Below are 114,465 nucleotides of genomic sequence, written 5' to 3'. Positions count from 1 at the left end.
CTCCACCTTTGGCAACGGCTTGTTGGAGGGCAATGTCCTCGGTGATGAGGTCGTCGATCTGTCCGGCGATGAGCAGGTCGTGCGGAATATGATCCTGGATTTGCGCGAAGGCGAGGATGAGAGTTGCGAAGTTTTTGTGCGGTTTGACGTTGCCCATCGAGAAAATGAAGGGTTTGTCGGTTGGCAGAGGCTCGGCAGTGAAGGCATTGTCGGTGAGGTCGATGCCGTTGTGCACGACATGGACTTTGCTCATGTCCGGCTTCAGTAGTCGGGCGATCTCGGACTTCGTGAACTCTGAGACCGCCATGATGCGCTCTGAACGGCGCAGAGCGGCCTTGAACAGCGCTTTCGTGATCATCAGTCGGAAGCTTCCAGGAAACCACTCAGGATGGGCAAGAAACAGCACATCGTGAATGGTTGTGAGCTGTGGCTTTTTGCTAAAGACGGGGATGTTGAAGTGTGGAGTCCAGTGAAGGGCGGTTTCTGGGGGGATGATCTTTGGCAAGTCTCGCTGCTCGGCGAGGGAGTAGCGGGGGATGCTTGTATCGATATAGCGAACGTTAGGTCGTTCACCGAATATCTCGACGAGATAGATTTGGGGGCCGAGGAGTACGAAGTCGACGTCGGGGCAGTTGTCGATAAGTCGGGGCATGATCGTGCGGATGTAGCTCCCGATTCCTGAGCCGAGCATTCGGACATCGATGCTGACGAGTGGGCGGGTCAATCTCGGCCTCCCGTTGGGGTGTGGCTGTGGCTGAGGATGTGCTTGACGGCCTGGAGTAGGTCATCCACGACAAGAGCCTGAAGTTCGGGCTCTTGATGAAGCAGTTCCTCTTGGGGGAGGCCTCTGCCCGTTCGGACTAGGATGGGAGTCGCTCCGGCAGCGATTCCGGCTTTGAGGTCGGTGACGGCGTCTCCGATCATGAAGGATTGGGGCAGATCGAGGTCATATTGCTTTGCGGCCTGATAGAGATTGCCGGGGCTGGGCTTGCGGCAATCACATCCGTCGTCGGGGGCGTGGGGGCAAATGTAGGCGTGGATAATGTTTGCTCCGGCTTGGTTGAAGCGGTCCACGATGACGTTGTTCAGCCGCTCGATCTCTTTGAAATCCATCATTCCACGCCCGACGAGCGATTGATTGGTGATGATGATCTGAGGGAATCCGGCTTGGGTCAGGAGTCGGCACGCTTCGAAGGCGGATTCGAAGTATTCGATGTCGGATTCGGACTGGACGTAGTTTGGCGGGTTCTCGACAAGAACGCCGTCCCGATCCAGAAATACCGCCCTGCGCGCCATAGTTCTATTGTGGACGCTCATCGCAGTTCGGCGCGTTCCTGAGCTTGAAGCACGGCATCGGCGTACTCCTTGCGAAAGACGGACACATCGAATTTTTGGGCTTGACTGGCTAGTGTTTTGTGGTCGAACTCTTTGGCTTCAAATTCGGCGATGGCCTGGCTGAGGGCTTCGGGGGTTTGCTCGTGGAATAGAACTCCGCATTCGGGAGTGACGGATTCGGAGGCGCCGCCAACCCCGAATGCCACCACCGGCAGTCCGGCGGCGAGAGCCTCGACGGGGACGATTCCGAAGTCTTCGTAGGCGTTGAAGAGAACGCCTCGGCATTGGCCCATGAGGTCGAGCAATTGCTCGTCGGGGAGCTTTCCGTGAAACTGAACGTTCGCTATACCTTCGGCTTGTGCTTTTAGCTCGGCTTCGAGGGGGCCTCCGCCAACGATGTGCAGCTTGAATCCTCGCTGCTTTGCGACTTCGATAGCGAGGTCAATGCGCTTGTACTCGACCATGCGCCCCCACATCAGATAGCCTTCGCTCTCGTTCCTTCGAGTGACGGTTTGGAACTTGTCGATGCGGCAGGGTGGGTAGATCACGCGATCAACCTTTCTCCCATAGAACTTTTCGATTCGGCTGGCGGTGGTTTGTGAGTTGGCGAAGATGACGTCGGGGCGCTTTGAGAAATCAAGGTCGCGCTTTTTTAGCCAAGGGATGAGTTTGCTCTTGAGGCCACCTTGGGCACGGGGGTCTATCTCGGGCATCCAGAGGGAGCGGGCCGGACTGTGATAATAGTTGATGTGGAGGGCATCTTTGCGTTTGACGACTCCGTGGGCGAAGGAATGGCTATCGCTGAGCACCACGTCGAACTGGGCAAGGTCGAATTTTGGATAGACAAGGCTTGCCAAGGGGGCGTAGATGTAGTGCTTGGTGTGGGCGAGCGGGAGCTTGTCGATGTAGGAAACGGTGGCGCTTTCGGGATCGATCCAGGGGAATTTCTCTTTCGTTAGGATCGAGGTGAAGACGTGCCCTGGAAACAGTTCTTGAACTTGTTGAAAGACCTCTTCGGAGCCTGCGTGATTGACCAGCCAGTCGTGCACCAAAGCATAACGCAGGCTGTTTTGGGCGGCTTCCATGCTCTTATCCCGAGATTTCCGGCTTGAGGCGAGCGGTGACCATGTGCATGATGATGCTGTGGGCATCTTCGATAACGCCGTAGTCTTGGCTTTCGACGACGATGCTGTCATCGGAGAGATTCTTGGCTTTCCCGCCTTGGAAGCCGAGCAGGCTGAAGGTTTTGACTTTAAGGTCAATGGCGGCCTTGAGGCATTCGACGACGTTTGGGGAGTTTCCGCTTGCGGAGATACTGATGAGAAGGTCCCCCGGTTGCGCGAGGTTGCGCAATTGCTCGGCAAAGATCACGTCGTAGCTGACATCGTTGCCCCAGGCCGTCATGAGCGCGGGGTTTTCGGCTAATGCGATGCAGCGGAGACGCTTGTTAGGCAGAGTCTTGCCTTTGCCAAGCGTTGTCTTGCAGAAGTCGCAAGCCATGTGAATGGCGGTTGCAGCACTGCCGCCGTTACCAGCGACGAAGATCGTTTTTCCTTCGCGAAAGGCGGCAAGGATCGCTTGGGCGAGGCGTTCGAGAGCAGCCTCATCAAGGCGCGCAAGATGCTGGCCCAACTCTGCTTTGTAGCTGGAATAGATGCTCATTGATGTTCTGCCTGGCTTTCTTCGACGAAGATGATCTTGCTGCCTTGTGGCTCAAACTGTACTCGAACCGGCCGCAAATCGGGCATGGATTGGCAGATGGCGATTTGGTTTTCGGGGTGGGCGTAGAGAAGAAGGAATCCACCACCTCCAGCGCCAAGGATTTTGCCACCAACGGCGCCGTACTTTCGGGCGGTTTGATACCATTCCTGAATTTGGGGGTTGGATATGGCGTCGGCAAGGCTCTGTTTAAGTCTCCATCCTTCGTCTAGCATTTCTCCGAAGGCATCGAGGTCGTTGGATTGCAGGGCCTTGCGCATGTCTTCGGCCTGCTGCTTCATCTTTTGGAGCGTCTTTTTTGCGGCGGGTTTGCAGTTCGTGTTGTTGCTTTGAACTTGCAAGATGTCGTCTGCCGAGCGGGTCATGCCGGTGTAGAGCATGATTAGCCTTTGTTGAAGCTGTTTTTGAGTTCGGGCTTGGCAGATGATGGGGTCGCTAAAAACGGTGCCGTCAGGGTTGAACTGGTAGTAGCGCAGGCCACCGAAAGCAGCGGCGTATTGATCTTGCTTGCCGATGGGCTTTCCGCAGATTTCGATCTCGATTTGGCTGGCCTCTTTTGCGAGGCGGTCGGGGCTTGCGTGGAGGCCCTTGTAGGCGTAGAGAGCGTTAAGCAGTCCGACGGTGTAGGTGCTTGAGGAGCCGAGTCCGGTGCCTTGGGAGGGGATGTCTGAGATGGACGTTATCTCGATGCCTTTTTCGAGGCCGACGAGTTTGAGGCACTCGCGGATGAGTTCGTGCTGGAGCTTTGATGCGTTTTCGACGATCTCTGTGATGGAGTAGCTGGCACGGACTTGGGAGTCGAATTTACGGTTCGTCGTGATGTAGATGTACTGGTTGATGCTAGTGCTGACCACTGCGCCGCATTCTTGCTCGTAGAACGCAGGAAGATCGGTGCCACCTCCGGCAAAGCTAATGCGCAATGGGGTGCGTGAGATGATCATGCGCGATAGCCTCCTGGGTGCTGCATCTGCCACTTCCACGCGGATTCAACCATGCTGTGAAGATCGGTATAACGGGGGCTCCACCCTAGTTCACGGATGGCCTTTTCGTTGGAAGCGACGAGTCGAGCGGGGTCTCCGGGTCTTCTGTCGCCATTTTTGAAGGGGACTTCTTTGCCGGTGACTTTGCGCACGGCTTCGATGACTTGGAGGTTGCTGTCGCCCTTGCCGCTTCCGAGGTTGTAAGCACCGGCACCGATGCGTTCTATCTGATTGAGAGCTTGGACGTGGGCGTTTGCGATGTCGTAGACGTGGACGTAGTCGCGGATGCAGGTGCCGTCGGGGGTGTCGTAGTCGGTTCCAAATAGGGTGAAGCCGGTCCGGTGCCCGAGGGCGACCTCGAAGAGAAGGGGGATGATGTGGGTCTCTTTTTCTCGCGATTCGCCGAATTTTTCGGTAGCTCCGCAAGCGTTGAAGTATCGGAATGAGATGTGGTTGAGCCCAAATGAGCGTCGATACCAGGCCATGATCCGCTCGAATTGGAGCTTGGATTCGCCGTAGGCGTTGACGGGCTCGTGGGGGTCGTCCTCGGTGATGGGAATCTGTTTGGGCTCGCCGTAGACGGCAGCGGTTGATGAGAAGACGATCTTGTCGATGTTGCAGCTCCTCATCGCTTCAAGCAGGTTGAGACCGCCGGTGACGTTGACGGAGAAGAAGCGGCCGGGATTGCGGATGGACTCGTCGATGAGGGCTTCAGCGGCGAGGTGGATGACGGCTTCGGCTTGGGACTCTGCCACCGCTTTTTGTAGGCTATCGGAGTCGAGAAGGTCCCCTTCGATGAACTTGGCTTCCGGGTGGACGGCGGCGCGGTTGCCGGTTTGGAGGTTATCGAAGACGACGGCCTGATGGCCGGATTCGATGAGACGTTCGGTGACGGCCGAACCGATGTATCCAGCGCCTCCGGTGACAAAAACTCGCATAGTGTTTGGGGGCTTTTGGGCCTGGATAAGGATACCTTTTGGGTGTTGGGCGTTGGGTGTTGGGTGTTGGGCGTTGGGCGTTGGGCGTTGGGGGAAGGGCGTTGGGTGTTGGGCGTTGGGGGAGTTTCTCACAAAGGCACGAAGAACCACAAAGTCACGAAGATTGTGGAATGCTGGGCACAAGGTTTGTGGTTGGGGCAGAAGCTAAGTCCATAAATCAAACCGGGAATGTCACGCAAAGCACGCAATGGGGCAAAGAGCGCAAAGGAGATTCGGCGGAGGTGTTGGGTGTTGGGCGTTGGGCGTTGGGCGCTTGGAGGATTTCTCACAGAGGCAGTAGGGATTGTAGATTGCGGATTGTAGATTGTAGATTGCCGATTGCCGATTGCCGAATGCTGATTGCCGATTACTGATTACTGATCTCTGATGGCTTGATTGTCCCTCCGGTATTCTTACCGGGAAGCTTTTGGCGGGTCTTGGACGTTGCTTCGTTTAAGTCATTGGCGTGAAGATTGCCGTTGACAGAGAGTACAGATGGCGATTATTGCGTTGTTGAGACCGAAGCAGTGGAGCAAGAACCTGCTCGTCTTTGCCGCCTTCATCTTCACGGGCAAGTTCAACGATCCAGATGCAGTTCGTTTGGTGCTGATGGCGTTTGCTGCGATGTGTTTGGCGAGTTCAGCGATTTACGTCTTTAACGATTTGCTGGATGTGAAGCGGGATCGCGAGCATCCGACCAAGAAGAACCGGCCCATCGCGTCTGGAAAGGTGTCTCCTGCACTGGCTGTAGGGATTGGGGTTGTGGCTCTTGGGGCAGGAATCGCGCTTGCGGGTGCGATTAACACCACGAGCGTGGTGATTATCCTTTCCTACTTAGCGCTGCAGGTCGCCTACAATGCGTTTTTGAAGCGGACTCCGATAGCGGACGTGTTCTGCATAGCCACTGGCTTCATCTTGCGGGCAGTCTTGGGAGCGGCGGCGATTTCGGTGTTGATCTCGGGGTGGCTGCTTTTCTGTACGGGGGCTTTGGCGCTGATGTTGGGTTTTGCCAAGCGTCGGAACGAGTTTATTGTTCAGGGCGAGAATCGAACGAACAGCCGGGAGAGTTTGGCGGGGTATTCGAAGTCGGTTCTTGATGCCTTGGTGATCATGTCGGCGACGGGTGCGGCGATGTGTTACGGAATCTATTCGATCGAGAGTCCGACGGCAAAGAAGTACTCCGGGCTCGTTTTGACCTCGTTTTTCGTTTTCTATGGGATTGCACGTTATGTGCTGTTGGTTTTTTCGAAGGATGAGGGCGGGGAGCCCGCGGATGTTCTCTTTAAGGACCCGCATATGCTGGGCAGTGTTTTGCTGTTTTTGGTGAGCGCGGTGTTTGCGATTACGGGTGGACAGATACCGCTGATAGAGCGCTGATGGATTCAACGAAGAAAGTGATTGTGGTCGGGGCGTCGTCCGGGATCGGCGCAGAGTTGGTGAAGCTGCTTGCCGAGCAGGGGGCGACGGTTGCGGCCGTTGCACGTCGGAAAGATCGGCTGGATGAGCTTGCAAAGTCTTACGATGGCAAGGTGCTTGCGTTCGCTCATGACGTCACTCATTACGATGAGATTCCGGCGCTATTTCAAGAGATTACCAAGCAACTTGGTGGGCTGGACATGATTATCTACGCTTCGGGTGTGATGCCTGAAGTGGCATGGCACGAATACGATTTTGCGAAAGATCAGGCGATGATCGACGTCAACTTAACTGGTGCGGTCGCATGGCTGAACCAGGCGGCGATCCGGTTTGAGAACACGAAGTCGGGAACGATTGTGGCGATTGGGAGCGTTGCCGGGGAGAGAGGCCGCGCAGGGCAGCCGGTTTATAACATGACCAAGGCCGCTCTGAAAGCCTATATGGAGGCTTTGCGAAACCGGCTGACGCGGTATGGCGTGAAGGTTGTAACGATCAAGCCGGGGCCGACGGAGACCGAGATGACGGCAGCATTGCATTTGAAGGGCGCGATGACTGCGCGCAGGGCGGCAGAGTTGATTTTGAGAAAGAGTCGGAAGTCGGGCGAGCATTATTTGAAGTTCTCGCATAAGGTGATCTTTGCGATCATCCGCAACTTCCCGAGCAGCATCTTCCACAAGCTGAAAGTATGAGTTCTCTCCCCATCTCTCCAGAACGGATTGCGCGGATTGCCGGGTTCGGCATGGGCAGCGCGGCGGATGGATATGTCTTTCGTCCGACCTCGGTTGAGGCTGTGCAGGAGGTTTTCAATCTTGCTGCCGAGACGGGGCGCAAGGTGGTGCTTCGTGGTGCGGGGCGGAGCTATGGGGATGCCTCGATTCTTCCAGAAGCTCTCGTTCTTGATATCACGAAGATGAATCGGATTCTGTCGTGGGATTCGGAGTCGGGCGTGATTGAGGTTGAGGCGGGGGTGACGATCGAGGGGCTTTGGCGGCATACGTTGGAGGATGGCTGGTGGCCTCCGGTGGTGAGTGGGACGATGTATCCGACGCTGGCGGGGGCGCTGGCGATGAATATTCACGGGAAGAATGCGTTTGCGGTGGGGCCGATAGGGAATCACGTTTTGGAGTTTGATTTGGTGGTGCCGACGGGCGAACTTCGCACGGTGAAGAACGGTGACGAGCTGTTTTTCGCGGTGATCAGCTCGGCGGGGTTGTTGGGGGTGATCACTCGGGTAAAGCTCCAGATGAAAAAGGTGCATTCGGGGGATCTGCGGGTGCTGCCGATCAGCGCCGCGGGTTGGGATGAGCAGTTTGCGACCTTGTTGGAGTTTGACGATAAGGCGGACTACATGGTGAGCTGGGTGGACTGCTTTGCCAAAGGTTCCAAGGCTGGGCGGGGGCTGGTTCATGTTGCCTGGTATCAGGATGAAGGCTCTGAGTTTCCGAGCAGCTTTAAGCAGAGCCATCAGGATTTGCCGGATACGGTGATGGGTTTTTTGCCAAAGTCGATGGTGTGGCGGTTTTTGAAGAAGCTGAACCGTCGGTGGGGGATGCGGAAGCTGAACTGGGCGAAATACGCGGCTTCGAAGAAGTTGGGCAATGGGAAGCCGATTTCGGAGAGTCTGGTTGGGTTTTCGTTCCTGCTTGACTATGTGCCGAATTGGCGGTGGGCGTATTTGCCGGGTGGGTTTATCCAGTATCAGAGCTTCGTTCCCAAGGAGCATGCACCGCGTGTCTTTGCCGAGCAGGTGCGGTTGATGCAGGAGGCCAAGATGGAGGCTTTCTTAGGGGTGTTGAAGCGGCATAAGCCGGATGACTTTTTGCTTTCCCATGGTGTTGATGGATTCTCCTTGGCCTTGGATTTTAAGGTGACGGCGAAGAATTGGCCTAGGGTCCAGGCGCTTTGTCATAAGATGAATGACCTCGTTTTGCAGGCTGGTGGGCGGTTCTATTTTGCAAAGGACAGCACTTTGCGACCAGCGGATGTGAGGGCGTATTTGGGTGAGGAAGTTTTGGCGAAGTTCCGGGGTTTGAAGCGGGAGTTGGACCCTGATGGGTTGCTTTACAGCAGTCTTGCTGAGCGGGTTGAGTTGTTGGGGTAGTTCGGTGCCACTTCTCGAGGGCGTTGTCTTTCCCGCAATTGCCGATGAGACTTTCCACCATAAGCGGTTCGCTCGCAGAGACTCAACTGTCAATCGTCAAAGCAAAACCGCAGATTGGAGGAGACCCTCCACCGCAAGCGGTGGAGGGATGGGAAGCGATGAATCGCTTCTTTGAAAGCGCGAATAAATTCGCGCACTCCCAAAGTGGAACGACCAGGGACCGGTGAGGACCAAGAGCATTTGTGCCGACAATTCCCGTAGAAATGCTTGGTTCGAACACTATTTTCAAAGGGAAGCGGATTCGTTTGCAGCCCACAGTGGCATTCTTTGCTTTCGTGCTTGGTGCAGCGATTATTGGCTGCGGAGGCGGTGGCGGTGGCAGCAGTGCACCGACGACAGCGACGGCCACCGGCGGTGCGACGGGCGGCGCTACTACTGGCAGTACGGCAACGACGGGGAGCTCAGCGACAACGGGGAGCAGCGCTACGACCGGCACGACCTCGACGACGGGAACTTCGTCTACCACAGGCTCCACAACCGGTTCGACAACGGGCTCAACAACTGGCTCAACGACAGGCAGTACGACCGGCTCGACGACGGGCAGCACGGGTGGCGCTTCTGGATACTTCGTTTTTTCGTCGGACGTTAGCGGTTTTTACGGCATCTATAAGATGAACGACAATGGCACCGGACGCTCACAGATCAGTACGGGAACGATTGATGCGAGCGACGCGGCGTTGAGTTTCGACGGTTCGAAGGTTGCTTTTGTGGCGACGGACATCTTCCGAGCGCTTTATCTTGTGGATGCGACCGGTGGCACGGCAACACTGCTTGATGGTGGAGCCTTTGACAGCTTTGATCCGAGCTTTTCGCCTGACGGAACGAAGATCTTGTTTACATCGAACCGGAACGGGCTGCCGCAACTCTATCGCATCAATGCGACGGGGACAGGACTTACTCAGCTCACGAGTCTTGCGGATGGCGCTTATCAGGGACGCTACAGTCCGGATGGCACGAAGATCGTGTTTGTGGGTGGCAGTACGAGCGACGATATCTATGTGATGAATGCCGATGGGACGGGGATAACCCAACTGACGAGCCACTCGTCGGACGAGAATCAACCGGCTTGGAGCCCCGATGGGGCGTCGATCACCTATGTTCGCGACTATGGTCCAGGGGGCAACCCGAACGGGCAGATCATGAAGATGACGGCGGCGGGTGGTAGTCAGACAAGGCTTACGAATACCTCACAGTTTGATGGTGAGCCGTCGTATAACGCAGCTGGGACAAAGATCTTCTTTACACGCGAGCTTAACGGATTCCGCGAGGTGATGAGTATGAACCCTACGGGTTCTAGTCAAGCTCCGTTGACATCCGATTTGGCCTTTGCCTTAAAACCTCGAGGTCCGGGGCTGTAACCGAGTTCTCCTGAAACTGAAACGGGCGATCCATATTTGGATCGCCCGTCTTCTTTTGGACAGAGAGTTCTTATTGGTTCTTGGCTGCTCGGACGCGAGTCATGGCTCGGTCGAGCGCGGCTGTGGCCTCTTCTGAGGTCATGCTGCTATCTTCGCCTTTGAGCGCTCGTCGGGCCTTTTCAAGGGCTTCTTGGGCGCGCTGAATGTCGATCTCGTCGGCTCGCTCGGCTGCATCAGCGAGGATGGTGACCTTGGTTCCGACGACTTCGGCGAATCCGCCACCTACGGAGATGTAACTCCGTAATCCGCTGGGGATCGTGTACTCCATGACTCCGGCTTTGAGGGCGGCGATCATGGGGATGTGTCCGGCCTGGACACCGAAGTAGCCTTCGGCACCGGGAATGATGACCGAGACTGCTTGATCCTCGACCACTGAGCGGTCGGGTGCGACTACGGATAGATCGAATGCTTTTGCCATGGGTTGAATTTTCTCCCTCCCCCAACCCCTCCCTCATCAAGCCTTCGGCGTTGACGAGGGAGGGGAGGGCTGGGGTTACGCCATTGCGCGAAGCTTGGCTGCCTTCTCCTTCACTTCTTCGACGCCGCCACAGTAGAGGAACGCCTGCTCTGGGTATTCGTCGAGCTCTCCGTCTACGAGCGATCGGAAGGCATCAACCGTTTCTTCGACCGTTACGTATCGGCCTGGGTTACCGGTGAACTGCTCGGCAACGAAGTTCGGCTGAGAAAGGAATCGCTCAATCTTTCGAGCACGGGCTACAACCTGCTTGTCATCGTCGGAAAGTTCGTCGATACCGAGAATCGCGATGATGTCTTGCAGCTCTTTGTATCGCTGGAGGACTCGCTGAACTCGGAGAGCAACGTCGTAGTGCTTGGCACCAACGATGTTGGGATCGAGGTTCTTGGACGTTGACGCGAGCGGGTCAACCGCCGGGTAGAGACCCTTGGAAGCGATGGATCGCTCCAGGTAGACGTATGCGTCAAGGTGAGAGAAGGTTGTTGCCGGAGCGGGGTCGGAGGAGTCGTCGGCAGGAACATAGACTGCTTGAACCGACGTGACCGAACCCTTTGTGGTGGAAGTAATTCGCTCTTGCAGAAGTCCCATTTCTGTCGCCAGTGTGGGCTGGTAGCCAACGGCGCTGGGCATACGTCCGAGAAGCGCGGAGACTTCGGAACCGGCTTGTACGAATCGGAAGATGTTGTCTACGAAGATAAGAACGTCCTGTCCAACTTCGTCACGGAAGTACTCGGCCATGGTCAGAGCGGTAAGAGCAACGCGGAGACGGGCTCCGGGCGGCTCGTTCATCTGACCAAAGACCATCGCTGTTTTGTCGATAACCGACTTTTCCAAACCGTCTTTGTCAGTGAACTTCGCGTGCTGCATTTCCAGCCAGAGGTCGTTTCCTTCGCGGGTGCGCTCGCCAACGCCAGCAAACACCGACACGCCGGAGGCTTCAACCGCGATGTTTCGGATGAGCTCTTGGATGAGAACGGTCTTTCCGAGACCCGCACCGCCGAAGAGTCCAACCTTACCGCCTTTGTTGAAGGGGCAGAGGAGGTCAACAACTTTGAGTCCCGTTTGCAGAAGTTCAACTTTAACGTTCTGATCGGTGAAGCTCGGGGGAGCGCGGTGGATCGGCAGAGTCGGGGTGTCTACGAGGTCGCCACGGTTGTCGATGGGTTGTCCGAGTAGGTTGAAAACTCGTCCCAGCGTCTTTTCGCCGACGGGTACGGTGATGGGCACACCGAGATCGGATGCCGACATACCGCGTACGAGGCCATCCGTGGTGGACAGGGCAACGCATCGGACGATTCCATCCCCAAGGTGCTGCGCGACTTCGCATGTCAAGTCGATGCTTCGCGAAGCATCCACAACCTTGACGGCATTGAAAATTTCTGGGAGTTGATCCGTATCGAATCGGCAGTCAACAACGGGTCCCAATACTTGCACGACGGTGCCTGTTCCTGGCATGTAAAAACGTTCCTCCGAGAGCTTGAGTTCGGCTCAGTCTGGTCCGACTGGCAGTCCGCGAGATTATACCCCTGAGGTCTGCTTTTGAGAACCCGTCATAGGCCTGATTGATAGCTGGGAGCGATGAGCTATGAGATTGGAGCCGAGAGGGAGTAGCTTGGAGTGGGCTGGGAGCTGGGAGCTGGGAGTAGGGAGTGAGGGTCTAAAGCTTGAAGCCTGTTTAGGGGTCCGGGCTACCGATGTAATAGCACTTGCTTGACTGCTTTCGACCTCTTTGATCGGGCTGAATTTGGGCTCAAGAAGGCTCCGATGTGGTACAATTACACTAATTTTGCGGGGGCTTAACCCTTTGCAGTTCATCCATTTATTTTTTTGGAGCGCGGAGATAGGCGGGAAGCTGGCTTGAATTGACAGCGCCCGGACTTGAATCGAACACCTAAGCGTGTTCGTCTTAAATTAACACGGATGTATGTGGCATTATGAGTAAAAGAACACTATTTCTTACGGTATTTGCATTGGTGGGAGCCACCGCTTTTGCCGCAGACAACGATAAGTTGCCCGAAGTCGGAGCCAACTTAGAAAATGTAGCGGGCACACCGCAAACGGTCAAGGGTACGCGAACAGCGTTGCGGTTAGCAAACTCGCTTTGGGGGCCGACGGGGTTGATTTTCATCCCGACGGCTTACACGACCGACAGCAAGGCCTTTGGTTGGGGCGTGGGCATGACCAAGGACTTCAGCGCGGGGAGCATTAACTACGGCATTTTGCGCGACATCGAAGTTGGTGGCGCTTATGTTGATCGTGTTGGGATGTCGAACAAATCGATCGCCAATGCGAAGGTCCACATTATCCCGAGCAATTTCGACTGGTTTGAGATTGGGGTTGGAGTAATGGACGCGGTTGATGCGATCAACCAGACGTTTTATTTCGTGGGATCGGCTGATGTGTATGTGCCGGATTTTGCGGCGCAGCGAGGCGCTGTTGGTCTGCGCGTTCATGCTGGCGCGGGCACGGGATACTTTAGCGAGAAGCCTTTTGGTGGCGCGGAGTTGCTGTTCGACCGTGGCTTTAGCGGCATCGGCGAATGGGACACGAAGAACATGAACCTTGCTCTTCGCTATGCTCACAAGGATGAGTTCTTTGTGGAGATCGGTTCTTACGCTTCGAAGGCGATGTTCAAAATGAGCTACACGATGCGGTTTTAGACCGATCAGCTTGACGAGTTAACAAAGACGAACGGGTCGGCTTCCTGGAATCCAGGAAGCCGACCCGTTCTTTTTGCTACTGAGGGTGGGGTTGCAGGTTTAGCCAGTGCGCTTCTTGCGGCGTCGCAACAGCGCCAGAGCGCCGATTCCGAGGACAGCCATGGATGTTGGTTCCGGTACGGGCGTCAGTTTGCCCGATTGTCCACCAGGAATGCCTTGCAGGTGGATCATCGCTTTACGCGCTGTGCCTGCCGACATCACGTCGAAGCTGCTCTCGGTGAGGCCAGTTCCGGTGATGAAGAAGCTCATCGACTCGCCGGGCTCAAGTCTGGCGAGACCACCGTTTGCGTTGGACGTGCCGAACTGCATCTCGAAGTCAAAGCTTGAGCTTGCATCGTTATGTCCGTTTTGGCTGAACGAATGGCTGCTGTATTGCGGGGGAGAACCGATCAGCGTCAAGTTCAGGTTTCCGGGAAACGGAGCGATGTTCATATACAGTCGTGTGATGAACTGTCCTGCTGTAGAACTCGCATTGTGGGTGAACGTGAAGTCGACGCGGTCCGATCCGTTTTGGGTGCCGACCAGCGTTGCCCATGGGGCAGTACCACTCGGGGTCGAGCCCGTTGCGAGTACCGAGAAATCAAATTGAATAGCAGCAGACGCCGTCGTTGCTGCCGTCATTGTGCCAAGCATTACACCAACCGTTAGAATCGTTTTCATTTTCATAGTTGCATCCCCGTCAGAAGCTAATAACCTGTATCCTTCAAGCCGCAGGCCAAACATAGCTCTGCCGAAATAAACTCACAAAATTGCGGGGAGATTCGGGACCACATGCCCGTCTGGAGGCTATTGCCACCCAAAAAACAGAGACAAGAAGACGCCGCCGAATGTCTGCCGCCGTGTGATACTGTACCCGCCCCCTTTAGTTTTGCGGACTAATTTGCCCGCTCGGCCATCTGGTTTGGGGACATAGGGTCGTTTTATTGACACTATGCTCAGCTCACGTATTGTTGACTATTGTTGTCCCAGCGATGTTCGGATTGAGGCGAAAAATCTCATGAAATCTCGGTATCGGGCGTGTTTCTCGCACAAATGCCTGTTTTCCAGAGCCCGATGAAACCCGATGTGCAATAATTCCCGTACCCTTAAAGTTAAACCTTCGTGGGCTGAACATGAAACGATTTTTCCGATGGCTCAAGGCGCTGTTCAATCGCGGGATGGACAAGCTAGAAGATCCAGATATGATGCTGGATCAGGCACGGCGCGATATGCAGGAGGCGATGGTCTCCAACCGCGAAAAAGCTGTCCAAGCCATAACACAGCGAAACCGATTGGCTGGGATGCTCGACGAAGCGAGGAAGAAATCCGCGCAGCTTGAGCGTCAGGCCGAGACTGCTTTGAAGCAGGGCAACCGCGATCTTGCGCGTCAATTCATCCGTGAAAAGGCGAACAATGACGTGGTGCTTGGTCAGCTTGAGGCGAGTCATGCCCAAGCCGATGAAGCGGTGCAGAACGTCAAGGTTGCTATCAAGCGACAAGAAGAAGAGGTTCGCCGCAAGACTGCGGAAGCCCTCGCTCTGAAGGCGCAGTGGAAGCAAGCCCAGATTCAGAATTCTATTTCGAAGGCCCTTGAGGGGCTCACTTTTGAGAACCAGTTTGAGGGATTTGGCGCAGCTTCCGAGAGGATCAAAGAGGCTCAGGCTGAGGTTTCTGCGCGCAATGAGATGATGGCCAACAGTCTGCAGGGCAAGATCATGCAGATGGAGGACCAGTCGATGGATATGGAGGCCGAGGCCGAACTTCAGAAGATGGAGGCGCGGCTAGGGATGAACCAGGCATCGACGACTCAGGCAAGCGAAGAGCAGGTTGTGGTGACGGATGGTGGCGGCACGGCATCGGCTGAGCAAACCCCAGAAGCGCCGATGTCGGAGATCGACAAGCAGCTTGAAGAGCTTGAGAAGCGGGTTAATCCGGGCAGTTAGGCTGCAATCATCGTTTGTGAAGCTGAGCAGGCAGAAGCCTGCTCAGCTTTTTTTATCGCGTCGAGTTTTGATCAGCAGATAGATTGAGTAGGGTGCAATCAAGATATTGACAGGGACGATGAATATCGTTGGAGGGAAGGACGGAAAAAGCAGCACTACTGCCAATCCAGCTAATCCGAGAAGCGATTGGAGCACGTATCCGGCAGGGTCTTGACGATAGATTCCCCACGCAGACGCGAAGCTGGCAAGAATGTATGGCACGGCAAAGATCAGCCAGATCGCGTAGGCCCCGCCGAATTGAAACGCACCGATGATGGAAAAGGCGGCTGCGAATACGATCAGGTACGGCACGCTTTCTGCGGAGCTGGTTCTTACTTTCATGTCGATACTTCGATGCGGCGCACTGTACGCTTTGTTGGGTTGCGGCTTGATTGTCGCTGCCGCATAATGAGGGGCGAAGGGTTTTGTACCATGGTCAATTCTGTTAGCACTCTACTCTGCCAGGTGTCCGATATGGATCGAGCGGTTGGCTTCTATCGCGATGTTTTGGGCTTGTCGGCGGGATATACGAGCCCTTACTGGAGCGATTTTAGTTTGGGTGATCTCAAGATCGGGTTGCATCCGCCTTTTGATGGATCAACTGCGCCCTATGCGATTCGGGGCAAAGGCTGGATTATCGGGGTGGGCGTGGACGACATCCTTTCGTTTAGGGCTCGGCTGCAGAATGCGGACGTTTGGGTGGCGGATGAGTTTCACGACATTCCCGGCGGGGTCGTTCTCGATTTTGAAGACCCGGACGGGAATGCGCTCCAGGCGATGCAGTCAGGCGTGAGTACGAAAGACTTGAAGGAGTAGATAAGTGCTGGGAGCTAAGAGCGAGGAGCTGGGAGAACCCGAAACTGCAGTTACGGTCAACCTCCAGTCTAGCGTTTGGGGGCACTCCTGACAGTTCGCTTTAGGTTTGTGAAAGCGTCTTTGGGTTGAGTAAGGAGTGGGATGTGCGCTCGACCGAGGTGCCACCCCCACCTCGGTCCTCCCCCGTCGAGGGGGAGGATGACGATTTTTCAAGAGATGGGTCTTTGCTGATTGTAGATTGTAGATTGTAGATTGTGGATTGGAGATTGGGGATTGGGGATTGGGGATTGGGGATTGTAGATTGGAGATTGGAGATTGGAGATTGGGGATTGAAGGCTGCTAGCTAAGGAAACTTAGCCCCCCAATCGGCGTTCGCTTTTCGGGGGAGAAACGGACGGTCTACTTGATTCGGAACGTTGCCATGATCTCCGGCGCTCCGGCGATCGCGGACTCGTTATTCGTTGCCACGAACTTGACGATCCAGCGATTATCGTCATGGCAGAGGACGTAGTATCTTTCGAACACTTCGTCACCCGAGATATTCACGGTTTTTGTTGTGAATTCCTCACATGGTCCGATCGGGAGTTGCAGCGTTTGCTGCGAAGTGATGGATTTGCCGAGGCCATCTTTTTTGATTGCGGCTTGATCTTTGAGCAGAGCAGCTCCGATCTTTTCATGCTTGAAGACGATCTGGGTTGAGACTTCGCCCGCAAGCATTCTTGATCCTTGGTCGAACAGAACAAGCCCGGTTTCGGTTGTGGTTGGTCCTTTGGGCTTGGGCGGATCGGGCTGCATAGTACGGCTTGGTTCATCGCTCATCATATTGCTAAAATCCATATCCATGCCGGTGCCTGCGAAGGGACTTAGCTCCGACTTGAGAACCCAATTCGACGGAGCGCAGATGGTAAACCCGTCCTTGGTAACGGTGTGCAGCCGCCAATACTCCGGTGTGTTGAGCGGCACATTGGTCTCAAGCATCGTGACCTCGCCTTTTTTGCATCCGGGTGCGACCAGGCAGATCATGACGCCGAACATAGCGATTAGGGTTGAGTTTTTCATGTTTTTGGTCTCAATTTCGATGATCGCGGTACATTACGCAGGTGTCCGATTCTGCGTTGCGTATAGAAATTCCTTCTGAAGAATCGATGCGCGCATTTGCGGGTGAATGGGTAGGCCGGTGGGGGGCGGGGGTAACCGTGTTGTTGAGTGGCGAATTGGGTGCGGGGAAGACGACTTTTGTGCGTGGAGTTTTGGAGGCTTTGGACTACACTGAACCCGTACGATCCCCTACGTTTGACCTTATTCAGGCTTTTGAAACCGACCCTCCGGTAATGCATGCCGACCTTTATCGAGTGGAATCTGCAAAGGGGATTGGGCTTGAGGACTATTTAGAAAGTCATTTGTGCTTTGTGGAGTGGCCTGATCGTTTGGGGAGTCTCATTGCTACGACGGCTTGCTGGCAGGTTCAGATAGAGTTTTGGGGTAGTGGACGGAGGGTCACGATCATCCCCCCGGACGGAACTTCGGGAGCCTAATTCGGGTTCGGTAGAGACAGGTAGAATCGGTCGGTTCCATGTACCCCTTGCTCCCCTTTAAACCGTTCGGATTGGAGATCCACACGTATGCGCTGCTGCTGATGGCAGGCTTCTTCGTGGGATTGATGGTGGCTCGGGCGAAAGCGGCGCGTTATGGGCTGACGAAAGAGCAAGTGCTGGACACATCGATATGGACTCTTATCATGGGGGTTCTGGGCGCGCGCGTCGTATTCATCGTTCAGGACTTGCCGCACTATATTAAGAATCCGGGTGAGATCATCGGCAAGTTCGCGGGGCTGACGAGCTTTGGGGGCGTTCTGTTTGCCATTCCGACGCTGCTATTTTTTGCTAAGCGCTTTAAGATTTCGCCTTGGTCGTTGCTTGATCTCTTTATGGTTCCGGCTTTGATTGGGTTTGCGTTTGGGCGCGTCGGGTGCTTTTTGAATGGGTGCTGTTATGGTGGAGCATGTACTCTGCCGTGGGCTATCCCGGTGGAGAACAGCCCACATTTGCATCATCCAGCGCAGCTTTACGAGACAATCATGCTCGGTGTTTTTGCGCTTGTGGTTTGGCAAGTGGAGAAACGGGGGCAGCCTCTTGGACGAGTCTTTGGGCTGGGGGTTGCGCTGATGGGGCTCTCGCGATTTATCTATGAGTTTTGGCGGGCGGGCACGGTTGAACAGGTGAATTCGGGAGCGGCGACTTCGACGTATATGCCCGGTTTGCCGATTACGGATGCACAGCTTGTGGCGGTCTTGATGATTGTTGGCGGTTGTGTGGTTTGGGTTTTGAGGCGTGATAAAAGGGTCGCAGAAGAGGTCACGGCATCATGAGCTTTGCTGCTTTGCTGGACCGGTTTCAGGGTATGCGGGCGATGGTTGTTGGCGACTTAATGCTCGACGAATACATCTTTGGGAAGGCGACGCGGATCAGCCCCGAAGCGCCAGTGATGGTGATTCGGCAGGAGTCTACAAAGAGGCTGCCGGGTGGGGCCGCGAATGTGGCGCGGAACCTTGCGGCGTTGGGTGCGCAGGTGACGACGATTGGGCTGGTTGGGGATGATGAGGCGGCGACGATGCTTGAGCAATCGTTGCAGCTAAGCGGACTTGGCGATCACACTTTGGTTCGGGATTCGGCGCGGAGCACGACGCGAAAGACGAGGGTGGTCGCCGACCATTCGCATCAGGTTTTGAGGATTGATGCGGAGAACGATGTGATTGCTTCGGCTGAGGTGCAAGATCGGCTGCGTTCGGCTTTTGCTGAGCGTTTGGATGGTGTTGACGTGATCGTTCTGAGTGATTATCTGAAGGGGACGCTTGCCGAGCCTGTAGTTCGATTTTGCATTGATGAAGCTGTGAAACGGGGTGTGGCGGTGGTTGCCAATCCGAAGCCTCGATCAGCGGCCTCTTTTCGCGGAGCGAATCTTTTGAGCTTGAACAGAGCCGAAGCTACGGAAGCGAGCGGTGAGCATCGGGCGATTGATGTGGAGGCTGCTGAGGCCGTCGGTCGAGACCTGCGTGACCGTTATGGCGTTGGCGCGATCTTGGTGACTTTGGGTGAGGCGGGTATGACGGCGGTTGGCTCAAGCACGATCCGCGTTTCTGCGCCTCGGGTTGAGGTTTACGACACGGCGGGCGCGGGTGACACAGTGATAGCAACGGTTGCTCTTGGGTTCGCTGCGGTTGGTTTTGAGGCGTCGGTCTTTGAGCTTGCGGCGCAGACTTCGGCATGCGTTGTGCGGCATGTTGGTGTGGCGACGCCGTCGGCTTTGGACCTTCAAAGTTTGCGATAACTTAACCCAACCTTCATGTTCTACACTTCATGCTATTAAGGCGATGAGAGTTCTTTTTGTGTGCGTTCACAATGCAGGCCGTTCGCAGATGGCAGAGGCGTTTGTGAACTTTTTTGCCCGGCAGTTGGGGTTGGATGTTGTGGCGGAATCGGCGGGCACTCTCGGGGGCAAGTCACTCAATGCTTTGGCGATTCGGGCGATGGCGGAGGTTGGGGTTCCGATGACGGGCCAGCCGAAACTCCTAACGCAAGAGATGGCTGATCGGGCGGATCAAATCATTTCGATGGGTTGTGGAGTGGATGCAGAAGCATGTCCGGCTAAGTTTTTGCTGACTGAGGATTGGGAGCTTGACGACCCGCATGGAGCGCCGATTGAGCGGGTTCGGGAGATCCGGGATGAGATTCGGGCGAGAGTTTTGGCGATGCTGAAACAATAATCCCTTTTGGATTTTGGATTTTGGATTTTGGATTTTGGATTGAGGTTGGGTGGAGTGTCTCTCCGTGAGCCCTCATAGCTCGCTGGCAAGCCTGCTCGGTATAATCGCTGAGCCCAAGCCCGGGTGGCGGAATGGTAGACGCAGCGGACTTAAAATCCGTTGCTCGCAAGAGCGTGCGGGTTCGAGTCCCGCCCCGGGCACCAGATTAGCAGGGAGCTGTTAGCTGGGAGCGACAAGCGAGAGCTTGCAGCAGGAGCGCGGAGCAGCGCGCCGACCGGGATAGTTCTTCAAGCCTGGGGAGGGAACTCCTTTTTGCCAATTGTGTTAACATAAACTGTCAGATGACCCGATTCGCAAAACCATGGCTTACGTTGTTGCTGGGGCTTGCACTCTTTGTGCAGGCTGTGCCGGCGGCTTTGTGTGCCCAGGGTTGCGCGATGGGGGCGACCTCCGTTGCGACTCCGCTTCCTAAGATTGAGGCCGATTCCGCCGAGGTTGCAGTTTCCACGCAACATAGCTGCTGCCCGAGCAAGGGCGCAGCAAAGCTGACGGACAATTCTGATGATGAAGCCTCGCAGATGGCTTCGGTGAACCAAGGCCAGTGCAACTGCGGTCAGATGGCGAGTTGTCAGACGGTAGCGGTTCAGATTCCCGATGCTGATAAGGCCCTTCGCACTTCGTTTGATGCATCGGCAATCCTTCCGGTTTGGACCGAGATACCTCTGGTTCGCAGCCTGATCGCGGAACCGGGCATCTTCGGTAACGATTCGGGTCCACCCGTTGACCGGCCTTATCTTTTTGGCGCGTCCCGCGCTCCTCCTGTCGCCTGAACACACGTCCCCAGCGGGCTTATTGATGCCTGTTGGACTTCGTTGTTCACGGATTATTACGACAGGAGAAAACATGATTCACACATTAATCGCAACGGTTGTTGCGGCAGGAGCGGGGCTTGGAGCGCCTCAAACAAGCGGGGATATTCATGCCTTCATTGGGAGCCAGCATGAGCATCATGCCCCGGCTAAGGCACAAAAGGCGCACCCAACCAAGGTTCGCGTCGGCAAGTATGAGATTGAGCTTCGTGTGCCCGAAGGTGGTCTTTTTGCGCAGGAAGAGGTCGACGTCGAGTTTCGCGTAACCGACACGACCAAGAAAGACCCGGTTGAAGTAGGTTTCAAGGGTGTGGGGGGCATTGAAGCGACGGGAGTTGTGACGATGCCGAGCATGCCAGGTATGCCTTCGGCTAAGCCTCAGATTCATCGGGAAGGAGTTCCGGGCGATTACGGAATCGTTCTGTACTTCCCGCATGGCGGTGATTATCAGATTGATTTGAGCCTGAACATCCCTGGCGATGGCGTTAAGAAGGCATCCTTCACAGTTAGCGTTGGAGACGAACGGCCCTCGAAGATGGCAAAAGAGCTGCCTTATCGGCTTGATGTCGTCAATTGGCCGAAGGAAGCGGTTGCGGGGAAGCCGATCGATCTTCAACTGCGGGTGATGGACACCAAAACAGGCAAGATTCAGACAAAGTTTGATATAGCGCACGAGCAGGAGTTTCACTTGCTGATTGCCAGCAAGGACTTGAATTGGTTCATCCACGAGCACCCGGTGATGCAGCCGGACGGCACTTGGACGATTTCGATCACGTTCCCGGCGGGTGGAGAGTACGGCGTCTATGGCGACGTGGCTCCTTTTGGCAAGGGCTCGAATATCTTGATGACGGGCGTAAAGTTGTCAGGTCCGCCACCGACTTGGAATACCAAGCTGATTCCATCGACTTCAGCGACAGATGGAGGCCTCAAGGGGCTTTTTGCTTCAGTTGACGGCAAGATTCCGGTCGGGCGCATGACGACTCTTCAAGTCAAGCTGTTCGATGCGAAGACCGGGCAAGCTGCTGGCGACACCGTGCCGTGGCTCGGTGCGGCGGGACACCTGATGATTTTCCATCAGGACGGCAAAACGGTTGTACACAGCCATCCGGCTGAGGACCACGATAACGAGGCGCTTGTGAAGAAGGGCATCGTTCGATTCAATGGACGCTTTCCAAAGCCTGGCCTTTACAAAGCCTATGCCCAATTTGACTGGCGTGGAGGCATTAAGACGCTTGGATTCGTCGTCGAGGTGAAGTCATGAAAAAACGCATTTTTGCAACGTTAGTGTTGTCGAGCCTTGCACTTGCCGCCGTCGCGCAAGAGGGGGCAGGGGAAGCGCGGTGCCCTCTGTGAGTTGCTGGCGGATACGGAGCCGGTTCGGCTTCGGACAGCAAATGGCTAATCAACACGGTGTATGCACCTACGACAGTGACAACCGCTGAAACCTTTCTATGGTATCGGGCAGCTCCCAGACTCCAGCTTGGTGTTGCTCACCTTTGGAAGCAGAACGCTTTTCGCTGGCTAGGCTCTTATCAGCTGTTGACAGAGACACCAACGATGCCCTCCGTCAGTGTTTCGGCTGGTGTGCAAGGCATCGGCACGGGCAACCCGGGTTATTCGGCGACGTTGGAGAAGAACTGGAAATCGGACGCAGGTACGGCGAATATGTTTGTCGGCGCGGGTTTCCGTTCAAACGAGTCGCACTATCACGGGGTGCTTGGCGCGAAGTGGATGGATAGGAGTGGATTCACTCTTGGACTCCAACTTGACGGACACCAGGCGCATCCATTCTTGACCTACGGGCAAGGAGAGTGGTTCGGCGGCGTGTATCTGATTGATGCGAAGAGTCCGGCCTTGATGTTTGGCCGGCGATTCTAAAACGGGCAAGGGATGAGACCGATCCCTTGCCAACGACCAAAGAGGAACAATTTTATGAACACAATTAATGGAATTCGAAGAATTCTCGCTTTGCTTGCCGTGGTCGGCATGCTGGGCTTCTCGGCAATTGCATCGGCTCACGAAGCCGACTGCCCGTACTGCAAACTCAAAATCGTTCAGAACACCAAGGAGCAGGATAACGAAGTCGTGCTGAAGATGGGCAACAAGCGCATCGAGTACCGATGTGTGTACTGCGTTTTCAAGGACCAGGGCCGATACAAGAGCGACCTTGTCGTTTATGCGCCCAGCGAGAAGATTGGCGAGCCGGTCGTTCTCAAGCGCACCAACGGCAAGTGGTCGGCACCGGAAAGCACGGTCTTTTTGAACACGTTCAAGAAGCACGCCGACTGCTCCGAGCTTTCTCGGGCATTCTCGTCGAGGAAGGCGTTTGACAAGTACGTTGAGGTCAACGCCGTGAAAGATGCGAAGGCTTTGACTCTCGAAGAGCTCATCGCTATTGTTGCAAAGCCGGCTGGCTAACGCACTCGTGCTGAAAGGAGAACGAAGATGAGTACGATTGCACTGCTTGCTTTGGCGGGGCTACCGTTCTTGCAGCATGACTCACAGCCTGTTCATAAGCAGGATGTGACTGTGGCTGCGCAGAGCGCTGAGCTTCCCAAGATGCCCTCGGACATGCCGAAATGGCTCAACGATCCGGGGGCGGATCACCTCTTTTACAAGCCTGCTCCTTATAACTGGGCGATCACTCGAATCCCCCTGTTTGCGAAGGATATGTATGCGACGGGTGTTGGTCATGCAATGGCCTATGAAGCGCTCGTGCGTGGAAAGGCGGGCCAACTTGAGACGAAGGTTTTCTCGACGATTGACCGTGTGCTGAAGAACCAGCCCTCGATCCCAGTGGATGAAGGGGCGATTTCACCCACGTTTTTGCGTCGGTATGGCTATCTTGAGAAGGTGTTTGACTGGGCGCACCTGCTGCACTTCCAGACTATCGACGTGTTCATGTATCCGGGCTGGACGGAGGAGCAAAAGGAGGCAGAGATTGAGCGGCTTTGGCAGTTCTACAACTCTCAGCCTTATGCGATCACCGGCCTTCCGATGAACATGGAGTATCTCGACAGCTTCTTTTACAGCGGAAAGTTCCGAACGGACTATCCAAAGGTGAACGGGCTGTTTTGGGGATATCACTGGCTTCAGACGGTGAATTACGACATGCTTTATCGTGTGCCGGTTGCCGACCAGGGACCTCAGTATGAAGTGATTGGCGAGCGGTACCGGGGAACCGAGCTCTACAAAACGGATCGGGATTTTATGCCGATGGCGGCGGAGATGAGCCCGCGGTTTGCGAAGCGCTTTCCCATGATCGCGAATTCGTTCGATAACCTGCACATGCTGCACGACAATGTGAACGACATTTTGGCTCAGACCCATTTGACGGAAGCACAGAAGCAGGAGCAAGTGAAGATCGCGATCTACCGCGTTCTGGCCTCGACTCATGCGCGTGAAGAGGCGGGTGACGGGGAGCCGATGACGCTCCATGACCATCGCCACCCGACAAGCATGCCCGGAATGGGGATGATGAAGGGGAGCGAGGACGACCTGATGTACATGTCGGGTATGGGCTGGATGGACATGGGCGAATGTGCTCACTGTTCGATTCGACTGCCCGAGTCGAACCCGTGGGGCGCGACGGTTACGGCGGATGGTTGGACAATGACGGTGCGCTGCCTTTTGTGTGCCAGAGACATGGCTGCGGAGACGCCTGGCCGGGCGATCATTCGGGCAGCGACCGAAGACCCCAATCGGATGCTGGTGATGATCTCTGACGAAGAGGGCAACTGGAAGCCGAACATTCCTGGCGTTGTGTTCTTAGAGACTCCTGGGGACCACCCGGAGTGCTCGGCGTGGTCACGGGCATTTACTTCGGCAGATGCTTTCCGCAAGTATGTGGAAAGCCACGAAGAATACAAGGACGCTAAGCCGATTTCGCTTGTGGAGTGGGCTCAGCAAAATGCGGGCACTCCAGATACCTACAGAAAGATTGACAAACCGAATCCTTACAAGCCGCCGGTTTTGATGCGCTTGATTGGGGCGCTTGGAGGTGGGCGTTGAAGTCTACGGCAAGGCTACTCTTTGTGGGAGCCACGATAACGGCCTCTTCGCTTGGGTTGGCTATCGATCATAACAACATCGATGGTGGCCGTCCGCTAAGGTTCGATGATGCTTACAGCATCGCTTTTGGCGAGCGTGCGCTTGAACTGGGCTTTAGCATGGACGTGTGGAGGCGGAATGCTCCGCTTTATGGGTTCAAGTCGGAGCTCAAGTATGGGCATGCGAAGAACAAGGATATTGGGATTGCCTTTGAGCCGACGTACGACTCGGGAATGAAGCGGTTCGACACGAACGACATTGAGCTGACGTATTTCCACGGGGTTCGGCGGGAGATAGATAATCAGCCCGCATTGGGATACCGCCTCGACGTTGGCATTCCGACAGGGCGCGATGCTCAAGGGGTTGAGGTCCGCTTTCGCGGGATCATGACCAAGGCGCTGCACCAGTATGACAAGGTCCATTTGAACGTGGACGTGGCCTATGCTTCGCAGCCGCATGATGGCGAACGCGACGTCACGCTGGGCGCAATTTTGGGATATTCTGCGCCAGTCGGTTATCCAACTCGGTTCGACCAGACCCTTGTGGCGGAGTTTGCTGTTCAGCAGAGCGCGATGCGGTCTCAAGGCTGGACGGGCACGGCGGGCATTGGTTTGCGAAAGCAGGTTGGTGTGCGTTCGGTGATCGACTTTGGGCTTGAAGCCGATGTCTTTGCGACGCGGGGTGCGCCACGGACGGACTACCGATTTGTCGTTGGGTATTCGATCAGCTTCTGATCTGCCAGCGAATATGTTTATCCCTTCCATTCGTGGGAGGGATTTTCTTTGTGTGAGTGGGGGTAATGTGCGATACAGAAGGCCATATGAACGAGTATCAAAAGCCAGAGGGCGAACGCCCTCCACCTCAAAAGCCGGTGACCTATGAGGAGACACGGCAGTTCGTATCCGACAAGATTGGGATGACGCCCAGCCTGCGCAAGGAGGACAATATCTTTCAGGCGAAGTTTGTGGGGGCTTCGATCTTTGTTGGGATCATTGTGATGCCTTTTGTGGGTCCGGCCTATTGGGATCCTGAGGCTGGGTGGCGCGTGTGGGTGATTATTGGCGCGCTGTTTGGAATGATCGGCGGGGCGTTTGTTTCTGGCGCGATTATTGGGATTCGGAACTTGCGGCGGTGACACCGGTGGAGTCGATTCTAATCACCGGATTTGGCCCCTTTCTTAATGTTGGCGAGAACCCATCGCAGTGGCTTGCCGAGCGGTCGGCGTTGCCTTTTCGGATTCTTGAAGTCAGTTTTCAGGGCGTGGAGGAGTTTTTGGCTTCGGGGGAGACGGAAGGCTTTGATACGCTCTTGCACCTTGGGGTTGCGGGTGGAGCGGAGCGGATGCGGTTTGAGACGACGGCACGGAATGTTATCGGGCCGACTCACGATGTGCTCGGCGAGGTGCAGGGTCCGGGGAAGATCGATGCTTTTGGGCCTCCGCAGATTGGGGCAACGCTTTGGGACGTTCCTTCAGCCTTTGTGGATACCGAGGTGAGCCAGCCAAGTGTGGATGCGGGGGGCTATCTGTGCAATTACCTCTTGTATCGGTCGTTGCAGGTTCATCCGGGGAAGCGGGTTGGTTTTTTGCATGTGCCGCCGGTGGAGAAGATGGATTTGGAGCGGCAGTTGGGGGTTTTGTGGGATGTTTTGGGGCTTATTGAGGGGTAAGGATGGTAAGGCGTGAGGCGTGGGGCGTAAGGCGTGGGGCGTGAGGCGTGAGGGGTGAGGGGTGAGGGGTGAGGGGTGAGGGGTGAGGGGTGAGGGGTGAGGGGTGAGGGGTGAGGCGTAAGGCGTGGGGCGTAAGGCGTGAGGCGTGAGGGGTGAGGCGTAAGGCGTAAGGGGTGGGCACCCTCACCTCTGTTCACCGCGTTCACAGGTCCTCTCCCTCAAGGGCGAGGAATTCCATCTCCATGGGCTGCGATCTGCCAATGGGGCATTCATCTTCACTGCGCTGGTCCCCCCTCCGACAGAGTCGTATGAGGACGGGAAATAGTTGGCTACTCCCAGAAGTGGCCCCCCTCCTCCTCTGACTACGTCGCAACGTGAGGGGTTCAGAGGAATTTGCGGGCATTTGCGATGGAGCGGGGGACGGCTTGGAATGGGTCTTCTTCGCCTTCGTACTCGACGCTTAGCCATCCGTTGTATCCGGCGTCTTTTAGCTCTTGGATACATTGGGCAAGGTTGACATCTCCTTCGCCGACCGCCGTGCCGAGAAACTTCTGTCCATTGAGATCGGTGTAGGCCCAACCTTCGTGGGTTACAGGAGCCTTCATGAAGTCTTTGAAGTGGACCATGTTTGCGTAGGGGGCGACGTCTTTGATGGCTTCGTGGCTGGGTTGGCACACGAGTTGGAAGTTGCCGGTGTCGGGGTTTGCGCCGAGGGCGTCTACGCCAGACATTTGACGAACGTCGTCGATGAGCCCGCGCACTTGATCGCTTCGTCCAGCCAGGGTTCCGTGATTTTCAAGAGCGAGTTTGATATTGTGACTGGCAGCGTACTTTGAAGCTTCGGCGAGGCCTTGGACGATCCAGGCACGAGCTTGGTCAAAGGTGATCCCTTCGGCAACGTCTCCGGCAAAGACGCGAACGACGCCGGAGCCGAATTTCAACGCCTCGTCGACGCCAAAGACGATCTTTTGGAGCTCCTTGTGGCGGTCGCTTTCGGCGAGCTTGGCGAAGTTTTGGGCGACGGAGAAGATCGGGCAGGGGAGCCCAGTTTCTTCGAGCGCGGCAAGAGCGGCGGCGCACTTTTCGTCGATGCCTTCGTTTTGGTAGAAGAAGTCGAGGAGTTCTACTCCTTCGGCCCCAGCTCTCTGAGCCTCATGGATGAATGCAGGAATGTCGAAATTGCCCGCCTGGAATGGGCGGACGTAACTCCACATACTCACGCCGATGTTGATGCTCATAAGCGGATACCGGATAGGGCGACGGGGCTGGGTTGCTCCGTTCGGATGATGGGGGGCTCTTTGATGCCGCCCGACTCTCCGCCCAAGAATTTTGAAATGGGATCAAGCAGCATTCCGGCGACGATGACGCCAGCGAGGCAGATGATGGTGGCGGCGCGGAGCCCGCCGTTGACTTTGCCGATGGGCGGGCCGTCTCCCTCCCCTTCGTCGATGAGGACAGCCTTGACGATGCTGAGATAGTAGGCGATGCTGATGACCGAGTTCACAGCGAGCACGATGGCAAGCGCGACAAGGTCGGCGGCCACAGCGTCTTGGAAGATTTGCCACTTGCCAAAGAATCCGGCAGCGGGGGGAATGCCGATTAGCGATGCCATGAAGATGAGCATGGCGGCACCGAGCAGTGGGGACTTTCGGTAGAGGCCGTTAAGGTCTGTTAAGCGTGTGCCTTCCTGACCTTTGCGGGCGGTGATTGAGACAACGGCAAAGGCTCCGATGGTCATGAAGCTGTAGGCTAGGAGGTAATAGACGGTAGTTGTGAAGCCAACCTTATCGGGGGCTTTGGCGTGGGCCAGGATTGCGACGAGCAGGTATCCGGCGTGGGCGATGCTGGAGTAAGCAAGGATGCGTTTGACATCTCGCTGCACGAGGGCGACCAGGTTTCCGACGGTCATCGTTGCGATGGCGATCCAGAAGAGGGCCGGAAGCCAGAAAGCTTGGAAGCCACCGAAGGCGTCGAGCACGCGGTAGAGAACGGCGATCGCGGCGATTTTGGAGCCAGCGGCCATGAAGGCGGTGACATTTGTGGGTGCGCCTTGATAGACGTCGGGTGTCCATTGGTGGAACGGCACGAAGGCGGCCTTGAAGCCGAGGCCAATGAGGATGAGGCCAAGGCCAAAGATCAGCAGGCCGTCGGTTCCTTGCGAGGTGGCCAAGCCGTTGGCGATGGTATCGAGGTGAAGGGTGCCGGTGGCTCCGTAGACGAAGGCAATACCGTAGAGTAGGAATGCGCTGGCAAAGGCTCCGAGAAGGAAGTACTTGAGGGCCGATTCCTCTGACTTCGTTTCTTTCCTGCTAAGTCCGGCGAGGACGTACAGGGCGATGCTGAGGACCTCAATGCCGAGGAAGATCATCAGCAGGTTCTTGGTGCTCGCCATGATCATCGCGCCGGAGATGGACCAGAGCACGAGAGGATAGAACTCGCCAAAGGATATGCGTTTCTCACGGAGGTAGCCATCGCTAAAGAGGATGGCGATGCCGGTTGAGATGATGAGAAGCAGCTGTATGGCGAGCCCAAACTGATCGCGGACGACGGTTGCGCCGAACGTCTCTATCTGATCGGAGCCGAACTGTTGGCACACGAAGTAGCCCGCCACGGTGAGGCCAATGAGGCTTGCGGCAACGATAGCGTTGTTGTTGTGCTTCGGGCGCAGCATCTCGATGATGAGGGCGACGATGCCCGTACCCATGACGATGAAGACCGGGAGCATGGTCTGCCAGTCGATTGTCGGTGGCTTATAAAGAGTCTCAAGCATGGCTGCCATTCACCTGTAGGGTTAAAAACTGAGCGGTTGTTTCCTTTCCGGTGGCGGTTTGGAGAAGGATGTCGGCTTCGGGATCATTTGCGCACAATGCGCCGGGCCGGAGTTCGCGTACAGCAGAGACGGAGAAGCCGGTGGACTGGATGTCCCAAGCAAAAGCATGGGCGGGGAGATCGGACACGAAGTCGATGAACGTGTCGGCGTCGCCGACGATATAAAGCAAATTGAACGTGGCTGGCTCGGCCTCGGCGAGAATCTCTCGGTCGATCTCGAGGTAGTAGCCGCCGTATTGCATTGGAGTGCAAAACTGCTCGGTGGCACCGTAGAGTTTGTAGAGGATCCCGTCGGCCCCGGCACTTAGGGCTGCGGAGATGGCGGCCTTTGTCTTCGCGGTGAACTCGGCGAGTTTCGCACCGCCTGCTACCGGGTCATCCTTCTGGGCTTGGTTGAGGTCAACCCCAGCTTGCAGGGCAAGCCCGAACGGGTTGGAGACTTCGACGAGGATCAACTTGTCGGGGTCGCGCTTGGTGTCGATCTCGGAGGGGGACGATACGATGACGACATCGGAAGATGCGTCATTTCCGGGCCATGCCACAGTTGGCTTGGTCCCGTTTGCTGTACCGGATGCGATGGCGGTTAACCGTTGGCGAGCGGTCAATGGCCCTCCCCTACGGCAGTTGTGAGAGCGGCTACATCATCGGCTTCCGGTTTGGTCGGGTTAAAGGGATGATGGATGTTTCCGGGAGCGATGATCTCTCGGAAAGTTGGCTCTTTGAGTTCGATATCGGCGGCGGTTCTCTCTTCGACCCGGGCGAGGTTGCCCTTGGAGTCGATCTCCATCGTGAGATCATTCCAGGTTGGGCGTTGCCCTTCGGGGTTGATCGCCATCATTCGGGCGGCGCCGATACTTGCCTCCATAGGTTTGAGGAAGGTGTTTGGCTTGAGGCCGCCCCAGAAGATGAACAGAATGAGTGTTGCGCACATGGCGATTTCCCATGGCTTGAGGTCTTTCAGGCGCTTGTTTTCGGGGTTGTTGTTTGGCCCGTAGAACATCTTTTGGTACATGACCAGCAGGTAGACCGCAGCGAGGATGACACCGGCTCCGGCGATGACGACGTACCAGATGTTGAGGCCAAAGAGGTTGTTTACGCCAGCTTCAAATGCGCCGACCATGGCAAGGAACTCGCCAACGAATCCGTTCATGCCGGGGAGTCCGACCGAACTGAGCATGACGATCAGGAAGATCGCGGCGTAGATCGGCATTTGGGCTTTGAGGCCGCCGTAGTCCTTGAACAGTCGGGTGTGTCTTCGCTCGTAGATGAGGCCGACGAGAAGGAAGAGCGCGCCGGTGCTGATGCCGTGATTGAGCTGCTGCATGGCTCCGCCCATCATGCCGCTGTGGGTGAGCGAGAAGATGCCGAGCAGGACGAATCCCATGTGGGCGACCGATGAGTAGGCGACCAGCCGTTTGACGTCGGGCTGTACGGCGGCTACGACGGCCCCATAAATGATGCCGATGACGGCAAGGGCCATGAGCCAGGGCACGTAGGTTTGGATGACGTCGGGGAAGAATGGCAGGACGAATCGGAGCATCCCGTAGGTGCCCATTTTTAGGAGCACGCCAGCAAGGATGACGGAGCCAGCGGTCGGGGCTTCGGTGTGGGCGTCGGGCAGCCAGGTATGGAGTGGGAACGCCGGACACTTGACCAAGAACGCGATGGCGAAGGCCCAGAAGATCCAGCTTTGCAGTTGGAGCGCGCCGGTCCATAGTGAGCCGTTGGCGACGTTGCTTTGGATGTCGATAATGTTGAACGACCAGGTGCCGGTGGTTTTCTGCTGAAGCCACGCCATGGTGATCATGCCGATGAGCATGAATATGGACCCGGCGAAGGTGAACAGGAAGAACTTGAGTCCGGCGTAGATGCGCTTTTCCCCTCCCCAGATGCTGATGAGCAGCCACATTGGGATGAGGGACGCTTCAAAGAAGACATAGAACAGGATCAGGTCGAGTGACACGAAGACGCCGAGCATGGCGGTTTCGAGCACAAGAAGGATGATCATGTACTCCTTGACTCGTTTATCGACGTAGAAGCTAAACCAGATGGCGATGATGCTCAAGAATGTGGAGAGCATGATCAGCCAGATGCTGATACCGTCCACGCCCATTCGGTAATGGATGCCCGCTTTTTCGATCCACGGCATGAACTCGACCATTTGGAAGTGGTAGGTTCCGCCGGTGAATTTGGCGTACATTAAAAGCGAAAGGATGAAGGTCAGGATCGATGCCCCGAGCGCGACGTACCGGATCCCCTTGAGTTGCTCTTTTGGCAAGAACCCGAGCAGCAAAGCTCCGAGTAGGGGAAGGAACGTGACGATGCTGATGATCCCGAAGCCGGTGGGTTCCATTAGTTGCCACCTCCGCTAAGCCTTTGGGCGATCAGGGCGAAGTAGACAAGAAGTCCAACCGCTCCGGCGAGCATCATCAATGCGTACATCCTTGCATAGCCTGTTTGGAACATCCTAAGACCACGTCCGATCTGGGTGCTGATGAAGGCAAGTCCGTGGACGATGCCGTCGATAAAGCCCTTATCGAACGCTTTGTAGAACCAGCTTGCGACGGTTGCACCGCCTTCTGTTCCTGCTTCCATGACGAATTTGTCGTAACCAAATTGGTTTCCGGCTTGGGTGCGGAAGTCGTCCCAATCTTTCTCTTCGTTCTCCCGCTTGGGCAGTCCCTTGCGGTAGACGATGAAACCGTATATGATTCCGGCGAATCCAGCGCCGATACCCATCACCATCAGCCAATTCCCAACCCATCCGCCCGGGTGGCCGCCAACGACCTCGGGGGAGAGCGTGCTTAAGCCTTCTGGGTAGAGCCAGTGTTGGAGCAGGTGGTTGTTGTGGAGAATCCAGCCGCCGCCGATTGAGAGGACAGCGAGGACGGCGAGCGGTATCCACATGCTTGGCGGGACCTCGTGTGGGTTATGGTCCTTGTCCAGGGCATGATGGTGTTCGTGCTCTTCGGGGTGGGCTGCTCGCTCTTCGTCGGTGAAGAAGAAGCCGTGAACATCAGGGCCGTGATCGTGGGCATGCTCCTCGTGGTGATCATGCGCGTGGTCGTCGTGATGCTCAGCATGGGCTGGTATCGCCCGCCAGCGCTCCTCGTTTGAAACCCCGGGGAAGCCGAATGTTAGGAACGTTAGCCTTGTCATGTAAGCCGCTGTGAGGACAGCGACGATGAGGAGAATCCATCCCGCGATGATGCCGACGTTTGTGTCTCCGAAGTAGGCGACGCTGTTGCCGAGGGCGTTGCCGAGGATCGCTTCTTTGGACCAGAAGCCCGATAGGAGCGGGAATCCGGCGATCGCCAGCCAGCCAATGATCATGGTCCAGGACGTGATCTTGATGTACTTGAGGAGGTTGCCATACTTGCGCATGTCCTGCTCGTGGGCCATGGCGTGGATGACCGCACCGGAGCCAAGGAAGAGCAGGGCCTTGAAGAAGGCGTGGGTGATGACGTGGAACATTCCTACCCAAAACGCACCGACTCCGCAGGCAACGAACATGAAGCCAAGTTGGGAGACGGTGGAGTAGGCGAGGACTTTTTTGATGTCGGTTTGCCCGAATGCGACAAGGGCCGCAAACAACGCCGTGAATGCGCCGATGCATGCGACAACACCCATCGCGACCGTGGACATCTCGAAGATGGGGTGCATGCGGTTCAGCATGACAACACCAGCGGTGACCATGGTGGCGGCGTGGATAAGTGCGGAGACGGGCGTGGGGCCTGCCATCGCGTCGGGAAGCCAGAAATAGAGCGGGAACTGTGCAGATTTGCCCATCGCACCGACGAACAGCAGCAGTGCGATGATCGTTGCCCAGCCAGGGTTCTGCCGAAGGATGTCGATGATGGCGGGGAAGATCACGTCGTAGCTGAGCCAGCGTTGGTCCTCGGTGCCGAGTGCGGAGGCGTTGCCGGCGAGCAGAGCGATGAGGCCAAACATGCCGAGCATGAAGCCCCAGTCACCGATTCGGTTGACGATGAAGGCTTTGTTGGCGGCTTTGGCGTTGGCGATGTCCTTGTACCAAAAGCCGATGAGAAGGTAGGAGCAGAGGCCGACGCCTTCCCAGCCGATAAACATCAAAACCAGGTTATTGCCGCAGACCAAGAGGAGCATCGCGACGATAAACAGGTTCAGATAGGTGAAAAATCGGGTGTAGTCCTTTTCCTCTGCCATATATCCGGTGGCGTAGAGGTGGATGAGCGCGCCGATGCCGGTGATGACGAGGACCATCGTCATGGACAGAGGATCGACGATGAATTCGAAGGGGATGTTGAGCCCGGCTATGTTGATCCAGTCGAAGCCTTGGACAACGACAGACCGCTCAACGTGTCCCATCTTAGCCAGGGCAGCGGTGATGATGGCACCAAGCACGAACGGAACCGCAACGAAGAGCACGGCCAGACCGCCCATGAACCTTTTGCCCTTGGCGGCGCCGAGCTTATTGACCACAGCTTTGCCGACAAATGCCTGGACGAAGAAGCCGATGAGGGGCAAAAGAATGACTAATTTGATTAGATCTGCTGTTCCACCCATGCTTTAGCCTCTCAACAAGTTCATATCGTCGATGTCCACTTCGTTACGCAGACGGAAAATAGCCATGATAATTCCCAGGCCGACAGCAACTTCGGCAGCGGCGACAGCCATGACGAAGATCACCATCATCTGCCCGTCCATCGCGGTTCGAAGCGACGCTTCTTCGGTCGTCGCTGCAGGATGGTATCGGGCGAAAGCGAGGAAGGTGAGGTTCACGGCGTTGAGCATGAGCTCAATGCACATGAAGATCACAATCGGGTTTCGGCGGATGATAACGCCGACGACCCCGGTACAAAACATGAATGCTCCGAGGACGAGATAGGGGAAAAGCTGATTCATCTCGGGCATTAGATTTTCCTCTTTGCCAGCAGGATCGAGCCGACGACGCCTATCAGGAGCAGGATGCTGGCGACTTCAAAAGGCCAAGCGTACTCCGTAAACAGCGCTCTTCCCATCGCTGGTGGAGCGCCGAAACCTTCGGGAGCAGAGCCGGTTGTGACTAAGCGCAAGGGAAGGATGACTTGGCTTACGAGAACCGCAAATAGGGCTACGCCCAGAGTCGCGCCAAAGACACGTTTTATATCACGGGACTCCATCAACGCCGCTGGCCCTCCCAGATGCAACAACATGACGACGAAGAGGAACAGCACCATGATCGCGCCGGTGTAGACGAGAATCTGGACGATGCCGAGCAACTCCGCATTCAGCTTGAAGTACAGGAACGCGAGCGTGAAGAAGTTCACGACCAAGCACAACGCCGAGCGCACGGGACTGCCGAACGCAACGACGCCGACAGCCGAGAGCGCTGCGACTCCAGCCAAGGCTCCAAAGATCAATAACGAGGTATCCACCTAGTTTTCCCTTACCCTTTGCCTTTGAAGGCGACGCCTTCATGACGAAAGCGAGGCCAGGCTTGCCTCACTTTCCTTCCCTTCCAAAAATATTAGGTCCCCGGAGAGACGGCAGGTTCTGCGATCTCCGGCACTCCCCCCGCAGACGGATTGACGAGCGTGACGGTGCGTTTTCCAAGCTGCTTGTTCAGCGACTTTGATCCGGCGGCTTTGAGCGCTGACCAGAGAATGTAGAGCAGAACGAACGATGCAATCCACGAGAACGCGCCTGCTGCCGGGCTGTAAACCTCGGAAACGAGAACGTAAACCGCAGCGATGATAAAGTTTGCAACGGCAAGCGGCAGGAGCGACTTCCATCCGAGATTCATGAGCTGGTCGTAGCGCAGGCGTGGGAGCGTTGCGCGCAGCCAGATGAAGATGGAGAAGACGGCAGCGACCTTAACCATGAAGATCAGTGGCGCTGCTACCGTTGCAAATTCAGTCACGGCTGCTACGTTGATAGGCAGATTGTATCCGCCAAGGAAAACGACCGCGAAGATGCCGGAGAAGATCATCATCGTGGCGTATTCGCCCATGAAGAAGACGGCGAACTTCATCGAGCTGTATTCGGTGTGATAGCCCGCGATGAGTTCGTTTTCTGCTTCGGGAAGATCGAACGGTGCGCGGTTTGTCTCGGCGACCATGCAGATGAGGAAGATGATTCCGGCGATAAATCCGGTGGGTGTGAACAAGTTCCAGTTTTGAAACCACGCGACAAGGCCGAGCCATGGGCCTTGCTGGGCGGTCACCATTTCGGTCATCTTGAGCGAGCCAGTTACGACCACTATTGCGGCGAGCGACATGCCCATCGCGAGTTCATAGCTGATGAGCTGGGCTGAGGCGCGCAATCCGCCGAGAAGCGAATACTTGTTGTTTGAGGCATATCCGGCGAGGACGACACCATACACGCCGAGTGAACTGATGGCGAGCATGTAAAGGATGCCGATGTTGACGTCGGCGACCGGAGTCCAGGCTAAATTTGGCCCCCACGGCATGGTCGCGCCGATGGCAAAGGCCGGGAACAGCGCCAGGGCCGGAGCGATGAAATAGATCATCTTGTCGATCGACGCGGGGGTGATGTCCTCTTTAAAGAAGAGCTTGACGCCGTCGGCGATGGGTTGCAGGAGTCCAAAAATGCGGAGCTTCTTGCCGCGTAGACCAGCGATGGGGAATTTCTGCGAAAAGGTAAAGGTTGCGACGCGGTTTGGACCGATCCGGTCCTGCATCCAGCTAAGGAGTCGACGTTCCCACCAGATCAATCCTGGAACAAGTGTTAGGATTGGAACGACGATCAGGGCGGCCCGTATTAGTGCCTTAACGATATCGTTTTGCTGCAGCAGCCATTCGGTCATGGGTCCGAACAAATGTACCTGACGAGAGCGGGTTTCGGCATCGCGGCACGTTGGCATTTCAGCACAAGAGCCCATGAATGCGTGAGATTCTTGAAAATGGGCTCGCCGGCGATGCGTGCAGATTCAACGATGAGGGGGATTCTGGTGCTTGATGTTGGCGTAGAGTGGAGATGATACGTGGGGCAGTTATGGTGCGAATTGGCCATTTAGAGAGGTTTGTAAAGGACACATGGGCGTCGTTGCGGTTCTATGTGGATGTGCTTGGCTTTGAGCCCGTTGTGTCTCAGCCGGGCGGATTGGAGTGGGTCAAGGCCGGGGAGATGGAGATTTTGCTAAGGCCCGGGACGCCGGTATCGGGAGATGCCTATCGGATGGGGTCGGCGATTGTGCTTTATGCGGATGACCTTAGTGGCTATTTGGAGCGATTGGGGGCGAATGGTGTTGAGCTATCGACTGGTGATGGCGATGAATGCACTACGTTTCAGGACCCGGATGGGTATTGGTTTCAGGTTGTGAGTGGCCCTGGTTAGCTGGCAGCAGTTTGAGTTTGTGTGCAGCCTCTACCCTTTGGGAGGGTGGACGCGTGAATCCGACAGTTCGTCCCGATGCTTCCCCCGACTACGTCGGGCCTGACCCTCACCCCCTGCCCCTCTCCCTCGCTCCTACGTCGCAGGGCGAGGGGAGTTTGATTCCATCACCGTGGGAGATGCACGGAGAGGTGTGCCAGAAGGCCGAAGTGTTCGTCACCCTCTCCCCTTGCCCCTCTCCTATCAAGGGAGAGGGGATTTTCCCGAGTTCGGGCCGGGTTTTGAGGTGTAGCCTCCACCCTTTGGGAGGGTGGAGGCGTGAATCCGACAGTTCGTCCTGATGCTTCCCCCGACTACGTCGGGGCTGACCCTCACCCCCTGCCCCCTCTCCCTCGCTCCTGCGTCGCAGGGCGAGGGGAGTTTGATTGCATCACCGTGGGAGTTGCTCGGAGAGGTGCGCCAGAAGGCCGAAGTGTTCGTCACCCTCTCCCATCAAGGGAGAGGGGATTTTGCCGAGTTCGGGCGGGGTTTTGAGGTGTAGCCTCCACCCTTTGGGAGGGTGGAGGCATGAGTATTGGTCACTGAGGACAGTGACCCTCCAGCTATTCCCGCAATTGCGAAGTGGAGGCATGATTATTGGTCACTGAGGACAGTGACCCTCCAGCTATCACCGCAATTGCGAGGTGGAGGCATGAATATTGGTCACTGAAGACAGCGACCCTCTAGCTATCACGGTAATTGCCAGGTGGAGGCTAAGGCCGAGAGAAGCGGTTATCGTCACCCGTTCCCATCAGGGGAGAGAGGTGCGATTTTGACTTGGGTTGTGGACTTGTGCAGCGGTGGGCGACTTTGGCAAGTCTGTAACTACTGTCCGTATCTGTAGAAAGTTCTAGTGTGAGTAGTGCATGCGCATGCGTTTGGCGATTTCGACCGCGTTGTCGGCGACGTGTTCGATGGCTTGGAATACGCGCAGGACTCGCAGGAGGTGGGCTGTTGAATCGGGCACGCTTTGGATCATGCCGATGATCTGTCGTTTTGATTCGCCGTATTTATCGTCCACTTCTTTGTCGGAGGCGATGATGCTTTCGGCGAGGTCGGCGTCCCAAGCGTCGTAGAGGTGCAGGGCCGATCCGAACATTTGGCGAGCGTCTTCGCTCATTTCGATCAGGAGCTTTCGGAATTCGGCTGGGAGGTTCCCTGAGAGTTTGTTTGAGCGCTTGGCAAGTTTTACGGCGTGGTCGCCGATTTTTTCAATCTCGCTAACGACTCCAATGGTCGACGTCAGCGTTCGCAGGTCGCTTGCTACAGGAGATTCGCGCATGATGGTGACCATCGATTCGGTCACGATGTCGGTCTCCATTTGATCGATCTTATCGTCCATCTCTTGGACTTTTGCCACAAGATCGGCGTTGCCGGTGATCGCGATTTCACTGGCAAGCTTTACCATCTCACCAGCGATGGAGCCCATCTGGAGGACTGAAGTCTTGATCTCGTTTAGCTTGGAATCGTATTCTTCTCGATAGTGCATAGATTTCGGGTCCCTTGACTCAATTCCTGAATATTAACGTTAAGACGGTTTCCAGAACGTTAAGGATAGGTCCAGAATCAAAGTATTCATGGCTGTCGTAGCCGATCAGGACGCACGACGCAAAGCGAATTGGGGTTGGCCTCTGGTTCGCAAGCTGGCTCGTGAGTTGCGTCCCTTTTGGGGATTGCAGGTTTCCTGTGCCCTATTGGCGATCGCTCAGTCCGCGTTCGGTTTTGTTCCTCCCCTTATCTTGGGCGATATCGTCAACCGATTACAGCGAGGTGAGCCGATCAATGCGTGGCTCTATCTTTCCTACGTCGTTGGCTTCGCAATGATTTCGGGCCTTCTTGGCTACGTCGCGGGAATTTTGACGAGTTTGTTGGGGCAGAGAGTGTTGCTCGCGATGCGGGAGCGACTTTATGCGCACATGCAGACGCTGAGCCTGAGCTACTTCGAGAAGAACCAGACGGGAAAGCTGGTCAGCAACATCATCAACGATGCGAGCACGGTCAACCAGTTGATCACTGGGCACGTGAACACGATGATCAGCGACTTTTGTCAGTTGGTGATTGTGACCGGCGTTTTGTTCTACATCAACCCGATCATGGCGCTGCTTAGCTTTAGCATCGCCCCGCTCTATATCTTGAATTTTAGGCGGTTCTTGAGGCCGATTGAGGATACGAGCGAGGATATCCGGCACAAGCGCGATGTGATGTTCGGGGAGATGCAGGAGAAGCTGGCGGGCGTGCAGGTGGTGAAGTCGTTTGGGCAGGAGACGCGGGAAGCCAAGAGCTTTTTGGGGACGACGCGCGACCTGATGGGCTTGAACGTGAAGCAGGGCGCGCTGGGTGGCGGGCTTTGGACGATTGCCGATGCTCTGACTGGGATTGGGCAGGGCTTGGTCTTGGCTTACGGGGGTTATCTTTGTATCCAGGGCAAGATCGAAGCGGGCACGTTGGTGATGTTCATGCTCTACGCGATCAACTATGTGTATGGCCCTATCGTGCGGTTCTTGGTGGTTCTTGATCCTATTGCACGCTCGCAGTCGGCGCTGTCCCGCATCTTCCGTACGCTTGAGACCAGCAGTAACGTTGAGGATGTTTCGGATGCGCCGAGCATGGCGGAGATCAAGGGCGATGTAAAGTTTGAGAACGTTTGGTTTGAGTATGAGAAGGGCATCCCGGTTTTGAAGGGGATCGACCTCCATGCGAAGCCAGGGCAGATGATCGCTTTTGTGGGGCAGTCGGGCAGTGGAAAGACGACGATGGCCTCACTACTGCTGCGGCATTACGATCCGGTTGATGGGCAGATCGTGATTGACGGGACCGATATCAAGACCGTCCGGCTGTTGAGCTATCGAGAGCAGGTTGGGGTTGTGCCGCAAGAGAGCATTCTGTTTAACACGACAATCCGCGAGAATATTCGCTATGGTCGTTTGAATGCGACCGACTTGGAGGTAGAAGATGCCGCAAAGGCGGCCAGGATACACGACACGATCATGGCGATGGAGAATGGCTATGAGACAAAGATTGGTGAGGATGGTGTGTCTCTGTCGGTCGGGGAGAAGCAGCGTCTGGCGATTGCGCGGGCTCTGATTGCCAACCCGAAGATTTTGATTTTGGATGAGGCGACGTCTTCTTTGGATTCACAGACCGAGTCGCTTTTGCAGCAGGCCTTGGATAATCTGATGAAGGGGCGGACGTCGTTTGTAATCGCGCATCGGCTTTCGACGATTGTGAAAGCGGATCAGATTTTGGTTTTGGAGAAGGGTGTTGTTGTGGAGCAGGGGACGCACGAGGAGCTTTTAGCTTTGGATGGGATTTACGCCGGGTTGTTTAAGCAGCAGTTTGCGGTGGCTTTGAAGGGGTGATTACAAGCTTGTTGGACTTGCCTATGGTCCGCTTTAGCGGGACCGGATCTCCCACCCCTAACCCCTCCCTCATCAAGCCTTCGGCGTTGACGAGGGAGGGGGAATCTGAGACCCTTTTTGGGTCCCTCCTCCGACTTCGTCGCAAGAGGAGGGGGATCGGAGCTTACTTCTCTCGGGTGAAGCCGAGGGAATAATCTTCCTTTTTGGCGCGGAAGTTTGCGCGGATGAGGTCGACTTCATCCTTCTCTTTGAAGGTGAGCCAGCCTGAGCCTGTGGCCTTTTTGTCGCCAAAGGCGTCGGTGATTGTGAAGCTGATGCGGCCGTTGCTGTCGCGTCGCCATTTACCACGGAACGTCTCATTCTTGTCGCCTTTGATCTGGATCATGATGTTGCCATCGTCCTTGATCTCGACTTTGGCGCGCTTGACTTGCCAGTCGTTGCGATCTCTTCGAAGCGAACCTCGTCCGCCCGTATCGAGAACGGCCTTGTTCGACTTGGTTCCAAAAAGGGAATCAAAGTCTCGCTCACTCCGGTCGCGATCACGGTCGTGGCCCTGGTCTTTCTCGTCGCGATCCCATCCTGGGCGCTGCGCTCCGCGCACGATTTCGCACTTGAAGACGATACGGATGGCGTCATCTTTGCGGCGGACTGTGCCCTCGACGCGACGGATCTCACGGTCCTCAAGAAAGACTCGGAAGTAGCCTGTGGAATCGCGTTCGTGAACGTCTACGGTCACGATGTTGTTTGTGGGTCCGCGCCAGCGTCCGTTGAAATCGGTGTTTTTGTCGCCCATGAATCGGACGGTTGCGGTTCCATCGTTGCGTAGGTTTACGTTTACGCTTGAGAAATCTCTGTTCCTCTTGTTGTTGACGGTCTCTTCGCCGTCGCCCCGGTAAGTCTTGTTGAGCTCCCAGATAGATTTGTCGCTCTGGGCCATTGCGCCAGCTGCGATCAGCGCCGTCATCAAAGTTAACATGAATCGTAGCGTTTTCATTTTGTTCTCCTTGTCATTGAACTCTTAGCGCCCCTTTCAATATGAGGCGTCAATAGTTCTTTGACGAATCTACTGGGGCGTCGTACGTGGAAAGTGCCGTTTGTCCCAGTTGGGGGGCGAGCAGCGAGGAGCGGGGAGCGGGGAGCGGTGATTTCACGCAAAGCGCGCAGTGGGGCAAAGTACGCAAGGGAGATTCGGCAGGTGTTGAGGGATTTCACGCAAAGTGTGCAATGGGGCAAAGAACACAAAGGAGATTCGGGGGTGTTGGAGGATTTCACGCGAAGCGTGGTGGGGGCAAGGAACGCGAAGGAGATTCGGGAGGTGTTGGGCTTTTGGCTCGCGGTAATCTATCGTCGCAATGCCCTCCTTTCGGTTCCAATCGCTCCAATTGCCCAAGCTCTTTCCGTTGACGATCAGTCGTGGGACGGTGACTGTTTCTGAGAACCTGTTTGTCTTTGCCGAAGCTGACGGACATAGAGGGATCGGTGAGCTTAGCCCCGCGACGGCTTCGGCGTGGACGGCAGCGAACGGTCGCGAGCAGCTTGAGAGATTCACGGCGGGCTTACGCGGAGACGAGTCGATTCATGAGATTTACGCCTTGATGCGTGAGGCGAAAATTGATCCTCCAGCGATGGCGGCTTTAGATGTGGCGTTGTGGGACCTCCTGGCTAAAAAGTGTGGGAAGCCACTTTATCAGGTGCTTGGCTTGTCTTTGCCGACCGCGCCGACCTCGGTGACGATTGGAATTGAGACGCCCGAGATTATCCGGGAGCGTGTACCTAAGATACTGGAGCTGACAGGGGGCAAGTGCTTGAAGATCAAGTTGGGATCGCCCCAGGGGTTTGAGCACGATCAGGCGAACTTTGAGGCGGCTCGGGAAGCGGGCAAGCCTTACGGGGTGAAGTTACGCGTGGATGCGAATGGAGGCTGGACGCTTGAGACGGCGAAAATGATGGTGGGTTGGCTGGCAGATCGGGGAGTGGACTATGTGGAGCAGCCCTTGCCGGAGGGTTCGGAGGATCAGCTACCGGAGTTGTTTAAGGTACGTAGGTTGCCGATTTTCGTGGATGAATCTTGTCGGTTCAGCCCGGACGTTACAAAGGTGGCGGATCGGGTGGACGGTGTGAACCTGAAGCTGATGAAGTGTGGGGGAATAACTGAGGCGTTGCGGATTGTGGCGACGGCTCGGGCGCACGGATTGCAGACGATGATCGGGTGCATGAGCGAATCGAGCATTGCGATTGCGGCGGGGGCGGCGATTGGGAGTCTTTTCGACTACATCGACTTGGATTCGCATACAAACTTGAATCCCGATCCGGCTATGGGTGTATCGATGATTGAAGGGGTTGTGATGCCTTCGGACGCACCTGGGCATGGGGCGTCGCTTAAGTAGAGCCGTTTACTCGCCAGAAACTGAGTCGACTGAAAGCGCTTCGGCTTTGCTTGGCTCTTCGCTGGGAGTCACGGTCGATTGCTTTTGGGCGAGCTTTGCGGCTTTCTTGCGCTTAAGGATGGTAATGAGCGCGTGGATGAGGATCGGTCCAACGGCAAATCCAATGATCACGTAGATTGCGACTTCGAAGTTTTCACGCACGAATGGGATTTTTCCGAGGAAGTAGCCTGGGAATAGGCAAACGGTGACCCAGATGATCGCGCTTGAAACGCTGTAGCTGATGTAGTTGCGGTAGTTCATCCGGCTGAGGCCAGCGGTGAACGGCACATACGTTCTCATAAATGGCACAAAGCGGGCGACGAGAATAGCCCAACGTCCGTGCTTCTCCATGAACTCGCGAGTTTTTTGGAGGTTTGACGGTTTGAAAATCTTTGCGTGCTCGTGCTTGAAGAGCCGGGGACCGAAGTAGCGCCCGATCGTGTAATTGACATTGTCGCCGCAGAATGCAGCAGTGATAAAGATCACCCAGAGCATCACCACGCTGATGTCGACTTCTTGATTTGCGGCGACCACACCGGCGGCGAAGATGAGAGAGTCACCGGGCAGAAATGGCGCTATCACGAGTCCGGTTTCGGCAAAGACGATGAGGAAGAGGATGCCGTAGGTCCAGAAACCGTACATCTTCACAACGTCTTTCAGCTCTTCCGGAATGTTTTGGATGAAGTCAAGCATCTTTGCACGTTGCTCTGGGCGGTTAAGTTCGGTATGGCATTATGCACCTACGCCGAGGTGCGGCGCTGTTGATTGCCGTATGGCATTGTAAACCGGATCGCCGACTGTTGCGTTGCTTGGTCTTGATAAAATAGGCCTTAACCCAGCTGATCTGGGTTAAGCGCCTCTAGTTCGGGAATCACGAAGAGCCCATCTTTGCGGATCAGCCGTCCATCGAACCAGATCTCGCCACCGCCGTATTCGGGTCTTTGGATGAGCACGGTATCCCAGTGAATCGCCGACTTGTTGCCGTTGCCGCCCGGGGGCGGGTAGGCGTTGCCGGGCGTGAGATGGAATGATCCAGCGATCTTCTCGTCGAACAGAGTGTCGAGCATGGGGTGGAGGATGTAAGGGTTGAACCCGATGGCCCATTCTCCGAAGTAACGTGCGCCCTCGTCGGTGTCGAGGATCTCGTTTAGCTTGTTTGTGAGGGCTCCTGCTTCGGCGACTTCGATGCGTCCGTTTTTCACCTCGTAGCGGATGTTTTCAAACTTGGTGCCTTGATAGAGCGACGCGGTGTTGTACTGGATAGTCCCGTTCATCGAGTCCTTGACGGGGCAGGAGAAGCATTCGCCGTCGGGGATGTTTGCTTCTCCGGTGCAGGCAACGGCTCCGATGTCTTTGATGCTGAAGGTGAGGTCGGTGCCGGGGCTCTTGATCTGGACCATGTCGGTTTTGTTCATCAGGTCCTCCAAGGGGGCGCAGGCTCTGGACATCTTTGCGTAGTCGAGGGTGCAGACCCGGAAGAAGAACTCTTCAAATGCGGCAGTTGAGATTCCAGCTTGTTGGGCCATGCCTGGGGTGGGCCAGCGTAGAGCAACCCACTTCGTGTTCGGAACTCGGACTTCAAAGACCACGGGGATTGCGTAGAATTTCTGCCACATCGTCATGGTTGCGCTGGGTACGTCGCTATGTTCGGTGACGTTGTGGGTTCCGCGCAGAGAGATGTAGGCGGTCATCTGCTCCATTTCGTACTTCTCGACGCTGGCGATCGTTTTTGTGTTTTCCTCGGTCATGCCGAGAAGCAGTTGTCGGCGGACGAGGTTGCTTTCGAGTCGGACGGCGACTTGGGCGCCCTTGCTCTGGCAGACGCGGACCATTTCGGCGACGGCTTCTTCGGGGATGTCGAAGGCGTGGATAAGGACTTTGTCGTCGGGGCCGAGCTTGGTTGAGTGGCCTGCCAAGACTTCAGCGAGCTTGGTGATTCGGGGGTCGAGCATGGTGGAGTTAGGTTACTTTATTTGGGGCGGTGGGAGGGGAAGAGATGAAGTAGGAACGATGAATGATGAATTGGGAAAAGTGAAACCGCAAGTTGTGGGCATTGCGTCTGTGTCTGGAACAAAGAGCGCGATCCATTTCCCGGGATTTCACGCAAAGGGCGCAGAGGGGCTAAGTACGCAGAGGGGGGGGGTGGGGATAACGATGAGTTATGAACGATGAATGATGAATTGGAAAAGGAAAGGCGTTAGGCGTTAGGCGTTAGGCGTTAGGCGTGGGGTGGTTGGTGGATCATTCAAAGAGTTGGGCAGCGAACTGGTCGGGTTTGAAGTCCTTGAGGTCTTCCATTTTCTCGCCGACCCCGATGAATTTGATGGGCAATCGGAACTGTTCGTAGACGCCGAGCATGGCTCCGCCGCGAGAGGTTCCGTCGAGTTTGGTGAGCACTAAGCCGGTGACCCCGGCATGTTTTACGAACTCTTCGGCTTGGCGGATGGCGTTTTGGCCGGTGTTGGCGTCGAGGATGAGGAGGATTTCGTCGGGTTTGCGTCCGAGGCCCTTTTCTGCGACTTTGGCGACTTTGCCAAGCTCGGCCATGAGGTTGCCCTTGCTGTGTTGGCGACCGGCAGTGTCGCACAAAACGAAGTCGATGCCTCTTGCCTTTGCAGCGGTGATGGCGTCGAAGATGACCGATGCCGAGTCAGAGCCGGGCTGACTCTTGACGATCTCGACGCCGATGCGTTGAGCCCAGATGTCAATCTGTTCGATGGCGGCGGCTCGGAAGGTGTCGCCGGCAGCCATCAGGACGGAGAAGCCCTTGCGCTTTAGGAGGTAGGCCAGCTTGGCGATTGTGGTGGTTTTGCCAACGCCATTGACGCCAACGAAGAGATAGACGGTGGGCGGAACGTCGTTGACTTCAACTCCTGCGGCTTCGTGACGGAAGCGATCCGCAATGGCCTTTTGCAGACGAGCCTTCATGTCGCCCGGTTCGGTGATCTTTTCCTCTCGGACGGCGCGGCGCAGTTCGGCGAGGATTTGGTGGGTGACGGTGACGCTGGCGTCCGTTTGGAGTAGGGCCTCTTCGAGCTCCTCGTAGAGTTGCTCGTCGATTACTCCCCGGCCGAGCATCCGGTCTACCTGTTGCATCAAGCGCTTGAACATGCGCCAAGAGGTTAGACCTTTCCGGGTTCATCGCGCAAGGCGAGTAGGCGTTTCGCGCTAACGTCCGCCGAGTCCGCTGAGGGTGACGCCCTCGATAAAATACTTCTGTGCGCCGAAGAATAGCGCGAGTACGGGGAGCATCCCCATTGCGGCGAAGGCCATGAGAAGTCCCGGCTCGCCGCTGCGGTCGCCCTGGAAAAGTTGGATAGCGTAGGCGATGGGCATCTTTTCGGGGGAGTTGATGTACACGAGCGGCCCCATGAAGTTGTTCCACGCACCCATGAACGTCCAGATGGCGATAACGGCAAGGGCAGGCTTGATTTGGGGGAGCATCACTCTCCAAAAGCTCTTGAGATAGCTGCAACCGTCGATTTTGGCGGCGTCTTCGAGCTCGGTGGGAATGCCCATGAAGAATTGTCGAAGAAGGAAGATATTGAACGCACTGCCGAAAAAGGCGGGCACCCACAGCGGGTACAGCGTGTCAATCCAGCCCAATGAACGGAAGATGAGGAATTGGGGGAGGAGTGTGACGGCGGCGGGGAGCATCATCGTGCTCAGAAGCAGAGCGAAGAGGAAGTTCTTTCCGGGGAACTTGAGCCGGGCGAAGGCATAGGCGACGATGGAAGAGGAGAGCAGGGTTCCGAGGACGCTGAAGATGACGAGGATGAGCGTGTTCTTGACGTATACGAGACCTCGGTTGGTTTCGAGGGGAAGGAAGTCCAGTGCGTCTGAGTAGTTCTGCAGGCGGAGGCCAATCTTGCGAAAGGGTTCGACTTCCGTTTGGATTCTGCTGACCGTTTGCCCCGCCATGCTTGGCGGTGAGGTGATGACGATTGTTCGAGTGCCGTCGGGATTGTCTTTGATGACCTTGCCGATGGTCTCTGTTCCTTCTTGGTCGAAGACAACAAGAGGGATTTGTTTGGGGACCATCTTCAGGGGGGCGTGAGCGACGGTGGTTCTTCCGCGCAGGACGCCGGGACGGTCTACTTCGATTTTGCAGCTACCATCGGCATAGGTTTCGATGATGTACCCGTAAACGGTCTTGTCTTCAAGTTGAGCTTCGATCAAGGGATTCTCTTCATCCATGTACTCGACGGTTTGGGATACTTGGGGTACCCAAACGAGCCCCTCTGGTGAGGCCATGTCGCGGTCTTCTTTGAAGCTGGTGACGAGCAGCCAGGCGAATGGGAGCCCAAAGACGATGGAACCGGCGAGCAGCGCCAGATGGGTTGCGACGGCTTTTGATTTGCGCCTTCCCGTAACGGCGTTTGCCGTTAGCGCCATTGCGGCCATCGTGGCGAAGGCGAGGACGACAAAGCCAACAATGATTGCAGGGCTGGTTGAAACGGTGCCGCGCAAGACTTCGATTGGAATCTCCGACCGGCTGTAGAACCACAGAAAGATCATTCCGAAGATTGCCCAGACGGCGCTGGATTTGATTCTGCCCCGTCGTTCCTCCGAATTCAGAGCCAGGATCGTCTGCCCGATCCCGATCACAGCCATCACGGTACAGAGCGCCACCATCCACGCGGTCCAGGGCATGACGAACCAGACGATGGGGATGTGGAGGCCGGGCTCGCGGGGTCTGCCAAGTTCCATCGGCATACTGTAGGCGATGGCGAACGCGACGGCAGAGAATGCTCCGCTGATAAGGAGACCGCGCATGTGGGCTTGGGAGGGGGATGCTTTTACTTTGCTCCACAGTTTTGTCAGCAGGTATAGGCCACGAAGGGCGAGCAACCAACCCAGCCAGTAGGAAAGCGTTCCGAGAGCGTAGAGGAGTTCTGGTCTCACTTTATGACTACATCATGTTCGATTCGACCTTGAAACCGAAACCTCTAGGAGGCTTCGGTTGAGATTCTTGCGCTGAGGAACGGGAATGTGTGAGCTGTACGACGAAAAATCAAAACACCTTGCATTCTTATGAGAAATAGTGAATACTGAACCAAATGGTTAAGTGTTCAGCAGAGCGACTTGATCGTGTTTTTCAAGCGCTTTCAGACGAAACTCGGCGTCAATTGATATCTCAATTGGGCGATGCAGAGATGACCGTCGGTCAACTGGCCAAGCCGCTTAGCATTTCGATGCCGGCAGTAGTGAAGCATCTTCGGGTGCTTGAATCCAGCGGACTTGTGGTTACGGAGAAGCGGGGACGGACTCGGTATTGCCGTTTTGAGCCTTCAGCTATGGAGGATGCGGCGCAGTGGCTGAGTAGGTCGCGAGCGTTTTGGATTCCACGATTGGACGCCTTGGCGGCGCTTGCCGAAAAGTTGGAGGAGAAGTAATGCAGGAAACAGTGAATTTGAATACACACCAGCTTGAACTGACGCAAGAGATCAAGGCGAAGCCGGAGACGGTTTTTCGCGCTTGGACCGAGAAGGATCTCTTTCAGCAGTGGATGGCACCGACTGAAGAGATGAAAACGGTAATCCGTGATTTGGACCTTCGGGCGGGTGGCAAGCTGACCGTGGAAATGACTCATCCGGATGGCGACGTTTTTATTATGTCTGGGGTTTACCGCGACGTCGTTGTGAACAAGAAGCTTGAATTCTCTTGGCGTTGGACTCACGACGCGCCTGACTCGGAAGAGACTTTTGTGTGCGTGGAGTTTGAGCCCAAGGGTGAAGGCACACTTCTTAGGCTGACCCACAGCAAGTTTTCGACAGAGGAGTCGAGAGACAAGCATGGCCAGGGTTGGGCTGGTTGCTTGGCTCGCCTAACAAGCTTTGTTCAGAAGTAAAAATTGGAGGAGAAATTTATGCAAGCAGAAACACTATCGCCCGCCCGCCAAATGGTAGCGCAGGCTCAACAAAACGCTCAAATGGGCAAAGGATTTTTCTTGGCGACCCTTGCCGGAACGCCGGATGACAGACTGACTTGGACTCCCGCTGAAACAGCGCGGGCCCCGCTTCAATTGGCGGGTCACGTCGCTTGGTCCAATCGCGCCTTTGCGGGGATTCTTCGCGATAAGGTGGAGCAAACCACCTGGGAAGAGATCAATCAGGCCACTCGAGATTTTGAGGCGACGATCGTCTCTCGCGAACAGGCAGTTCGCGAAGTCGAAGCCTCGACTCAGGAGGTCATGGATGCCCTTAACGATCTCTCGGACGAGCGCGTTTTTGGGATGGCTGAGCTTCCGATGATGACAGCGCCCATTCAGTTCTTTATGTTCTTGCCGGGGCTGCACATGAATAACCATGCGTCACAAATGGACTATATCCAGACCATTTATGGCGACATGGAGTGGCATACGCCACAAATGTAGTGTGTGGATGTTGGGGAGGTGGCATGGAGTCTGTCTCCCTGGCTCGCTTCGGTTTGCGCGACTTTTCCTTTCTTGTTGTATCCTTTTGGGACCGTCGGACCATAATCTGTAACCGGCTGGAAGGCCGCCCGTCAGGTTCTCCCGGAGATCAACATGAAGTTTGGTTCATACGCTATCGCAATTAAAAGACTCGTCGCTATTGCCGCTCTCGGCATTATTTCTGTTGCGGCTTATGCCGAGACTTATGCGTTTTGCATTGGTATCAACGACTATCCGGAAGTGAAGCGTGAAGATGGTACCCCCGTCGACAACGACCTGAAAGGGTGCGTCAACGACGCCAAAGCATTGAAGGATGTTTTCATCAAGAAGTTCGGGGTTAAGGATAAGAACATCAAATCGCTTTATGACAAAGAGGCCAGCCTTGAGAAGTTTTTAGACGGAATCAAGTGGCTTGCGGCAAATGCCAAGGCTGGCGACCAGGTCGTTTTTGTTTACTCCGGTCACGGTGCGCAGGTGAAGGATGACAAAGAGGCCGATGGTATTCAGGAAGTTATCGTTCTTGCGGATATGCAGCTTATTCCGGGGAATTTCTTTGGTGAGCTTGCCAACCTTCTCAACGTGAATGGCGTGAATACGACGTTCTACTTCGACAGCTGCTTTAGCGGTGGGATGTCTCGAAAGGTTGACGGTGCGATTCAGGAAAGATGGAAAACCATGGGAACCGTCACACCCAAGAGTGCGGGAGCGATGGAGAGCGTTCGATCGAGCCTGGTTTCGGTCCGACCGAAGCAGATCAATCGTGGGCAAGCTCCGATGGGTGAAGCCGCGTTTCTGTTCGCAAGCCAAGAGACAAAGCCGAGCTCGGACGTCTCTGGGATGAAGGACATCCAGCCCCACGGGCTGTTCACGCTTCTCGTACTTGCCATGCTAGAGGACGAACCCAAGATTGCGGTCAAGGACATGTACGATGCAATTGATGCTGTGCTTGAGGATATCAATAAGAAGATCAAGGAGCAGGACAAGAATCGCGAAGGCTTTACACAGGGACCGAACTTTGAGTCCAGCAAATCTCGGGCAAGCAAGCCGATCTTGATTGGGGCTTAGCCTCACTTTATCTAAGGAGAACTCAATATGGGCCGTCAAACCCTTACAAACGTCGGCCGCCACGTTATGACTTGGGGTTTGGCGGCCCTATTATTTGCAGCGTCTTTCGGGCTAAGCGAAACGAAGAAGTCGGAAGAGAGCCGTCTACGGCTGGTTCCGATCGTTAGCGATCAGCGGCTTGAGGACATTCAGGAGTCGCCCGACGGCACTCGGCTGATTACTCACGACAGGGGTTTTGCTCCGAGGCTGTGGGAGCCCAAGTCCATGCGGATGTTGGGCGTTTTGGGCGGGCATCCGCTCTTCCCAATCCAGCGGGCAGAGATGTCTTGGGATGGGTCTCGCATCATCACTCGGTCCCGCGACATGGTGCGGCTGTGGGATTCTCGCTCTGCAAAGCTGATTGCGGAATGGTCGGCAGATGTTAAGGCTGGCCAGTATTTTTCTGAAGCGCGAATTTCGCGCGATAACGGCTTTGTCGTTATCGGCGGCGAGTTGGGTGAGGTTTGGACGGCAGAGACGAAAGCCGGTTCAAAGATCGCCTTACTCGGAAAGCATGGGGAAGCCTCTGAGGATAAGCAGCCGTTTGTTCGTGACATTAACATCTCCAACGATGGCAAGCGCGTTGCAAGCTGCTGCAATGGCACGTCGCTGATTGTTTGGGAAGTCGTAGGACGGAAGCCAGTTCGGGAGTTTGCGGGCCCTCAGGAGGGCTCGGGATGGATTGAGCTCTCGCACGATTCAAAGCAAGTTTTAGTTACGGGCCTGGATAACAAGGCTTACCTGTGGTCGGTGGACACGGGTGAGAAGCAGCAAGAGTGGGAGCACATTATTGGGAATAAGGGGTTCATGCCGAACACCCTGATGGCCGCCATTTTTGTAGGCAAGTCCTTTGATGAGGTTTTGGTTGCTGGGCCGACGGGGACGATGACGATCTATGATCGCAAGTCCGGCACGCTTTTGCGCAAGTTGATTGGCTATAAGGGTGCGGTTCGTGAGATTCGGAAATCCCGCGATGGCTTAAAGGTCGCAACTTATGCCGACGAAGAGTACTCAAAGACGAATGAGCCGTTGAAGGTTTGGGACGTTCCTTCGGCGAAGGAACATCCCTTTACGCGTGGGGTTGGCGGTCCGACAGCGGGTGAGTTTAGTCCGGACGCTCGGTACTTCTGGGTTGGATATGAGGATGGCAGTATCCGCCGACATCAGCTCAGTGATGGGAGCATTCACACCGAAACGATTGGTTCAGTTCAGGCATTTGAAGGCTTTTATCCATTGGGTGTGAGCGGACGTTTTTATTACTCGCGGCCCTCTTATGGAAGGTTGGGCGTTGAGAGGAGATTCACGCTTTTTGATCCACAGAATCCGACAGGGTCGGTTGTGTATCAGGTCGACGGCAGGCATCTCTTGTGTTCCGACACTGGCAGGCTAGCGCTGGGGCGGGCTTACTACAAGGATGAAGATGGCAAAGACAAGGTGACGAAGGCTATCTGGGATGTGACCACTGACAAGCTCGTTTGGGGCTTCCAAGATAGTTTTGAGGGCGTGGTTTGGGGTGGCAAAGAGGAGCTTTTGGGTTGGACCGACACAGAGGTCTTGCACTTTGATATGGCGGGACCCTCTTATGTTGCCACTCCTTTTGCTACCAGTTCAGCGAAAATGGCACTGGCCTGGATGAGCCAGGATAACCGATGGGGAGTCGCTTTGGATAGCGAGCTTGGTTTGCATGTTTTTGGGTTAAACGGAAATGCCCAGAAATACGACTTGGGAAAGACGGACAGCGCTCTTCGTGAACAGATCGCTATCTCTCCCGACTCTAAGCGCCTGGTTCATATGGTGGGCGGGAGCTACGTTGTGGTCGATCTTGAATCCGGTAAGGCCCTTGCCACTATACCGATGGCAAAGGCGAAGTACAAGGACGAAGAAAGATCGCTGATTGATCAAATTGCTTTTGGTCCAGACAGTCAGACCTTGATCGTGGGCGGGTACGGACAGTTTGTGTTCATCGACGCGGTTTCGGGCAAACAGAGGTTCTCGCTCTCGTGTGAAAGCAGCCTTAATGGGCAATCCATAGCGAGCCGCATCAGCCCTGACGGGAAGGTGTTCGTCGCTACGGATACTCGGTCGGTGACTCTGCACAGCATGAGTGAGGGGAAGCCGGTTGCGAGGATCGACCTGACAGACACCATAAGCAGCTTGGCTTATACGCTGGATTCCAAGCGATTGATCATCTCCGATGCGACGGAGCAAGCGACGATCTGGGATGCCACGCAGTTTGTTCCGGGGAATGGTCCCGAGTCCCCGATGACGTATCGCAAGCTAGGGTCGTTTGTTGTGATGCGCGACCAGTCTTGGTTGGCGATGGACGGCAACGGACGATATGATGCGAGCGATCCTTCCAATGTGACGGGGGCGTCGTATGTGTTGGAGTGGGAGGGCGGCCTTGAGCCGATCGAGGTTTCGCAGCTGAAGTCCTTGTATTACGAGCCGGGGCTGCTTGCGAAGCTTTTGGGCACAAATGATGAGCCTTTGCGGAGCGTTCCTAACCTTGCGAATGTTCGGCTTTACCCGGAGATCAAGCTCACGCCGAGCGAGCGCAATCCCAATCGTGTTGAAGTGGCTTTGACCGAGCGCGACGGTGGAGGGATCGGCACGGTGCATGTGTTGATCAATGGAAAAGAGGTTATGAAGAAGGAGGGCACCGGCTTCTTCAATGTGGACACGTCGGATTATGCTCAGTACTTTTTGCCTGCGGCAAGGCTCGTTGAGGGGCGAGGCAATCTATTGCAGGTTTATGCGACCAACAAGAGCGGAGATCTGACCAGTCGAGCTGAAGTTGTCGATCTTGGGATACCGAAGGGTTTGCAGACGCCGGATGTGAACCTGTATGGGTTGTTCGTTGGGGTGAGCGACTACGTTGGCAATAAGCGTGACTTGAAGGCTCCGGCAAGCGATGCAGAGAAGCTTGGTGAAGCGGTTTTGAAGACGGGCGGGCGGTTGTTGCCAAAGAGAGTGCACGTCACGGAGTTGACGACCGACAACGAGAACCCCGAACTTAGACCGACAAGGCAGGCGATTCTTGGCTGGTTTGATGCCATCGCGAAGAAGGCGACTTCGAGCGATATCATCGTTGTTTTCTTTGCCGGGCACGGCACAAGCGCGATCGGGGGGCAGCGTGGCTATTTCTTCTTGACGGCGGATGCTGACCCGAGTGAAGTGACGGCGAGCATTATCGGGACCTCGACAATCACAGGAGACGATCTTCAGAAGAAGCTTGCGGCGATACCGGCGAGTAAGCAAGTGATCATTCTGGACACGTGTCATAGCGGAGCAGCGGCGAGCACTTTGCTGCAGTCGGACAGGAGTGTGAGCAGCGACTTTGCCCGTGCGTATGAGTCGATTAAGGATGGGAGCGGGACGTGGCTGTTGGCAGGAGCAGCCGCGGATCAGCTTAGCTATGAATCGAACAATGTCGAGCACGGCATGCTGACTTACTCCCTTCTTGAGGCGATCAATAAAGCCTCCTCGGATGGGTTGAGAAGCGCGAGCGGTGGTGATCTTTTTGTCGATGTTGAGCGATGGCTCAGCTATGCGGCAGGGCGTGTCGATTCTTTGAAGAACGAGGTCGGGATTTCTGGCATACAACGCCCTGAGTTCAAGCGCTCGCGGTCTGGTGGCAGTTTTGATATTGGCGTCACTCGTCCTGAGTTTCGGGGGGAGCTTGGGCTTAAGCCTCCGTTGCCTGTGGTGATCATGGGCACGTTCGATGAGGACGAGGTCGATCCGTTAGGCTTGGAGAATGCGATTGTCGGCGTTATGCGCGAATCGCAAGCCGTTAAGCTGTGGACGGACATCACGAAGCATCCCAATGTGTATCGGATTGCGGGGACTTATAGTCGCAATAACGATACAAAGGTCGTGAAGCTCAGGTTAGTTGTGCAGAAGTTCGACAGTCAGCAGAGCCGCAAGAACTTGAAGACGATTGAGATTGAGGGGCTCTCTGATAGGATGCCGGAGTTAGCCAAGCTTGTTCGTGAAAGGGTTGAAGAGACGATTCGCGAGCTTGAGAAGAAGTGATCTTTCTGTGGCTGTTTTGATCAAGTTTGAGGAGCGAGTTGCGCCTGTTGTTCGATGGCGCGGCATAAGCGCTCAAGCGCTTCAGGGCAGGCGCTCAGCCAAAGTTCGGGTTCAATCAGTTCCAGTTCCATGACAACGTCCTCTCCTTCGGCTGTTCGGCATACGTCTACTCTGGCGAAAAGTGGCCTGAAGTCGCACGCGCTCATCGCGAGGTCGCCGACTCGCTTCTCGGATTCCGTCGGGATAGCGGATTCGTAGCGACCACCATGGTCAACCTGAACTCGAAAATCGCCTGCGCCGGGCCATTTCCTTACGGCGTGGGTGAACTCTCCGTCGATGTAGACAAGGCTGATTTCGTAGCCTTCAAGAATTGCGGAAAGGAATGGCTGGACCAGGGCATCTCCTTGTTTGCAAAGGAGGCGTAAGTGGGCTTCCGCTTCTGGAGAGTCGAAATCTGTGACGATGGTCGCATGGGCACTTGCGCTGATGGCTGGTTTGACGACGATTCGTCCCCAGGATTGAGCTTCGGGTGGAACGGCTGTCGAGTCTTGCTTGCAAATCAGGGTAGGAACAGTAGGGACTCCCTTTGATTCAAGCTCGCGGAGGTAGCCCTTATGGATATTCCAGCGGATTACTTGGGGCGTGTTTAGTATACGCGTCGTTCTGGATACGTAATTGATCCATTCGAGGAATTGCTGGGGTGCAAGATGGTAATCCCAGGTTGTTCGTATGACGGCAAGATCGTATTGTGCCCAGTCGATATTGGGGTCTGACCATACGGCTCGATGGGCATCGACTCCTCGGCTCGCCAATGCTTTCGAGAGGACGATGTCATCTTGGGAGATGTTGTCCGACTCCTTGCATCCGACGATTACCAGTCTCATTGGCAGAGGTTACACGGAAGTATGGGCTTATGAATGTCGGTTTGAGGGGAATCGGTAGGAAACACCTATGGACTTCCGTTAGTCGGTGGTGCTATTTAGCATGTTGATGTCACTAAGGACCTGGTTGATCGGGCAAAGACTACTATTACTGTAATGCGGGTGGGGCTGCATCGTCTCTCTAAGTGAGGTATTCAATGATTGGAACGTTTATCGCAGGATTGCTCATTGTTGGACAGCCCGTGCAAAGCGCGTCGCCGATACGAACGGCGTCGCTTTTTAAGAATGGCTTTGCGATGGTTGTCCGTGAGTACGATTTGAAGGGGGATGGCGAGACGATCGTTTCACCCATTCCGCAGGCATCGCTTGGCACGTTTTGGGTTGCCACGTCGAAGGGCGTTAAGATTCAGGAGTTCGTCTCGACGAATCGGGAAACGGTGCGTGAGGAGCCACCGAGCAACTTTAACGAACTGCTTGGAGCGGTTGTCGGGAAGACCGTTGTTGTCACGACGGTTAATTTAGGGAATGTGTCGGGCAAGCTGCTGTCTTCTCATGGCGATCTCGTGACTATGCAGACGAGCTCGGAGATGGTGACCTTTTCTAAAGGGGAGATTCGCCGAGTGAGCTTTACTGACGGCACTGAGGTCAAGGTTACGCGAACGACCAACGAACGAGTTCTCCGCGTTCGGACGCAAGGGGCGGGGACGATGATGGTCTACGGCCTTGAGCGAGGGATTACTTGGGCTCCGGCTTATGCCATCGACATTACCGATCCGAAGTCGCTGACTTTGTCGGCTAAGTCGACGGTGCTGAACGACCTTGCCGACTTTACGGATGTCGATCTGAAGTTTGTGACTGGATTCCCAAATGTGCCGTGGGCTACGATCGCTGAACCGCTTTTGAGCGGGCAAAGTGTGGATCAGTTTGTGGCTTATCTGCAGCAGATTGGAATTCCCGATGCGGGCTTCCGGGGACGCGCGGATATGTCGCGTAATGTAGCTAGCCAGTCGGCTGGTTTTGGCGGCTTTGGGGATTCCTTTGAGACAAGCCCGGTTCCCGGAATGCAGTCTGAAGATCTGTTCTTTTATACGCAGCCTAAGGTGTCGCTCAAGAAGGGCGACCGGGCGTTTTACATGCTGTTCGAGACGAAGGCGAGCTATGAGCATATCTATGCTATCAAGCTTCCTGATAGCGACGGAGCGTCAGAGCCGAATATGAGGGGTCCACAGCCAGACATGCCTATCGATGTTTGGCATTCGCTCAAGTTCTTGAACACGGCAAAGCAGCCTTTAACAACTGCGCCTGCAACCGTTTTTAAGGATGGGCAGATTATGGGTCAGGACACCTTGCGTTATACGTCGATCGGCTCGGAGGCGCTTGTGCGGATGTCGAAGGCGTTGGATGTTCGCGTGGAGGAGAACGAAGAGGAGATGGCGCGTGAGCGAGGGGCCTTGAAGGGGGCTTATGGGAACCTGTATGACCTCGTTACGGTGCGTGGCACTGTTGTCGTTCGCAATCCCAAGGATGAGGCCATCAAGCTGAAGATCGATAAGCAGTTCAGCGGTGATTTGGTATCGACGGACGGTGACCCAAAGACGTCGAAATCGGCAAAGGGTTTGAGGGATGTTAATGGAAGAACCGCGCTCTTGTGGATGCCAACGCTTGGGGCCGGTAAGAGCCTTACTATTACTTATACCTATAGGTTGTATGTGCCCTCTCGTTGAGTTCACATCGTGAATATGCGATAACCGTGACAAGAAACGCTCGGCTGTAAAAGCTTGATCGTTCCGATATGAATTGGTAGTTTCCGTTTCGGAGGCGATTTTTTGCATGTCGAGCGTTTCTCAACACAGCTTTAATGGAGTGAGGGCCAGGTTCCAACGGCTAACTGACAACCGCTTCTTCGTCGGTTGGGTTCAGAGCTTTTATGCCAACCAGATCGTCGTGCGCGGTTCTACCGACTCAATTTTGAGCCCAGGTGACAACTTTTACTTTGAGATCCATGGGCTGAACGCCATGGCAACATTCACTGCCCGACTCACCAGCTTCGACGAGCTTGACGTTCTGAAGAACGCGAACTTCCAGTTTGTTCAGGGGGCAGATACTCAGGTCATTTCGGTTGCAGAGCTGGACTTTGAGTTTGAGATCACAAGTCAAGTGCGCTATGCGCGACCCGTTGAAGAGTTTCGGCTGATGGTCAATAAGATGACCGCGCAGTTTCAGTGCAAAGGGAACAATCACGACGTGACAGTTACCGATATCTCGACCGGCGGCTTAGGCCTCGTTTCGGAGGGCGGCTTTGAGGTCGGAGATACGGGCGAAGTTGCGATTTTTTCGGAGTTTGGAGTTATTCGCAGCGAGGTTGAAGTGCGGTACTCCATCCGTGATCCGAAGTCTTTGACCGCGTATCGGAACGGCGTTAAGATTCTGAACATGGCGCGGATTGACGTGGCGAAGTGGAACTCTCTCCTAACGAACAGCTCGTTCTGAGGTCAGGCTGTGCGGGTGTCTACTCGACACGCCGCTGTGATCTCTGACAAAATCTCCTTGTGATGTTCAATCGGCTACGTGTTGGTCTAGCCTGTGCGTTTCTGTGTGCGGGGGCGGTCGGTCACGCACAGCTTCGCCTTGGGTCTCCCTTTCAGGATCACATGGTTCTTCAGCGTGATCGAGCGGTTGCGATATGGGGTTGGGCTAAGCCGGGGACGAAGATTTCGATCAAGTCGAGTTGGGGTTCTGTTGGTGAAGCTGAGGCCGACAAGGCGGGCAAGTGGCTTGGTCGATTAAACACTCCGAAGGGAGGAGGCGGGCCGTACGACGTCACGATCAATGGTGATGGGCAGATCACGCTGGATGACGTGCTTGTGGGAGAAGTTTGGGTGTGTTCGGGGCAGTCGAACATGGAGATGACCGTTCAGAAGGGTTATCCGCCATCCCTGCTTAATCAAGAGTTGGCGATAGCGGGAGCGCAGTATCCGAGGATTCGGATGTTCAACGTCGTCAAGAACATGGCGGCAACCCCTCAGGAGTTATGCGGTGGCGAGTGGCAGGTCTGCACTCCACAGACGGTTGGCTCTTTCTCGGCTGCGGGTTACTTTTTTGCCCAGAGACTCTTTGAGCAGTTGCGTGTGCCCATTGGGATGATTCACACGAGTTGGGGCGGAACAGAAGTTGAACTTTGGACAAGCGAGAGCGGTCTGCGTACGGTGCCTGAACTTGGTGAGAAGCTCGACACCTACAAGAAAACGTCTCTTGAAAATCAAGCGACGCTGACCAAGTGGAATGCCGATTTATTGGCGTCCGATATTGGCAACGGCAAGTGGCAAGCGGTTGATCTTGATGAGGCTGACTGGACGAGCATTCCTGGTCCTTTGAAGTTTGAAGAGGTTGGGCTTTCGCAGTTTGATGGGTTTGTCTGGGTGCGGTGTCGATTCAACGTTCCGGCTGAAATGACCGTCAACTCCGTGAGGCTTGACCTTGGTCCGATTGATGATATCGACACGGCCTTTGTGAACGGCACGCTGGTTGGGGCAACGGGCTCCTTCAATGTCGACAGGAAGTACGACGTTCCCAAAGACTTGGTGCGGCTTGGCGAGAATGTTGTGGCTGTGCGCGTTCTCGATACCGGTGGAGCAGGTGGTTTCGGCGGACCCAATGTCGAAGTGCGGGTGAACAACGATCTCGTGGTCAAGTTGACCGATTGGAAATGGAAGGCATCGACTGATCTTTCGAAATTCGCGAAGCCAGTTTTGCAGCCAGCTAAGGCGTTTTCGACGCTCTACAACGGTATGATCGCGCCCCTTTTGCCTTACACGATGAAGGGTGCGATTTGGTATCAGGGGGAGTCGAATGTTGGGCGGGCGTACCAGTATCGGAAGGCCTTTCCGGCGATGATTCGGGATTGGCGCAGCGCCTGGGGACTGGGCGACTTTCCGTTCTTTTATGTTCAGATCGCGCCTTTCAATTATGGGAATGGGATGAGCCCTGAGCTTCGGGAGGCACAGCTGTTGGCGATGCGAGAGCCCAACACGGGGATGGTTGTGACGACCGACATCACCGACGATGTGAAGGATATCCATCCGATCAACAAGCAAGATGTTGGGCTTCGGCTGGCGCAGTGGGCTTTGAACAAGTGCTATGCAAAGCATAAGATCGTGCCATCTGGACCGATCTATACCGGGATGCGCGTCGAGGGTGAAAAGATTCGTGTCTTCTTTGATTACATCGGAGGCGGGCTGATCGCGGCGGGGCCAGAGTTGACGCACTTTGAAGTAGCGGGTGCGGACAGAAAGTTCTATCCGGCAAAGGCGGTGATTGAGCGCGACCAGGTCGTGGTTTCTTCGGACCAAGTGGCGAAGCCGGTTGCGGTGAGATTTGGCTGGGGCGATGCGGCGATTCCTAACTTGTTTAATAAAGCACTTTTGCCCGCATCGCCTTTTCGCTCGGACGATTGGCCGGGGTTGACGGATAAGAACCGTTGGTGATGTGGCACTGAGCCCAATAGGTTGCTTTGTTTCTCGCAGAGTCGCGGAGAGCGCAGAGTTGACGGGGCAGAGCTAAAGCCTACAGATACTCATGAAAGCGCGAATAATTTCGCACTCCCAAAGTCTTTTGGAATCAATGCGCTGAGCTTGCGCCCTCCATTTCACCGGTGATTTCGATGATTTGTTTGCCGTCTTTGTCGACAAGGACCCCGCAAGGTCCGCCTGTCTTTGCTGCGTCAAGACCATCAACGGTGGTTCCATCGAATCTGTAGACGGGGAAGTAGTACTCGGCGACCATTTCGGCTTCGCCTCCGATGTAGTGCCCGACGATGATTCTACGAAAACGGTCTTCGGAGAGGTTTGGCCCCGAGCCGTGGATCAGTGAACCGTTGAAGAAGAGCATGTCGCCCTCTTTCATGGGGAGGGGAATCGCTTTGAGGCCTTCTGGAATTGGAACAAGGTGGTCGGTAAAGCTTGCATTGGGGTCGGCGTGTCCGGGGCAGAGCATGGGTAGGTCGTGCGATCCGGGAACGATGGTGAGGCATCCGTTCTCTTCGTCAATGTCTTCGAGAGCCAGCCATGCGGCCATGCAGGTACCGGGTTCAGCGCAGAGGTAGCGTTGATCTTGGTGGAGGGCTTGGCCCTTCGCGCCGGGAGGCTTGAAGTAGATCATGGTTTGGACGGCGAGGGGGTCACGCTCGTAGAAGGCGGAGAGGTAAGCGCGGATGCGTTCGTCGAGCATGAACTCAAGGGCAACCTGATCGCCTCGGTGTGGTTGGAGGAGTCGGGGATAGCGGCGCAGCGGATCGGGATTTTCGGGATCGACGCCACCTTCTGCCCAACCGTCGCCACCCCGCTCGACCATGTCGGTGAAGTATTTGCTCAGGCCCTTGCACTCTTCTTGGGAGAAGAGGTTGCGGGCGAGGAGGTATCCGTTTGTTCGGTAGGATTCCACTTCGGCGAGTGAGGGTTGGCGCTCAAGTTTCGGATTCATGCTGTCCTTGGATTTTGACGCATCAGTGTAAATGCGCTTACTATTTTACGTTCGGCAAGTTGGTGTCTCACCCTCCCATTTAGATTCGCTTTTGGCTCACATATAGAAATTCATGGTTAGTTGCGGGTGTCCTGACGGATGGCGATGAGCTGCTTCATTACACCGCTCATGTCGGTTCGGGTTTCACGAATGCCAAACGCATTGTGAAGTTGGAGGTACAGGGCGTCGAGCTTGGCGTAGATGCGATGGGCATCGGGGTTGGGTTTGTAAACCCGGTCCTTGAATCCGCACATGGCTTTTTGGGCGGTTTCCATGTTTGGATGTGCGCCCGTGGCGACGGCACCGCAGATGGCGGCGCCGAGGGCACAGGCCTGGCTGGATCGTGTGATGCTGATGGGGCGGTTTAGGATGTCGGCGTAGATTTGCATGACGAAGGAGCTCTTTTCGGCGATTCCTCCGCAGCAGACCACTTGGTCGACAGCGACGCCGTATTCCTCGATGCGTTGGATGATGCGCAGTGCGCCGAAGGCGGTTGCTTCGATCAGAGCGCGGTATATCTCGGCGGCGGTGGTGTGCAGGGTTTGCCCGATGAGGAGGCCAGTGAGTTCTTGATCGGCGAGGGTGTTTCGGTTGCCGTTGTTCCAGTCGAGAGCGAGGAGTCCGGTAGCACCGGGGTTGAGCGCCTCTGCTTCGCGTTGGAGGCGGTCATGGTCTCCATCGGCGAGTTTGGATGCCCCCCAATTAAAGAGATCGCCCACAGCGGCTTGGCCTGCTTCCAGGCCGAGCATTCCAGGGAGAACGGACTCTTCGGCAATCCCGCAAAGACCGGGAATGTCGGGGATGGAGCCGTCGTTGGGGGCGGCCATGATGTCGCAGGTGCTGGTGCCGAGGATTTTCACCAAAATGCCCGGGCGGATTCCGCTGCCCACAGCGCCGAGGTGGGCGTCAATAGCACCCACGGCAACGCCAATCCTGGCGGGGAGTCCGGTCTTTTGGGCGATGCCGGGGTCGAGATGTCCGGCAAGTTTGTCGGAGGCAAAGACTTGGGTGTAGAGCCGGGTATGCATTTCGGCAAGATAGGGTGAGAGCGTGGAGAGAAACTCCTTTGAGGGCAGACCGCCCCATTGGGAGTTCCACAGCGCCTTGTGTCCGGCGGCGCAGGCGCTGCGGCGGATTTCGGTGGGGTCGGACTGGCCGGTGAGGTAGGCAGTGACGAAGTCGCACTGTTCGACCCAGGAGTGAGTTTGCTCGGCGACATCGGGAGCCACCCGCGAGAACTTGAGCATCTTTGCCCAGAACCATTCGCTGGAGTAGGCTCCGCCGCATTTGGCGAGGTAGGGCTGATCGGCGGCTTTTTGGGTGATCTCTTGGGCTTCAGCGATGCTTGTGTGATCTTTCCAGAGCCAAGCTTGGGCGTGGGGGTTATCTTTGAATTCCAGCTTCGTTCCGAGGGGGACGCAGTGCTTGTCCACGGGCATGGGGGTGGAGCCGGTAGTGTCTACACCGATGCCGACGATGCGGTCTGGGGAGAAATCGCTTGACTTTTGGGCATCTTTGAGGGCGACCTCTATGGAGCCGTAGATGCCAGAGATGTAGTCGCCGGGGTGTTGGTGGGCGAGGTTGGGGTCTTTGGGATCGACGATGATGCCTTGTTCACCGCTTGGGTAGTCGTAGACGCCAGTGCCGACTTCTTCGCCGGTGGCGATGTCGACGATGAGGGCACGGACGCTGTTGGTTCCGTAGTCCAAGCCGAGAGAGAATTTGCGATTCGACATTGTTGTCACTGAATTCTTGCAGTTTGCACTGTCTTACCCGGGATTAAGTAGCAGGGAGCGAGAAGCGAGGAGCTGGGAGTGAGTAGTGAGCAACTGGGAGGAAATAGTTGGGAGGGAATAGCTGGGAGGGAGGAACGGGGACGGGATGGCTGGGAGTGTGGAGCGATTGTGGAAAACGTCGTCGATTGCGGGCCTTGCTTTTCGGCAGTTGGATTTCTTAACATTCATAATAGTTTGCGGATGAACGCCGTTTCGGATTAGGAATCTACCGATGATGTTGCTGAAGAACCGTAAAGACACGAACCTGTATGCCTTGCTTGAGGCTCAGGCGAAACTCGACACGAAGGCCGCGGAAGAGTTTTTGGCGATGTCTCGGGATTTTGAGAGGCTGCCGCACTATGCGCAGACTCTATCTGACATGGAGACCGAAGGCGACGATCTGACGCATGAGCTTCAGAACAAGATTGCGGCGGTTTTCATCACTCCGTTGGATAAGGAAGATCTCAAGGAGCTGTCTTCGGCGCTTGACGATGTGATCGACTACATTGAGGCGGCGGCGGCACGGGCCGATCTTTACGGACTTAAGGGGCCGCGCGCCGAGTTGGTGCCGCTTGCCGAACTGCTTGTGAAGATCACACAGCTTACTGAGACAGCCGTGTCTTCACTGCGCAACGGTTTTGCCAAGTCTCAGTTCTTGAAGCAGACATTGACGGATATTCATACAGTTGAGAACGAGAGCGACAGGCTGTTTCGTACGGCGCTCAAGAACCTATTTGATGAGCCGGGAATCGATGCGCTGACCGTGATCAAGTGGAAAGAGCTTTTTGATCGGATTGAGACTGCGATAGACAAGTGCGAACACATCGCGGCGATCATCGGAACGATCTTGGTCAAGTATGCCTGACATCACGTTCCTCCTGATCTTGACCGTGATTTTGGCGTTGGTGTTTGATTACATCAACGGGTTTCATGACACGGCAAATGCCATCGCGACGGTTGTATCTACCCGAGTCCTTTCTCCTCGTGTCGCCATTTTTCTTGCGGCAAGTTTGAACTTTGCGGGTGCGTTGGTGGCGGAGAAGGTGGCAAAGACGATTGCCAAGGGGATTATCGTCCCCGAGATGGCTACGGAAACGGTTGTCTTAGGGGCGATCGTTGGGGCGATCGTTTGGAACCTGATTACTTGGGTTTACGGCATTCCCAGCAGTTCTTCTCACGCTTTGGTGGGCGGCTTGGTTGGAGCGGGGATTGCGAGCGGGGGGCTGTCGGTTGTGACTTGGGATGGCTTACTCGACAAGGTGATCTACCCCCTGATCGGCTCGCCGATTGTCGGTTTTGTGATTGGGTTTATCATCATGAATCTGATCGCGATCTTTTTTGCCCACTCGCATGCGCAGCGCGTGGGTTCTGTTTTCAAAAAGCTCCAAGTCGTCTCATCCTCTCTTATGGCGTTTGCCCACGGGCAGAACGACGCGCAAAAGAGCATGGGAATTATCACGCTGGCGCTTGTTACTCACGGTTTTGTCGATCCTAACAACGCGCACGTTCCGCTTTGGGTGAAGCTTTCTTGCGCAGCAGCCATGGCGCTGGGGACTGCGGCAGGTGGTTGGCGGATCATGCATACCGTCGGGCAAAAGATCAGTCGTCTTGAGCCTGTTCACGGATTTGCAGCGGAGACTTCGGGCGCGATGGTCATTCTTGCGGCCGGTTTCTTTGGGATGCCGATCAGCACGACGCATACGATCACGACGAGTATTTTTGGCGTTGCGTCAGCTCGCAGGTTCTCGGCGGTTCGGTGGAGTGTCGCTCAACGGGTTGTTATCGCATGGGTGTTGACGATTCCGGCTTCGGCGGCGGTTGCGGCGGGTTCGTACTGGGTGTTTAGCCAAATTTGGAAGTAAGGCGACCCGCATTCGTGGGATATATTAGGGTCGAAGGAGCCCTCATGAAAATCCCAATTGCTCTCCTATTGACATTCCCTCTGCTTTCGTCTGCCACGAATTTTCCAATGGCGGGGCAGGAGGACTATGCGTCAGTGACCCAGCCATTGCTTGAGAAAGGGATGCGCGAGATGGGGGCGTATGCGATGCTGCACCAATTGACGACGAACGTCGGGGCGCGGCTGAGCGGATCGCCTGAAGCTGCAAAGGCGGTTGCATGGGGTCAGAAGAAGATGGAGCAGCTTGGCTTTGAGAACGTCCGGCTAATCCCTTGCATGGTGCCTCATTGGGTTCGGGGGGACAAAGAAGAGTTTACGTTGACCACTTCGTCCGGGCAGAAGCTGCGTTTGAATGGGACGGCGCTTGGGATGAGCGTTGGGACACCGGCGAACGGGATCACAGCTGAGGTGATTGAGGTGAAATCGCTTGAGGAAGCCGGGAAGCTAGGAGAGAAGGCGAAGGGCAAAATCGTATTTTTTAACGGTCCGATGGATCCGACACTTGTGAGCACTTTTGGAGCTTATGGGGGTGCGGTTGGCCAGAGATCGGCGGGGGCTTCGACGGTGGCGAAGTTTGGCGCGGTAGGGGTTTTGGTTCGGAGCATGACGCTTGATCCGGACGACGAGCCGCATACGGGAGCGATGCGTTATGCGGAGGGTGTGAAGAAGATCCCAGCGGCGGCTCTTGGCATTCAGTCGGCAGAGCGTTTGAGCGCGGCAATAAAGAAGGGGCCAGCGAAGGTTCGATTCGTTTTGAGCTGCAAGCAACTGCCAGACGGGCCCTCAGCGAATGTGGTTGGGGAGATTCGCGGTTCGGAGTTTCCGGATGAGGTCATCGTTGTTGGCGGGCACTTGGACAGTTGGGACAAGGGCACGGGGGCGCATGACGACGGGGCAGGGGTTTGCCAGTCTCTGGAGGCATTGCGGCTGTTTAAGGGGTTGGGTTGGAAGCCGAAGCGGACGATTCGGGTCGTGCTTTTCATGAACGAGGAGAACGGAGGCCGGGGAGCGGCGGCTTATCTGGATTTTGCCAAGAAGTCGGGCGAGAAGCATATTGCGGCACTTGAGTCGGATGCGGGTGGGTTTGCACCACGTGGATTTAACACGTCGGTGTCGGCAGAGGAGTCAGCGAGGGTGAGCAAGTGGCTGCCTGCGCTGTCGGTTTTTGAGGCGGAGAAGTTTAGTTATGGAGGCGGTGGCGGTGCGGATGTCGGGCCATTGCGTGAGGTTGGGACGGTGCTTTTTGGCTTGCAGCCGGAGAGTCAGCGGTACTTTGATTATCACCACTCACACAAGGACACGCTTGACAAGGTGAGTCGGCGGGAGTTGGAGTTGGGGGCTTTGGCAATGGCTACGCTTGTCTGGCTGATTTCGGAAGAAGGGATTTAGAGCAAGTGTAAGGGTCGTAAGGATCGTAAGGATAGTAAGGATAGTAAGGATAGTAAAGACTGTAAGGATCGAGTTTGACAATTGCTCAAGCCTGCAAATCGGATCTCGGTTCGGCTGCAGTCCGCAATTGGCTCAAATCACCCTCACCCCTCGGTCCCCTCTCCCTCGCTTCGCAGGGAGAAGGGAGGTACGGACCTCCCATCAATCCTTTAGTTTAACAAGGGGAGGGCTGGCGTTGGAACCAATTCAGTTGCGTTCGCGCACTCGGACAGGGATAGACTGAGCCATGCGCAAGTTTGCCCTTCTTTGTGTGCTTGCTCCGGCAGCGCTTTTTGCTCAGGGAAACGACGAAGCCTACGGCAAGAAGATCCGTGAATACACGACCGAACCGTTTTTCCTGACCGAACTCGTCGATCACCTCCCGGCAAGCAGTACCGTTCCCAGTCCGATGAAGCATTTTGGCGACATCATCGGGGCGCCGAATGTGCTCCACTACACGACTGAGATACATGGCTATATGCGCGCGCTGGAGAAGGCGAGTCCGCGCGTGAAAGTGGTGAGCATGGGCAAGAGCGAAGAGGGGCGCGAGATGATTTGCGTGGTCGTCTCTTCGGAAGCGAACCTCAAACGACTCGACCGTTTGAAAGAGATCAACACGAAGTTGGGCGACCCTCGAACGATCAGCGATGCTGATGCTCAGCGGCTGATCAAAGAGGGTGTGCCGTTTTACTATGCGACGGCTGGCCTGCACTCGCCAGAGAGCGGCCCGCCTGAGATGGTGATGGAGCTTGCTTACCGGTTGGCGGTTTCGGAGGAGCCGAACATTCAGCGGATTCGGAATAACTCGGTGGTGATGATCACTCCGGTGATGGAGCCAGATGGGCGCGACCGATTTGTCGATACTTATCTTTACCGGAAGAAGAATCCAGATAAGCCGCGAATCCCGTTGATGTATTGGGGCAAGTACGTGGCGCACGACAACAATCGAGACGCGATGTGCAGCACTTTGGCGCTGAGCCAGAACTTGATGAAGACATGGTTTGAGTTTCGGCCCCAGGTGATGCACGATCTCCACGAATCGGTGTCCTATCTTTATATCTCCACTGGAACGGGGCCTTACAACGCATGGCTTGATCCGATGACCATTGACCAATGGCATCAGATGGCCTATCACGAAGTTGGGGAGATGACTCGGCGGGGCGTTCCGGGGGTTTGGACGCATGGTTTTTACGATGGATGGTCACCGGGCTATGCGTTTTATGCGGCGAACGGGCACAACGCGATCGGGCGGTTTTATGAGACTCAGGGCGGGAGCGGCGCCGACACTTCTATCGTTTCAACAGGAAGCACGGCAAATCGCGATTGGTTTAGACCGAACCCTCCTTATGAGCGCGTGCAATGGTCGATCCGCAACAACACGAACTTGATGCAGTCTGCTTTGCTGCTTGGTTTGGACAATGTTGCTACGAACAAGGAGAAGTATCTCTTTGAGTACTGGCTGAAGTCGAAGCGGTCGGTGGCGAAGGCTCGTACAGAGGGTCCGGCTGCTTGGGTTTTGCCGGGCGGGGAGCTTCGGAAAGGGCAGCAGAGTTTGCTGTTGGAGGCTTTGGTGCGGCAGGGGATTGAGATTCACCGGCTTGATGCTTCGGTGAAGGTTGGGGAGCAGGAGTTCCCGGCGGGCAGCTACGTCGTGCGTATGGATCAGCCCTATAGCAGGATGGGCGACATGCTTTTGGACCGGCAGTATTACAGCACTTCCGACCCGCGCCCTTACGACGATACTGGCTGGACGCTTGGACCGCTGTTTAATGTGCAGACGGTTCGGGTCAAGGACGTGTCCATCTTGGATGCGAAGATGTCTTTGGCGAGTTCGTTTAGAGATGGCAGGATTACGGACTTGGCGGGCGAAGGAACGGGCAAGGAGAATTGGTTCATTTTTGATGCGCGGGGGGATGTTTCCGGGGCGCAGCTTCGGTATGCGCTGAAGGATTCGGAAGCGGTGGTTGCTGAGAAGGAGTTCACATACGGAGGCAAAAAGTTTGCGGCAGGGACGATGCTTATTCGAAGTGGCGACAATGCCCGGATTCCCGGACTTGTGAAACAGCTAAACCTGAGCGGGTACCACATCACTGCGGATTTGAAGTCGCTCAACGTGCCCACGCACGCGCTGGATGCTCCAAGAATCGCCTATGTTCATACGTGGCAGTCAACGCAGGATGAGGGTTGGGGGCGGATTGCTCTGGATCAGCTCGGGATTCCGTACGCGTATGTGTCTGTGCATACGTTGCGGGATTTGGCGGACCTGCGGTCGAAGTTCGACGTGATTATTTTGGGCGAGGCGCGGGGCAACGCTCAGAGCATCGTGAACGGGGTACCGATGACGGGCGATCCGATTCCGTGGAAGGCTTTGCCGGGCTTTACCAATCTCGGCGGTCCAGACCAGACTGATGATATCCGGGGTGGGATCGAGCTCTCCGGGATGGTGAATTTGCAGAAGTTTGTTAATGGTGGTGGGCTCATCATTTGTCTTGGAAACACTTGTCGTGTTCCCATCGACTACGGGCTTGTTTCGGGCGTGAGCGTTGCTATCCCGGATCAGTTGATCGCACCGGGAGGAGTCTATCGAACGGAGAATGATTCGAGGGGCAACCCCGCACTGTATGGCTATGACGAGAAGGTTCCGGTGTTCTTCCGGGGCAATCTCTTACTGGAGATAGGCGGTGGAGGCTCGGGCGGACGGCGCGGTTCAGGATCAAGTGGGCGTGCGAGCGGGCGGGGTGGATTGGACGATCCCGATGTGATTCAGGGCAGGCCACCGCATACGGCGAGACCGCTTTCCGAAGATCAACGGACGCCGAACTTTGGCGGTGCGGGGCTGACGCCGGCTCGTGCGTTGCTGCGGTTCTCGGCCGTGGATTCGCTTCTCATCAGTGGGGCATTGGAGCATGGTGAAGAGCTTGAGGGCAAGGCCGCGGTTGCGATCCAACCCGTTGGGAAGGGCAACATTATGTTGTTTGCAGCGAGTCCGTTTTGGCGAGGAATTACGACGGGGTCTTGGAGCATGGTGTTTAATTCGGCGATGAACTACAAGTCACTCCAGCAACCGCCACGTGCTCAGGCTGGGGGTGAATAGGTGGCTAAGCCTGCTGAATTTACTTTGCATGATCGGCTCAAGGCAAGGCTTCGGCTCGTGCGGGAAGACTTGGAAGAGATTCTTCCACGGTTATCCGATAGCGATTTGTCTTGGGCACCGACCGAAGGGATGCGCACCGTTGGCGGGCAGTTCATTGAGATTGCGGCTACGGAAATTATGCTTTTGGCCTGGATGAAGGAGGGTCGTCACATTACTTTCAAGGAGGCGGAGTCCTTTGCGGAGGGAAACCCAACGCTTGAGGAATTGATCGGGGCTTTGAAGTCGGCTCGGGCAGATACTTTGGCTTATCTGGACTCGCTGACTGCGGAGCAGTTGGAGACGCCAGCGCCATTTCCGGATCGATGGTTTGAATCTTTGGGTCAGCCGATGATGCAGCCGAGTGAGGCTTTTCGGAGCCTTGCGGCGCATGAGTGGTACCACGTCGGGCAGTTGGTTTCTTATTTGTGGAGCCGGGGAGACGATCCGTATAAGTGGTGAAGTGGGGGCGTTGGCAGGTGGTTGGCAGGTGGTCGGCAAGTAGTCGGCAGGTGGTTGGCAAGTAGTCGGCAGGTGGTTGGCAAGAATGAGGGGTAAGGATTCTTTACAATCCTTACCCCTTCCAACATTACTGTTTGCGCTCTTTACGCCTTCTTGTTCTTTCGCCGTCGCAGAGCCAGCGCGCCGAGACCGAGAACGATCAGGGTTGCCGGTTCGGGGACGGGGATGCCCGTGGTGGTGTAGATCTGCTGGGCGAGCTGCGGAGTGATGGTTGCGTACCAGTTCAGCGCGCCGTACTGCTCGAACTGTCCACCGGAGAGGACGCCCCAAATGAGTCCTGAACCATCGAGCAGCATGCTGCCGCTATCTCCGGGGGCTCCAAAGCCTTCTACTGGGCGGACATTGGGATCGTTTGGTGAGTCGAAACGGTCGATCAGCATCAGTTGGTTTTCGCCGCCAAAGTTCATCATTTGAGTGTTGACGAGCTTTGTCTGCATGCCTCGGCGCTTGTTGTCCCACTGCCACGGGCTACCGCCTTCGGCACCGTAGAGTCCATAACCAGCGGAATCGAGGTTTGTACCGGCAGCGTAGGTTCCTGCCGAGTGCAGACCGGGTGTGAAAACGTTGCGGTTCCAGCCGCTGATCTTGAAGATGGAAACGTCGGCACCCGCAAACCCGATGGCTTGGGTGATGGCGTAGTTGCCTCCGTCTTCAAAAGTAAAGGACCCCGTGTTTCCAGTTGTGATGACGTGCTTTGCCGAGATGCCCCACGCCTGCCCGCCGGTGCCGATTCCTAGGAATGTTCCGGTACCGGAGCCGCCGCCGACGGTCACTCGACCGACGCCCTGGAATCTTGCGTCGTTACCGAAGGTAAGAACGGTCGATTGCGGGATGTCATTCCGCCAGATAATTGCAGAGGCAGAAGTGGCCATGCTGGCACCAACGGCGACGAGAGCGATAGGAATAAGTTTCATGGGGTTGGGTCCAATTTGGGGTGAAGATAGATTATACAACACGTTCTTTTCAGCGCCGACCGGGTTGGGGGAACACCGGTGTAAATACTTGGTATTCGTCGGTTGGGGGAAGATTGGGTCTTAGAATGCCTTGATGATTTCGGTGGAGGGTACTGCGGTGGACAGCGCGTCGAAGGTACCGGTTTCGGCGATGCTTTGGCTGGCACGCATGAATGCGCCCCAGGCAACTCTGGCGAGCGCTCCTCCGACAGAGATTCGGCGGACACCGATCGCGGATAGGTTTGTGAGTGTGAGGTCGGGGCTTGGGGAACCCACTAGAATGTTCACTGGCTTGGGAGCAACTGCTTTGACGATTTGTTCAATCTCCTTGAGATCACGGACGCCGGGAGCGTAAAGGCAATCGGCTCCGGCTTCGGCGAAAGCGATGAGGCGGTTTATGGCGACGTCAAGCGGGTTCTCTGCTCCGACCAGCCATGCTTCGCATCGAGCGGTAAGGACGACTGGGAGATCACTAGCGTCGATGGCTGACCGCGCGGCGCGGATGCGGTCGATGGCGAGTTCGCTTTCGTAGAGGGGTTGCGCTGGGTTGCCCGTTGCGTCTTCGATGGAGAGTCCGGCGACGCCGGATTCGATGCATCTTTTAACATTTGTGGCGACGCCTTTTGGATCGTCGGCATAGCCGTTTTGAAAGTCGGCATTGACGGGGAGGGGTGTTGCTTCTGCAATTTGTTGAAAGTGGGCAAGAGCGGTTTCGAGGGACACGGCAGCGACGGCGTCGGGTCTGCCGAGGGTGAAGGCAAATCCTGCGGATGTTGTGGCGAGGGCTTTGAAGCCAAGGTGCTGGAGGTAGAGAGCGGAGCCGATGTCCCAGGGGTTGGGGAGGATGAAGCAGCCGGATTCGTGGAGCTTGCGGAACTCTTGGATGGCGGTGGTTTGGGTGGTTGCGGTCATGGTGGGAGTTTACTGTGGGGGAGGGGATTTGGGGGACCTCCCCACCCAACCCTCCCCTCCATTTCCGGAGAAATGGAAGCCGAGGAAGTTTTTGGGGACCTCCCCACCCTGCCCTCCCCTCCATTTCCGGAAAAATGGAAGGGGAGGGTTTTTCGGACCTCCTTATGAACCTTCCTCTCCGATCAGCCTCAGGGAGTATGCTTTCGGCATCAGCTCTTGGGTCGGATTTGAACAGTGCGGTTTGACACGTCACGGAGCGACATTCAATAGGAAAGAGCATGCTGATTACGCTACTTGCAGGAATGGCTATGATGAACCCAACTGGGCTGACGAATATCGACCAAAACGCGCTGGAAGAAACCGCTACACAAAACAATCTCGTGGTGAACGACGAACAAGACAGGCCGGTGACGATTGAGAAATGGATGTCGACGCGCTGGAGCGCAGATGCGCTTGCGGGGAGGGCTTGGAAGGAGTATCCCCGGCCTCAGATGGTACGCGACCGTTGGGAGAATTTGAACGGGTCTTGGGAGTATGCGATTGCTCCGGCAAACCTTGAGATTTGGCCTGGCGCACAAGGGAAAATTCTGGTTCCTTACCCGGTCCAGTCGCATTTAAGTGGGGTTCAGAAACAGGTTTATGCCGATCAGGCGCTTTGGTATCGGCGCACTGTAGTTGTGCCTGATGGCTGGAAAGGTCAGCGCCTTCGGCTGAACTTTGGAGCAGTGGATTGGCACACCAAAGTTCTTGTCAATGGGAAGTTGGTGGGGGAGCATTTTGGGGGCTACGATCCGTTTGGCTTTGACATCACGGACGCCTTGAAGGCCGGGGAGAATGAGCTTGTTCTGCGCGTGTGGGATCCGACGACAGACGGCGATCAACCCTATGGCAAGCAGACTTTTACACCGAGTGGGATTTGGTATACGGCGGTCACGGGGATTTGGCAAACCGTTTGGATGGAGCCGGTTTCGACTTCTTCCATAGCCTTGGTTGTTGCTGAGACGAAGATTTCTGGCGACGTGAAGGTGGATGTGGGGGTTGAGGGGAAGCATGAAGGCTTGACCGTGCATGTGAAGGCAATGTTGAACGGGGCAGAGGTTGCTACTGGTTCTGCTCCGGCCGGGAAACCAATTGCTTTGAAGGTGCCCCAGCCACGGCTTTGGTCGCCGGATTCGCCGACTCTCTATGATCTTGAAGTTGAGCTTCGTCAGGGCGAGAAGGCGGTCGATAAGGCGGGCAGCTATTTTGGGATACGAGAGATCGCCTTGAAAGAGGACAAGTTTGGAGTTCGGACCTATCTGAACGGAGAACCGATCTTTATGTTTGGACCGCTGGATCAGGGTTGGTGGCCGGACGGCTTATACACGCCTCCGAGCGACGATGCTCTGCGGTATGACCTTGAGGTTTTGAAGAGGGCGGGCTTTAACACGGTTCGCAAGCATGTGAAGGTGGAGCCAGCACGGTTTTATCGGCACTGCGATGAGCTTGGGCTTTTGGTTTGGCAGGATATGCCGAGCAATTTGAAGTTTGGTCCGGGTTGGAACACGAACTTTCGGGTGAAGAATGAGAAACCCGACGGGCCGCGACCTGCCGTTAGCAAGCAAGCGTTTGAGGATGAATGGCGGAACATCATGACGGCATGCAAGCCGTTTCCGAGTGTGGTTGTTTGGGTTCCGTTTAATGAGGCTTGGGGGCAGTTTGATACGAAGCGTGTTTCGGACTGGACGAAGGCATTTGATCCGAGCAGGCTTGTGAATCCGGCAAGCGGAGGCAACTTCGTTGAGGCTGGGGATATGCTCGATATTCACGTTTATCCGGGGCCAGGATCGCCTGACCCTGTGCCTGGACGGGCGATCGTTCTGGGTGAGTTTGGAGGACTTGGATTGCCGGTGGACAAGCACACCTGGCAGGAAAAGGATAACTGGGGGTACCGCAGCTTCACGAATTCGGCGGATTTGATGGTGCGCTATGAGCAGCTGATTAAGAGCCTGACGCTGCTGAAATCGAAGGGGTTGAGCGCGGCGATTTACACACAGACGACGGATGTTGAGATTGAAGTCAACGGGCTGATGACTTATGACCGCTCGATTTTGAAGATGCCCTTGGACTGGCTGCGGAAGGTGAATTCGGCGGTTTATGGCCCGCCGATGACGATGCAGGCGGTTTTGCCGACGGCAGATGATTCTCCTGGTGAGTGGTCTTACACGGAGTCGGAACCGGCGGCGGATTGGTTTGGCGAGGCGTTTTCGGCTGTGGGTTGGAAGCAGGGCAAGTCTGGCTTTGGCACGGCTCAAACGCCGGGGGCGATTGTTGGGACGGTGTGGTCGAGTGAGAAGATTTGGATTCGGCGGGAGTTTACGGCTGTCGATGTCTCCGGCGATCTTTGGCTGAAAATCCACCACGACGAGGACGCGGTTGTGTATCTGAACGGGTCGGAGATTGCCCGGTTGGAGGGTTATACGACGGATTATTTGTTTGTGGACATTCCCGATGGATTGCTGAGGTCGGGGAAGAATGTGATTGCGGTGAGCTGCAAGCAGACTAGCGGTGGGCAGTACATCGATGCAGGGTTCTATCGGGCGGTTAAAGGGTAGCCATCCCTAAGCTGAGGGTTTTCGGAGGGCAGTCGCTCTTGCCAAAGAAGCTGACAGAATAGGACATGCTCGCGCTCTCGAATTTGGAAATCTACAAAAGTCCCAAGTCGTGTAAGGATTCTTCTTGTTGGGCGAATCACTTGGCATGACCTCAGTCAAGACCGATCTTGCTGACCAACAGAGTCTCTTTCAATCTCAGATCGAGAGCCACAAGGGGATTATTTTTAAGGTGGTCAGCAGCTATGCGTGGCTTGCTGAGGATCAGCAGGACCTGGCTCAGGAGATCACTCTGCAGCTTTGGCGGGCGTATCCCAAATACGACCCCAGTCGGACCTTTTCGACTTGGATGTATCAAGTCGCTCTCAATACCGCGATCTCTTGGGCTCGGAAGTGGAAGCTGAGGAATCAGCATTTGACGACCGCCGAGGAACTTGCCGACATTCCCGAACCTACGAGCGAAGGGTTGGACTCACAGGCCTTGTATAGCCTGATCGCGGGTCTGGACGAGTTCAGTCGGGCTTTGTTGATGCTCTACATTGAGGAGCGCAGCCATGCAGAGATTGGCGAAATCCTCGGCATTAGTCCTCAGAACGTCGCTACGAAATTGACACGGTTGAAGCAAAGGCTTCGGCTGGAGGTCGAGCAGCAGAGTTAGGCTCTCAAGGAAAAACTATGGAAAGACAAGAAATGCTCAACGCTTGGAGCGAATTGCAAGCTCGGGTCGAAAAGTGTACAGCCCAACAGACGCGGTTGCAAGAGCAGTTGCAACAATCGAAGACAGTATCGATTCGTCGTCGAACCCAGAGGTCGCCGATCTGGGACCTGATCGTTGCTGGTGTTACCGCTATAGCCGTTGGCGGTTTTATGGCAGGGAACATTCAGGAGTTATTGGCTGCCCCAGCGGCTGGCCTCCCCGCAATTGCCGTGTTCGCGTTTGCGATTTACCTCATTCATGTTAGCGTCCGGCAGTTGATTCTTTCTTCGGAACTTGATTTCTCGAAGGCGGTCACTGAGACGCAGACTCAGCTGACAAAACTGAGGAAGCTTCGGCTTCAAGCGACGCAGTGGACATTCATTCTTGCTCTTCCGTTGTGGTTTGTGTTTCCGATCTTGCTCGGGCAGATGCTGATTGGCGCAGAGCTTATCTTTGCGCTTCATCCAGCGTGGTTGTTCGGGAATGTTGTATTCGGTCTGGCGATGATTCCTCCGATCTACTGGGTCATGAAGAAGTCGAAGTATGCGCAGTTTTTGCAGGACACGATTGTGGGGAAGGAAGTCGCGGAGGCTGAGGGTTTTTTGCGCGAGATTGAGGCGTTTCGGGCGGAGTGATGACCTCCCCACCCAACCCTCCCCTCCATTTCCGGAAAAATGGAAGGGAGGGCTTTTTGAAGAATGGTGGGCGGTATAGGATTTGAACCTACGACCCCTTCGGTGTGAACGAAGTGCTCTACCACTGAGCTAACCGCCCATGAGCGGTAAATTTACCCTATCTCGGCACAGTGAGGAGGGTCGAGAGGGGGCACGAGATACTTTCGTTTGAGGGCGAATGTTGACGTCTCGGGTCATAGTCTCCATACTCTTTCTATGCTTGCTTTGCGCTTGCTTGCCTTCAGCGCCCTTGTCTCCATTCTTGCTCTTTTGCTCGTTGCGGGATGCGGTGCGTCGGAGGATGTTGGGCCATCGGTCGCGAGTGAGTCACGCCCAGTTCCCAAAGGGATGGTTTGGATTCCACTAGGCACTTTCACGATTGGCTCTGATGAGGGGTTTGTGGACGAGTCGCCTGCTAAGGAGCTTAAGATGAGCGGGTTCTTCATGGACGAGCATGAAGTGACGAATGCGCAGTTTGCCGAGTTTGTGGAGGCGACAGGATACGTGACGGTGGCAGAGCGGGCGATTGATCCTAAAGAGTTTCCAGGCGTTGACCCAGAGAAGCTCAAACCCGGTGCGCTCGTTTTCGTTTCGGGCAAGGGTTGGGACTATGTGATCGGTGCGAATTGGAAGCATCCGGAGGGGCCGGGGTCCGATATTGAGGGCAAGGAGGATCATCCTGTCGTTCAAGTGGCATGGGAGGATGCGGGGGCATATGCCAAGTGGGCGGGGAAAGAACTGCCGACTGAGGCGCAGTGGGAATATGCGGCGAGGGGAGGGGTTGCTGGTCAGGCGTTTATCTGGGGCTCTGAACCGTTTGACGACAAACATCCACAGGCCAATATTTGGCAGGGGCAGTTTCCGCTCAAGAATGAGAATACCGACGGTTTCTTGACGACCGCTCCTGTGAAGTCGTTTGCGCCGAACAAGTTTGGGCTATATGATATGGCGGGGAATGTTTGGGAGTGGTGTGCGGACTGGTACAGCGCAGCGGCCTACTCGGAGATGGCAGACAATGATCCCAAAGGGCCGAGTTCATCGAATGATCCGGCTGAGCCGGGGGTCGCAAAAAGGGTGCTACGTGGGGGCTCGTTCTTGTGTGCGGATTGCTATTGCAAGGGGTACAGGCCGAGCGCGCGGATGAAATCTTCGCCGGACACAGGGCTGTTTCACTCAGGCTTTAGGTGTGTGATCAATCCGTCAAAGACCGATCCGGCAGAATAGGGCATGGTATCCGTTATCGCGGCGTTGGCCGTAACTGCCCTTCAAGTGAAACCCAACATCGTCTACATCATGGCCGACGATCTGGGATATGGCGAAGTTGGGTGTTATGGGCAAACCAAGATTCCGACTCCGAACATCGACCGACTTGCGGCTGAGGGAGTGAAATTTACACGGTCTTATGCGGCTAGCCCGGTGTGTGCGCCGACCAGGGCATCCCTTCTTACGGGGAAGCATCAAGGGCATGCTTCGGTCCGGGGGAATAAGGAGCAGGGGGGCTTTGGGCCGAACGACAAGGAGGGGCAGTTTCCCCTGCCACAGTCGGAGACGACGATTGCGGAGGCTTTGAAGTCGGGGGGATATCGGACGGCTTTGGTGGGGAAGTGGGGGCTTGGTGGACCCGATCCGGTGGAGCATCCTTTGGCGCATGGGTTTGATCGGTTTTACGGCTATCTATGCCAGCGTCGAGCCCACAATTACTATCCGCCGTACTTGTGGAGCGACCATCGTGTTGACCTATTGATGGGCAATCGACCGTACAACGCGCACCAGAAGATCGATGCTCCACTTGCGACGGCTGAAGAGTATGAGGAGCGGTTTGGTGGGAAGGACTATGCTCCTGAGCGGATGATGGACGCCTGCACGGCGTTCATTAAGTCGAGTAAGAGCCGGCCGTTTTTCCTGTATTACGCGCCGGTATTGCCGCATGTGGCTTTGCAAGCGCCTCGGGAATGGGTCGAGAAATTTCCAAAAGAGTGGGATCCTGCGCCGTACCTCGGGCAGAGCGGGTATCTGCCGAATCTTCGACCGCGGGCGACATATGCTGCGATGATCGCCTATCTGGACCATACGGTCGGAGAGATTTTGAAGGCGTTGGAAGTATCGGGAACGAAGGACAACACTCTGGTTATCTTCACTTCGGATAATGGGGCGACTTTCAACGGAGGCGTGGATCGAGAGTTTTTTGAGTCGAACGGGATTTTGCGAGCGGGAAAGATGAGCTTGTATGAAGGTGGGATTCGTGTTCCTTTCGTGGCGTCTTGGCCGGGGAAGATTCAGCCGGGGACGACCAGCGATCATGTTTCGGTTTGCTATGATGCGCTGGCGACTTTGTGCGATGTTACCGGGGTACGAGCTCCGAAGAATGATGGTTTGAGTTATGCGAAGGCTCTGGTAGGGAAGTCTTCGGCAAAGCGGGATTATGTGTACTTTGAATACCCAGAAGCGGCATCTATGCAGGCTGTGATTTTTGGTGATTTGAAGGCGATCAAACCGAATTTGAAGGGCAATCCGGATTTGATAGAGGTCTACGACTTGTCTGTTGATCCTGGGGAAAAGCGAAACATCGCTTCGGCGAGGCCGGACGTCGTACGTCGAGCCTTAGAAGTCCTGAAGAAAGAGCACGTTCAGAACCGTGATTTCCCTTTGCCGGGAGTGGACGCGGCGAAGTAGCTTGCGTGGTGTCGCTATACTTCAAAGACTTTGCGAATCCTTGCGATTGAAGACGACGAGGTGATTGCCGAGCGTTTGCGGCACACGCTTGAGAAGGAGGGCTTTACCGTCGATCTGGCCTTTGACGGGGTTGAGGGCTTGCGCATGGCGACGGGCCGCGCTTATCAACTGATTGTGCTTGACGTGATGATGCCGAAGATGGACGGGGTTGAGGTTTGCCGCGAGTTGCGTTCTCAGCGGGCGACCGTTCCGATTTTGATGCTGACGGCAAGGGATCAGGTGGGCGATAAGGTGCGGGGGCTGGATTCTGGGGCCGACGATTATTTAGCAAAGCCGTTTGATTTCGCGGAGCTTTTGGCGAGGATTCGGGCGTTGGTTCGGCGTGACAAGATCCACAAGACTCAGATTGTGCGCGTTGCCGATCTTGAAATCGATCCGGTCAGCCACCTCGTCACACGCGATGGCGAGGAACTTCACTTGACGAGGAGAGAGTTTTCTTTGCTTGAAGCTTTGGCTCGAAATCAAGGCCGAACTCTATCACGTGAATTGATTACGGAGCAGGTTTGGAATGACGTTGAGAGCCTGTCGAATACAGTCAATTTTCATGTGACGTCATTGCGGAAGAAGATCGATACTGGACGGGAACACAGTCTGATTGAGACCATTCATGGCGTCGGCTATCGCATCTCGGCAGGTGGAGAGGGGGACCAATGACGGGACTTTCTTTTCGCACGAAGCTTACGTTGCTGAATGCACTTGTCGTGCTGGTTTCGCTGTTGGGGATTGGCTTTGGGTTGATTTATACGACGCAGACGGCAGTGATGCGATCGCTTGATGGCGATATGCTGGCGCGATCTCGGCAGCTCACACGGAATGTGCCTCCGGCACTCGGGGGTCCGGGGTTTCAGGGGCAGCAAGGTTTCGGCGGTCCGGGCAGCTTAGGAGGCCCTGGAGGTCCTCCGGGACAGAATATGCCACCTGCTCAAGAGCGTAGAAATCAACCTCCGGTGGATGACCTTCCGGCTGTGGAACGACCACTCTTTTTTGGGGCTCAGGGTAATCCCGTTGCGCCGAACCCGAACGTTGGGCCGCTGGACCCGACGTCGTTGCGTGTTCAGAGCGGGCCGCCGATCCTCACGACAGTTGAGTTGGAGGGAGGCCGAACCAGGGTTTTGAGCCAAGCGATTGTTCGTGACGGGCAGTTTTTGGGGACGATGCAGTTTGGGAGGAGTCTCGAAGAGTTTGAGCGGTTGGTTGCGACGCAGACGAGGCTTCTATTGATCTTGATTCCACTAGCGTTGATCGTGGCAACGCTTGCGGGGTCGTTTCTGGCGAATCGGGCTTTGAAGCCGGTGATGGAGGTGACAGATGCGGCGGCGCACATTTCGGAGAGTGATCTGGCGCGTCGTTTGGATGTGCGTGGAACGGACGAATTGGCGCAGTTGGCGCTTACTTTTAATCAGATGGTGGAACGACTGCAACTCTCCTTTGAACAACGGGAGCGGCTGCTAAATGAGCTCCAGGATTCGCTTGCCAAGCAGAGGCAGTTTGTGGCGGATGCGTCGCATGAGTTGCGGACGCCGCTAGCGCGGATGAAGCTGACGACAAGTTCGGCGCTCTCTCAAGAGGGGGATGAGGGTGAGTTGAGGGAGTCCTTGAAGATTGCCGATGAGGCAGCAGATGGGATGAGCAGGCTGGTCCAACAACTGCTGGTGCTTGCGCGGGCGGATGCTCAGGAATCGACGCTGCCAGTGGGGCCGGTTTTGGTGAGGGAGGCGATCGATGAAGCGGTTGAGCAGTTTGATCCTAAGTCGGGGGCAACGATTCGCTCTCGAGTAGAAGATGAGTCTCTGGCTATTTGTGCGAATAAAGAAGACATCGTTCGATGTTTGGTGAACCTGCTTGGTAACGCACGTCGGTACACATCGGCGACGGGGTTGATAACGGTTACTGCCAAAGCGCGTGGAAATGAGGGCATCTTGAGCGTTGAAGACGACGGGGCGGGGATTCCTGCTGAACACGTTGACAAAGTGACGGAGCGATTTTATCGGGTGGATGAGGCGCGGAGTAGGAAGGATGGCGGATGCGGGCTTGGGCTGGCGATTTGTAAGTCGATTGTGGAGGGCTATGGCGGTGAGCTCAAGATTACAAGTGATGTGGGGAAAGGGACGTTGGTTGAAATGCGGTTCCCGATGGATGCTTCTTCAAAAAGTGACGATTCCAAATAACTTTCAAACAGTTGCTAACTAAATTGATGTGCGAAGGGTCGAGAACGATCCGTAAAGGAGTACAAAAATGGCTAGCAACAGCTACCTCAAGAGTTTCGTGATTTGCAGTTTCGGCATTGTTGCCGTTTTTGCAAGTGCGCAAAATCCGATTCATGGCGAACAAAACGGAATTTCGTCCGACGTTGTCGCGTTTGTGAGTTCCAGCGATCCATCCGGCGGCCAAGTTGGCGGGCAGGGCGGGCCTGGGCAGCGTGGTGGTCCCGGTGGACCTGGACAAGGCGGCCCAGGAGGCCAGCAAGGTCCTGGCGGTATGCGCGGGCCGGGCGGTCCGAATGGTCCTGGCATTCTGATGATGCCGGAAGTTCAGAAAGAGCTGAAGATTACTGAGGCTCAGAAAGTGAAGATCCAAGAGATTTTGGAGAAGTACCGTCCAGAACCGCCACGAGGCGGAGATCGGGAAGGACCTCCTCAAGGCCCGCCCGACAATGACGATACGCCGAAAAAAGTCCGCGCCGAACTGAAGCGGGTTCTTGACGATGCCCAGTTCAAGCGATATGAGCAGATTGAGCTGCAGGTTGCTGGGCCAATGGCGTTTACGCGTCCTGAAGTGGGCGAAGCGCTGCGCTTGACAGAGGATCAGAAGCAGAAGATTCGTGACATCCTTCAGCAGATGCGACCGCCACAGGGCGGACCGGGTGGACCTCCTCGCGGCGGCGGTGGCGGTGGCGGCGATGATCTCGATCAGCCGTTACTTGGCGGACAGCAGGCCGGACCCGGACAGCACGGGGGGCAGGGTGGTCCTGGCGGCCAAGGTGGCCCGGGCGGACCCGGCCGGCAAGGCGGTCCCCCGATGGATGGCCAGATGCGTGAGCAGTTGATGGGCAAGATCATGGAGGTCTTGACGGCAGACCAACGGTCGAAATGGAAGCAGATGGTTGGAGAGCCGTTTGCATTTCCGCGACGCGGCCCCGGCGGTCCTCCTCCAGGCGGTGGTGGCGGCACGCTTTAGACTCACTGCGCAAGCAATTGAAGGTCCCCGGAATCGGGGGCCTTCTTTTTTTTTTTGGGTAGGCGCTTTTGGGTTAGCCGTTTTCATGTGGGTTAAGGATTAGGGTCAGAAAGCGCGTCGTGTGTAGGTTCAAGCCTTGTAATTGGGCAAATGCTTTAATAAAAAACTATTTTTTTGGAGGATTTCTCTTCTTTTTGGATAACACTGGTAACAAGGGATGATTTAGGAAGCCCTAATTCAAGCGTCCGAGTTTGGGCGCTGGGAGGAATTTACATGCTTAAACGTGCATTTACGTTAATTGAACTGCTCGTCGTTATTGCGATCATCGCCATTCTGGCGGCGATCCTGTTCCCGGTCTTTGCACAGGCAAAGGCTGCAGCGAAGAAGACGTCGGCTATCAGCAATTCCAAGCAGATGGGGACCTCTTCGATCATGTATGGCGTCGATTACGACGACTATTATGCGATCGCTTTCTACAGAGATTCGGCCCCATTCTACAGTGTGGTGCCGCCCACTGATGATGCAAACATACATTATCTAAACTATCCATACAATAAAAACGCAACTTTGTTTACGGATACGATGGACCCTGCTGGTGAGAATGAACGAGAGACATATGGCATTCCCGTCCTTGCTAGTAGCGTGCCGTACCAGTATCAAGCGATGCAAAAAGTATTCAACCTGGGATTCAAGTGTGATTTCGGAGTGAATACGCAGTTCATTCACCCTCAGGGCTGGGATGGATCTGCTACTCATCATGTTCCGATCTCTCAGACAATGGTCTATAACATCAGCAAGACCATATACTCGATAAGTAGCATTTGGGATCGCAGGTCAAGCGGTACACCAGTTGGTGGTGGAAACTACGAAGTCGATGCCCCTTGCATTTATGATACGAACTTTAATGACCTGCGACCTGGGATGTCAGATTGGCCGGGATACTGGTGGTTTGGCGGATGGAATCCCTCAAGCCCACTTGCTTGGAACGTCTATGGAGGCGTATGGCCGTGGCACGGCGATAAGGTCATCATTACTTACACCGATTCGTCGACAAAAGTTAAGCCGATCACCGCTGTCCCCGCTGGTTGCAATGTGCTTGACGGTCATGCAGGCACCGCGTTTGACCTGAGCGTGTACGAATGGGATGTTACGGGTTAGCCATGACAAAGCGCGTGAGCTTACTGTCTCTATTGTTTCTAACAGGCTTGTTTAGCGTCATGCTTTCTGGGTGCGGAGAAAAACAAGACAATCCTGAGCAGACTGTGAAGGATATGCAGTCTCAAAACAAGCCGCAACAAGAGATGCCCGAGAACCTCAAGAATCGCGGAATGTCGCGCGGCGGAGGTGGCAAGGGTGGACAGTAGTTAAGTATCGTTTGCCTGAAAGCCGAGACTCATATTCTCGGCTTTCCTGTACAATGAATTGCCTTTTAAGGCACAGATAATATTGAATAAACATGGTATCTAAGCAAAATCTTAGATATTTGGGGAGAATATGAGAATATTGACTAAACAAGCAGCCATCGCAGTATTGATGAGCGCCTCAGTAATTGCAGCCGCAGGCACTATCGAGATCATCTCAGCAAATGCTTCAATTAACATTTGGGGTGGTAGTATTCCATCGCCATATACCGGTAGTTACGATACACAAACCGGCGAGATCGACGTAGGCATTGGAGTGTTCCTGCAAGGCCCTGGTAGTGTTAGCTCAAGTGCAAACTTTGATACAACCTATACTTGGCAAATCAAGTATGTTCCGGACAATCCATCCGATTTGCCAGGCACAAGCCCCTATAGCGTTCAGTTGAAGCCAAGGCAGAAAACTATGGCTAAGGCTGCATGTGGAGGGATTATTATCCCCCACTCTTCAACTTCATATGCTGATCTTGCAGCAGGAATTGGAGCCTTTCGATCTGCATCAGCAACCTGGAATGGTGGGCCTGTTGTAGATCAGGATGGAGGAGTGGATGTAACTGATCCTTGGGAGTTGCCAACACAGCTGTCAACGACTACTGTATTTCAACTTGTGAACGGTCAATGGATAGCTAACCCTTCTGTAACCCTATACAATTGCTATATGAATTGCAGTGGGACAACATCTGGCACAACCAGCGTTAAGGTAAATATCACGGCCCAATCAAGGATAATCCAGCAAATGAGAATAATCCAGGTTGGAACCCAATCCTTCTCAGATTATCCGTAATCTAAAAGTGAGAAGATCAACGCTATCAAAAAGTCGTTGCCTTGTGAAGGATGTTTGATATCTACCAGCTTTTTGCGAGGTGGCTACACCAAGCTGTATTTGAACGAGAATGATGGTAACTCGGGATGAGAGCGATAAAACTGTAATGTTATCTCTCCCATCCTGAGTTCTGTCTTATAGACGGTGGTGAGCAAGGTGCGTAGGGGTTTTGCGCTTAGTCGATCTTTGGACTAGGCGTCGAGTTAGTGAAGGTGAGCCAAGAGGCGGCTCTATGATCTTGTTTGCAAACTGGAGGACAGCGCACGGAGTGCTTCTCGGCTAGGGTACGGGGGCGGGAGGCTGAGCCTACGGGGGTGAAAGGTGTTTTCGGGCGAACGACGCGAGTTCTGGGTTTGAGGCGATGACGACGGTTGGGTTTGCGAGTCGGACGAACGCTTCGAATCCGAGTTCGCCTAAGTCGCCATGTTGTTTGAATTCGTCATAGACGGCGTGAAGCACTTGAGCCTGTGTGGGTTGGAACGGGAATGCGTCCATCCATAGGCCGATTTGGTTGTTCTTAGCTTTGTAGGCGACAGCTGCGACGAATTGGACTTCGCTATCGTGCGATTGTTCGCCAGGGGCACCCTCTTGCCAACGCCCCTCGAATACGACAAGTCCTGATTGTTTGAGGTCAGCTTCCGTAAGTCCCTTGTCGTTTGGGCTTTCTGCCGAGACGAAGAAGCGCTTTTCTGGGTTTACAGCAGTGACCATGACCTTCCCGCCGATTTCGACAATGAAGACGTCTTTTGACATCCCGAACCTGGTTAGGGTCTCGGCAAACTTGTCGAATGTGACAGATAGGGTCATTTGTTTGGGATAGTTTAGCGTATTCAAACGAGGAGCAGGCTGGCTTATTGCAGCCAGCCTGCCGTTTGCCTTCAGCTTAGCGCGAACTCGCGCAGAGCCTGCGGCACCGCCGCATCGAATCCGACGACGTCCAGCATTCCCTGGTCGCGCGGATCGGCGATGGTGAACTGGTTTGCGCACATCCCCATCACGACCAGCTTCGCCGGGATTCCCATCTTCTGACGGTACTCCTCCAGCGCCTGGGCCGGGTGGATATGCCCGAACCACGTCTCGCTGTCCGTGTAGACCACGAACACATCGACGGGCCACTTGTTCTTCGTCGCGTTGATCATCGGCAGAGCGCAGTCCGTTCCGCCAAAGTTCACGTTCTTCGTGTGCTTCAGGGCGTCATCCAGGCGCATCCTTCCCGAAATCGGGAGCGGCTGCAGACCGTGGTTGAACGCCATCGGACGCACGGAGTCTTCCGTCGCAACGGTGACCATCGCCATCGCGGTCGCCGCCTCGCATGCGCTCAGCTGTGTTCCGGCGACGGTGTAGGACGCCATTGAACCCGAGACGTCTACGCCCAGCAAGAACCTTTTGCCGGTCGGCTCTGCGTTTGCAAAAGCCTTGTAGAAGGCCTCGTCAAGCGCATCGACGATCTTCGGCACGGGCGTCCACGAATGCTGTCCGCGGAATCCCTGGCCTCTTGCGTAGGTTGCCTGAGCCAAGAGGATCGCCAGCGGGTGCACGCGCGCACGCTTCAACGCCTGCTCGTTCTTCAGCCTCTCGATGACCGTCTTCGTGCCGTCGTTTCCGACTTCAAGCAGACCGCACCTGGTCATGTTCGCCAGGTTGCGAATCATCGCCGTCATCGGCATCGACTCCAGCAAAGCCTCCCACACTTGCGCGTGGGTCAGCAGCTCGGTCGGCACACATTCGCGCGTCATCCTGTAGTCGCGGATGATCTTCGCGGCGGCCTTCGGGCTGTCCGTCTTCTTCAATCGCTCGAATGCTTCGATGCGGTCGTTCGATCCGGCAAACACACCGTTGACGATCCACTTGAAGATCACGTTGTGCTCTTCGGTGGTCGCCTTCGGGTGCGACAAACGCAACAGGTCACGGTGCGACCAACCGCCGCGCTGCTGATATTTCATCGCCTGGTAAGCCAAATCCTCCGCAGACGATTCCGTGTACCAACGCTGAACCGCCTTTCGGAGACCGCGACCCCATCCACGCAACTCCTCGGTTTCGGAGATGAATTGGAAAAGGTGGGTTCCGGTTCGGCAGACGCGCGGGACCGCGGCAAATGCGGCCTGGCGCACCGGCGTCTCCCCGAAGGAAGCGCACAGGGCGAGGGCAAAAATCGCAGCATCGTTCTTCGGCGTGCGTCCCGACTCGCTGATTTCAACGATCCGGGCAACGACCTTTTCGCCGTCGAGCTTGATCAGCTCCATGACGTTCTTAGCGTTGTCGCGCGTCAGCTTATGCTCACCGATGTAAAAGGTTCCACCCTCGGTACCCAAGATCAGGAACCTGTCGAGCAGAGCCCACGCATCGGGGGTCCAGACGAAACCGCCTGCTGAGTTCTGGACCTGTCCAGCACCCGGGATAGCCATCTTCTGCTTTGTCTTCTTTAAGCTCAAATGCTTTGTGAACCTCATGTTCTTATCACCTTTTCCTTTTTTGTTGAGATCAGAAACCGGAAATCGGAAATCCGTGATCTGTAATCCGTGATTCGTTTTTGAATCCGGGCAAGGGTACGGCGGAGGGAACATATCCTGAGCCTTGCTTGCGCTTGGCCCCTACCGCTTAAAAGGCGGGTGCTGGAGTCGAACCAGCTATCACGTTAACCCTCCGGCTCCGGCCCGGACATAAATCTGCGGTCGGCGATCAGCTATCGGCGATCAAATTCGCGACGTACGATTGCCTACTGTTGTCTGCTTCACCAAGCGTGAGCTACGAATCGCTCCTTTTTGCTTTCCGGGCAAGTAGCGGGGTGGGTAGGTGTGTCAGGCGCTCTGTCCAGACTGAGCTGCCGGTTCGTTCGACCGAACCGGGTGGGACTCGAACCCACGTCCTCCTGATGTGATAACCCACGACCTTCGGCCCGGAAAGCCGAAATCGAAACTGTTCGATCCGTTGGACAAGTGATGCCCTGGGTTGCTTCAGCTTAAGGCGGATAACCCAAGCGCTTCGGCCCAACGGAAACCAATTCGTGCGTGGACAAGTGCGGGCTGAGAACCGAACGCCAACGTGAGCGGCCTTTCGACCCTTCACGTGCCTATACACTTGGCTTGTCGCATCGCCCGCTCGTGATTCGGGCAACGTTCGGATGATTTGGTGCGATAACTCAACGCCATCGGCCCACGCATTGGAGAACATGAGCCTTGCAGACAAGGGATGGCTTGGGAGTTGTTATCGCTAGGCAGCGCCGTTAGACTCTGCCCCGTTTGCTGGTAACCCAAACCGTCGGCCCGCAAGACCTCGATCTCTCAGAACTCGTCGAAGGGCAAAAAAAATGCCGGTGAAGGAGCTTTTTCCCGCGCCTGTCATTGCCCAGGCGCGGCGTGTAAAACCGGCCTTAGGCGAACGTCGAATATGTGTTGCCCGGGCATTTTTGCCGGGGCGCATTGGCGAGACTTCTGGCGGCCGCCAGATCAATCACCTTTGCTTGTTCGTTGCCTTTGTACATAACTTTCTTCTTCATCATCCTGAGATTTTTTGTCCGGGCGAAAATGCGACGATTGGGATGATCAACCTAAACGATAACCAATCCGTCTCCGGCCCGGAAACCTTTCGGAATCCGTCGTAGGACGAGCATTATAGACAGGTTGATCCGTTTGAAAGCAAACGCCGTTGGAATAAAGACCTAGTTTGAGCTTGTCGGGCTTATCGTCAGGGAGATGCAGAGTTAGACGATCGTTCGTTCTTTGAAGCGTTAGAGAGATGTGTGGCGGTTGATTCGACGGGGCAGACGTTAGATGCGATAACACTAATGTTCAATGCCAAAGAATAGTCGAAATTTGCGCAATTTTTTTGAAAATGGGTTGAGCTGCTGTATGCCAAAGCGGAGACTTCCGATAAGTGTTAGTGTCACGGGCATGGTTGTTCAACCGCCGGGTCTGGGACATGGGGAGGGAGAATGATCGATCAAGGCGCGTTTCACGCAAAGGGACCCAAATTAGATTCGTTAAGAATCATGATCCGGCGCAAGGATCAGACATCGCCGATGCAGGCGATTATCGTACAAGCACTTACGGCGATCGCTGCTGGGGAACCTCCTCGCGACGTGGCTGAAGTGGTAGGCAAGGACCCCTCTCTTTCTCTCAAGGTTGTTCGAGTGGCGAGTTCGGCGGCATTTTATGCAAAGCCTGTGCAGTCGATTCGCCATGCCATTGATTTGCTTGGACCACTTCAGGTCGGCAGCATTTTGGCAAGTTTGCAGATGGTATCGAACTCAGACAGCCTCAGCAAAGTTCAGGGCATGGATCAGCAGGGGTTTAGGCTGCGGTCCTTGCTAACTGCTGGGACAGCACGAACTATCGCACGAAAGATCGGGACGGTTGATCCTGACCTTGCCCACATCACCGGTTTGCTCTTGGATTGTGGCTATCTTTGTATGGCAGGGTTTTTTCCGCGTGAGATGAGCATGGTTGCCCTCTCGGCAAGTCAAGCGCCAAATGAAGACGTGCGTGGAATTGAGAAGTATTACCTTGGATTTGACCACACAGAAGTTGGCGAATTAATGACGGGCGAGCACGGATTGGCACAAGCAATCTGCGAAGCAAGTCGTTGGCATCACGAGCCGATTTTTGCTTCGGAGCCGAACCGAGCGTTAGTCGACATTGTGCATCTGGCGGACTGGATAGCGGCCAAGCTTGGGTACACGACTTTCCCCAATTCGGCGATTCCAAAGCTCGACGACTATGCGTGCAAACGTCTGGGCATCCAACCCGCCGATCTTGAATCGATGTTTGGCCCGCTCATGACAGAAGCGATGCAGCACGACAGCGCCATGGGTGATCTGGCGGCGTAGCCTTGAATCGTGGTTAGTGTGAGAATCGCCCGCATTGCGGGTTATCGCTTTGGGAAGTTTTGGTGGGCCCAGCTAGATTCGAACTAGCGACCTCACCCTTATCAGGGGTGCGCTCTAACCAACTGAGCTATGAGCCCGCGACTAACCGAATTCCCGCGACCGCCTTTGATCAATTGTCAACTTGACTCTTTTTGACCGTGCAGTAAGGCCGGGGAAGCATAAGATACCTCAATATTTTCGGAGGGCGTCAAGCCTGTTCCTAGGCCACATAGTCTTCGCGGCGCTTTGTCGATGGCAGAAGCGGCCTTAAGAAGAGTTTGTAGAGCAGGGAGGGTAGACGGTCGCCGTATGAGATGACGATGCGGGGAAGAGCCAGTTTTTGATCCGTGGGGTTTGCAGGACGGCGGCTGAGAGCGAGCCCTACTGTGTAGCCAAGGCTTTGAGCGGCTTGAAACGTGGCTTGATTGTGCGAACCGTACGGATAGGCGATTGTCGTTGGATGGATGTTTAGATCAACCAGCACCTGATGACATTTGGTGAGTTCGTGCAGTTGTTGGACTTCACTTAACTTCGACAGTCGGGGGTGATTTGCGGTGTGATTTCCGATCTCGAAACCGAGGTGGCTCGCATCAATAATGAGCTGAGTATCGGCGAGTTTAGCCGCGCGGACGCCATCCCATTCGGAGCTTTTCCCGGTTAGAGAGCTCACCACGAAGATCGACGCGGTGGCGCTTTCTTGGCGCATGACCTCGATGCCTGTTGTGAGCGTCGAAGTGTAGGCGTCATCGAACGTTAGGCATACGGCCCTTGAAGGCCAGTGATTTGCGAGATCGCATGCTTGGACAAAGCTGTACTTTCGTCTTGCAAAAAAGCGGATGTGACTCCTCAAGGTTTCCGGCTCGACATTGAGCCATCTCCCTTCTTCTTTGAGGGTTCCGACTTTGTGGTAGCAAAGTATGGGTAGAGCTTTCGACACAGAATCCGCCTTCGATTTAGCATAGGATGATCGGTTTTGAGGGCATTTTGCAGTAATCGCAGTGACGGAAGCCGTCTTCGAAGCGTCCGATGATATGACCCTGATTCTCTGTCTGCATAGACAAGCAGGCTTGATTACCGTTAAAATCAGGGAAGCGTTGGTCTTTGGACTAATGCGTTTGGAGGTTTATACAGGTATGCGAACGTCGCGCATCATAGCGATCGGAACACTGGCGCTTGGTCTTTTGGGCAGCGCACTCGCCCAATTCTCAGGCCCCATTCCTCTGGCTTGGCGCTGGGCATATTCCACGCCCGTGTCCCCCACCGGAGCTCCGGTCGTGTCAAAGGGGATGGTTTATGCAGCGGTTGGCCAGCGCATGTTTGCGCTTGACATGGAAACCGGCAACCAGAAGTGGCGCTATCCATTAGCCGATCCGATTCCAGGATATTTCCGCAACGGGCTTGTGCTCGTGGGTGATGTCGTGGTCGCCGTCGGTGACAATCAGATCGTTTACGGAGTTACCGCAGATCGCGGAGAGGCAAAGTGGGCCTACGCTTCGGATGTCCCGATTGTGGGGCAACCGGTTGTCGTTGGCAACATCGTCTTGTTCATGCTTTCTGACAGCACTCTGATGGCTATCAATGGAGCGACCGGTGAGAAGGTTTGGAATGCTCCTTACAAGGTCTTTGCTGGACTGACTGGGCAACTGGCTTCTTATGGGAATTCGGTGCTGTTTTATTCCAGCGACAACTCCCTGACGAGCTTGAATGTTCTCTCGATGAAAGTAGATTGGAATCGACGCTTTACAAACGTCAATACAGATTCCCAGCCTGCTGTTTATGGAGACTATGTCTACGCGAGCGCTGGAAGCTATGTCGTCTGTTTGACGGCACGTTCTGGTGGTGTGCGTTGGCAGCAGAACACGGGTGAGCCTCTGATGTTCGCTCCTGCAGTTTCCTCGGAAGGCGTTTTTGCGGTAACCCGCGATGGAAAGGCGTTCCTGTATGAGCCGCTTGGAGGAGCCCCGAAGCTTCGAGGCAAGACGATTGAATTAGGTTCGTATCCGTCGGTCCGGCCCTCGGCAGCTGGAAAGATGTTCGTTCAGCCAACGACCGCGGGCAGCATTGTTGCGGTGAATCCGGCGACGGGCGACGTTGTATGGAGCTTCTTGATTCGTCCGTTAGCAGGTACAAGCTTTACCACTGAGGATCCGAGCAGCAGCGGACGCGGCGGTTCGGGCCGTGGCGGTGGCGCTGGATTTGGCGGCGGCGGCGGCGGTGGTGGACTTGCTGGTGGTGGTGGCGCAGGTGGCGCTGGCGGACAAGCACAGCCTCCGACCAATCAGATTCCGCTTGCGATCCCTGCTTCAGGCCCAGTCGTTCTTTCTGGGAAGACCCTTCTTGTTCTCGCACAAGACGGCAGCCTGCTGGCTTTCGATCCCGATAATGGCGTGGACTTGACCGGTCCCAAGATCAACATGATTTGGCCGAATCCCGGTGACCTTGTTGGAGGACCTCCTCTTGAGATGCTGATCTCCATCGACGATGAAGCTACCGGAGTGAATAGCTCGACGGTTCGGATTGAGGTTGATGGCGAGGAGATGGAGTTTGAATACGGTCGCGATGGCCTTGCTATCGTTCGGATTTCTCCTTACACCAAGAACAAGCCGCTTTCGAATGGGCGCCGTACGATTAAGGTAACGGCGACGGACTGGATGGGCAATACGACGGTGAAGGAATATGGCGTCACTGTTGACAATGCGCTTCCTCCGTCGGTACGCCCGGCGAGCACAAATCCAGGCCAGACCGGCGGACGCACTGGCGGCCCCGGAACAGGTACTGGCGGTGGCGGCCGTGTTGGCGGCGGCGGTCTTTAGACTGTGGCATGAGCCGTTCTCTTGGCTCGGCTGATTATTGGCAGTTCCTCCTTGCGGCGGAACTGCCTTTTCATAAATTAGAACCGGTTGTCCGATGGCTTGAGGGCAATTCCTTGCCAGACGCCCGCCAGAGAATCTTGGCGTGTCCATTATTATCTGATGCCGAAAGGCAACGCGTGGAGCGGACACGAACGGATGGGCTTGAAAAAGCGCTTGCGCTGGGTGTGCAGGCGATTTCAGTTGTTGATTTGCCCTTGAGGCTACAGCCAGTGCGCACCTTCTTCGCAGGTTTGTTTCTTTGGGGTGACCGACAGATTTTTGAGCAACCGACGGTTGCGGTAGTTGGCACTCGTGCAGCTTCGACGTATGGGAAGGCGGTCACTCAGAAATTTGTCGAGCGTTTGGTGGGGGCAGGGGTGGCTGTTGTCAGCGGTGGAGCCCTCGGGGTGGATGCGGTCGCGCATCAATCGGCGCTGAAGTGTGGTGGGAAGACGGCGGCGGTGCTTGCGACAGGGATCGAAGGCGTTTATCCAGCCTCACACAGAACTCTCTTTCAGCAAATACGTGAGAGCGGCTGTTTGGCAAGTCAGTTTGCGGTTGGGCACAAACCTCGGGAGCATACTTTTCTACAGCGCAACGCGGTCATTGCGGCCCTCTCGGATGCAGTATTGATTATTGAAGCGCCAGAGAGATCGGGATCGCTGGCTACGGCGAATGCGGCGGTTGAATTGGGTAAGCAGGTCTTTGTCGTGCCTTCTAACGTCAGTATGAGCAGCTTTCGTGGATCGCATCACTTGATTAGGCTTGGAGCTACGCTGGTGGATCATCCCGATCAGATTTTGGAGGACCTCAACTTGTTGGACCTTTCGAAGCCTTCGGGACGGCGAGAGGTAGCAGAGAGCGATCACGCGATTTTGAAAGCCCTGTCCGTTCATGCGATGCCAGCGGAGAAGATTGCGATGGAGTTAGGTTTGGATCCTGCAGATGTGCTGAGCGAGCTGACGATTCTTGAGATTGATGGCAAGGTCATACGCTCGGACGGGGGGTACATCATCGCGCCATGAAGTACGTCGCCGACTACTTGGGTTCGGAAGGGTTTGGGAGCTATTTGGTAGATTGGTCGGGGCCTTCGCCGACCTTTGAACGCGTTAGCCGCCCGCCGCAACTGACGCTGGTTCCTGGGTTTGTGGATATTCACTTTCATGGTGCGTTTGGCATCGACTTTATGTCGGCGAGTACCGAGGATCTGCGGGTTTTATGCCGGGGTTTGGAGAAGGTTGGTTATGAATCGGTCCTGATGACGACGGTGACGGCCTCGGTTGACGACGTTCAGAAGGCGATGAGTCAAATCCCTGCTGATGAGCCGATGATTGCGGGAGTGCATCTTGAGGGACCCTTTATCAGTCCAGAATTCCCGGGTGCGCAGCCTCAATCTGCAATTTTGGATCCGCCCGAGGGTGGCTCGGGGTGGGATGCGATTTTTGACGATCCTCGTTTGAAGGTTGTGACGATGGCACCGGAACGGCCCCGTGCCTTGGAGTTGATTACACGGCTATCGGATCGTGGCGTGATTGTGAGTATGGGACACACGAACGCTATGTTCGATGAGGCGCGCTTCGGATTTGAGTTTGGGGCGTTGCATGCGACGCATATGTTCAATGCGATGAGACCGTTTCACCATCGTGAGGCGGGGGCGGTCGGCTACTTCTTGACCAACGACGCAATTGCAACCGAAGTTATCTACGACCGTATTCATGTCTCCAAGGATTCCATGCGTTTACTTCTGAAAACGAAGTCTCTGGATGCAATTATCGCGATTAGCGACAGCACTATGGCAACCGGGCTCACGCCGGGGACGAAGCTTGACATGTGGGGGACGGCTGTTACGGTCGAGCGTGATAGGGTGACTGTTTCTGGAACGGAGACGCTTGCGGGCAGTTCGATTACCTTGCTTAACGCATTCCAAAATTTGGCTGAAGATTTTGGAGATGAGGCCGCCATCCGGCTTTGTGCTCACAATCCTCGCAGAGCCCTTGGTATAAAGGGAGAGCCACGCGTCTTCTGCGAGTTCGACAAACGGAAGGAGTTGGTCGGCCTGCGCGTGCTTAGCTCGGGCTCGTAGGCGTTCTTATGTCTGTCTATAGCAAACTGAAGCGGGTTCTCATCGGCGACCCGATCCAAACAAAGCACGCCCATCACGAGAGGCTTCCCAAAGTCTTCGGCCTGCCCGTTTTTGCCTCCGATGCCTTATCTTCGGTCGCTTACGCCACAGAAGAGATTCTGCTGGTTTTGATGCTAGCGGGCGCGGCGGCGATGCCCTTTGTGTTCGACGTTTCGTGGTGGCTGGGCGGCTTGATGCTTCTGATCGCCTTTAGCTATTACCAGACGATTCACGCTTATCCAAAAGGTGGCGGCACCTACCTTGTGTCTACGGAGAACCTGGGCTCGGGCGCGGGGAAGATCGCGGGCGGCTCGTTGCTGATTGATTACGTTCTGACCGTTGCGGTGTCGGTTTCGTCAGGCGTCAACGCTATCATCTCACTCTATGCCGATACTAAGCCATATGCCGTAGGGATTGGTGTTGCCGCGATTTGTATTTTGATGATCGCAAACTTGCGAGGCGCGAAAGAGTCGGGAATGCTCTTTGCGATTCCGACCTACACGTTTGTTTTCTTGGTTTTGGCTTTGATTTTTAAGGGTGTCGTTGACACTTGGGGAGTGCCGCACCATGTGGCGACTGGTATCGCCGAGCCTAACGAAGGCTGGCATGCGGTGAACGCATTTCTGTTGCTGCGGGCGTTTGCAGCGTCGTGTACGGCCCTTACGGGTACGGAAGCGATCGCGGATGGCGTTCAGGCTTTTCGCCCGCCCGAGGCCAAAAATGCGGCTTTAACGCTGATGATGATGGTTGGCCTTCTGATGACAATGTTCATAGGGCTGAGCTATCTGGCGATGCATGAAGGGATCGTGCCGATGGCGCAGGAGGCCACGGGTTACAAAACCGTGGTCGCCCAAATTGCGGACAAGCATTTCAGTTACAACCTGTTTTATGCGATGCAGCTTGCAACGGCACTGATCCTCTTTTTGGCGGCGAATACGGCATATGCAGACTTTCCTCGTCTGTGCAGCTTTGTGGCGAAGGACGGCTTTCTTCCGAGGCAGTTGGGGACGGTTGGCGACCGGCTGGTTTATCAGAACGGAATTGTTCTGCTGTCGCTTGCAGCCATCGGTCTGATCGTCGTTTATAACGCGAACACACACTCCTTGATCCCGCTATATGCGATGGGCGTATTTATCTCCTTTACGATGAGTCAAGCAGGGATGTGCTTGAAGTTTAAGCGTGAGGGTTCGCCAGCTTGGAAGACGATACTCAGTGGCGTTGGAGCGGCGGTCACGTTCGTCGTGCTGGGGATTCTGCTTTATACAAAGTTCGCAGAGGGCGCATGGCTGATTGTGGTTGCGCTGACCGTTCTGCTCATCGTGTTTAGCTTTATTCGCAAGCACTACAACTATCTTGCGAAGGAGTTGAGCGTTGAGCCGGATGACAAGATCATCCCGACCAGAACGACGGTTATGCTCTTGGTGCCTCGTTTGCACAAGGGAATCCTTCAAGCGATCTCCTATGCGCAGGCGATGACCAAGGATGTGCGGGCGATCCACGTCACGCTTGACCCATCGAACGTTAGCCAGATCAAGCAGGACTGGACCAAGTTTGGCGCAGACATGCCGCTGGTCATCCTAGAATCGCCGTACCGATCTTTGGTGACGCCAATCGTGGAATACATCGATCAGACGTTGGCGGAGGACCCCGATCTCTTGATCACCGTGATCGTGCCACAAGCTGTTCCGAAGAACTGGGTTCAGTCGCTTTTGCACTCGAATGCAGCTGTTCCGCTTAAGATTGCGTTGGCGAAACGTAAAAACGTCGTCATCACAAATGTGAGGTATTTCCTTAAATGATCGTCGAGAGTTATGAGGACGTCATTATTCTTTCGGGCGCTCTTCGCTCGAACTTTTGGCAGACTGTTCATACCGCTATTTCGCTGACTTTGAAGCGGCATCCGAGCGGTGTCATCATCGATTGCTCGGGCATTACCGAGTGTACGGTGGAGGGGGTTGACACCTTTCGTGACATCCTGCACTTTATTGAGTCGCAGGATGCACGTGTGATCGTTGCGGCGGTTCCGGCGAACATTCGCGATGTGTTTCGCAGCGTGCCTGAGGTTCGCTCACAATTGCCGGTCGCGGAGACAGTGGATGACGCTCGCCGGTCTTTGGATCTTTTGGTTGAGACTCCAGGGAAGAAGAAGCGCAAGCCAGGGCCGATGTTTAGCTCGAAGCTGGTGTTGCTCCTTCGGGGTGAGGAACAGGATCGGGATGGGCTTGAAGCGGCGATCCGAATGTCACGCGATTTTAGCTCGCAGGTGGTGGCAACTTTTGTAATCGTTGTGCCTCGGCACCAGCCTTTGACAGCGCCAATGTCGGAGGATGAGGAGTTGGCGAAGAGCGCTTTTGAGCCAGCGAAGGCTATGTTGAGCGAGGCGGACGTGAACTTTGTTGTGAAGGTCGAGCGCGGGCGAGACTTTGCCTCGACTCTTGAGGATGTCGTTCAGGAAGAGCGCGCGGACTATCTCCTTGTGCCGCTCGCTTATGACGGCAATGCGGTTGATGAAGAGCTGAAGCTCGTGAAGTCGATTCTAACGAAGGTGCAGGGGACCGTCGGATTTCTGCGACCCAAGCCGAGATCGATCGATGCTGGCAAGTAGCCGTCGCTTTTTTGCTTTCCGTTAGAAATCTTCGTCCACGTCACCAGCGGCGCGGATGATTCGATCCCAAACCGCTTCCCATTCTGGGTTTTCGGGGGGACGTTCGATGAAGATCGTTTCTGGATTCTGGGTGTCCACTCGATGCAATGCGTCGTAAAGTTCTTTCGCGTAGTGCACGGGGTCGGCAGGCATGTGCACTTGGTGAGGTGGATTGGCCTCGCCAAAGGTAAGACCGGCGCTGTCGGGTGGCAGAACATCGACGAGCATCGTCGGGGCGTTTGGGGAGTAATGCTTGGGGAATAAGCCGGGCGAACGCTTTAGCGACGGGTGTGGGACGGCCCCGAGCGGGGACCCGATTGCCGCTTGGATATCTGCTCGGGAGACGGCACCAGGTCTAAGAATTCGGGGCGGATGCTCGGTTACGTCGACAACGGTCGATTCCAGTCCAACGATACACGGACCTCCGTCGAGAACGGCATCTACTCTGTCAACAAAGGTTGGATCAAGGTGGTCTACTCGCGTCGCGGAGAGGTGCATGAACTTGTTTGCACTTGGGGCGGCGAGGGGGGCCCCAACTGCTTCGATGAGGGCGTGTGCGACGAGGTGTGACGGCATCCTAACGGCGACCGTATCAAGCCCGCCAGTGACAATGTCTGGGATAAGATCGGTCTTCTTGAAGACGAGGGTGAGGGGCCCGGGCCAGTAGCGTTTTGCCAGGGCTTGACCCGACTCAGTCCAGCCTTGAATGTACGGCTCAATCTGCTCAATGCTTGAGATGTGGATGATGAGCGGGTTATCGGCGGGTCGGCCTTTTGCGCTGTAGATTTTGGCAACGGCCTCTGCGTTCGTCGCAACAGCGGCAATGCCGTAAACGGTTTCTGTTGGAATGATTGCTAAACCGCCCGAGCGCAGAATGTCGGCCGTCCTACTGATGTTTTCCTGCGTAGCGGGGAGAAAGGTCATCGGATTGCATTCATCATAGCCTCTCGGGGGGCTTGCTTGTCCAGCCACCACTCGAACGACCTAGCTCCTTGGGCTACCAGAAGATGTCTGCCATCTATGCACTTTAAGCCAGCGGCGGATGCGGAATTCAAGTACGGCGTGAGGCCATTTGCGTAGTAGAGATCGTATGCGATGGCGGATTTATTGGCTTTGGACCAGTCAATTCCGAGGTCGTCATCCGCGATGCCGCTAGCGGTAGCGTTCACGACAACGTCGTAGCCCTCAAGGTCGATTGATTCGTGAAGAGTGGCTTCGAGATCGAATTCATCGAGCATTGCTTGTGCTCGGGCGTACGTTCGGTTCCAGAGTCCGACGCTGTAACCGGCGTCGAGTAGTGCGGTGACGATGGATCGCGCAGAACCGCCAGCACCCAGAACGAGCACCCGGCTATTTTGATTTACGTTCAGGTCGTTGAGGGTGTCCATGAACCCAGGGCCGTCGGTGTTGATGGCTTGACGGGCGGCCATATGCACCGTATTCGCGGCTCGAACTCGTTTGGCAAATGAATCGACGCTGCCGGTCCAAAGAAGTACTTCTTCCTTGTGCGGGACGGTGATATTGGCTCCTACGTAGCCGAGGCCGCTGAGATGCTGGAGGGCCATGCCTACTTCGTGGGGTGGAACGCGAATCGCCACGTATTTGTAGGGCAACTCAAGGGCACGGTATGCCGCCTCGTGCATCTGGGGGGAAAGGGAGTGAGATACGGGATCGCCGATTACTGCAAAGTCGGCTTTCGGGGCTTCTTGCCAGGGGTAAGTTTGGGGCATTACTCTTTCTTTTTGAAGGCATAGAGTCGCTGACCGAAGAAGTTCCAGAACGCAGCAATGCCGGTAGCGACGATGATGGCGATCCTCGCACTCATTTTTTCATCTCCGGGGATTGCGTGGTTTAGCGCAGAACTGATGACAACGTTGATCAACCAGCCGATGCAGGAGATCACAAAGAACTTCCTTAGCTGGGCAAGGCGGTCTTTTCTTCCCTTGATTCTAAATGTCCATCGGCGATTCCAAAGGAAGCTATTGATCATGCCGAAGGCACCACCGGTGAGCGCGACGATGGGATAGAAGGCTTCTTTTGGCGTGTTGAAACCACCGAGCAGATTGGGAAATTTTTCGATCAGGGTTTGCCCGGCGACATCGCTGAGGAGCCCACCTTGATAGGGGATCGCGAACAGCATGGTCATGCGGATGCAATAGTCGATTGCAAAGGACAGACCACCAACGATGCAGAACTTGGCAAACTGCCTGACGATTGGGCGCTTGAGCAGTTCGGCTGCTCCGGCCTCGCTCGGCATGAGGTCGAGCTCGTCTTCGGTGCCGGCCTGGGGGTTTCCCTCTGTCGAGCCCAGAATCTCTGTCTCGCTGTTTGTGGGCGGGTTGTTTGGATCTGTCGGTGGATGCATAGCTCTGTAAAGTGTTCGGCGGACGATACGTTCGCCGAGTCGGCTGATCTTTGTACCCGGAAACTCGCGTGGAGCCATCTGGAGAACCCAGATGGCGTCAATGCCAGCGCGGCTAGCCCCAAGAACGTCGGTGAAGAGTTGGTCGCCGATCATGATGGCTTCTTCGGGCTTTGCGTTGAACTGTTGGAGTGCTTGCCTATAAATGGTGGGGTTTGGCTTGAATCTCCCCCTGATGAACGGAATATCCATCAATTTGGACAGGCGCTGAAGTCGATCGGGGTGGCGGGTGTTGCTTAAAATGCAGAGATTGATGTCGAGAGCCTTTAGCGAGGCGATCCACTCGAGGGTCGCTGGGGGAACGACTTCTGACTTCCAGGGAAGCAGGGTGTTGTCCACGTCGAGCAGGACGAGCTTTTTGCCTGAGGCAGCGATATCTTCGGGCTTAATGCTAAGGATGCTATCGACGGACTCAATAGGACAGAGCGCTCGGAAAGGCTTGCGCATTCGCTCCTTGGCATATTTGCCGATCTTGAATCCTTTCATTTTGCTTCCTTAGCCTGTTGGGCGAGGGCAGCTTTTCTGAGGGCAATATTCTTCAGGTGTTCTTTGTATGTGCTGCTAAAGAGGTGCTTGCCTTCGGGGAGAGCCACATAGAACAGATACGGATGACTCGACGGGTTTAGTGCGGCGGTTACGTTTCGTATGGTGGGGGAACAGATGGGCCCTGGGGGGAATCCCTTAATACGATAGGTGTTGTACGGCGAGTCTGTGTTTCGGTAATCGTCGTAAGTGAGTCTTCGCCATTCTTGCAATCCATAGAGGACTGTAGCGTCGATCTGAAGGGGCATTTTTTGCTTTACACGGTTTTCGATTACGCCAGCGACGATAGGGCGCTCATTATCTAGTTTGACCTCAAGCTGGAGCATCGACGCGAGAGTCAGCGTTCGGTTGAGGTTTGTGTCTGGTGGCAGCTTTTTGTAGACTTTTTCTTCGAATGTTTTGAGTTGTCGAATGATCGTTTGTCTTGCTCCCAGCAATGGGGGCAGGTCGTATGTGTCGGGGTAGAGATAACCTTCGAGCGTGCCGGTTTTCGGGAGTGGGAAGCCAACTTCTGACTGAAAAGCTTGGGGTGTCTTGATCAGCTTTGCGTATTCGGTGGCGCTGGCGACCCCTTTCTCTTCGAGAAGCGGGCCGACTCTTGAAGCCCAGTAGGTTTCAGGAATTCGCACCATTTGTCGAACAGGGTTTTGAAGCGTCTTGTAGACCTCCTCTATCGTGCTTCCAGGTTTGACTTGGTACGTTCCGCGCTTGACCTGACGTGGGACTTTTGAGATTCGGGAGTACCAGTCGGCAACGGTTGCGTTTCTGACAACTCCCTTTTCTTGGAGGTTGTCGAGGACTGCGCTTAGGGTCTTTGGGTTGTCGTATCGCATGTAGAAGGCTTTTGCGCTGTTGGTAGGCTGAAGTTGTGTGTACCCCCAATAGGCTATGGCGCTCACGATGATGGTGAGAGTTAGGGCGAGTTTTAGGAGGCGCTTAAGTCTGCTGGGTTTCTTTTTCGCCATGCCAGTACCTCTCCAAGATTCTAACTGCGGCTTCGCCGTCTCGCTGCTTCCTGCGTTCACTGGCCTTTAGGCCAAGCTCTGCCAAGTCGGACTCTGCCAGGACGCTGGTGAACGATTCGTCTACGGTTTCCACTGTCCATCCAAGTTCGCGAAGGATTTCGCCAAGCTTGCCGCACACCCGTGCCATTCGATCCTCGCCATCGGGGTTGAGGGGAATGCCGAGAATGAGTCGATCTACCTGTTCAGTCCTCGCAAGTTGGGAGATTGCCTCGGCGTCTTTTCGCAAAGTCCCTGAGGCCTCAATAGGCTTCCGAGCGGTCGCTACTTGGTGATCGGACTCTCCGATAGCAATGCCGATCCTCTTTGAGCCAAAGTCGATTCCAAGGACCCTCAACGACTAAATGCCTCCACGAGTTCCTGGTGGAAGAGTCCGTTTGAGCTTAATGCTTCGTTGCCCAGCGCTTCGCCGCCGTCCATTGTTGTAAAACGTCCACCTGCTTCTCGGACGATGATTGCCATCGCTGCGATATCCCAATGTGAGACGATGGGGTCGATCATGGCTTCAATCCTTCCAGTTGCAACGAGGGCATGCCCGTATGCATCGCTCCATGTGCGGGTGGCTTGCGTTTGTTCGGCGAGTTTGAGAAGGGATGACATGTGGCCTTGTTTTGCCATGCTTGAGTGGCTTCCACAGGATAGTGTCGCATTCTTGACGGTGGGGTGCGCAGAGACCCGGCATTGTTTCCCGTTCCAGAATGTCCCATGACCACGCTCGGCATAAACGACCTCCTCGAGGGCAGGAAAGTAACAAACGCCGAGTTGGCCACCTTGCTCGTCTTCGTAGGCGAGGAGGGTGGCGAACAGAGATACACCACAGACGAATGACTTTGTACCGTCTATGGGGTCCAACACCCATCTCCCGTTCGTGCCTTCGGTGAACCCTTCTTCTTCGCCGAGGATGGATTCGCCGGGATATTCGCGTTCTATGGCCTCTCGGATGATGCGTTCGGCGCCTCTGTCGGCGACGGTTACGGGTGAATCGTCGGCCTTTAGTTCGACTTTGGTGTTGGCATTGAAGTGGGCTAGCGTGAACTTGCCGGCTCTATATACGGTTTCCAGGGCGAAGATGAGCCGGGGCGACATTGGGAGATTCTACCGTTGCCTAGCGAACAGCCTGAGTCTCTTCGACCCTTCCTTCTATGATCTGGAGAACTCGGTTTGCCTTTTCGAGCATGGTTGGGTCATGCGTGACCATGATGAGGGAGCCGGTTCCTCGATGCTCATTAAGCAATTCGACGACTTGGAGGCCATTTGCGTGATCGAGTGATGCCGTCGGTTCGTCGGCGAAGATCGCACGAGGGTTACCTATGAGGGCGCGGGCTACACAAACCCGTTGGCGTTCGCCGCCGGATAGTTCGTGAGGGAGACTCTTCATCTTGTCTTGAAGGCCAAGTTTTGCAAGGAGGTCTTCGGCGTGCTGAAGTGGGTTTTGCACTTGGGTCGCGAGAAGCACATTTTCTATGGCGGTGAGATATCCGAGGAGGTAAGGCTGCTGGAATATGAATCCGAAGTTGCGGAGGCGAAGGTGACTTCGCTCCTCATCGGAGAGGGTGTTTAGGTCTTGCCCGTCGTATGAGATCCTTCCTTCGGTAGGAACTTTAAGTCCGCTAAGGATATACAGCAGCGAAGACTTGCCTGATCCTGATGGGCCGAGGATGCCAGTAAATTCTGCGCTGCCGATGGTGAGGTCGATCTCTCGGCAAGCATGCACGACTTTGTCATGATCGCTGTAAACAAGAGATGCGCTTTCGGCGCGGATCATACGAGTCTCCTTTCGACGATGGTGACAGGATCGAATTGCCGGAAGCGCAGGATGACCGTTGCAACGCCAACGATCATGATGGCAAGGGGCACGGGGATCGTGTATGCGTAGGCAATCGGGTCGGCCGTACTGATGAAATAGGCGTTTGGAACGAAGAGCTTTTGCTCGACTATGCTGAGGAGGACGAAGGATGCGGCTACCCCAAGCACCCATCCTGCGGCGAGCACCAAGATTGTTTCCTTCATTACTCTTGCGATGAGTTGGCGTTTTGTGTAGCCAATGGCTTGGAGAAGCCCAAATTCGACGATTCGCTGCCCGGTGTAGATATTGATGAGCATCCCCATCATAACGGTAATCACGAGCACAAGCGTGCCTATGACGACATCGAGAACTCGGTAGAGAGTGCCGAAGTTGTCGTTTGTGTCGCGTTCGAGGATGTGGTAGGAGAAGACCGCGGCTCGTTGGCCTTTGAACCGTTCTTCGCTCCATCGTCCGAGGGCGTCGATCTCGGCGGGGTCCTTTGTCATTGCGATGACATTGTCGATGGGCGGGAAGTGATTTTGCCTCTGATACTCGATGTCGCTGAGCATGACCCACTTGTCAGTTTCGGCGATGCCGACAACCTTGACGCTTTTTGGGGAATAGAAGTCCGCCTTTGTTGGACCAAGGAGTTCTTGGCCGATCTTGATTTTGAGGTTGCGTGCAACAGGCTCGCTGATTAGAACCTCGGGGGCTCCTGGGGCTGGCATCCGCCCTTGAAGCGATTGAACGTTGAGTCGATCAAGGTAGTACTTGGCGTCGTCGGGCGCCATTCCTAGCACGACGAAGGGCCACTTGCCCACGATGCTGTTTACAACGGCTCCGGTCACCCGGCATGTAAAAACTCGGTCGAGCTCGTATGGGGATTCTTTCTTGAGTGTCTCTTCGATGACGGGGGTTGCGGCGACATCACCGCGAGGCGAGACCCCAACCATGGACTTGGAGTAGGAGTAGATGGTCCGAATTGAATAGGGGATTGAATTCATCATCGAGACGATGCCGCTGATGAGCATTACCGCGAGAACGATGACTCCCATGAGGGGAAGGGATTTACTCGCGTTTCGCGATAAGTAGACAATCGGGCGCAGCGGACGCAGGGTATGTCGTCGTTTCCTCTCTTTTTTGTGCGTTCCTGAGAGATTCATCTTTCCCTATCGCGGGCGGCGGTAACGAATGAAGACTTCGTTTTCAAACTGTTGAACGGATTGAATTTCGAAGTTGAGGAGTTCCGATCTTGGCAGAGGTTCTCCGCCTGCGTAGTTTGGCAGGTCTCGGCCGAGTTTGATTTTTGGAGCGAGGGTGAGGAAGAGTTCGTCGGCAAGATCGAGCCTCAGCAGTTGGGCGTTAAGTTCACTGCCGCCTTCGCAGAGCAGCTTTTCAATCTTAAATTCGTTCCTTAGAGTTCTCAGCGAGGCGTGCCAATCTTTGGGGTCTTCAAGTCTTACGACCGAGATGCCTTTTTCCGCAGGCACGATGGTAGAGGGCGGGCAGATAATGATGGATTTTTCTGGCGCTTCTGTAAAAAAGCGACAATTGAGATCAATGTCCATTGAGCGTGTAACGACGATTCGGTACAAGTGCTTGGCATAGGACATTTTGGAGTTTGCGCGCAGGGTCGCGGCACCGATCATGACGGCATCGGCTGCGTGTTCGATAACTCGCATCATTCGATGGTCCATGTCTGTTCCGAGATCCTCGACAGAGTCTTCGCGAGAACCGGTCACGATCTTGCCGTCGATCGTGGTGACCATGTTCATAAAAACGTATGGACGCTCGGGTGGAGCTGGAGGGAACTCCAGCCCTTCGTAGAGATTTGGGAGGTCAGCCATTTAGCCCAACTCCTTTCTGAGTGCGTTCGCGATGACTCGATAGGGTTGCTCCGAGTATCGCTCTCCTCCGATCCAGAACGTGGGGATGTTGTACACGCCTGTTGCGTAAGCCGGTTCGTCGTATCCGATGATGCTCTCCTGAAATCGTTGTTCTTTGACTGAGGACTCAAGTTCCGGGATGTTTGTAACGATTCCTTCGGCGAGTCTCAAAAGTGTAGGAAGGTCGTTGATGTTTGTGGCTTCGGTCCAGTAGGCATAGTAAAGACGCTCTACCAGTTCGTTCTGTGTACCTTCTGTTTTGGCGAATTCCACGGCCTCGTGGGCGTTGTGTGTCCGGATCAGTGGGTGATAGTTAGTTGGAGGGTCCATATCCTGGGCCGCATAAGCAAGGGCCATTCGTGAAGGGGTTTTGGGGCGTTCTGGGTACTCGATGGGGCGTGGCGCGGAGGGCCCAGGGAGTTCCAAAGCTTCAGGATAGAGTTCGTAGCCGCGCCAGTCAAATTCGATGTCGAATTCTTTTCGGAGTTTGAGGACCTGGAAGAACCCAACCCAGCACCACCCGCAGGTGAAATCGTGGGCGACAGGAATGACGAGCGGCATTAGTGAGGTTCTACCAGAAGGCGTGGGATAGTGGCTGGGTAGGTGGGTAGGTGGCGCTATATGGTAGGCGTAAGACTTTTGATGAGGTCGGTAACTTGGGTTACGGCTGCGCCGTCGGCTTGGGTGAGGGGAAGTCGGAGTAAGGGGGTCGACAGAACATCTTGGCGGTGAAGGATGCCTTTGTGGGTTGCGGGCTGGGGGGATTTGCGGAGAGCTTCGATGACGGGCAAAGTCAACTGAAACTTAGCTTCAGCCGATTCGCGGTCACCGGCTAAGTATTGTTTGACGATTTCGACGATCCAATGGGGGATGCTGTTTGTGGCACCGCTGATGGTTCCACTCCAACCCGTTTGAAGGGCCTCTATGAGCAAAGTTTCATCGCCGACGAATAGAACTTGGTCCTGTCTTTTGACTGCTTCTCGAAAGGTTTGCAGGTTTTCTCGGTTTCCGCTGCTGTCTTTTAGGCCAGCGCAGTTTTCGTGAGCTGAGGCTTCTGCCATGAATTCGGCGGTGAGGGTTATGCCGGTTCGTTGCGGGAAGTTGTAGACGAGGATTGGGAGAGGAGAGCGATCAAGGAGCTCTGTGAACCAATCTTGAATTTTTTCAAGGGGTTCTTTGAAATAGAAAGGGGGCATCACGAGGGCGGCAACGGCACCTGATTCGTGCGCTTGTTTGCAGGACCAGATTGCTTCGTTGAGGCTGCACGTTGCGATGCCGAGGATGAGGTCGAGCTTGCCCTTGAGTGGGCTGGCGTCCGATAAAAGATCGCGCTTTTCGGGTGTGGTAAGCGATGGCCCTTCGCCATTTGTTCCGGCAAGGACAACGCCGGTGCAGCCCGCTGTTTCGAACCATGCGAGAAGCCTCGCTACGGACGGTCTGTCGATTCGGCCTTTGTCGTCGAATGGTGTGACGGCTGCGGGGTAGACGCCGGGGTGGACCATGAGATTGATTATGACGTTGGGTGTTGCGAGAAAAGGGTTTGTCGCAAAGAACGCAAGACATAAGCGGGGAGCTTGCAGCTAGCAGCAGGAGCTTGGAGCGGGACGTGTGCAAGGGGCTTGGGACAGGATGGTGTTTAGGGAGAAATGGTCAAATTGCACGGGGAGGCGTGAGTCTTTGATACAATAAGCGCGAATGGAAGACAACCCGGCGATACAGATTATCGTCACTATCCTCCTCATTATCGGCAGCGCGTTCTTTGTGGCGACCGAGTACGCGCTTGTCAGCGTCCGTCGCAGTCGGATTGAGGCACGGGCGAGAAAGGGAAGCAAAAACGCCAAGCTTGTTCTGCATGCTTTGGACAACATGCAGTCGAACGTTGCCTCGATTCAGGTCGGCATTACGATCATTGGGATCTTGGTCGGTTCGCTTTCGGAGCCGTACGTTCATCGTATGCTGTCGCACGCCATTCCTGTGCCTGAGACAGGGATCGCCCGTGCGGGAGTTACGGTCTTTTCTTTCGTTCTCATCACTTTCTTTCTCGTTGTGCTTGGCGAGCTCATTCCGAAGTATCTGAGCCTTCGGTTTGCGGACGCGCTTGCGGTTTTTCTTATTCGACCTTTGCAGCTCTTCCGAGTGCTGCTGTTGCCTTTGGCGTGGCTTGTCGATCGTTCAGCAGCTGTGCTCTTACGCGCGATAGGGATTCGCACTGACGACGTTGTGAGGGATGCGACTGAGAAAGAGGAGCTCATCATGATGATCCGGGCGGGCGCCTTGGGGGGCACTCTTGAGAAGGCACATGCGGAGATGGTTTCGAGAACCATCAAGCTGGATCAATTGATGGCGAGGGACATCATGATTCATCGCATGGATATCGGTTGGCTTGAGGTTAGCCTGGACAAGGAGGAGTTAATCAGAGAGCTTTCGGAGATTCCGCACAACCGGATTCCCGTTTGTCGGGGAGATGTCGATGAGGTGTTGGGTGTGGCGTACCTGCACGACATTATGAAGAAGTTTAACGATCCAGCGTTTGACCTTGAGAAGATCTTGCGACCAGCGGTGATGGTGCCGGAGAACTTGACGCTTGATCGGCTTGTTCAGACGATGAGGGAGTCGAAGTCGCAGATTGTGATCGTTTTGGACGAGTACGGTGGAACGAGTGGGATGATTACCTTGGAGGACGTTGTCGAGGAAGTCTTTGGGGACCTTGAAGATTCGTTAGAAAGTGATCGCCCTACTATTGAAGTCCATGCGAGCGGACGTATCTCTGCGCGGGCGGAGATACGCTTTGATGAGCTTGTCTATTTTCTTGGTGTTGAGTTGCCGGAAGAGCCTTCGACCGATACACTGGCAAATATCATCGTGACGAGTTTAGATCGGATACCCCGACCGGGCGACCATGTTGAGACGCCGCTTGGTTTGCTCAGGGTTGAGAACATGACGCGAAAGCGGATTACGCGGGTCGGCCTGCACCCAACTCGTGAAGTTGCCGAGAAGGTTGCAAGCCGTCCCCGGTAGCTGTTTAGTTTGCTGCCAGTTTGTCGGTGGCGACGACTTTGACGTTTTCCCAATCGAGGTAATCACCGACGATGCTGTTGACCATCGACATTTCACACTCTTTGCAGCTGTAATAGGCTTCAAAACCGGCGTTGAAGACGTCCTCCTGTAGCTCGAACCCTCCAGCTTTTCCCGTAAAAACGATTTCAAGGTCCCACTCCACTGTGTAGGCGAGCACCACGCCGCCGAGGGCTTTTGCCCGATCGAGTGACGTTGTCAGGAAGGGTCCTGGTCGCCCGTTCGTTCCTTGGGGTGGACCGAGTTTCCACCACTCCGGGTCTGGTTTGGTGCCGACGTAGAGCACGGACCCGGATTTAAGCACACGGCCTGTGTACCATGTCTTGTGTTCAGGCACCTCGTTGAACTCGCCCTTGAAGTAATCGTCGTAATTACAGGGAAATTTGCCAAGCCATTGGCAATCGCTATCTAATGCCATATTTGCCTCCCCGACAGTCTTGGCGGACCGTCACTCTCAAAGTATCACAGTTGCGGCAAAAAAGGAACCTGACGGTTGGCTCATAATAAGGTTCATGCCGACGCTTTTTGACAAAGTTTGGGATCGCCATGTCGTGTCTGACCTTCCGGGTGGAGGCCAGCTGCTCTATATCGACCGACACCTTGTTCATGAAGTGACTTCACCTCAAGCTTTCGATGGGTTGCGGCAGTTTGGGAGACCCGTTCGCAGGCCCGACCTTACCTTTGCGACAGTGGATCACAACGTTCCAACTGACGGTCGAGAGATTGATGAAAGCACGTTAAGCGGAAAGCAGTTAGCGGCGCTAAAGAGGAATTGCGACGAGTTTGGGGTGCCGCTGTTCGGCTATCACGACGCGAATCAGGGCATCGTCCACGTTATTGGTCCGCAGCTTGGCATTACCCTGCCTGGACTCACGATCGTTTGTGGTGATAGCCATACCTCGACGCACGGCGCTTTTGGTGCGTTGGCATTTGGGATCGGCACCACTGAGGTGGAGCATGTTTTGGCGACGCAAACCCTGCGTACGCCCGGCAAAGCCAAATCCCTCGGGATTGAAGTTCGCGGCGAGCTGCCCGAAGGGGTGGGGGCGAAGGATGTGATCCTGGCGATTATCCGCAAGATTGGGGCTGGTGGGGGCACAGGGTTTGTGGCGGAGTACTTTGGCGAGGCGATTCGGAAACTCTCGATGAGCGGGCGAATGACGATCTGCAATATGTCGATTGAGATGGGGGCTCGAGCTGGGTTGGTTGCTCCCGACGATGTGACGCTGGCATACGTCGCGGATGGCGATAAGCCATATGCGCCCAAAGGCGCTGACTTTGAACGGATGGCTGCCGATGCGAAGGGGTTGAAGACTGATGATCCAGGTGAATTTGATCGACATGTGACCCTCGATGTCGGCAATCTTGAGCCCCAGGTTTCCTGGGGAACAACACCGGCGATGACAGTGGATATTAGTGGCAGCGTTCCTGAGCCAGCGGACAAGACAGAGTCGCGCGCACAGATGTATATGGGGTTGAAGCCGGGGACACCGATGAAGGAGATACCGGTGAACGTGGTCTTTATCGGGTCTTGTACGAACTCGCGGATTGAGGACCTGCGTGAAGCGGCGAATGTTGTGCGTGGACGTAAGGTTGCAGAAGGGGTGCGGGCTTTGGTTGTCCCAGGCAGCGAAGCGGTTCGTGGATTGGCAGAGGCAGAGGGACTTGATCAGGTTTTTAAGGATGCCGGGTTTGAGTGGCACTTCTCGGGTTGCTCGATGTGCCTCGGCATGAACGGGGATATCGTTCGACCAATGCAACGAAGCGCTTCCACGAGCAATAGGCCTTATGAGGGGCGGCAAGGTCCGAGTTCACGTACTCACTTGGTCAGCCCTCGAACTGCGGCGGCAACTGCGATTGCTGGGCGGTTTGCTGATGCTCGGGAGCTGTGATAAAGGGCTGCCATTTGGCTCGTAATTTTGCCGTACAATAAAGCATCTTTTTGCGAACGGGACCCTGTTGTGAACCGTCCTAAAAGACGATGATTCCTACTAGGAGTATTACTGGTGGAGAGGATAGTTCAAGTTAGGAGAGCGTTTACCTTAATCGAACTGCTTGTGGTGATTGCAATCATTGCCATCTTAGCGGCGATTATGTTCCCCGTTTTTATCAAGGCCAAGGCCGCAGTGTTTAAGCTCAAGGGCGCAAACCAGGTTAAGCAGATGGGGATGATGAGTTCGCTTTATTCGGCGGACTACGATGAAGTTTTGTTTCCGTATCGTGTCACTGGGAGATACGGCCCAGATTGCATTGGCGATGCCTGTATCAATCCCGACTACCAGCGCGATTACAAAACACACGGGACTGCGGCTCAAGCGTGGTACGGCGGGCATGCGCGCAATGCGATGTTTTTCCACCAATTTATTGCGCCTTATGGTGAGTACGACAAGCTGTTCCGTTCGCCAGGACAACCGAGAACATGGGTTGGCGCTGACAAGGAGAACGTTTCGAGCGATGTCCCTGAATACCGCAGCTATGGTGGACAGAACTCCTATGCAGTGAACTGGTATCTGTTCACCTCTCCGATTGCGACGACTTATTCTGGTGGTGGAATTCCTACGGCAGCGATTGCCGATCCGTCGGATACGTTCTTGTATATGGATGCTTCGTACTACAACGTGCTCCCACGGGACCCGCGTCCTCTTGCTGGGAATTACTATGAGACGTGGTATGTGTGCACCGGAAACTACCCAGAGTATTGGAAGAACATTGGGAATTCATCTTTGTTTCGACCAAGTGGCGTCAAGCCGACTGACGAGGAGGCCATCCTCAACGGGCGAAAGCGTTATGATGGGCAGATCGTTATTTCTCGGGTTGACCTGAGCGTCAAGAGTTTTGAATATATGTCTGTCCTGACAAGCCTTCGAGACAAAGGCGCGGAGAGCCAGTGGGATCCGTATAAGCAGGGCACTTTGGATTGTCCTTAGAGGCACATCCCGATTTCTACCTGTGTGGACTTTCTCTTGCCATGCTGCAAGACGCTTTTCCTGGGCAGTGCGCGTGTCGACTGTTATAATAACAGCACGTGAAGCTGGTTATCGCTATCGTCCACAATCGGGATAAGGGCAAGGTCATGGATGACTTGATCCATGAGGGGTTCAAGTTCACCGTGATCGGCTCTACGGGCGGTTTTTTGCGCGAGGGCAGCACCACTTTTTTGATTGGCTTGCCTGAAGCGGACGTTGCCAACGTTCTCAAGATAGTCAGGCATCGGTGCATGTCGCGTGAACAGCTTGTGAACGTCATGCCGCTTGAGGCGGCACCGGCGGGTGCGTTTTTGGGTGACCCGGTTAAAGTGCCGGTTGGTGGTGGAGTAGCCTTTGTCCTCGACGTTGATCAATTCGAGCGATTCTAAGCTGGCTGAACTCACTGGGCTTGAGATGGCCAAGCGCGTTGTGCGCAAGGTCTGGGCCTCGGATTCGCCCGTTCATGCTGTGCTTTTTCACGGTGCGTCAGGTACTGGAAAGACCTCGATTTCTAACATTCTGGCTCAGGCTTGGATGTGTCGAGAACCTGGAGAATCGGGTGCGTGTGGCAAGTGTCGGTCTTGTGAAGCCTTTGAGCGGGAGAACTCGATCGATTTCTTTCGGATAGTGCCGGAGGGTGCTTCGAATTGGATACGAGTGAGCGCGATTCGTCGTGCTTCGATTGTCGATCCGCCCATGTCGGTTCAGGAGTTCTTGAGGACGCTCCCAATTGTTGGCGCTCGGAAGGTGATTTTGATTGAGAATGCGGATCGGATTTATCACGATGCATTCAACTCGCTTTTGAAAATGCTGGAAGAGCCACCTGCTTACGGCCGGTTTGTCCTGACGACCTCACAGCTGAGTCTCGTTCCGACGACGATACGATCAAGGTGTATTTGCGTTCAAACAGACTTCATGGGGGATGAGCTTGGGGAGGGCGCTTCATTGTGGGATCGTTTTTGCATTGCAGCGCCTGGGGAAGTGGCAGATATCCGTGCGCAGGAGCCGACTTATCGACGACTGATCGAATTTACGGAGGCCTTGCCGAACTTGCCGTTGGGCGCAGAGCTTCGCGCGGCGGAGGAGTTACGATCAATCGCGGAGGAGTATGCAGCGAAAACGGACCAGCCTATGCGGTTTTCTCAGGCAAAGGTGCTTGAGGGGTTTGCGCGATCTTTGCAGTTGATGGATGCTGCTCCAGAGTCGGTGATTGCGACTTTAGAGGCTCATCGCAGAATAATCGGCAATGCGAATGCTGGAATTGTTTTCGATGCTTTACTGTTAGAGATTGCGGTAGGTTTGGGTCGAAGCTCCTAGACAATCCACGCGATTGGTCCGGGACCATTCTTGCTTGGGAACCGTTCTTGAGCGATCCGGCGTACAATGGCTTCAACTGCGATGATTTCTAATGTAATCCGACCAGAAACCGCGACGATTGAGCAACGTCGAGAGATGTTTGAGGGGTTGATGCGTTCAACTTACCGTCAGGCATACAGTTTTGCTTGTCGTTTGACGAACAATACGTCTGAGGCTGAAGACCTCGTTCAAGAGACTTATGTTCGTGCTTTTCGATTTTTCCATCGCTACGATGACGGTTTGCCCTTTATGAACTGGCTTTACCGGATCATGGGCAATGCACACATTGATATGGTGCGTCGTCGTGGCAAGATGAAGACCTCAAGTATTGACCAGCCGAGCATCACGGGGCAGGCCTTTATTGAGATTGCAGACGATGGTCCGGCTCCGGATCGCGTGATGCTTGACGATACGATGTCGGAGCAAGTGCAGTGGGGATTGCAGGAGATGAACCCAGAGTTCCGAACTGCAGTCTTACTTGCGGATGTGGAAGGTTTGGCCTACGAGGAGATTGCCGAAGTTATGAACACGTCGGTGGGTACTGTTCGTTCGCGCATTCATCGTGGACGTCGGCAACTGAAGAAGTATTTGACTGTTCGGTGGCCGAAGCTCTATGGAGGTATGGACAATGAACTGTGACCGCGTACAGTCCATGCTGTTTAGTTTTATTGACGGTGAGCTGAGTGGACATGAGCTTCGCGTAGTTCGCGAGCATGTGTCTCGTTGTCCGCATTGTGCGCTTGAACTCGATGAGATTCGAAGCATCAAGACGATCATTGCGGAGATGCCTGCCTGCGAGCCAAGCTCCGACTTTGAGGATCGCTTGGTCATGTCTGTTCTCGGCCCCGAGCCAGTGGAAGCACGTCGGCGTGGGACTCTGAGATGGAGTGCCGGTTTGGCGGCTTGTGCGCTGTTTGGCGCGTTTGCCACGATGGGCATGATCCAGCATCAGCGTTCTCAAGAGGTTGAGCGTCAGCAAGAAGCTATCCGTCTCGAAGTCCAGCGCGATCAGGCGATGAGCGCGGGTATGGACCCGCTCAGTGGCCGCGTTGGGGTGGTCACGGCTAACTATGCCGAACGTTAATTCCCGAATTGATACGCTTGTTCGCGTCGGTGCGGCGGTTTGTCTGAACCTGCTCGCCTGTTCGCTGGCAGTGGCCGACCAAGAGAGCTCGGCGAAGTCTGTGTTCCTGAAATATATGGAGCAGGGGCGGCTTGTTGAGTACACCGCGATCCGTGTGCAGCTCTCTGGCTGTGACGACTTTGGCACTCTGCAATTGAAGGTTCAGAATAACGTCGCCGGGCAGCAGAGGATTACCGTTCTTGCTCCGATTGCGATGCAAGGGCAAGTCTATTTGGACGATAACGACCGATACGTCCAGTTTTTCCCAGATGAAAATCGGATGTTGGTCACGAAGTCGCCTTCGGCATACTTGCCAAGCCCTCGTGAACGGCTTGCGATTGCGGAGAGGAATTACCGATTCAGCTTGTCGAAGGGGCCTTCGATAGCAGGTCGTGGCGCGACTTATGTCGTTGCTACTCCTAAAGACGACGATATGCCGGTCCGTCGATTTGCCATCGACGAGAAGACGTATGTCATTTTGAAGATGGAAACGGTTCAAGGGAACAAGACCACCGTTGCTTTGGACACCCGCGCTATCGATTATAAACAGAGCGGATCTTTTGGTGAGCTACGTATTCAACCGGCAACGGGTGTGCGCACCATTACCGTTACAGAGCCCGTTCGGGTGACTTCCAATTCGATGGCAGCAGCGCTTACGGGGATTGTTCCAGTGATTCCGCAGACGCTCCCGTCTGGATTTCTTGCCAGGGAGCCCGAGATCTTGGGGACGCCGCACGAGCAGTTTATCGCCGTGCGCATTACGGACGGTCTTGCCACCGCGACTATCTATCAGTTCAGTACCAAGGGAGCCGCCCGGTTTGCTTCTTTACCTCCAGGTTCGATTGAGAGCACCTTTGGGAAGATTCGTTTTGCAGTTGCCGGTGACATTCCGAAAGCGATGATGCAGAAGCTGTTGAAGGCCTTCATTAACGAGGCTTCCAAGAGCACAAGTGCCTACGCGCCATCTACGAGGAACTCCGTAGGTGCTGGATTGCGTTTACCAGATGTAAAGACCCCTCCGCCGGTGAACTTTGGTGTGCGACCGACAATGAGCACATCACCTGAACGCGCTGGTGGTTAAGGTAAGGCCTCAAATCTTTGGTTTCGGCGAACGTATTGCCGTCATCGAACGTTTGAGTCCATAGGAGTAACATCGCACCATGAACGCTGTACCTAAAGGCAACAATTCCATTTGGCTGTTTTCTGCACTCGCAATTGTGATCGGCGGCGTGTCCATCGCGTCGATAATGGATCGGTCTTCGGCATCGCAACCTGTATCGAAGGTCGAAAGGAAGATGCCTGTTTCTGCAGCCAGTTCGACCTCGACGGCTGACATTGGCAGTCTGCAGGCACTCGATGACGCTTTTACCAGCGTTGTGGACTATGCTTCGCCTGCCGTTGTCAACATTCGGTCTACAAACACGCGAGGAGCAAGCCCTGAAGGCGACTTTGTTGGCTCGATGGGTGGAACAGGATCGGGTGTCGTATTCCGTCCTGACGGATATATTCTTACCAACGATCACGTGGTTGGCGGATTTAATGATGTTGCGGTTACTCTCAACGACGGTCGTGAGTTTAAGGGCAAAGTCGTTAGCGCTTCGGACAGCGATCTGGCCATCGTGAAGATTGAAGCGACTGATTTGCCGACGGTTAAGTTTGCAGACAGCAATACAGTGCGACCTGGTCAGCTCGCTATTGCAATTGGGTCTCCGTTCGGCTTAGAGAATTCGGTTACGATCGGACACATCAGCGCATTGAGCCGACAAAGCCAGATACCCGATACACGGCTTGGACAACTGCGCGTTTATCCGGATATGATCCAGACCGATGCATCCATTAACATGGGTAACTCGGGCGGTCCTTTGTTTAACATTCATGGCGAAGTGATCGGTATTAATACAGCGATTGTGAGTCAGACCGGGGGCAGTGAAGGGATCGGGTTTGCGATTCCGAGCAATCGGGCACGGATCGTGGCGGAGTCGTTGATTGAGAACGGAAAGGTCGTTCGCGGTTTCTTGGGAATTGGGCCGGAGAACATCAAGGAGTTTCGCAAGAAGGAGCTTGGAATAAGCCAAGGCGCTTATGTTGCGGAGCTGCCCAACGACGGACCGGCAGCAGTTGCAGGGATCAAGGTCGGGGACGTTGTGACTCGAATTGGCGACATGACGATTACGAACGAATCTGATCTGCGCAATGCGATGTATAAGTTTGCTCCGAACGAGATTGTGAAGGTCGAAGCGTTTCGGGCGGGTCAGAAGAAGGTGTATGACGTGAAGGCAGGAAGCCCGCCGTCTGCGCAGAGTCTTCGACAGCAACCCAGTCGAACACCGAGGTCCAATGTGACTCCTCCGAATATCCGCGATCTGTTTAAGGATATTCCTGAGATTCAGGATTGGTCCATGCCTAACAAGGATCAGGACTCTGATCGGGTTCCTCCCGTTCGCGAAGGTAAGGTCACTCTTGGTGTTACCGTTGACTCGGTTACGGCAACGCTTCGCAAGCAGTTCTCTATTCCTGATGAAGTTGAGGGAGCAGTTGTGACTTCTGTTCAGCCTAACTCGGTCGCGGATCGTCTGCAAATGAAGCCCGGCGATGTGATTTTGTCGCTTGCTGGCAAGACGATTAAGTCGGGTTCAGATTTGGCTGAGGCGATGAAGGGCATTCGTTGGGGCGATATGAAGCGGATTGCATTCCAGCGGTACAGCGATTCGAGCTCAATCCGCCAAGAACGCGATATTACGTTTAGGTAGTTAAGCGCAAAGCCCTCGGGCGATGGAATTCGCGCAAAGCAAACAAAGAACGAAAGGGGCGAGCCGTACGGCTC

General features: G+C 55.1%; 108 protein-coding genes and 3 tRNA genes (1 of these 111 running past the window's edge). 64 read left to right on the top strand and 47 right to left on the bottom strand.

The window, feature by feature from the left end; translation table 11 throughout:
• The 6 genes in view from KF784_02940 to galE are tightly spaced (at most 17 nt apart) and all read right to left on the bottom strand, a layout consistent with a single transcriptional unit that may run on beyond the window.
• Positions 1–724: the 5' portion of a glycosyltransferase family 4 protein gene (locus KF784_02940; protein MBX3117993.1), read on the bottom strand. 374 nt of this gene lie to the left of the window's left edge; the window shows 724 of its 1,098 coding nt (coding positions 1–724); it begins with the start codon at positions 722–724; its stop codon lies off the left edge, out of view.
• Complete coding sequence (locus KF784_02935) at positions 721–1,296, bottom strand: HAD-IIIA family hydrolase (GenBank protein ID MBX3117992.1); 576 nt, start codon at positions 1,294–1,296, stop codon at positions 721–723. The genes KF784_02940 and KF784_02935 overlap by 4 nt, the downstream gene beginning before the upstream one ends.
• 17 nt (positions 1,297–1,313) lie before the next feature.
• Positions 1,314–2,420 carry a glycosyltransferase gene (locus KF784_02930; GenBank protein ID MBX3117991.1) on the bottom strand — a complete coding sequence of 369 codons (1,107 nt, stop codon included), beginning with the start codon at positions 2,418–2,420 and terminating at the stop codon, positions 1,314–1,316.
• 4 nt (positions 2,421–2,424) lie between these two features.
• On the bottom strand, positions 2,425–2,997 hold the full coding sequence (locus KF784_02925) for an SIS domain-containing protein (protein MBX3117990.1): 573 nt from the start codon (positions 2,995–2,997) through the stop codon (positions 2,425–2,427).
• Positions 2,994–3,995: a hypothetical protein gene (locus KF784_02920; protein MBX3117989.1), complete on the bottom strand. Its 1,002-nt coding sequence runs from the start codon at positions 3,993–3,995 to the stop codon at positions 2,994–2,996. Before KF784_02920 ends, KF784_02925 begins: the two co-directional genes overlap by 4 nt.
• Complete coding sequence (gene galE / locus KF784_02915; GenBank protein MBX3117988.1) at positions 3,992–4,972, bottom strand: UDP-glucose 4-epimerase GalE; 981 nt, start codon at positions 4,970–4,972, stop codon at positions 3,992–3,994. Before galE ends, KF784_02920 begins: the two co-directional genes overlap by 4 nt.
• A 534-nt stretch (positions 4,973–5,506) precedes the next feature.
• Between galE and KF784_02910 the strand changes: the two genes are divergently transcribed.
• The 4 genes from KF784_02910 to KF784_02895 all read left to right on the top strand — a co-directional run bounded on the left by KF784_02910 (position 5,507) and on the right by KF784_02895 (position 9,946).
• Positions 5,507–6,388 (top strand): decaprenyl-phosphate phosphoribosyltransferase, encoded by an 882-nt coding sequence (locus KF784_02910; GenBank protein MBX3117987.1) that lies wholly within the window; start codon positions 5,507–5,509, stop codon positions 6,386–6,388.
• Positions 6,388–7,116: an SDR family NAD(P)-dependent oxidoreductase gene (locus KF784_02905; GenBank protein MBX3117986.1), complete on the top strand. Its 729-nt coding sequence runs from the start codon at positions 6,388–6,390 to the stop codon at positions 7,114–7,116. The genes KF784_02910 and KF784_02905 overlap by 1 nt, the downstream gene beginning before the upstream one ends.
• Entirely contained in the window at positions 7,113–8,528 is a 1,416-nt protein-coding gene (locus tag KF784_02900; GenBank protein MBX3117985.1) for an FAD-binding oxidoreductase, read from the top strand. Before KF784_02905 ends, KF784_02900 begins: the two co-directional genes overlap by 4 nt.
• A gap of 263 nt (positions 8,529–8,791) precedes the next feature.
• Positions 8,792–9,946, top strand: coding sequence for a PD40 domain-containing protein (locus KF784_02895; protein MBX3117984.1), 1,155 nt, complete (start codon positions 8,792–8,794; stop codon positions 9,944–9,946).
• Positions 9,947–10,016: 70 nt separating this feature from the next.
• On the opposite strand, the gene KF784_02890 is transcribed toward KF784_02895, so the two are convergent.
• A complete protein-coding gene (locus KF784_02890; protein ID MBX3117983.1) occupies positions 10,017–10,424 on the bottom strand; it encodes a F0F1 ATP synthase subunit epsilon in 408 nt (135 codons plus the stop codon).
• Positions 10,425–10,499: 75 nt separating this feature from the next.
• Positions 10,500–11,936 (bottom strand): F0F1 ATP synthase subunit beta, encoded by a 1,437-nt coding sequence (atpD, locus tag KF784_02885; protein MBX3117982.1) that lies wholly within the window; start codon positions 11,934–11,936, stop codon positions 10,500–10,502.
• Positions 11,937–12,415: 479 nt separating this feature from the next.
• Here atpD and KF784_02880 point away from each other — a divergent pair, with 479 nt between their 5' ends.
• Positions 12,416–13,141: a hypothetical protein gene (locus tag KF784_02880; GenBank protein MBX3117981.1), complete on the top strand. Its 726-nt coding sequence runs from the start codon at positions 12,416–12,418 to the stop codon at positions 13,139–13,141.
• Between the two features lie 99 nt (positions 13,142–13,240).
• On the opposite strand, the gene KF784_02875 is transcribed toward KF784_02880, so the two are convergent.
• Positions 13,241–13,867 carry a PEP-CTERM sorting domain-containing protein gene (locus KF784_02875; GenBank protein ID MBX3117980.1) on the bottom strand — a complete coding sequence of 209 codons (627 nt, stop codon included), beginning with the start codon at positions 13,865–13,867 and terminating at the stop codon, positions 13,241–13,243.
• 446 nt (positions 13,868–14,313) lie between these two features.
• On the opposite strand from KF784_02875, the gene KF784_02870 reads away from it, so the two are divergent.
• Positions 14,314–15,123: a PspA/IM30 family protein gene (locus KF784_02870; GenBank protein MBX3117979.1), complete on the top strand. Its 810-nt coding sequence runs from the start codon at positions 14,314–14,316 to the stop codon at positions 15,121–15,123.
• A gap of 42 nt (positions 15,124–15,165) precedes the next feature.
• Here the strand turns inward: KF784_02870 and KF784_02865 are convergent, their stop codons facing one another.
• Entirely contained in the window at positions 15,166–15,504 is a 339-nt protein-coding gene (locus tag KF784_02865) for a hypothetical protein (GenBank protein ID MBX3117978.1), read from the bottom strand.
• A 132-nt stretch (positions 15,505–15,636) separates the two neighbouring features.
• Between KF784_02865 and KF784_02860 the strand changes: the two genes are divergently transcribed.
• Complete coding sequence (locus KF784_02860; protein MBX3117977.1) at positions 15,637–15,978, top strand: VOC family protein; 342 nt, start codon at positions 15,637–15,639, stop codon at positions 15,976–15,978.
• Between the two features lie 399 nt (positions 15,979–16,377).
• Here KF784_02860 and KF784_02855 read toward each other — a convergent pair whose 3' ends face one another.
• The gene (locus tag KF784_02855; GenBank protein ID MBX3117976.1) at positions 16,378–17,037 is read right to left on the bottom strand and encodes a hypothetical protein; all 660 of its coding nucleotides are present in this window, start codon (positions 17,035–17,037) and stop codon (positions 16,378–16,380) included.
• 41 nt (positions 17,038–17,078) lie between these two features.
• On the opposite strand from KF784_02855, the gene tsaE reads away from it, so the two are divergent.
• From tsaE to KF784_02790, 13 genes are all read left to right on the top strand, one after another.
• Positions 17,079–17,513: a tRNA (adenosine(37)-N6)-threonylcarbamoyltransferase complex ATPase subunit type 1 TsaE gene (gene tsaE / locus KF784_02850; GenBank protein ID MBX3117975.1), complete on the top strand. Its 435-nt coding sequence runs from the start codon at positions 17,079–17,081 to the stop codon at positions 17,511–17,513.
• A gap of 38 nt (positions 17,514–17,551) precedes the next feature.
• A complete protein-coding gene (locus KF784_02845) occupies positions 17,552–18,346 on the top strand; it encodes a prolipoprotein diacylglyceryl transferase (protein MBX3117974.1) in 795 nt (264 codons plus the stop codon).
• Positions 18,343–19,305 (top strand): hypothetical protein, encoded by a 963-nt coding sequence (locus KF784_02840; GenBank protein ID MBX3117973.1) that lies wholly within the window; start codon positions 18,343–18,345, stop codon positions 19,303–19,305. Before KF784_02845 ends, KF784_02840 begins: the two co-directional genes overlap by 4 nt.
• A gap of 43 nt (positions 19,306–19,348) precedes the next feature.
• Entirely contained in the window at positions 19,349–19,741 is a 393-nt protein-coding gene (locus tag KF784_02835) for an arsenate reductase ArsC (GenBank protein MBX3117972.1), read from the top strand.
• Between the two features lie 117 nt (positions 19,742–19,858).
• Positions 19,859–19,944, top strand: a tRNA-Leu gene (locus KF784_02830).
• A 138-nt stretch (positions 19,945–20,082) separates the two neighbouring features.
• Entirely contained in the window at positions 20,083–20,571 is a 489-nt protein-coding gene (locus KF784_02825; protein MBX3117971.1) for a hypothetical protein, read from the top strand.
• Between the two features lie 73 nt (positions 20,572–20,644).
• Entirely contained in the window at positions 20,645–21,871 is a 1,227-nt protein-coding gene (locus KF784_02820) for a hypothetical protein (protein ID MBX3117970.1), read from the top strand.
• 296 nt (positions 21,872–22,167) lie between these two features.
• A complete protein-coding gene (locus KF784_02815; protein MBX3117969.1) occupies positions 22,168–22,488 on the top strand; it encodes a hypothetical protein in 321 nt (106 codons plus the stop codon).
• Positions 22,489–22,542: 54 nt separating this feature from the next.
• Positions 22,543–23,028, top strand: a complete 486-nt coding sequence (locus tag KF784_02810; protein MBX3117968.1) for a hypothetical protein — start codon at positions 22,543–22,545, stop codon at positions 23,026–23,028.
• A gap of 27 nt (positions 23,029–23,055) precedes the next feature.
• Positions 23,056–24,621, top strand: coding sequence for a hypothetical protein (locus KF784_02805; protein MBX3117967.1), 1,566 nt, complete (start codon positions 23,056–23,058; stop codon positions 24,619–24,621).
• On the top strand, positions 24,618–25,394 hold the full coding sequence (locus KF784_02800) for a hypothetical protein (protein ID MBX3117966.1): 777 nt from the start codon (positions 24,618–24,620) through the stop codon (positions 25,392–25,394). Before KF784_02805 ends, KF784_02800 begins: the two co-directional genes overlap by 4 nt.
• Before the next feature lie 86 nt (positions 25,395–25,480).
• A complete protein-coding gene (locus KF784_02795; protein ID MBX3117965.1) occupies positions 25,481–25,795 on the top strand; it encodes a hypothetical protein in 315 nt (104 codons plus the stop codon).
• 5 nt (positions 25,796–25,800) lie between these two features.
• Positions 25,801–26,328, top strand: coding sequence for a hypothetical protein (locus tag KF784_02790; protein ID MBX3117964.1), 528 nt, complete (start codon positions 25,801–25,803; stop codon positions 26,326–26,328).
• A gap of 383 nt (positions 26,329–26,711) precedes the next feature.
• Here KF784_02790 and KF784_02785 read toward each other — a convergent pair whose 3' ends face one another.
• The 8 genes from KF784_02785 to KF784_02750 all read right to left on the bottom strand — a co-directional run bounded on the left by KF784_02785 (position 26,712) and on the right by KF784_02750 (position 35,944).
• Positions 26,712–27,566, bottom strand: a complete 855-nt coding sequence (locus KF784_02785) for a sugar phosphate isomerase/epimerase (protein MBX3117963.1) — start codon at positions 27,564–27,566, stop codon at positions 26,712–26,714.
• Positions 27,563–29,098 carry an NADH-quinone oxidoreductase subunit N gene (locus tag KF784_02780; protein MBX3117962.1) on the bottom strand — a complete coding sequence of 512 codons (1,536 nt, stop codon included), beginning with the start codon at positions 29,096–29,098 and terminating at the stop codon, positions 27,563–27,565. The genes KF784_02785 and KF784_02780 overlap by 4 nt, the downstream gene beginning before the upstream one ends.
• A complete protein-coding gene (locus KF784_02775) occupies positions 29,091–29,762 on the bottom strand; it encodes a hypothetical protein (protein ID MBX3117961.1) in 672 nt (223 codons plus the stop codon). Before KF784_02775 ends, KF784_02780 begins: the two co-directional genes overlap by 8 nt.
• A complete protein-coding gene (locus tag KF784_02770; GenBank protein ID MBX3117960.1) occupies positions 29,759–31,510 on the bottom strand; it encodes an NADH-quinone oxidoreductase subunit M in 1,752 nt (583 codons plus the stop codon). The genes KF784_02775 and KF784_02770 overlap by 4 nt, the downstream gene beginning before the upstream one ends.
• Positions 31,510–33,702, bottom strand: coding sequence for an NADH-quinone oxidoreductase subunit L (gene nuoL / locus KF784_02765; protein MBX3117959.1), 2,193 nt, complete (start codon positions 33,700–33,702; stop codon positions 31,510–31,512). The genes KF784_02770 and nuoL overlap by 1 nt, the downstream gene beginning before the upstream one ends.
• Positions 33,703–33,705: 3 nt before the next feature.
• A complete protein-coding gene (gene nuoK, locus KF784_02760; protein MBX3117958.1) occupies positions 33,706–34,041 on the bottom strand; it encodes an NADH-quinone oxidoreductase subunit NuoK in 336 nt (111 codons plus the stop codon).
• A gap of 8 nt (positions 34,042–34,049) precedes the next feature.
• Positions 34,050–34,553, bottom strand: coding sequence for an NADH-quinone oxidoreductase subunit J (locus KF784_02755; GenBank protein ID MBX3117957.1), 504 nt, complete (start codon positions 34,551–34,553; stop codon positions 34,050–34,052).
• Between the two features lie 92 nt (positions 34,554–34,645).
• Complete coding sequence (locus tag KF784_02750; protein ID MBX3117956.1) at positions 34,646–35,944, bottom strand: NADH-quinone oxidoreductase subunit H; 1,299 nt, start codon at positions 35,942–35,944, stop codon at positions 34,646–34,648.
• 188 nt (positions 35,945–36,132) lie between these two features.
• Here KF784_02750 and KF784_02745 point away from each other — a divergent pair, with 188 nt between their 5' ends.
• Both KF784_02745 and KF784_02740 read left to right on the top strand, forming a co-directional pair.
• Positions 36,133–36,474 carry a VOC family protein gene (locus KF784_02745; protein MBX3117955.1) on the top strand — a complete coding sequence of 114 codons (342 nt, stop codon included), beginning with the start codon at positions 36,133–36,135 and terminating at the stop codon, positions 36,472–36,474.
• Positions 36,475–36,811: 337 nt separating this feature from the next.
• Positions 36,812–37,012 (top strand): hypothetical protein, encoded by a 201-nt coding sequence (locus tag KF784_02740; GenBank protein MBX3117954.1) that lies wholly within the window; start codon positions 36,812–36,814, stop codon positions 37,010–37,012.
• Between the two features lie 348 nt (positions 37,013–37,360).
• On the opposite strand, the gene phoU is transcribed toward KF784_02740, so the two are convergent.
• Entirely contained in the window at positions 37,361–37,999 is a 639-nt protein-coding gene (gene phoU, locus KF784_02735) for a phosphate signaling complex protein PhoU (GenBank protein MBX3117953.1), read from the bottom strand.
• Between the two features lie 88 nt (positions 38,000–38,087).
• On the opposite strand from phoU, the gene KF784_02730 reads away from it, so the two are divergent.
• A complete protein-coding gene (locus KF784_02730) occupies positions 38,088–39,869 on the top strand; it encodes an ABC transporter ATP-binding protein (GenBank protein MBX3117952.1) in 1,782 nt (593 codons plus the stop codon).
• A 163-nt stretch (positions 39,870–40,032) separates the two neighbouring features.
• On the opposite strand, the gene KF784_02725 is transcribed toward KF784_02730, so the two are convergent.
• Positions 40,033–40,863: a hypothetical protein gene (locus tag KF784_02725; GenBank protein ID MBX3117951.1), complete on the bottom strand. Its 831-nt coding sequence runs from the start codon at positions 40,861–40,863 to the stop codon at positions 40,033–40,035.
• A gap of 358 nt (positions 40,864–41,221) precedes the next feature.
• Between KF784_02725 and KF784_02720 the strand changes: the two genes are divergently transcribed.
• Complete coding sequence (locus tag KF784_02720; protein MBX3117950.1) at positions 41,222–42,256, top strand: dipeptide epimerase; 1,035 nt, start codon at positions 41,222–41,224, stop codon at positions 42,254–42,256.
• A 6-nt stretch (positions 42,257–42,262) separates the two neighbouring features.
• Here KF784_02720 and KF784_02715 read toward each other — a convergent pair whose 3' ends face one another.
• The 4 genes from KF784_02715 to KF784_02700 all read right to left on the bottom strand — a co-directional run bounded on the left by KF784_02715 (position 42,263) and on the right by KF784_02700 (position 47,200).
• Positions 42,263–42,988 carry a VTT domain-containing protein gene (locus KF784_02715; protein MBX3117949.1) on the bottom strand — a complete coding sequence of 242 codons (726 nt, stop codon included), beginning with the start codon at positions 42,986–42,988 and terminating at the stop codon, positions 42,263–42,265.
• Between the two features lie 137 nt (positions 42,989–43,125).
• Positions 43,126–44,247: an aminopeptidase gene (locus KF784_02710; protein MBX3117948.1), complete on the bottom strand. Its 1,122-nt coding sequence runs from the start codon at positions 44,245–44,247 to the stop codon at positions 43,126–43,128.
• Between the two features lie 289 nt (positions 44,248–44,536).
• The gene (gene ftsY / locus KF784_02705; GenBank protein ID MBX3117947.1) at positions 44,537–45,406 is read right to left on the bottom strand and encodes a signal recognition particle-docking protein FtsY; all 870 of its coding nucleotides are present in this window, start codon (positions 45,404–45,406) and stop codon (positions 44,537–44,539) included.
• Between the two features lie 57 nt (positions 45,407–45,463).
• Positions 45,464–47,200, bottom strand: coding sequence for a carbohydrate ABC transporter permease (locus tag KF784_02700; GenBank protein ID MBX3117946.1), 1,737 nt, complete (start codon positions 47,198–47,200; stop codon positions 45,464–45,466).
• A gap of 155 nt (positions 47,201–47,355) precedes the next feature.
• Here KF784_02700 and KF784_02695 point away from each other — a divergent pair, with 155 nt between their 5' ends.
• From KF784_02695 to KF784_02675, 5 genes are all read left to right on the top strand, one after another.
• Positions 47,356–47,691, top strand: a complete 336-nt coding sequence (locus KF784_02695) for a winged helix-turn-helix transcriptional regulator (protein MBX3117945.1) — start codon at positions 47,356–47,358, stop codon at positions 47,689–47,691.
• Entirely contained in the window at positions 47,691–48,146 is a 456-nt protein-coding gene (locus KF784_02690) for an SRPBCC domain-containing protein (protein ID MBX3117944.1), read from the top strand. The genes KF784_02695 and KF784_02690 overlap by 1 nt, the downstream gene beginning before the upstream one ends.
• 18 nt (positions 48,147–48,164) lie before the next feature.
• Entirely contained in the window at positions 48,165–48,671 is a 507-nt protein-coding gene (locus KF784_02685; GenBank protein MBX3117943.1) for a DinB family protein, read from the top strand.
• Between the two features lie 153 nt (positions 48,672–48,824).
• Entirely contained in the window at positions 48,825–49,775 is a 951-nt protein-coding gene (locus KF784_02680) for a caspase family protein (GenBank protein MBX3117942.1), read from the top strand.
• Between the two features lie 27 nt (positions 49,776–49,802).
• Positions 49,803–53,849 carry a caspase family protein gene (locus KF784_02675; GenBank protein MBX3117941.1) on the top strand — a complete coding sequence of 1,349 codons (4,047 nt, stop codon included), beginning with the start codon at positions 49,803–49,805 and terminating at the stop codon, positions 53,847–53,849.
• A gap of 20 nt (positions 53,850–53,869) precedes the next feature.
• Here KF784_02675 and KF784_02670 read toward each other — a convergent pair whose 3' ends face one another.
• Positions 53,870–54,733, bottom strand: coding sequence for a hypothetical protein (locus tag KF784_02670; GenBank protein ID MBX3117940.1), 864 nt, complete (start codon positions 54,731–54,733; stop codon positions 53,870–53,872).
• A 194-nt stretch (positions 54,734–54,927) separates the two neighbouring features.
• Between KF784_02670 and KF784_02665 the strand changes: the two genes are divergently transcribed.
• From KF784_02665 to KF784_02655, 3 genes are all read left to right on the top strand, one after another.
• Positions 54,928–56,454: a hypothetical protein gene (locus tag KF784_02665; GenBank protein MBX3117939.1), complete on the top strand. Its 1,527-nt coding sequence runs from the start codon at positions 54,928–54,930 to the stop codon at positions 56,452–56,454.
• 106 nt (positions 56,455–56,560) lie between these two features.
• The gene (locus tag KF784_02660) at positions 56,561–57,220 is read left to right on the top strand and encodes a PilZ domain-containing protein (protein ID MBX3117938.1); all 660 of its coding nucleotides are present in this window, start codon (positions 56,561–56,563) and stop codon (positions 57,218–57,220) included.
• 62 nt (positions 57,221–57,282) lie between these two features.
• A complete protein-coding gene (locus KF784_02655; protein ID MBX3117937.1) occupies positions 57,283–59,214 on the top strand; it encodes a hypothetical protein in 1,932 nt (643 codons plus the stop codon).
• 133 nt (positions 59,215–59,347) lie between these two features.
• Here the strand turns inward: KF784_02655 and KF784_02650 are convergent, their stop codons facing one another.
• On the bottom strand, positions 59,348–60,208 hold the full coding sequence (locus tag KF784_02650; protein MBX3117936.1) for a phytanoyl-CoA dioxygenase family protein: 861 nt from the start codon (positions 60,206–60,208) through the stop codon (positions 59,348–59,350).
• A 116-nt stretch (positions 60,209–60,324) separates the two neighbouring features.
• On the bottom strand, positions 60,325–61,983 hold the full coding sequence (locus KF784_02645; GenBank protein ID MBX3117935.1) for a ribulokinase: 1,659 nt from the start codon (positions 61,981–61,983) through the stop codon (positions 60,325–60,327).
• 271 nt (positions 61,984–62,254) lie between these two features.
• On the opposite strand from KF784_02645, the gene KF784_02640 reads away from it, so the two are divergent.
• The 5 genes from KF784_02640 to KF784_02620 all read left to right on the top strand — a co-directional run bounded on the left by KF784_02640 (position 62,255) and on the right by KF784_02620 (position 68,942).
• Complete coding sequence (locus KF784_02640) at positions 62,255–62,887, top strand: DUF47 family protein (GenBank protein MBX3117934.1); 633 nt, start codon at positions 62,255–62,257, stop codon at positions 62,885–62,887.
• A complete protein-coding gene (locus tag KF784_02635; protein MBX3117933.1) occupies positions 62,880–63,884 on the top strand; it encodes an inorganic phosphate transporter in 1,005 nt (334 codons plus the stop codon). Before KF784_02640 ends, KF784_02635 begins: the two co-directional genes overlap by 8 nt.
• Positions 63,885–63,928: 44 nt before the next feature.
• The gene (locus KF784_02630) at positions 63,929–65,311 is read left to right on the top strand and encodes a M20/M25/M40 family metallo-hydrolase (protein ID MBX3117932.1); all 1,383 of its coding nucleotides are present in this window, start codon (positions 63,929–63,931) and stop codon (positions 65,309–65,311) included.
• A gap of 286 nt (positions 65,312–65,597) precedes the next feature.
• Positions 65,598–68,444, top strand: a complete 2,847-nt coding sequence (locus KF784_02625; protein ID MBX3117931.1) for a hypothetical protein — start codon at positions 65,598–65,600, stop codon at positions 68,442–68,444.
• Positions 68,445–68,942, top strand: coding sequence for a DinB family protein (locus tag KF784_02620; protein MBX3117930.1), 498 nt, complete (start codon positions 68,445–68,447; stop codon positions 68,940–68,942). It abuts the gene before it with no gap.
• A gap of 143 nt (positions 68,943–69,085) precedes the next feature.
• On the opposite strand, the gene KF784_02615 is transcribed toward KF784_02620, so the two are convergent.
• Together KF784_02615 and KF784_02610 are read right to left on the bottom strand one after the other, a co-directional pair.
• The gene (locus KF784_02615; protein MBX3117929.1) at positions 69,086–69,916 is read right to left on the bottom strand and encodes a PEP-CTERM sorting domain-containing protein; all 831 of its coding nucleotides are present in this window, start codon (positions 69,914–69,916) and stop codon (positions 69,086–69,088) included.
• 120 nt (positions 69,917–70,036) lie between these two features.
• Complete coding sequence (locus KF784_02610; protein ID MBX3117928.1) at positions 70,037–70,867, bottom strand: isocitrate lyase/phosphoenolpyruvate mutase family protein; 831 nt, start codon at positions 70,865–70,867, stop codon at positions 70,037–70,039.
• A 278-nt stretch (positions 70,868–71,145) separates the two neighbouring features.
• On the opposite strand from KF784_02610, the gene KF784_02605 reads away from it, so the two are divergent.
• The 3 genes from KF784_02605 to KF784_02595 all read left to right on the top strand — a co-directional run bounded on the left by KF784_02605 (position 71,146) and on the right by KF784_02595 (position 74,790).
• Positions 71,146–73,461, top strand: a complete 2,316-nt coding sequence (locus tag KF784_02605) for a hypothetical protein (GenBank protein MBX3117927.1) — start codon at positions 71,146–71,148, stop codon at positions 73,459–73,461.
• A gap of 145 nt (positions 73,462–73,606) precedes the next feature.
• On the top strand, positions 73,607–74,116 hold the full coding sequence (locus KF784_02600; GenBank protein ID MBX3117926.1) for a sigma-70 family RNA polymerase sigma factor: 510 nt from the start codon (positions 73,607–73,609) through the stop codon (positions 74,114–74,116).
• A gap of 17 nt (positions 74,117–74,133) precedes the next feature.
• Positions 74,134–74,790 (top strand): hypothetical protein, encoded by a 657-nt coding sequence (locus tag KF784_02595; protein ID MBX3117925.1) that lies wholly within the window; start codon positions 74,134–74,136, stop codon positions 74,788–74,790.
• A gap of 64 nt (positions 74,791–74,854) precedes the next feature.
• Here KF784_02595 and KF784_02590 read toward each other — a convergent pair.
• Positions 74,855–74,929, bottom strand: a tRNA-Val gene (locus KF784_02590).
• A gap of 116 nt (positions 74,930–75,045) precedes the next feature.
• Here KF784_02590 and KF784_02585 point away from each other — a divergent pair.
• The 8 genes from KF784_02585 (at position 75,046) to KF784_02550 (ending at position 82,941) form a co-directional block, all read left to right on the top strand.
• Positions 75,046–76,053, top strand: a complete 1,008-nt coding sequence (locus KF784_02585) for a formylglycine-generating enzyme family protein (GenBank protein ID MBX3117924.1) — start codon at positions 75,046–75,048, stop codon at positions 76,051–76,053.
• 3 nt (positions 76,054–76,056) lie between these two features.
• A complete protein-coding gene (locus KF784_02580; GenBank protein MBX3117923.1) occupies positions 76,057–77,502 on the top strand; it encodes an arylsulfatase in 1,446 nt (481 codons plus the stop codon).
• A 30-nt stretch (positions 77,503–77,532) separates the two neighbouring features.
• Complete coding sequence (locus tag KF784_02575) at positions 77,533–78,216, top strand: response regulator transcription factor (GenBank protein ID MBX3117922.1); 684 nt, start codon at positions 77,533–77,535, stop codon at positions 78,214–78,216.
• The gene (locus KF784_02570) at positions 78,213–79,730 is read left to right on the top strand and encodes a HAMP domain-containing histidine kinase (protein MBX3117921.1); all 1,518 of its coding nucleotides are present in this window, start codon (positions 78,213–78,215) and stop codon (positions 79,728–79,730) included. Before KF784_02575 ends, KF784_02570 begins: the two co-directional genes overlap by 4 nt.
• Before the next feature lie 67 nt (positions 79,731–79,797).
• On the top strand, positions 79,798–80,739 hold the full coding sequence (locus KF784_02565) for a hypothetical protein (protein MBX3117920.1): 942 nt from the start codon (positions 79,798–79,800) through the stop codon (positions 80,737–80,739).
• A 273-nt stretch (positions 80,740–81,012) separates the two neighbouring features.
• Complete coding sequence (locus tag KF784_02560) at positions 81,013–81,897, top strand: prepilin-type N-terminal cleavage/methylation domain-containing protein (GenBank protein ID MBX3117919.1); 885 nt, start codon at positions 81,013–81,015, stop codon at positions 81,895–81,897.
• A 2-nt stretch (positions 81,898–81,899) separates the two neighbouring features.
• Positions 81,900–82,103 carry a hypothetical protein gene (locus KF784_02555; protein MBX3117918.1) on the top strand — a complete coding sequence of 68 codons (204 nt, stop codon included), beginning with the start codon at positions 81,900–81,902 and terminating at the stop codon, positions 82,101–82,103.
• A 130-nt stretch (positions 82,104–82,233) separates the two neighbouring features.
• Positions 82,234–82,941 (top strand): hypothetical protein, encoded by a 708-nt coding sequence (locus KF784_02550; protein MBX3117917.1) that lies wholly within the window; start codon positions 82,234–82,236, stop codon positions 82,939–82,941.
• 345 nt (positions 82,942–83,286) lie between these two features.
• Here KF784_02550 and KF784_02545 read toward each other — a convergent pair whose 3' ends face one another.
• Together KF784_02545 and KF784_02540 are read right to left on the bottom strand one after the other, a co-directional pair.
• A complete protein-coding gene (locus KF784_02545; protein MBX3117916.1) occupies positions 83,287–83,787 on the bottom strand; it encodes a hypothetical protein in 501 nt (166 codons plus the stop codon).
• A 71-nt stretch (positions 83,788–83,858) separates the two neighbouring features.
• Positions 83,859–85,430 carry a TROVE domain-containing protein gene (locus KF784_02540; GenBank protein ID MBX3117915.1) on the bottom strand — a complete coding sequence of 524 codons (1,572 nt, stop codon included), beginning with the start codon at positions 85,428–85,430 and terminating at the stop codon, positions 83,859–83,861.
• Positions 85,431–86,287: 857 nt separating this feature from the next.
• Between KF784_02540 and KF784_02535 the strand changes: the two genes are divergently transcribed.
• Both KF784_02535 and KF784_02530 read left to right on the top strand, forming a co-directional pair.
• Positions 86,288–86,581: a hypothetical protein gene (locus KF784_02535; GenBank protein ID MBX3117914.1), complete on the top strand. Its 294-nt coding sequence runs from the start codon at positions 86,288–86,290 to the stop codon at positions 86,579–86,581.
• 330 nt (positions 86,582–86,911) lie between these two features.
• Positions 86,912–87,805, top strand: a complete 894-nt coding sequence (locus tag KF784_02530; protein MBX3117913.1) for an HDOD domain-containing protein — start codon at positions 86,912–86,914, stop codon at positions 87,803–87,805.
• 60 nt (positions 87,806–87,865) lie between these two features.
• Here the strand turns inward: KF784_02530 and KF784_02525 are convergent.
• Positions 87,866–87,942, bottom strand: a tRNA-Ile gene (locus KF784_02525).
• 122 nt (positions 87,943–88,064) lie between these two features.
• Positions 88,065–88,781 (bottom strand): polysaccharide deacetylase family protein, encoded by a 717-nt coding sequence (locus KF784_02520; protein ID MBX3117912.1) that lies wholly within the window; start codon positions 88,779–88,781, stop codon positions 88,065–88,067.
• Positions 88,782–88,911: 130 nt separating this feature from the next.
• Here KF784_02520 and KF784_02515 point away from each other — a divergent pair, with 130 nt between their 5' ends.
• Genes KF784_02515 through KF784_02495 form a run of 5 tightly spaced genes read left to right on the top strand, consistent with a single transcriptional unit; the run spans position 88,912 to position 95,423 of the window.
• Positions 88,912–90,657, top strand: a complete 1,746-nt coding sequence (locus KF784_02515) for a PQQ-binding-like beta-propeller repeat protein (GenBank protein MBX3117911.1) — start codon at positions 88,912–88,914, stop codon at positions 90,655–90,657.
• An 8-nt stretch (positions 90,658–90,665) separates the two neighbouring features.
• Positions 90,666–91,721, top strand: coding sequence for a DNA-processing protein DprA (gene dprA / locus KF784_02510; GenBank protein ID MBX3117910.1), 1,056 nt, complete (start codon positions 90,666–90,668; stop codon positions 91,719–91,721).
• Positions 91,718–92,779 carry an amidohydrolase family protein gene (locus tag KF784_02505; GenBank protein MBX3117909.1) on the top strand — a complete coding sequence of 354 codons (1,062 nt, stop codon included), beginning with the start codon at positions 91,718–91,720 and terminating at the stop codon, positions 92,777–92,779. Before dprA ends, KF784_02505 begins: the two co-directional genes overlap by 4 nt.
• Positions 92,780–92,787: 8 nt before the next feature.
• The gene (locus KF784_02500) at positions 92,788–94,617 is read left to right on the top strand and encodes an APC family permease (GenBank protein ID MBX3117908.1); all 1,830 of its coding nucleotides are present in this window, start codon (positions 92,788–92,790) and stop codon (positions 94,615–94,617) included.
• A complete protein-coding gene (locus KF784_02495; GenBank protein MBX3117907.1) occupies positions 94,614–95,423 on the top strand; it encodes an STAS domain-containing protein in 810 nt (269 codons plus the stop codon). Before KF784_02500 ends, KF784_02495 begins: the two co-directional genes overlap by 4 nt.
• A gap of 21 nt (positions 95,424–95,444) precedes the next feature.
• Here KF784_02495 and KF784_02490 read toward each other — a convergent pair whose 3' ends face one another.
• The 11 genes from KF784_02490 to KF784_02440 form a co-directional block, all read right to left on the bottom strand.
• Positions 95,445–96,386 (bottom strand): threonylcarbamoyl-AMP synthase, encoded by a 942-nt coding sequence (locus KF784_02490; GenBank protein ID MBX3117906.1) that lies wholly within the window; start codon positions 96,384–96,386, stop codon positions 95,445–95,447.
• On the bottom strand, positions 96,383–97,192 hold the full coding sequence (gene aroE, locus KF784_02485) for a shikimate dehydrogenase (protein MBX3117905.1): 810 nt from the start codon (positions 97,190–97,192) through the stop codon (positions 96,383–96,385). The genes KF784_02490 and aroE overlap by 4 nt, the downstream gene beginning before the upstream one ends.
• Entirely contained in the window at positions 97,192–98,370 is a 1,179-nt protein-coding gene (locus tag KF784_02480) for a YqeG family HAD IIIA-type phosphatase (GenBank protein MBX3117904.1), read from the bottom strand. Before KF784_02480 ends, aroE begins: the two co-directional genes overlap by 1 nt.
• A complete protein-coding gene (gene mltG, locus KF784_02475) occupies positions 98,367–99,392 on the bottom strand; it encodes an endolytic transglycosylase MltG (protein MBX3117903.1) in 1,026 nt (341 codons plus the stop codon). Before mltG ends, KF784_02480 begins: the two co-directional genes overlap by 4 nt.
• The gene (gene ruvX / locus KF784_02470) at positions 99,364–99,786 is read right to left on the bottom strand and encodes a Holliday junction resolvase RuvX (GenBank protein MBX3117902.1); all 423 of its coding nucleotides are present in this window, start codon (positions 99,784–99,786) and stop codon (positions 99,364–99,366) included. The genes mltG and ruvX overlap by 29 nt, the downstream gene beginning before the upstream one ends.
• A complete protein-coding gene (locus KF784_02465; GenBank protein MBX3117901.1) occupies positions 99,783–100,535 on the bottom strand; it encodes a hypothetical protein in 753 nt (250 codons plus the stop codon). Before KF784_02465 ends, ruvX begins: the two co-directional genes overlap by 4 nt.
• 19 nt (positions 100,536–100,554) lie before the next feature.
• Positions 100,555–101,214 carry an ABC transporter ATP-binding protein gene (locus tag KF784_02460; protein ID MBX3117900.1) on the bottom strand — a complete coding sequence of 220 codons (660 nt, stop codon included), beginning with the start codon at positions 101,212–101,214 and terminating at the stop codon, positions 100,555–100,557.
• Entirely contained in the window at positions 101,211–102,290 is a 1,080-nt protein-coding gene (locus tag KF784_02455; GenBank protein MBX3117899.1) for an ABC transporter permease, read from the bottom strand. Before KF784_02455 ends, KF784_02460 begins: the two co-directional genes overlap by 4 nt.
• A gap of 114 nt (positions 102,291–102,404) precedes the next feature.
• On the bottom strand, positions 102,405–103,082 hold the full coding sequence (locus KF784_02450; protein ID MBX3117898.1) for a RibD family protein: 678 nt from the start codon (positions 103,080–103,082) through the stop codon (positions 102,405–102,407).
• Positions 103,083–103,682, bottom strand: a complete 600-nt coding sequence (locus KF784_02445; protein ID MBX3117897.1) for a DsbA family protein — start codon at positions 103,680–103,682, stop codon at positions 103,083–103,085.
• Between the two features lie 56 nt (positions 103,683–103,738).
• Positions 103,739–104,623 (bottom strand): dihydrodipicolinate synthase family protein, encoded by an 885-nt coding sequence (locus KF784_02440; GenBank protein ID MBX3117896.1) that lies wholly within the window; start codon positions 104,621–104,623, stop codon positions 103,739–103,741.
• Between the two features lie 193 nt (positions 104,624–104,816).
• Between KF784_02440 and KF784_02435 the strand changes: the two genes are divergently transcribed.
• Entirely contained in the window at positions 104,817–106,139 is a 1,323-nt protein-coding gene (locus tag KF784_02435) for an HlyC/CorC family transporter (GenBank protein MBX3117895.1), read from the top strand.
• A gap of 4 nt (positions 106,140–106,143) precedes the next feature.
• On the opposite strand, the gene KF784_02430 is transcribed toward KF784_02435, so the two are convergent.
• The gene (locus KF784_02430; protein MBX3117894.1) at positions 106,144–106,614 is read right to left on the bottom strand and encodes a hypothetical protein; all 471 of its coding nucleotides are present in this window, start codon (positions 106,612–106,614) and stop codon (positions 106,144–106,146) included.
• 94 nt (positions 106,615–106,708) lie between these two features.
• On the opposite strand from KF784_02430, the gene leuC reads away from it, so the two are divergent.
• The 8 genes from leuC to KF784_02390 all read left to right on the top strand — a co-directional run bounded on the left by leuC (position 106,709) and on the right by KF784_02390 (position 114,391).
• Complete coding sequence (gene leuC, locus KF784_02425) at positions 106,709–108,088, top strand: 3-isopropylmalate dehydratase large subunit (protein MBX3117893.1); 1,380 nt, start codon at positions 106,709–106,711, stop codon at positions 108,086–108,088.
• A 114-nt stretch (positions 108,089–108,202) separates the two neighbouring features.
• Positions 108,203–109,123 carry a prepilin-type N-terminal cleavage/methylation domain-containing protein gene (locus tag KF784_02420; GenBank protein MBX3117892.1) on the top strand — a complete coding sequence of 307 codons (921 nt, stop codon included), beginning with the start codon at positions 108,203–108,205 and terminating at the stop codon, positions 109,121–109,123.
• Positions 109,124–109,221: 98 nt separating this feature from the next.
• On the top strand, positions 109,222–109,551 hold the full coding sequence (locus KF784_02415; GenBank protein ID MBX3117891.1) for a cyclic-di-AMP receptor: 330 nt from the start codon (positions 109,222–109,224) through the stop codon (positions 109,549–109,551).
• Positions 109,517–110,479: an AAA family ATPase gene (locus tag KF784_02410; GenBank protein ID MBX3117890.1), complete on the top strand. Its 963-nt coding sequence runs from the start codon at positions 109,517–109,519 to the stop codon at positions 110,477–110,479. Before KF784_02415 ends, KF784_02410 begins: the two co-directional genes overlap by 35 nt.
• Positions 110,480–110,560: 81 nt before the next feature.
• Positions 110,561–111,157 (top strand): sigma-70 family RNA polymerase sigma factor, encoded by a 597-nt coding sequence (locus KF784_02405; protein MBX3117889.1) that lies wholly within the window; start codon positions 110,561–110,563, stop codon positions 111,155–111,157.
• Positions 111,147–111,602, top strand: a complete 456-nt coding sequence (locus tag KF784_02400) for a zf-HC2 domain-containing protein (protein MBX3117888.1) — start codon at positions 111,147–111,149, stop codon at positions 111,600–111,602. Before KF784_02405 ends, KF784_02400 begins: the two co-directional genes overlap by 11 nt.
• On the top strand, positions 111,589–112,722 hold the full coding sequence (locus tag KF784_02395) for a hypothetical protein (GenBank protein ID MBX3117887.1): 1,134 nt from the start codon (positions 111,589–111,591) through the stop codon (positions 112,720–112,722). Before KF784_02400 ends, KF784_02395 begins: the two co-directional genes overlap by 14 nt.
• 79 nt (positions 112,723–112,801) lie before the next feature.
• Positions 112,802–114,391: a trypsin-like peptidase domain-containing protein gene (locus tag KF784_02390; GenBank protein ID MBX3117886.1), complete on the top strand. Its 1,590-nt coding sequence runs from the start codon at positions 112,802–112,804 to the stop codon at positions 114,389–114,391.
• Positions 114,392–114,465 lie beyond the last annotated feature (74 nt).

The sequence above is a fragment of the Fimbriimonadaceae bacterium genome, assembly GCA_019638775.1.
GTDB lineage: Bacteria > Armatimonadota > Fimbriimonadia > Fimbriimonadales > Fimbriimonadaceae > JAHBTD01.
This window is presented reverse-complemented; position numbering and strand designations above follow the sequence as displayed.

Excerpts from the sequence above, each read along its gene's own strand:
- KF784_02555 (MBX3117918.1), top strand. The coding sequence starts at position 81,900 with ATGACAAAGCGCGTGAGCTTACTGTCTCTATTGTTTCTAACAGGCTTG.
- dprA (MBX3117910.1), top strand. The coding sequence starts at position 90,666 with ATGAGCCGTTCTCTTGGCTCGGCTGATTATTGGCAGTTCCTCCTTGCG.
- nuoK (MBX3117958.1), bottom strand. The coding sequence starts at position 34,041 with ATGAATCAGCTTTTCCCCTATCTCGTCCTCGGAGCATTCATGTTTTGT.
- KF784_02780 (MBX3117962.1), bottom strand. The coding sequence starts at position 29,098 with ATGCTTGAGACTCTTTATAAGCCACCGACAATCGACTGGCAGACCATG.
- KF784_02565 (MBX3117920.1), top strand. The coding sequence starts at position 79,798 with ATGGCTAGCAACAGCTACCTCAAGAGTTTCGTGATTTGCAGTTTCGGC.
- KF784_02405 (MBX3117889.1), top strand. The coding sequence starts at position 110,561 with ATGATTTCTAATGTAATCCGACCAGAAACCGCGACGATTGAGCAACGT.
- KF784_02865 (MBX3117978.1), bottom strand. The coding sequence starts at position 15,504 with ATGAAAGTAAGAACCAGCTCCGCAGAAAGCGTGCCGTACCTGATCGTA.
- KF784_02540 (MBX3117915.1), bottom strand. The coding sequence starts at position 85,430 with ATGAGGTTCACAAAGCATTTGAGCTTAAAGAAGACAAAGCAGAAGATG.
- KF784_02835 (MBX3117972.1), top strand. The coding sequence starts at position 19,349 with ATGAGAGTTCTTTTTGTGTGCGTTCACAATGCAGGCCGTTCGCAGATG.
- KF784_02910 (MBX3117987.1), top strand. The coding sequence starts at position 5,507 with ATGGCGATTATTGCGTTGTTGAGACCGAAGCAGTGGAGCAAGAACCTG.
- KF784_02745 (MBX3117955.1), top strand. The coding sequence starts at position 36,133 with ATGGTGCGAATTGGCCATTTAGAGAGGTTTGTAAAGGACACATGGGCG.
- KF784_02430 (MBX3117894.1), bottom strand. The coding sequence starts at position 106,614 with ATGGCATTAGATAGCGATTGCCAATGGCTTGGCAAATTTCCCTGTAAT.
- KF784_02500 (MBX3117908.1), top strand. The coding sequence starts at position 92,788 with ATGTCTGTCTATAGCAAACTGAAGCGGGTTCTCATCGGCGACCCGATC.
- KF784_02725 (MBX3117951.1), bottom strand. The coding sequence starts at position 40,863 with ATGAAAACGCTACGATTCATGTTAACTTTGATGACGGCGCTGATCGCA.
- KF784_02905 (MBX3117986.1), top strand. The coding sequence starts at position 6,388 with ATGGATTCAACGAAGAAAGTGATTGTGGTCGGGGCGTCGTCCGGGATC.
- KF784_02895 (MBX3117984.1), top strand. The coding sequence starts at position 8,792 with ATGCTTGGTTCGAACACTATTTTCAAAGGGAAGCGGATTCGTTTGCAG.
- KF784_02675 (MBX3117941.1), top strand. The coding sequence starts at position 49,803 with ATGGGCCGTCAAACCCTTACAAACGTCGGCCGCCACGTTATGACTTGG.
- KF784_02610 (MBX3117928.1), bottom strand. The coding sequence starts at position 70,867 with ATGACCGCAACCACCCAAACCACCGCCATCCAAGAGTTCCGCAAGCTC.
- KF784_02820 (MBX3117970.1), top strand. The coding sequence starts at position 20,645 with ATGATTCACACATTAATCGCAACGGTTGTTGCGGCAGGAGCGGGGCTT.
- KF784_02715 (MBX3117949.1), bottom strand. The coding sequence starts at position 42,988 with ATGCTTGACTTCATCCAAAACATTCCGGAAGAGCTGAAAGACGTTGTG.
- aroE (MBX3117905.1), bottom strand. The coding sequence starts at position 97,192 with ATGCCCCAAACTTACCCCTGGCAAGAAGCCCCGAAAGCCGACTTTGCA.
- KF784_02845 (MBX3117974.1), top strand. The coding sequence starts at position 17,552 with ATGTACCCCTTGCTCCCCTTTAAACCGTTCGGATTGGAGATCCACACG.
- KF784_02445 (MBX3117897.1), bottom strand. The coding sequence starts at position 103,682 with ATGCCGCTCGTCATTCCTGTCGCCCACGATTTCACCTGCGGGTGGTGC.
- galE (MBX3117988.1), bottom strand. The coding sequence starts at position 4,972 with ATGCGAGTTTTTGTCACCGGAGGCGCTGGATACATCGGTTCGGCCGTC.
- KF784_02495 (MBX3117907.1), top strand. The coding sequence starts at position 94,614 with ATGATCGTCGAGAGTTATGAGGACGTCATTATTCTTTCGGGCGCTCTT.
- atpD (MBX3117982.1), bottom strand. The coding sequence starts at position 11,936 with ATGCCAGGAACAGGCACCGTCGTGCAAGTATTGGGACCCGTTGTTGAC.
- KF784_02570 (MBX3117921.1), top strand. The coding sequence starts at position 78,213 with ATGACGGGACTTTCTTTTCGCACGAAGCTTACGTTGCTGAATGCACTT.
- KF784_02660 (MBX3117938.1), top strand. The coding sequence starts at position 56,561 with ATGTCGAGCGTTTCTCAACACAGCTTTAATGGAGTGAGGGCCAGGTTC.
- KF784_02625 (MBX3117931.1), top strand. The coding sequence starts at position 65,598 with ATGCGCAAGTTTGCCCTTCTTTGTGTGCTTGCTCCGGCAGCGCTTTTT.
- KF784_02770 (MBX3117960.1), bottom strand. The coding sequence starts at position 31,510 with ATGGAACCCACCGGCTTCGGGATCATCAGCATCGTCACGTTCCTTCCC.
- KF784_02685 (MBX3117943.1), top strand. The coding sequence starts at position 48,165 with ATGCAAGCAGAAACACTATCGCCCGCCCGCCAAATGGTAGCGCAGGCT.
- KF784_02550 (MBX3117917.1), top strand. The coding sequence starts at position 82,234 with ATGAGAATATTGACTAAACAAGCAGCCATCGCAGTATTGATGAGCGCC.
- KF784_02870 (MBX3117979.1), top strand. The coding sequence starts at position 14,314 with ATGAAACGATTTTTCCGATGGCTCAAGGCGCTGTTCAATCGCGGGATG.
- KF784_02650 (MBX3117936.1), bottom strand. The coding sequence starts at position 60,208 with ATGAATCCGAAACTTGAGCGCCAACCCTCACTCGCCGAAGTGGAATCC.
- KF784_02935 (MBX3117992.1), bottom strand. The coding sequence starts at position 1,296 with ATGGCGCGCAGGGCGGTATTTCTGGATCGGGACGGCGTTCTTGTCGAG.
- KF784_02840 (MBX3117973.1), top strand. The coding sequence starts at position 18,343 with ATGAGCTTTGCTGCTTTGCTGGACCGGTTTCAGGGTATGCGGGCGATG.
- KF784_02580 (MBX3117923.1), top strand. The coding sequence starts at position 76,057 with ATGGTATCCGTTATCGCGGCGTTGGCCGTAACTGCCCTTCAAGTGAAA.
- KF784_02855 (MBX3117976.1), bottom strand. The coding sequence starts at position 17,037 with ATGAAAAACTCAACCCTAATCGCTATGTTCGGCGTCATGATCTGCCTG.
- KF784_02720 (MBX3117950.1), top strand. The coding sequence starts at position 41,222 with ATGCCCTCCTTTCGGTTCCAATCGCTCCAATTGCCCAAGCTCTTTCCG.
- KF784_02925 (MBX3117990.1), bottom strand. The coding sequence starts at position 2,997 with ATGAGCATCTATTCCAGCTACAAAGCAGAGTTGGGCCAGCATCTTGCG.
- KF784_02505 (MBX3117909.1), top strand. The coding sequence starts at position 91,718 with ATGAAGTACGTCGCCGACTACTTGGGTTCGGAAGGGTTTGGGAGCTAT.
- KF784_02530 (MBX3117913.1), top strand. The coding sequence starts at position 86,912 with ATGATCGATCAAGGCGCGTTTCACGCAAAGGGACCCAAATTAGATTCG.
- KF784_02605 (MBX3117927.1), top strand. The coding sequence starts at position 71,146 with ATGCTGATTACGCTACTTGCAGGAATGGCTATGATGAACCCAACTGGG.
- KF784_02815 (MBX3117969.1), top strand. The coding sequence starts at position 22,168 with ATGCCCTCCGTCAGTGTTTCGGCTGGTGTGCAAGGCATCGGCACGGGC.
- KF784_02395 (MBX3117887.1), top strand. The coding sequence starts at position 111,589 with ATGCCGAACGTTAATTCCCGAATTGATACGCTTGTTCGCGTCGGTGCG.
- KF784_02670 (MBX3117940.1), bottom strand. The coding sequence starts at position 54,733 with ATGAGACTGGTAATCGTCGGATGCAAGGAGTCGGACAACATCTCCCAA.
- KF784_02390 (MBX3117886.1), top strand. The coding sequence starts at position 112,802 with ATGAACGCTGTACCTAAAGGCAACAATTCCATTTGGCTGTTTTCTGCA.
- KF784_02875 (MBX3117980.1), bottom strand. The coding sequence starts at position 13,867 with ATGAAAATGAAAACGATTCTAACGGTTGGTGTAATGCTTGGCACAATG.
- KF784_02740 (MBX3117954.1), top strand. The coding sequence starts at position 36,812 with ATGCTTCCCCCGACTACGTCGGGGCTGACCCTCACCCCCTGCCCCCTC.
- KF784_02750 (MBX3117956.1), bottom strand. The coding sequence starts at position 35,944 with ATGACCGAATGGCTGCTGCAGCAAAACGATATCGTTAAGGCACTAATA.
- KF784_02890 (MBX3117983.1), bottom strand. The coding sequence starts at position 10,424 with ATGGCAAAAGCATTCGATCTATCCGTAGTCGCACCCGACCGCTCAGTG.
- KF784_02640 (MBX3117934.1), top strand. The coding sequence starts at position 62,255 with ATGATGTTGCTGAAGAACCGTAAAGACACGAACCTGTATGCCTTGCTT.
- ftsY (MBX3117947.1), bottom strand. The coding sequence starts at position 45,406 with ATGTTCAAGCGCTTGATGCAACAGGTAGACCGGATGCTCGGCCGGGGA.
- KF784_02635 (MBX3117933.1), top strand. The coding sequence starts at position 62,880 with ATGCCTGACATCACGTTCCTCCTGATCTTGACCGTGATTTTGGCGTTG.
- KF784_02665 (MBX3117939.1), top strand. The coding sequence starts at position 54,928 with ATGATTGGAACGTTTATCGCAGGATTGCTCATTGTTGGACAGCCCGTG.
- mltG (MBX3117903.1), bottom strand. The coding sequence starts at position 99,392 with ATGGCGAAAAAGAAACCCAGCAGACTTAAGCGCCTCCTAAAACTCGCC.
- KF784_02490 (MBX3117906.1), bottom strand. The coding sequence starts at position 96,386 with ATGACCTTTCTCCCCGCTACGCAGGAAAACATCAGTAGGACGGCCGAC.
- KF784_02690 (MBX3117944.1), top strand. The coding sequence starts at position 47,691 with ATGCAGGAAACAGTGAATTTGAATACACACCAGCTTGAACTGACGCAA.
- KF784_02455 (MBX3117899.1), bottom strand. The coding sequence starts at position 102,290 with ATGGGAGTCATCGTTCTCGCGGTAATGCTCATCAGCGGCATCGTCTCG.
- KF784_02880 (MBX3117981.1), top strand. The coding sequence starts at position 12,416 with ATGAGTAAAAGAACACTATTTCTTACGGTATTTGCATTGGTGGGAGCC.
- KF784_02435 (MBX3117895.1), top strand. The coding sequence starts at position 104,817 with ATGGAAGACAACCCGGCGATACAGATTATCGTCACTATCCTCCTCATT.
- KF784_02695 (MBX3117945.1), top strand. The coding sequence starts at position 47,356 with ATGGTTAAGTGTTCAGCAGAGCGACTTGATCGTGTTTTTCAAGCGCTT.
- KF784_02710 (MBX3117948.1), bottom strand. The coding sequence starts at position 44,247 with ATGCTCGACCCCCGAATCACCAAGCTCGCTGAAGTCTTGGCAGGCCAC.
- KF784_02450 (MBX3117898.1), bottom strand. The coding sequence starts at position 103,082 with ATGGCTGACCTCCCAAATCTCTACGAAGGGCTGGAGTTCCCTCCAGCT.
- KF784_02630 (MBX3117932.1), top strand. The coding sequence starts at position 63,929 with ATGAAAATCCCAATTGCTCTCCTATTGACATTCCCTCTGCTTTCGTCT.
- KF784_02920 (MBX3117989.1), bottom strand. The coding sequence starts at position 3,995 with ATGATCATCTCACGCACCCCATTGCGCATTAGCTTTGCCGGAGGTGGC.
- KF784_02900 (MBX3117985.1), top strand. The coding sequence starts at position 7,113 with ATGAGTTCTCTCCCCATCTCTCCAGAACGGATTGCGCGGATTGCCGGG.
- KF784_02825 (MBX3117971.1), top strand. The coding sequence starts at position 20,083 with ATGACCCGATTCGCAAAACCATGGCTTACGTTGTTGCTGGGGCTTGCA.
- KF784_02680 (MBX3117942.1), top strand. The coding sequence starts at position 48,825 with ATGAAGTTTGGTTCATACGCTATCGCAATTAAAAGACTCGTCGCTATT.
- KF784_02645 (MBX3117935.1), bottom strand. The coding sequence starts at position 61,983 with ATGTCGAATCGCAAATTCTCTCTCGGCTTGGACTACGGAACCAACAGC.
- KF784_02860 (MBX3117977.1), top strand. The coding sequence starts at position 15,637 with ATGGATCGAGCGGTTGGCTTCTATCGCGATGTTTTGGGCTTGTCGGCG.
- leuC (MBX3117893.1), top strand. The coding sequence starts at position 106,709 with ATGCCGACGCTTTTTGACAAAGTTTGGGATCGCCATGTCGTGTCTGAC.
- KF784_02440 (MBX3117896.1), bottom strand. The coding sequence starts at position 104,623 with ATGGTCCACCCCGGCGTCTACCCCGCAGCCGTCACACCATTCGACGAC.
- KF784_02930 (MBX3117991.1), bottom strand. The coding sequence starts at position 2,420 with ATGGAAGCCGCCCAAAACAGCCTGCGTTATGCTTTGGTGCACGACTGG.
- KF784_02655 (MBX3117937.1), top strand. The coding sequence starts at position 57,283 with ATGTTCAATCGGCTACGTGTTGGTCTAGCCTGTGCGTTTCTGTGTGCG.
- KF784_02480 (MBX3117904.1), bottom strand. The coding sequence starts at position 98,370 with ATGAAAGGATTCAAGATCGGCAAATATGCCAAGGAGCGAATGCGCAAG.
- KF784_02615 (MBX3117929.1), bottom strand. The coding sequence starts at position 69,916 with ATGAAACTTATTCCTATCGCTCTCGTCGCCGTTGGTGCCAGCATGGCC.
- KF784_02465 (MBX3117901.1), bottom strand. The coding sequence starts at position 100,535 with ATGTCGCCCCGGCTCATCTTCGCCCTGGAAACCGTATATAGAGCCGGC.
- nuoL (MBX3117959.1), bottom strand. The coding sequence starts at position 33,702 with ATGGGTGGAACAGCAGATCTAATCAAATTAGTCATTCTTTTGCCCCTC.
- KF784_02535 (MBX3117914.1), top strand. The coding sequence starts at position 86,288 with ATGCCGGTGAAGGAGCTTTTTCCCGCGCCTGTCATTGCCCAGGCGCGG.
- KF784_02785 (MBX3117963.1), bottom strand. The coding sequence starts at position 27,566 with ATGAGCATCAACATCGGCGTGAGTATGTGGAGTTACGTCCGCCCATTC.
- KF784_02560 (MBX3117919.1), top strand. The coding sequence starts at position 81,013 with ATGCTTAAACGTGCATTTACGTTAATTGAACTGCTCGTCGTTATTGCG.
- phoU (MBX3117953.1), bottom strand. The coding sequence starts at position 37,999 with ATGCACTATCGAGAAGAATACGATTCCAAGCTAAACGAGATCAAGACT.
- KF784_02545 (MBX3117916.1), bottom strand. The coding sequence starts at position 83,787 with ATGACCCTATCTGTCACATTCGACAAGTTTGCCGAGACCCTAACCAGG.
- KF784_02595 (MBX3117925.1), top strand. The coding sequence starts at position 74,134 with ATGGAAAGACAAGAAATGCTCAACGCTTGGAGCGAATTGCAAGCTCGG.
- KF784_02805 (MBX3117967.1), top strand. The coding sequence starts at position 23,056 with ATGAGTACGATTGCACTGCTTGCTTTGGCGGGGCTACCGTTCTTGCAG.
- KF784_02600 (MBX3117926.1), top strand. The coding sequence starts at position 73,607 with ATGACCTCAGTCAAGACCGATCTTGCTGACCAACAGAGTCTCTTTCAA.
- KF784_02585 (MBX3117924.1), top strand. The coding sequence starts at position 75,046 with ATGCTTGCTTTGCGCTTGCTTGCCTTCAGCGCCCTTGTCTCCATTCTT.
- KF784_02795 (MBX3117965.1), top strand. The coding sequence starts at position 25,481 with ATGAACGAGTATCAAAAGCCAGAGGGCGAACGCCCTCCACCTCAAAAG.
- KF784_02730 (MBX3117952.1), top strand. The coding sequence starts at position 38,088 with ATGGCTGTCGTAGCCGATCAGGACGCACGACGCAAAGCGAATTGGGGT.
- KF784_02460 (MBX3117900.1), bottom strand. The coding sequence starts at position 101,214 with ATGATCCGCGCCGAAAGCGCATCTCTTGTTTACAGCGATCATGACAAA.
- KF784_02400 (MBX3117888.1), top strand. The coding sequence starts at position 111,147 with ATGAACTGTGACCGCGTACAGTCCATGCTGTTTAGTTTTATTGACGGT.
- KF784_02810 (MBX3117968.1), top strand. The coding sequence starts at position 22,543 with ATGAACACAATTAATGGAATTCGAAGAATTCTCGCTTTGCTTGCCGTG.